Source organism: Streptomyces sp. NPDC058664, assembly GCF_042716635.1.
Taxonomy (GTDB): Bacteria; Actinomycetota; Actinomycetes; order Streptomycetales; family Streptomycetaceae; genus Streptomyces.
Map to the genome: position 1 here is coordinate 1 of NZ_JBHXRW010000016.1, position 110,775 is coordinate 110,775.

General features: G+C 71.3%; 105 protein-coding genes and 3 pseudogenes. 43 read left to right on the forward strand and 65 right to left on the reverse strand.

Annotated elements, in window-relative coordinates:
* Nucleotides 1-144: 144 nt before the first annotated feature.
* Nucleotides 145-2,565, reverse strand: coding sequence for an RICIN domain-containing protein (locus tag ACFWUY_RS15175; RefSeq protein ID WP_384107417.1), 2,421 nt, complete (start codon nt 2,563-2,565; stop codon nt 145-147).
* Between the two features lie 142 nt (nt 2,566-2,707).
* Nucleotides 2,708-4,150 carry an RICIN domain-containing protein gene (locus tag ACFWUY_RS15180; protein ID WP_384107419.1) on the reverse strand — a complete coding sequence of 481 codons (1,443 nt, stop codon included), beginning with the start codon at nt 4,148-4,150 and terminating at the stop codon, nt 2,708-2,710.
* Between the two features lie 421 nt (nt 4,151-4,571).
* Here ACFWUY_RS15180 and ACFWUY_RS15185 point away from each other — a divergent pair, with 421 nt between their 5' ends.
* On the forward strand, nt 4,572-5,567 hold the full coding sequence (locus ACFWUY_RS15185; RefSeq protein ID WP_384107694.1) for a LacI family DNA-binding transcriptional regulator: 996 nt from the start codon (nt 4,572-4,574) through the stop codon (nt 5,565-5,567).
* A gap of 320 nt (nt 5,568-5,887) precedes the next feature.
* Here the strand turns inward: ACFWUY_RS15185 and ACFWUY_RS15190 are convergent, their stop codons facing one another.
* Nucleotides 5,888-6,886: a LacI family DNA-binding transcriptional regulator gene (locus tag ACFWUY_RS15190; RefSeq protein WP_384107421.1), complete on the reverse strand. Its 999-nt coding sequence runs from the start codon at nt 6,884-6,886 to the stop codon at nt 5,888-5,890.
* A gap of 279 nt (nt 6,887-7,165) precedes the next feature.
* On the opposite strand from ACFWUY_RS15190, the gene ACFWUY_RS15195 reads away from it, so the two are divergent.
* The 4 genes from ACFWUY_RS15195 to ACFWUY_RS15210 all read left to right on the forward strand — a co-directional run bounded on the left by ACFWUY_RS15195 (nt 7,166) and on the right by ACFWUY_RS15210 (nt 12,393).
* Nucleotides 7,166-8,092, forward strand: coding sequence for a carbohydrate ABC transporter permease (locus tag ACFWUY_RS15195; protein ID WP_384107423.1), 927 nt, complete (start codon nt 7,166-7,168; stop codon nt 8,090-8,092).
* Nucleotides 8,093-8,095: 3 nt separating this feature from the next.
* Complete coding sequence (locus ACFWUY_RS15200; RefSeq protein WP_384107425.1) at nt 8,096-9,082, forward strand: carbohydrate ABC transporter permease; 987 nt, start codon at nt 8,096-8,098, stop codon at nt 9,080-9,082.
* Nucleotides 9,083-9,160: 78 nt separating this feature from the next.
* Nucleotides 9,161-10,498, forward strand: coding sequence for an ABC transporter substrate-binding protein (locus ACFWUY_RS15205; RefSeq protein ID WP_384107427.1), 1,338 nt, complete (start codon nt 9,161-9,163; stop codon nt 10,496-10,498).
* Nucleotides 10,499-10,641: 143 nt separating this feature from the next.
* Complete coding sequence (locus ACFWUY_RS15210) at nt 10,642-12,393, forward strand: beta-galactosidase family protein (RefSeq protein WP_384107429.1); 1,752 nt, start codon at nt 10,642-10,644, stop codon at nt 12,391-12,393.
* Nucleotides 12,394-12,612: 219 nt separating this feature from the next.
* On the opposite strand, the gene ACFWUY_RS15215 is transcribed toward ACFWUY_RS15210, so the two are convergent.
* A complete protein-coding gene (locus tag ACFWUY_RS15215) occupies nt 12,613-12,810 on the reverse strand; it encodes a hypothetical protein (RefSeq protein ID WP_384107431.1) in 198 nt (65 codons plus the stop codon).
* Here ACFWUY_RS15215 and ACFWUY_RS15220 point away from each other — a divergent pair.
* Together ACFWUY_RS15220 and ACFWUY_RS15225 are read left to right on the forward strand one after the other, a co-directional pair.
* Nucleotides 12,809-12,952, forward strand: coding sequence for a hypothetical protein (locus ACFWUY_RS15220; RefSeq protein ID WP_384107433.1), 144 nt, complete (start codon nt 12,809-12,811; stop codon nt 12,950-12,952). The genes ACFWUY_RS15215 and ACFWUY_RS15220 overlap by 2 nt on opposite strands.
* A gap of 645 nt (nt 12,953-13,597) precedes the next feature.
* A complete protein-coding gene (locus ACFWUY_RS15225; protein WP_384107435.1) occupies nt 13,598-14,629 on the forward strand; it encodes a hypothetical protein in 1,032 nt (343 codons plus the stop codon).
* Between the two features lie 48 nt (nt 14,630-14,677).
* Here the strand turns inward: ACFWUY_RS15225 and ACFWUY_RS15230 are convergent, their stop codons facing one another.
* The 5 genes from ACFWUY_RS15230 to ACFWUY_RS15250 are packed head-to-tail and all read right to left on the reverse strand — an operon-like array spanning nt 14,678 to nt 18,919.
* Nucleotides 14,678-16,123: a cytochrome P450 gene (locus ACFWUY_RS15230; protein WP_384107437.1), complete on the reverse strand. Its 1,446-nt coding sequence runs from the start codon at nt 16,121-16,123 to the stop codon at nt 14,678-14,680.
* Nucleotides 16,120-16,743 carry an ATP/GTP-binding protein gene (locus ACFWUY_RS15235; protein WP_384107438.1) on the reverse strand — a complete coding sequence of 208 codons (624 nt, stop codon included), beginning with the start codon at nt 16,741-16,743 and terminating at the stop codon, nt 16,120-16,122. Before ACFWUY_RS15235 ends, ACFWUY_RS15230 begins: the two co-directional genes overlap by 4 nt.
* The gene (locus ACFWUY_RS15240; protein ID WP_384107440.1) at nt 16,724-17,080 is read right to left on the reverse strand and encodes a DUF742 domain-containing protein; all 357 of its coding nucleotides are present in this window, start codon (nt 17,078-17,080) and stop codon (nt 16,724-16,726) included. Before ACFWUY_RS15240 ends, ACFWUY_RS15235 begins: the two co-directional genes overlap by 20 nt.
* Complete coding sequence (locus ACFWUY_RS15245; protein WP_384107442.1) at nt 17,077-17,484, reverse strand: roadblock/LC7 domain-containing protein; 408 nt, start codon at nt 17,482-17,484, stop codon at nt 17,077-17,079. Before ACFWUY_RS15245 ends, ACFWUY_RS15240 begins: the two co-directional genes overlap by 4 nt.
* 1 nt (nt 17,485) lies before the next feature.
* Nucleotides 17,486-18,919, reverse strand: a complete 1,434-nt coding sequence (locus tag ACFWUY_RS15250; RefSeq protein WP_384107444.1) for an ATP-binding protein — start codon at nt 18,917-18,919, stop codon at nt 17,486-17,488.
* A 734-nt stretch (nt 18,920-19,653) separates the two neighbouring features.
* On the opposite strand from ACFWUY_RS15250, the gene ACFWUY_RS15255 reads away from it, so the two are divergent.
* The 3 genes from ACFWUY_RS15255 to ACFWUY_RS15265 all read left to right on the forward strand — a co-directional run bounded on the left by ACFWUY_RS15255 (nt 19,654) and on the right by ACFWUY_RS15265 (nt 20,975).
* Nucleotides 19,654-20,253, forward strand: a complete 600-nt coding sequence (locus tag ACFWUY_RS15255) for an RNA polymerase sigma factor (RefSeq protein WP_384107446.1) — start codon at nt 19,654-19,656, stop codon at nt 20,251-20,253.
* A complete protein-coding gene (locus ACFWUY_RS15260) occupies nt 20,250-20,615 on the forward strand; it encodes a hypothetical protein (protein WP_384107448.1) in 366 nt (121 codons plus the stop codon). The genes ACFWUY_RS15255 and ACFWUY_RS15260 overlap by 4 nt, the downstream gene beginning before the upstream one ends.
* 150 nt (nt 20,616-20,765) lie before the next feature.
* On the forward strand, nt 20,766-20,975 hold the full coding sequence (locus tag ACFWUY_RS15265) for a hypothetical protein (RefSeq protein WP_384107450.1): 210 nt from the start codon (nt 20,766-20,768) through the stop codon (nt 20,973-20,975).
* A gap of 115 nt (nt 20,976-21,090) precedes the next feature.
* Here ACFWUY_RS15265 and ACFWUY_RS15270 read toward each other — a convergent pair whose 3' ends face one another.
* Together ACFWUY_RS15270 and ACFWUY_RS15275 are read right to left on the reverse strand one after the other, a co-directional pair.
* The gene (locus ACFWUY_RS15270; protein ID WP_384107452.1) at nt 21,091-21,336 is read right to left on the reverse strand and encodes a hypothetical protein; all 246 of its coding nucleotides are present in this window, start codon (nt 21,334-21,336) and stop codon (nt 21,091-21,093) included.
* 201 nt (nt 21,337-21,537) lie between these two features.
* Nucleotides 21,538-22,044, reverse strand: coding sequence for a DUF6098 family protein (locus ACFWUY_RS15275; protein WP_384107696.1), 507 nt, complete (start codon nt 22,042-22,044; stop codon nt 21,538-21,540).
* 202 nt (nt 22,045-22,246) lie between these two features.
* Here ACFWUY_RS15275 and ACFWUY_RS15280 point away from each other — a divergent pair, with 202 nt between their 5' ends.
* Both ACFWUY_RS15280 and ACFWUY_RS15285 read left to right on the forward strand, forming a co-directional pair.
* Nucleotides 22,247-23,698, forward strand: a complete 1,452-nt coding sequence (locus ACFWUY_RS15280; RefSeq protein ID WP_384107454.1) for a Gfo/Idh/MocA family protein — start codon at nt 22,247-22,249, stop codon at nt 23,696-23,698.
* A gap of 44 nt (nt 23,699-23,742) precedes the next feature.
* On the forward strand, nt 23,743-24,753 hold the full coding sequence (locus ACFWUY_RS15285) for an NEW3 domain-containing protein (protein WP_384107456.1): 1,011 nt from the start codon (nt 23,743-23,745) through the stop codon (nt 24,751-24,753).
* 96 nt (nt 24,754-24,849) lie between these two features.
* On the opposite strand, the gene ACFWUY_RS15290 is transcribed toward ACFWUY_RS15285, so the two are convergent.
* Nucleotides 24,850-25,647: a DeoR/GlpR family DNA-binding transcription regulator gene (locus ACFWUY_RS15290; RefSeq protein ID WP_384107458.1), complete on the reverse strand. Its 798-nt coding sequence runs from the start codon at nt 25,645-25,647 to the stop codon at nt 24,850-24,852.
* Between the two features lie 317 nt (nt 25,648-25,964).
* Here ACFWUY_RS15290 and ACFWUY_RS15295 point away from each other — a divergent pair, with 317 nt between their 5' ends.
* The 5 genes from ACFWUY_RS15295 (at nt 25,965) to ACFWUY_RS15315 (ending at nt 32,438) form a co-directional block, all read left to right on the forward strand.
* Nucleotides 25,965-26,915, forward strand: coding sequence for an SIS domain-containing protein (locus tag ACFWUY_RS15295; protein ID WP_384107460.1), 951 nt, complete (start codon nt 25,965-25,967; stop codon nt 26,913-26,915).
* The gene (locus ACFWUY_RS15300; RefSeq protein WP_384107462.1) at nt 26,908-28,092 is read left to right on the forward strand and encodes an ROK family protein; all 1,185 of its coding nucleotides are present in this window, start codon (nt 26,908-26,910) and stop codon (nt 28,090-28,092) included. Before ACFWUY_RS15295 ends, ACFWUY_RS15300 begins: the two co-directional genes overlap by 8 nt.
* A complete protein-coding gene (locus ACFWUY_RS15305) occupies nt 28,089-29,021 on the forward strand; it encodes a 1-phosphofructokinase family hexose kinase (protein WP_384107464.1) in 933 nt (310 codons plus the stop codon). The genes ACFWUY_RS15300 and ACFWUY_RS15305 overlap by 4 nt, the downstream gene beginning before the upstream one ends.
* Nucleotides 29,002-29,838 carry a ketose-bisphosphate aldolase gene (locus ACFWUY_RS15310; RefSeq protein WP_384107466.1) on the forward strand — a complete coding sequence of 279 codons (837 nt, stop codon included), beginning with the start codon at nt 29,002-29,004 and terminating at the stop codon, nt 29,836-29,838. The genes ACFWUY_RS15305 and ACFWUY_RS15310 overlap by 20 nt, the downstream gene beginning before the upstream one ends.
* 125 nt (nt 29,839-29,963) lie before the next feature.
* A complete protein-coding gene (locus ACFWUY_RS15315) occupies nt 29,964-32,438 on the forward strand; it encodes a SpoIIE family protein phosphatase (RefSeq protein ID WP_384107468.1) in 2,475 nt (824 codons plus the stop codon).
* Between the two features lie 15 nt (nt 32,439-32,453).
* On the opposite strand, the gene ACFWUY_RS15320 is transcribed toward ACFWUY_RS15315, so the two are convergent.
* From ACFWUY_RS15320 to ACFWUY_RS15350, 7 genes are all read right to left on the reverse strand, one after another.
* Nucleotides 32,454-34,718: an alpha-N-acetylglucosaminidase gene (locus ACFWUY_RS15320; RefSeq protein ID WP_384107470.1), complete on the reverse strand. Its 2,265-nt coding sequence runs from the start codon at nt 34,716-34,718 to the stop codon at nt 32,454-32,456.
* Nucleotides 34,719-34,873: 155 nt separating this feature from the next.
* Nucleotides 34,874-35,452: a hypothetical protein gene (locus tag ACFWUY_RS15325; RefSeq protein WP_384107472.1), complete on the reverse strand. Its 579-nt coding sequence runs from the start codon at nt 35,450-35,452 to the stop codon at nt 34,874-34,876.
* Nucleotides 35,449-36,624 carry an ROK family glucokinase gene (locus tag ACFWUY_RS15330; protein WP_384107474.1) on the reverse strand — a complete coding sequence of 392 codons (1,176 nt, stop codon included), beginning with the start codon at nt 36,622-36,624 and terminating at the stop codon, nt 35,449-35,451. Before ACFWUY_RS15330 ends, ACFWUY_RS15325 begins: the two co-directional genes overlap by 4 nt.
* A gap of 37 nt (nt 36,625-36,661) precedes the next feature.
* Nucleotides 36,662-37,456: an ATP-binding cassette domain-containing protein gene (locus tag ACFWUY_RS15335; RefSeq protein ID WP_384107476.1), complete on the reverse strand. Its 795-nt coding sequence runs from the start codon at nt 37,454-37,456 to the stop codon at nt 36,662-36,664.
* Nucleotides 37,453-38,508, reverse strand: a complete 1,056-nt coding sequence (locus ACFWUY_RS15340) for an ABC transporter permease (protein ID WP_384107478.1) — start codon at nt 38,506-38,508, stop codon at nt 37,453-37,455. The genes ACFWUY_RS15335 and ACFWUY_RS15340 overlap by 4 nt, the downstream gene beginning before the upstream one ends.
* Nucleotides 38,505-39,524: a sugar ABC transporter substrate-binding protein gene (locus ACFWUY_RS15345; RefSeq protein ID WP_384107480.1), complete on the reverse strand. Its 1,020-nt coding sequence runs from the start codon at nt 39,522-39,524 to the stop codon at nt 38,505-38,507. The genes ACFWUY_RS15340 and ACFWUY_RS15345 overlap by 4 nt, the downstream gene beginning before the upstream one ends.
* Before the next feature lie 87 nt (nt 39,525-39,611).
* The gene (locus ACFWUY_RS15350) at nt 39,612-40,331 is read right to left on the reverse strand and encodes a GntR family transcriptional regulator (RefSeq protein ID WP_384107698.1); all 720 of its coding nucleotides are present in this window, start codon (nt 40,329-40,331) and stop codon (nt 39,612-39,614) included.
* A gap of 140 nt (nt 40,332-40,471) precedes the next feature.
* On the opposite strand from ACFWUY_RS15350, the gene ACFWUY_RS15355 reads away from it, so the two are divergent.
* A complete protein-coding gene (locus ACFWUY_RS15355) occupies nt 40,472-41,506 on the forward strand; it encodes a Gfo/Idh/MocA family oxidoreductase (protein ID WP_384107482.1) in 1,035 nt (344 codons plus the stop codon).
* Here ACFWUY_RS15355 and ACFWUY_RS15360 read toward each other — a convergent pair.
* The 4 genes from ACFWUY_RS15360 to ACFWUY_RS15375 are packed head-to-tail and all read right to left on the reverse strand — an operon-like array spanning nt 41,495 to nt 45,010.
* The gene (locus ACFWUY_RS15360; RefSeq protein WP_384107484.1) at nt 41,495-41,920 is read right to left on the reverse strand and encodes a PaaI family thioesterase; all 426 of its coding nucleotides are present in this window, start codon (nt 41,918-41,920) and stop codon (nt 41,495-41,497) included. The genes ACFWUY_RS15355 and ACFWUY_RS15360 overlap by 12 nt on opposite strands.
* Nucleotides 41,921-41,924: 4 nt before the next feature.
* The gene (locus ACFWUY_RS15365; RefSeq protein WP_384107486.1) at nt 41,925-43,103 is read right to left on the reverse strand and encodes a cytochrome P450; all 1,179 of its coding nucleotides are present in this window, start codon (nt 43,101-43,103) and stop codon (nt 41,925-41,927) included.
* Nucleotides 43,104-43,112: 9 nt separating this feature from the next.
* Nucleotides 43,113-43,802, reverse strand: a complete 690-nt coding sequence (locus ACFWUY_RS15370) for a response regulator (RefSeq protein WP_384107488.1) — start codon at nt 43,800-43,802, stop codon at nt 43,113-43,115.
* A complete protein-coding gene (locus ACFWUY_RS15375; RefSeq protein ID WP_384107490.1) occupies nt 43,799-45,010 on the reverse strand; it encodes a sensor histidine kinase in 1,212 nt (403 codons plus the stop codon). The genes ACFWUY_RS15370 and ACFWUY_RS15375 overlap by 4 nt, the downstream gene beginning before the upstream one ends.
* A gap of 146 nt (nt 45,011-45,156) precedes the next feature.
* On the opposite strand from ACFWUY_RS15375, the gene ACFWUY_RS15380 reads away from it, so the two are divergent.
* A complete protein-coding gene (locus tag ACFWUY_RS15380; RefSeq protein ID WP_384107492.1) occupies nt 45,157-45,378 on the forward strand; it encodes a hypothetical protein in 222 nt (73 codons plus the stop codon).
* A 19-nt stretch (nt 45,379-45,397) separates the two neighbouring features.
* Here ACFWUY_RS15380 and ACFWUY_RS15385 read toward each other — a convergent pair whose 3' ends face one another.
* The 3 genes from ACFWUY_RS15385 to ACFWUY_RS15395 form a co-directional block, all read right to left on the reverse strand.
* Nucleotides 45,398-45,757, reverse strand: coding sequence for a hypothetical protein (locus tag ACFWUY_RS15385; protein ID WP_384107494.1), 360 nt, complete (start codon nt 45,755-45,757; stop codon nt 45,398-45,400).
* Between the two features lie 11 nt (nt 45,758-45,768).
* Nucleotides 45,769-46,698, reverse strand: a complete 930-nt coding sequence (locus tag ACFWUY_RS15390; RefSeq protein WP_384107496.1) for a DMT family transporter — start codon at nt 46,696-46,698, stop codon at nt 45,769-45,771.
* 129 nt (nt 46,699-46,827) lie between these two features.
* A complete protein-coding gene (locus ACFWUY_RS15395) occupies nt 46,828-47,436 on the reverse strand; it encodes a dihydrofolate reductase family protein (RefSeq protein WP_384107500.1) in 609 nt (202 codons plus the stop codon).
* Between the two features lie 171 nt (nt 47,437-47,607).
* On the opposite strand from ACFWUY_RS15395, the gene ACFWUY_RS15400 reads away from it, so the two are divergent.
* A complete protein-coding gene (locus tag ACFWUY_RS15400; RefSeq protein WP_384107503.1) occupies nt 47,608-48,360 on the forward strand; it encodes an SDR family NAD(P)-dependent oxidoreductase in 753 nt (250 codons plus the stop codon).
* Between the two features lie 319 nt (nt 48,361-48,679).
* Here the strand turns inward: ACFWUY_RS15400 and alc are convergent, their stop codons facing one another.
* A complete protein-coding gene (gene alc, locus ACFWUY_RS15405) occupies nt 48,680-49,798 on the reverse strand; it encodes an allantoicase (protein WP_384107508.1) in 1,119 nt (372 codons plus the stop codon).
* A 3-nt stretch (nt 49,799-49,801) separates the two neighbouring features.
* Complete coding sequence (allB, locus tag ACFWUY_RS15410; protein WP_384107512.1) at nt 49,802-51,136, reverse strand: allantoinase AllB; 1,335 nt, start codon at nt 51,134-51,136, stop codon at nt 49,802-49,804.
* Between the two features lie 338 nt (nt 51,137-51,474).
* Here allB and ACFWUY_RS15415 point away from each other — a divergent pair, with 338 nt between their 5' ends.
* Together ACFWUY_RS15415 and ACFWUY_RS15420 are read left to right on the forward strand one after the other, a co-directional pair.
* Nucleotides 51,475-52,287, forward strand: coding sequence for an IclR family transcriptional regulator (locus ACFWUY_RS15415; RefSeq protein ID WP_384107516.1), 813 nt, complete (start codon nt 51,475-51,477; stop codon nt 52,285-52,287).
* A gap of 33 nt (nt 52,288-52,320) precedes the next feature.
* Nucleotides 52,321-52,923 carry a hypothetical protein gene (locus tag ACFWUY_RS15420; protein WP_384107520.1) on the forward strand — a complete coding sequence of 201 codons (603 nt, stop codon included), beginning with the start codon at nt 52,321-52,323 and terminating at the stop codon, nt 52,921-52,923.
* 2 nt (nt 52,924-52,925) lie between these two features.
* Here the strand turns inward: ACFWUY_RS15420 and ACFWUY_RS15425 are convergent, their stop codons facing one another.
* Nucleotides 52,926-53,609: an ABC transporter ATP-binding protein gene (locus tag ACFWUY_RS15425; RefSeq protein WP_384107523.1), complete on the reverse strand. Its 684-nt coding sequence runs from the start codon at nt 53,607-53,609 to the stop codon at nt 52,926-52,928.
* 28 nt (nt 53,610-53,637) lie between these two features.
* Nucleotides 53,638-54,717, reverse strand: a complete 1,080-nt coding sequence (locus ACFWUY_RS15430; RefSeq protein ID WP_384107525.1) for an ABC transporter permease — start codon at nt 54,715-54,717, stop codon at nt 53,638-53,640.
* 112 nt (nt 54,718-54,829) lie between these two features.
* Between ACFWUY_RS15430 and ACFWUY_RS15435 the strand changes: the two genes are divergently transcribed.
* Together ACFWUY_RS15435 and ACFWUY_RS15440 are read left to right on the forward strand one after the other, a co-directional pair.
* On the forward strand, nt 54,830-56,212 hold the full coding sequence (locus ACFWUY_RS15435; protein ID WP_384107528.1) for a histidine kinase: 1,383 nt from the start codon (nt 54,830-54,832) through the stop codon (nt 56,210-56,212).
* Nucleotides 56,209-56,835: a response regulator gene (locus ACFWUY_RS15440; RefSeq protein ID WP_384107530.1), complete on the forward strand. Its 627-nt coding sequence runs from the start codon at nt 56,209-56,211 to the stop codon at nt 56,833-56,835. The genes ACFWUY_RS15435 and ACFWUY_RS15440 overlap by 4 nt, the downstream gene beginning before the upstream one ends.
* A gap of 17 nt (nt 56,836-56,852) precedes the next feature.
* Here the strand turns inward: ACFWUY_RS15440 and ACFWUY_RS15445 are convergent, their stop codons facing one another.
* The gene (locus ACFWUY_RS15445) at nt 56,853-57,185 is read right to left on the reverse strand and encodes a DUF5955 family protein (RefSeq protein WP_384107532.1); all 333 of its coding nucleotides are present in this window, start codon (nt 57,183-57,185) and stop codon (nt 56,853-56,855) included.
* Between the two features lie 216 nt (nt 57,186-57,401).
* On the opposite strand from ACFWUY_RS15445, the gene ACFWUY_RS15450 reads away from it, so the two are divergent.
* The 3 genes from ACFWUY_RS15450 (at nt 57,402) to ACFWUY_RS15460 (ending at nt 61,368) form a co-directional block, all read left to right on the forward strand.
* The gene (locus ACFWUY_RS15450; RefSeq protein WP_384107534.1) at nt 57,402-58,016 is read left to right on the forward strand and encodes an NTP transferase domain-containing protein; all 615 of its coding nucleotides are present in this window, start codon (nt 57,402-57,404) and stop codon (nt 58,014-58,016) included.
* 266 nt (nt 58,017-58,282) lie between these two features.
* Complete coding sequence (gene aceB / locus ACFWUY_RS15455) at nt 58,283-59,905, forward strand: malate synthase A (RefSeq protein WP_384107536.1); 1,623 nt, start codon at nt 58,283-58,285, stop codon at nt 59,903-59,905.
* Nucleotides 59,906-60,222: 317 nt separating this feature from the next.
* The gene (locus tag ACFWUY_RS15460; RefSeq protein ID WP_384107538.1) at nt 60,223-61,368 is read left to right on the forward strand and encodes a GDSL-type esterase/lipase family protein; all 1,146 of its coding nucleotides are present in this window, start codon (nt 60,223-60,225) and stop codon (nt 61,366-61,368) included.
* Between the two features lie 17 nt (nt 61,369-61,385).
* Here the strand turns inward: ACFWUY_RS15460 and ACFWUY_RS15465 are convergent, their stop codons facing one another.
* Together ACFWUY_RS15465 and ACFWUY_RS15470 are read right to left on the reverse strand one after the other, a co-directional pair.
* On the reverse strand, nt 61,386-63,167 hold the full coding sequence (locus tag ACFWUY_RS15465) for a hypothetical protein (RefSeq protein WP_384107540.1): 1,782 nt from the start codon (nt 63,165-63,167) through the stop codon (nt 61,386-61,388).
* A 165-nt stretch (nt 63,168-63,332) separates the two neighbouring features.
* Nucleotides 63,333-64,304, reverse strand: a complete 972-nt coding sequence (locus tag ACFWUY_RS15470; protein WP_384107542.1) for a fibronectin type III domain-containing protein — start codon at nt 64,302-64,304, stop codon at nt 63,333-63,335.
* Nucleotides 64,305-64,435: 131 nt separating this feature from the next.
* Between ACFWUY_RS15470 and ACFWUY_RS15475 the strand changes: the two genes are divergently transcribed.
* Entirely contained in the window at nt 64,436-65,098 is a 663-nt protein-coding gene (locus ACFWUY_RS15475) for a hypothetical protein (protein ID WP_384107544.1), read from the forward strand.
* A gap of 28 nt (nt 65,099-65,126) precedes the next feature.
* Here the strand turns inward: ACFWUY_RS15475 and ACFWUY_RS15480 are convergent, their stop codons facing one another.
* The 9 genes from ACFWUY_RS15480 to ACFWUY_RS15520 form a co-directional block, all read right to left on the reverse strand.
* Complete coding sequence (locus ACFWUY_RS15480) at nt 65,127-65,801, reverse strand: aspartate/glutamate racemase family protein (RefSeq protein ID WP_384107546.1); 675 nt, start codon at nt 65,799-65,801, stop codon at nt 65,127-65,129.
* 59 nt (nt 65,802-65,860) lie between these two features.
* On the reverse strand, nt 65,861-67,309 hold the full coding sequence (locus ACFWUY_RS15485; RefSeq protein WP_384107548.1) for a nucleobase:cation symporter-2 family protein: 1,449 nt from the start codon (nt 67,307-67,309) through the stop codon (nt 65,861-65,863).
* A gap of 295 nt (nt 67,310-67,604) precedes the next feature.
* A complete protein-coding gene (locus ACFWUY_RS15490) occupies nt 67,605-68,993 on the reverse strand; it encodes an 8-oxoguanine deaminase (protein WP_384107550.1) in 1,389 nt (462 codons plus the stop codon).
* A 48-nt stretch (nt 68,994-69,041) separates the two neighbouring features.
* A complete protein-coding gene (locus tag ACFWUY_RS15495) occupies nt 69,042-70,448 on the reverse strand; it encodes a nucleobase:cation symporter-2 family protein (RefSeq protein WP_384107552.1) in 1,407 nt (468 codons plus the stop codon).
* Between the two features lie 69 nt (nt 70,449-70,517).
* Complete coding sequence (gene pucL, locus ACFWUY_RS15500) at nt 70,518-71,441, reverse strand: factor-independent urate hydroxylase (protein ID WP_384107554.1); 924 nt, start codon at nt 71,439-71,441, stop codon at nt 70,518-70,520.
* 5 nt (nt 71,442-71,446) lie between these two features.
* Complete coding sequence (gene uraH, locus ACFWUY_RS15505; protein ID WP_384107557.1) at nt 71,447-71,836, reverse strand: hydroxyisourate hydrolase; 390 nt, start codon at nt 71,834-71,836, stop codon at nt 71,447-71,449.
* Nucleotides 71,833-72,384, reverse strand: coding sequence for a 2-oxo-4-hydroxy-4-carboxy-5-ureidoimidazoline decarboxylase (gene uraD / locus ACFWUY_RS15510; protein WP_384107559.1), 552 nt, complete (start codon nt 72,382-72,384; stop codon nt 71,833-71,835). Before uraD ends, uraH begins: the two co-directional genes overlap by 4 nt.
* A gap of 155 nt (nt 72,385-72,539) precedes the next feature.
* Nucleotides 72,540-72,878, reverse strand: coding sequence for a helix-turn-helix domain-containing protein (locus ACFWUY_RS15515; protein ID WP_384107700.1), 339 nt, complete (start codon nt 72,876-72,878; stop codon nt 72,540-72,542).
* A 44-nt stretch (nt 72,879-72,922) separates the two neighbouring features.
* Entirely contained in the window at nt 72,923-73,174 is a 252-nt protein-coding gene (locus ACFWUY_RS15520) for a hypothetical protein (protein WP_384107703.1), read from the reverse strand.
* Between the two features lie 139 nt (nt 73,175-73,313).
* On the opposite strand from ACFWUY_RS15520, the gene ACFWUY_RS15525 reads away from it, so the two are divergent.
* From ACFWUY_RS15525 to ACFWUY_RS15540, 4 genes are all read left to right on the forward strand, one after another.
* Nucleotides 73,314-74,147 (forward strand): TIM barrel protein, encoded by an 834-nt coding sequence (locus tag ACFWUY_RS15525; protein WP_384107561.1) that lies wholly within the window; start codon nt 73,314-73,316, stop codon nt 74,145-74,147.
* A 44-nt stretch (nt 74,148-74,191) separates the two neighbouring features.
* Nucleotides 74,192-75,082 (forward strand): 2-hydroxy-3-oxopropionate reductase, encoded by an 891-nt coding sequence (locus ACFWUY_RS15530; RefSeq protein WP_384107562.1) that lies wholly within the window; start codon nt 74,192-74,194, stop codon nt 75,080-75,082.
* Nucleotides 75,083-75,268: 186 nt separating this feature from the next.
* Nucleotides 75,269-76,726: a catalase gene (locus ACFWUY_RS15535; protein WP_384107564.1), complete on the forward strand. Its 1,458-nt coding sequence runs from the start codon at nt 75,269-75,271 to the stop codon at nt 76,724-76,726.
* Nucleotides 76,727-77,312: 586 nt separating this feature from the next.
* On the forward strand, nt 77,313-77,978 hold the full coding sequence (locus ACFWUY_RS15540; protein WP_384107566.1) for an HNH endonuclease: 666 nt from the start codon (nt 77,313-77,315) through the stop codon (nt 77,976-77,978).
* Here ACFWUY_RS15540 and ACFWUY_RS15545 read toward each other — a convergent pair.
* Nucleotides 77,914-79,146, reverse strand: a complete 1,233-nt coding sequence (locus tag ACFWUY_RS15545; RefSeq protein WP_384107568.1) for an MFS transporter — start codon at nt 79,144-79,146, stop codon at nt 77,914-77,916. The genes ACFWUY_RS15540 and ACFWUY_RS15545 overlap by 65 nt on opposite strands.
* Nucleotides 79,147-79,272: 126 nt before the next feature.
* On the opposite strand from ACFWUY_RS15545, the gene ACFWUY_RS15550 reads away from it, so the two are divergent.
* Complete coding sequence (locus tag ACFWUY_RS15550; RefSeq protein WP_384107570.1) at nt 79,273-80,256, forward strand: ArsR family transcriptional regulator; 984 nt, start codon at nt 79,273-79,275, stop codon at nt 80,254-80,256.
* Nucleotides 80,257-80,316: 60 nt separating this feature from the next.
* Here the strand turns inward: ACFWUY_RS15550 and gcl are convergent, their stop codons facing one another.
* On the reverse strand, nt 80,317-82,095 hold the full coding sequence (gene gcl, locus ACFWUY_RS15555) for a glyoxylate carboligase (protein ID WP_384107707.1): 1,779 nt from the start codon (nt 82,093-82,095) through the stop codon (nt 80,317-80,319).
* Nucleotides 82,096-82,884: 789 nt separating this feature from the next.
* Between gcl and ACFWUY_RS15560 the strand changes: the two genes are divergently transcribed.
* The 4 genes from ACFWUY_RS15560 to ACFWUY_RS15575 all read left to right on the forward strand — a co-directional run bounded on the left by ACFWUY_RS15560 (nt 82,885) and on the right by ACFWUY_RS15575 (nt 85,863).
* Entirely contained in the window at nt 82,885-83,628 is a 744-nt protein-coding gene (locus tag ACFWUY_RS15560; RefSeq protein ID WP_384107571.1) for a hypothetical protein, read from the forward strand.
* A gap of 111 nt (nt 83,629-83,739) precedes the next feature.
* Complete coding sequence (locus tag ACFWUY_RS15565; protein ID WP_384107573.1) at nt 83,740-84,576, forward strand: TIGR04222 domain-containing membrane protein; 837 nt, start codon at nt 83,740-83,742, stop codon at nt 84,574-84,576.
* A 19-nt stretch (nt 84,577-84,595) separates the two neighbouring features.
* On the forward strand, nt 84,596-85,138 hold the full coding sequence (locus tag ACFWUY_RS15570) for a GNAT family N-acetyltransferase (protein WP_384107575.1): 543 nt from the start codon (nt 84,596-84,598) through the stop codon (nt 85,136-85,138).
* Nucleotides 85,139-85,200: 62 nt separating this feature from the next.
* Nucleotides 85,201-85,863 (forward strand): signal protein, encoded by a 663-nt coding sequence (locus ACFWUY_RS15575; RefSeq protein WP_384107577.1) that lies wholly within the window; start codon nt 85,201-85,203, stop codon nt 85,861-85,863.
* A 26-nt stretch (nt 85,864-85,889) separates the two neighbouring features.
* On the opposite strand, the pseudogene ACFWUY_RS15580 reads toward ACFWUY_RS15575, so the two are convergent.
* The 10 genes and pseudogenes from ACFWUY_RS15580 to ACFWUY_RS15625 all read right to left on the reverse strand — a co-directional run.
* Nucleotides 85,890-86,810 (reverse strand): annotated as a pseudogene (locus tag ACFWUY_RS15580) (AMP-binding protein); the annotation flags it as partial.
* A gap of 765 nt (nt 86,811-87,575) precedes the next feature.
* On the reverse strand, nt 87,576-88,193 hold the full coding sequence (locus ACFWUY_RS15585) for a DUF5753 domain-containing protein (protein WP_384107709.1): 618 nt from the start codon (nt 88,191-88,193) through the stop codon (nt 87,576-87,578).
* A 27-nt stretch (nt 88,194-88,220) separates the two neighbouring features.
* Nucleotides 88,221-88,424: pseudogene (locus ACFWUY_RS15590) on the reverse strand (helix-turn-helix domain-containing protein); the annotation flags it as partial.
* Between the two features lie 13 nt (nt 88,425-88,437).
* On the reverse strand, nt 88,438-88,962 hold the full coding sequence (locus ACFWUY_RS15595) for a DUF6879 family protein (RefSeq protein WP_384107579.1): 525 nt from the start codon (nt 88,960-88,962) through the stop codon (nt 88,438-88,440).
* Nucleotides 88,934-89,176 (reverse strand): hypothetical protein, encoded by a 243-nt coding sequence (locus ACFWUY_RS15600; protein WP_384107711.1) that lies wholly within the window; start codon nt 89,174-89,176, stop codon nt 88,934-88,936. Before ACFWUY_RS15600 ends, ACFWUY_RS15595 begins: the two co-directional genes overlap by 29 nt.
* Nucleotides 89,177-89,484: 308 nt before the next feature.
* On the reverse strand, nt 89,485-90,030 hold the full coding sequence (locus ACFWUY_RS15605; RefSeq protein ID WP_384107581.1) for a transglycosylase SLT domain-containing protein: 546 nt from the start codon (nt 90,028-90,030) through the stop codon (nt 89,485-89,487).
* Nucleotides 90,031-90,071: 41 nt separating this feature from the next.
* A complete protein-coding gene (locus tag ACFWUY_RS15610; RefSeq protein ID WP_384107583.1) occupies nt 90,072-90,458 on the reverse strand; it encodes a M23 family metallopeptidase in 387 nt (128 codons plus the stop codon).
* Between the two features lie 132 nt (nt 90,459-90,590).
* A complete protein-coding gene (locus ACFWUY_RS15615) occupies nt 90,591-92,306 on the reverse strand; it encodes a hypothetical protein (protein ID WP_384107585.1) in 1,716 nt (571 codons plus the stop codon).
* Between the two features lie 146 nt (nt 92,307-92,452).
* Nucleotides 92,453-94,381, reverse strand: coding sequence for a hypothetical protein (locus ACFWUY_RS15620; protein ID WP_384107587.1), 1,929 nt, complete (start codon nt 94,379-94,381; stop codon nt 92,453-92,455).
* Complete coding sequence (locus ACFWUY_RS15625; RefSeq protein WP_384107589.1) at nt 94,381-94,620, reverse strand: hypothetical protein; 240 nt, start codon at nt 94,618-94,620, stop codon at nt 94,381-94,383. The genes ACFWUY_RS15620 and ACFWUY_RS15625 overlap by 1 nt, the downstream gene beginning before the upstream one ends.
* A 186-nt stretch (nt 94,621-94,806) precedes the next feature.
* On the opposite strand from ACFWUY_RS15625, the gene ACFWUY_RS15630 reads away from it, so the two are divergent.
* Entirely contained in the window at nt 94,807-95,556 is a 750-nt protein-coding gene (locus tag ACFWUY_RS15630) for a hypothetical protein (protein WP_384107591.1), read from the forward strand.
* Here the strand turns inward: ACFWUY_RS15630 and ACFWUY_RS15635 are convergent.
* Nucleotides 95,553-96,155, reverse strand: a complete 603-nt coding sequence (locus ACFWUY_RS15635) for a bifunctional DNA primase/polymerase (protein ID WP_384107593.1) — start codon at nt 96,153-96,155, stop codon at nt 95,553-95,555. The two genes, ACFWUY_RS15630 and ACFWUY_RS15635, sit on opposite strands and share 4 nt — an antisense overlap.
* Before the next feature lie 486 nt (nt 96,156-96,641).
* Between ACFWUY_RS15635 and ACFWUY_RS15640 the strand changes: the two genes are divergently transcribed.
* The gene (locus ACFWUY_RS15640; protein WP_384107595.1) at nt 96,642-96,851 is read left to right on the forward strand and encodes a hypothetical protein; all 210 of its coding nucleotides are present in this window, start codon (nt 96,642-96,644) and stop codon (nt 96,849-96,851) included.
* Between the two features lie 53 nt (nt 96,852-96,904).
* Here the strand turns inward: ACFWUY_RS15640 and ACFWUY_RS15645 are convergent, their stop codons facing one another.
* Genes ACFWUY_RS15645 through ACFWUY_RS15655 form a run of 3 tightly spaced genes read right to left on the reverse strand, consistent with a single transcriptional unit; the run spans nt 96,905 to nt 98,107 of the window.
* Nucleotides 96,905-97,246, reverse strand: a complete 342-nt coding sequence (locus ACFWUY_RS15645) for a hypothetical protein (RefSeq protein WP_384107597.1) — start codon at nt 97,244-97,246, stop codon at nt 96,905-96,907.
* A 13-nt stretch (nt 97,247-97,259) separates the two neighbouring features.
* Nucleotides 97,260-97,484, reverse strand: a complete 225-nt coding sequence (locus ACFWUY_RS15650) for a hypothetical protein (protein ID WP_384107599.1) — start codon at nt 97,482-97,484, stop codon at nt 97,260-97,262.
* Nucleotides 97,481-98,107: a hypothetical protein gene (locus ACFWUY_RS15655; RefSeq protein WP_384107601.1), complete on the reverse strand. Its 627-nt coding sequence runs from the start codon at nt 98,105-98,107 to the stop codon at nt 97,481-97,483. The genes ACFWUY_RS15650 and ACFWUY_RS15655 overlap by 4 nt, the downstream gene beginning before the upstream one ends.
* Before the next feature lie 134 nt (nt 98,108-98,241).
* On the opposite strand from ACFWUY_RS15655, the gene ACFWUY_RS15660 reads away from it, so the two are divergent.
* Entirely contained in the window at nt 98,242-98,850 is a 609-nt protein-coding gene (locus ACFWUY_RS15660; protein ID WP_384107603.1) for a hypothetical protein, read from the forward strand.
* Nucleotides 98,851-98,869: 19 nt separating this feature from the next.
* Here ACFWUY_RS15660 and ACFWUY_RS15665 read toward each other — a convergent pair whose 3' ends face one another.
* From ACFWUY_RS15665 to ACFWUY_RS15685, 5 genes and pseudogenes are all read right to left on the reverse strand, one after another.
* Nucleotides 98,870-99,745, reverse strand: coding sequence for an IS5 family transposase (locus ACFWUY_RS15665; protein WP_384107605.1), 876 nt, complete (start codon nt 99,743-99,745; stop codon nt 98,870-98,872).
* Nucleotides 99,746-100,967: 1,222 nt separating this feature from the next.
* Complete coding sequence (locus ACFWUY_RS15670; RefSeq protein ID WP_384107607.1) at nt 100,968-101,549, reverse strand: hypothetical protein; 582 nt, start codon at nt 101,547-101,549, stop codon at nt 100,968-100,970.
* A gap of 140 nt (nt 101,550-101,689) precedes the next feature.
* Nucleotides 101,690-103,243 carry a recombinase family protein gene (locus ACFWUY_RS15675; protein WP_384107609.1) on the reverse strand — a complete coding sequence of 518 codons (1,554 nt, stop codon included), beginning with the start codon at nt 103,241-103,243 and terminating at the stop codon, nt 101,690-101,692.
* A 53-nt stretch (nt 103,244-103,296) separates the two neighbouring features.
* Nucleotides 103,297-103,980 (reverse strand): annotated as a pseudogene (locus tag ACFWUY_RS15680) (AMP-binding protein); the annotation flags it as partial.
* Entirely contained in the window at nt 103,977-105,662 is a 1,686-nt protein-coding gene (locus ACFWUY_RS15685) for an AMP-binding protein (protein WP_384107611.1), read from the reverse strand. The gene ACFWUY_RS15685 and the pseudogene ACFWUY_RS15680, both read right to left, overlap by 4 nt.
* Nucleotides 105,663-105,792: 130 nt before the next feature.
* Between ACFWUY_RS15685 and ACFWUY_RS15690 the strand changes: the two genes are divergently transcribed.
* Nucleotides 105,793-106,608, forward strand: a complete 816-nt coding sequence (locus tag ACFWUY_RS15690; protein WP_384107613.1) for a response regulator transcription factor — start codon at nt 105,793-105,795, stop codon at nt 106,606-106,608.
* A gap of 47 nt (nt 106,609-106,655) precedes the next feature.
* Here the strand turns inward: ACFWUY_RS15690 and ACFWUY_RS15695 are convergent, their stop codons facing one another.
* Nucleotides 106,656-107,780, reverse strand: a complete 1,125-nt coding sequence (locus ACFWUY_RS15695) for a winged helix DNA-binding domain-containing protein (RefSeq protein ID WP_384107615.1) — start codon at nt 107,778-107,780, stop codon at nt 106,656-106,658.
* A 125-nt stretch (nt 107,781-107,905) separates the two neighbouring features.
* On the opposite strand from ACFWUY_RS15695, the gene ACFWUY_RS15700 reads away from it, so the two are divergent.
* The gene (locus ACFWUY_RS15700) at nt 107,906-108,481 is read left to right on the forward strand and encodes a TIGR03086 family metal-binding protein (protein ID WP_384107617.1); all 576 of its coding nucleotides are present in this window, start codon (nt 107,906-107,908) and stop codon (nt 108,479-108,481) included.
* A gap of 139 nt (nt 108,482-108,620) precedes the next feature.
* The gene (locus ACFWUY_RS15705; protein ID WP_384107619.1) at nt 108,621-109,511 is read left to right on the forward strand and encodes an MBL fold metallo-hydrolase; all 891 of its coding nucleotides are present in this window, start codon (nt 108,621-108,623) and stop codon (nt 109,509-109,511) included.
* A gap of 62 nt (nt 109,512-109,573) precedes the next feature.
* Here ACFWUY_RS15705 and ACFWUY_RS15710 read toward each other — a convergent pair whose 3' ends face one another.
* On the reverse strand, nt 109,574-110,734 hold the full coding sequence (locus ACFWUY_RS15710; protein WP_384107621.1) for a hypothetical protein: 1,161 nt from the start codon (nt 110,732-110,734) through the stop codon (nt 109,574-109,576).
* Nucleotides 110,735-110,775 lie beyond the last annotated feature (41 nt).

Genomic DNA, 110,775 nt, shown 5'->3' on the forward strand with positions numbered 1-110,775 from the left:
CTTTTTATACTCAACCGCCCCCCCCCTCTATCACCCCCCCCCCTTGCGGCGCCCGCTTCTTTTGTTTATACCCCCCCCCCCGGGGGGGGGCCCCGGGGGGGGCGGGGCCGCACGGGGGGGGGCTCCGGCCCCGGCCCGGCGCTCCTAGGAAGTGCCGAGCTGCTGGCTGGTGGCCGTGCCGCAGGCGTACTGGACGACCTCGGCACCGTTCGCCGTGGAGCCGCCGCTCACGTCCAGGCACTTGCCGCTGTGGCGGGCGAGCAGGGTGAGGAAGCCGTCGGCCGACCTGTGCACCGACCACTGCTGGTTGGCGCCGCCGTTGCAGCCGTACTGGAAGACGACCGCGCCGTCGGCGGTCGACTCGTTGGTGACGTCGAGGCACCTGCCGCTGTGCCGGGCGACGACGTTGACGTAGCCACCGCCCGCCGGACGCAGGGACCACTGCTGGTTGGTCGCGGTGCCGCAGGTGTACGGGACGACCTGGGCACCGTCCGCGGTGGAGCCGCCGCTCACGTCCAGGCACTTGCCGCTGTGCCGCATCCGCAGGGGCGTCCAGGTGTCCGCTGCGACGGAGCGGAAGGTCCAGGACTGGTTGGACCCGGTCGTCGGACGGTAGGCGCCGACGGGCGCGCCGTCGCTCGTGGACTGGCCGCTGACGTCGAGCAGCTTGCCACTGGCGACGTTGACGAGGGTGTAGTGCCCCTCCCCCGTGGTGGAGAGCATCCACTTCTGGTCGGTGGAGGTGCCCGAGGTCACCAGGGCGAGGGAGTCGCCCTGAGCGGCGAGCGCCTTGCCGTGGGCGACGCTCGTGATCCGGTAGGCCGCGGTGTTGCCCCAGTCGGTCGAGGCGAGCTTGGTGAACTTCCACTGCTGCGCCGTGGTGCCGGGGCTGGAGGTGCGCTGGACCAGGGTGCTCTGGCCGTTGCTCGTGGCGACGGCCAGGGCCTTGCCGCTGTGGTCGTTGAGCAGCTGCCGCGCGGCGCCGGTGGGAGCCGTGGTGTCGGAGACGTTCACGCCCGTCGCGCCGGGCAGGACGAACGTCGTGACGGAGCCCGCGCCCACGGTGGTGGTGAGCGTCTTGCCGACGGGGGTGAGGTCGCTCTCGCGCTGGAGGTTCTTGGTGCCGTCGGTGGTGTAGCGCTGGACGGCTCCCGTGCCCACGTTCTGGAACCCGGCGAGGTTCAGGGTGAGCCGCTGCGGCTCACCGGTGGGGTTGGTGTGGACGACGACCGCGCCCTGGCCGGCCGGCCTGAGGGCGGCGAAGGTGTCGGCGTTGTCGGTGTTGATGACGCGGGCGCCCGGACGGACGAACTTGGTGTAGTTCGCCATCGCCCAGTACTTCTTGTTCCTGCGGAGGGGCTCGCTGGCCGCGTCCTCCGGGGTGAAGTCGGTCTGGATGAGGCCCCAGTTGGAGTTCTCGCGGTCCGGCGTCATGTTCTCGTAGTCCTCGACGGCCTGCCACAGGACCCAGGCGCGGGGTTCCAGCTCGCGGAAGTCCTCGTTGACGCGCTGGGTGAGGTCGAGGGCGGGGCTCATGTCGGTGAAGCTCTGCCCGACGCTGCCGCCGAGGTCCACCTCGGACATCCACAGCGGGGTGGCCGAGCCCTTGGCGATGTCGCGGACTCCGGTACGGCCGCCGGTGCCGTACGTGTGGGTGTTGAGCCGGCCGACCGCGGACTTGGCCGCCGGGTCGTAGGCGTCCCAGTTGTCGCGGAAGACGTTCGGGTTGGTCTCGTCCATGGCGGCGACGGGGGTGGTGACGCCGTCGGCGTTCAGCCGGGCGCGCATGGTGGTGATCATGCGCGCCTGGGAGGCGGGGGCCCAGTGGGAGCCCTCCTGCCGGCCGCCGGCCCGCCAGTAGTTGGTGTTCGGTTCGTTGATCGGGGAAAGGGTGTCGAAGGTGACGCCGGTGGCGCTCTCCGCGCGCTTCATGGCGCCGGAGAGGTACGTGGCGAACCGCTCGTACTGGTCGGAGCGCAGGTTGTCGTGGTTCGGGTCCCACGCTCCGGAGACGAGACCGCTGTTCGTCATGAAGTACGGCGCGGAGTTGGAGAAGGCCTCGAAGGTGTCGGCGCCTCGCGCCTTGGCGGCGGTGAGCCACCAGCGCTGGTTGGCGTCGGCGTTCGGGTTCCAGTGGGTGGGGTTGTCCGGGTCCCACCAGTCGGGGGACTCGGGCCCCGGACGGTTCCACCAGCCGGGGACGGCCGCGCCGGCCCGCATGTAGGGGGTGGTCTCGGGGCTGTCGCCGCCGCCGATGTTGTAGCGGGCGATGGTGAAGCCGAGGCCGTCCGCGCCGTAGAGGGCGTCGGCGAGCGCGTTGCGCTGGGCGTCCGGCCAGCCCCCGGTCACGTTGGCGAACCAGGCGAGCGCCGTGCCCCAGCCTTCGAACGGCTGCTGCTGGTAGCTGGGATCGGGACGGACGGTCACCGCCTGTCCGGTGCTCTCGGCCGCCACGGAGGTCACGGGGGTGAGGCCGGTCGCGAGGAGCGCGGCCACGGCGGCGGTGCCCAGGACCGCGCCGCTCCTGCGCACTCGGGTCGGGGGTCGTTCACGGGTGGGGGGCATGGTCGGTCTCCCTGAGTTGATCGTTGATCGCCGAGGGCCGCACGGACGGGGGACGGCGCGGCCGGGTGGTGCGGGCGGACGGTCGTGGGTGGGGCAGGCCCCGACGGGGGCGGGGCCTGCCCGGTGCGATGCCGGACGGCGGTCAGGCAGCCGTGCGGAGCCACTTCTGGTTGGCGGCGCTGCTGTTGCAGGTCCACTGGATGAGCGGCGTGCCGTCATTCGTGGACGTGTTCATGACGTCCAGGCACTTGCCGCTCGGTACGGCGGACAGCTGCACGGTGCTGCCGGAGCCGGTCACCCTCCACTGCTGGGCGGACGTACCGTTGCAGGTGTACTGCGCGATCGCGGCGCCGTTGGCGGTCGACCCGTCCTTCGGGGCGAGGCACTTGCCGCTGTAGCGGGCCACGATCTGCACCCGGCTGTTGCCGACGGACTCGAGCCAGAACTGCTGGTTGACGCTGTTGGCGCAGCCCCACTGGATGACGGCGGCGCCGTCGGCGGTGGAGCGGTCGGCGACGTCGGCGCACTTGCCGCTGTGCGCGGCCTTCAGCGTCTCCCACGTGCCGAGGCCCTGGATCGTGCCGGCGGCCGTGTCCACGGCGACCCGCGGGTAGTAGTCCATGGTCATGGTGGTCGCGCTGGGGAACTCCAGCGGGAGCCAGACGTACTGGGAGTCGTTGACCATGCCGCCGACGGAGTTGCCCCAGCGGTCGCCCATGTAGAGGTACGAGGTGCCGGCGGTGCCCTGGACGGTCAGGACGTACGCGGTCTGGGAGCCGTAGGCGGTCCAGTCGCCGATGTCCCGCAGACCGCTCCACTCGCCGGTGACGCTGGTGGCGGTGGCGTACTTCTGCTGGTTGGGGGACCAGCCGGTGGCGCCGGAGGTGAGCAGGAAGTAGACGTTGCCGCGCTTGAACATCGCGGGGGCCTCACGCCACTGCCCGGCCCAGAGCCTCTGCACCTGGGCGTCGATGTCGGTGTAGTCGGCCGTGAGGCGGTAGACGTGCAGGTCGGCGTTCTCGTTGGCGGCGGAGATCATGTAGCCGGTGCCGTCGGTGTCGACGAAGGTGGTGATGTCGCGGGACATGTGGCCCAACGGGCGGAAGCTGCCCTTCCAGGTGTAGTCGCCGTCCACGGTGTCCGCCACGGCGACGGCGGCGCGGGCCTCGCTGTAGTCGGTCGCGCTGCCCTCCTTGTGCATCCACATCACGAACTTGCCGGTGGCCGCGTTGTAGATGACCTTGGGCCGCTCGATGTTGGCGCCCGCCAGCTCGGGGTGGGTGGCCTCGGTCAGCACGTGGTTGCGGAACTCCCACGTCTTCAGGTCGGTGGAGCGGTAGGCGGAGACGTACCGGAAGCTGTTGTCGGCGTGGCGGTTCTCGCCGAACCAGTAGTAGTACGAGCCGACCTTGACGACCCCGCCGCCGTGGGCGTGGACGGGGTTGCCGTTCGGGTCGGTGAACCGGGTGGCGTTGGTGACGGTCACCGATGCCGCGTGGGCGGTGCCGGCGGCACCGAGGAGGGAGAGGAGAACGGCACAGAGCGCGGTGAGCACCGTGGCCGTCCCGGAGGATGTGCGTCGCATGATCGCGTACCTCGCGCTTGGAGGGGGACTGTCGGGTGTGGCGGTCGGGGCAGGCCTGGGCGCACCTCCGCCATGGGAGGGCTTGCGGTTGAGGGGAGCGCGCTGGTGGAGCCGGAAGGCGGCCGCCAGGGTGTCCGGCGCCGCCGACAGAAAGCGACCGCCGCGTCACGCGGAGATGCCACCTGGTCATGTTCGCGTTAACACGAGCGTTCGGGACGAGAGTTTGGGAGGGGTCACGGAGGCTGTCAAGGATCCGGACAGGATCCGCCGAAGATTGACCGGTCGGTATGTTTACGTCAACATATGGAGGGCCCCTCCGCGCGGGAGGTCTCCGGTGTCTTCTCGACGGAAGGTCGCGTGCATGGCGACGGACAACAGAACTCGGTCGCCCCGCTCACGGCCGGCCCGCCAGTGGCCGTCCATGGCGGACGTCGCCACGATGGCGGGCGTCTCCTCGCAGACCGTCTCCCGGGTGGCGAACAACCGGGAGAACGTCGACTCCGCCACCCGCGAGAAGGTGCTCTCCGCCATGCAGGCGCTCGGGTACCGCCCCAACACGGCGGCCCGCGCACTGGTCACCGGCCGGTTCGGAGCCCTTGGCGTGGTCAGTTTCGACGTGGGCGCGCACGGCAACGCCCGTACGCTCGGGGCGATCGCCGACGCCGCCCGCGAGGCCGGGTTCTCCGTGAACTTCATGGGCGTACGGGCCCAGACCGAGGCCGCCGTACGCCACGCGTTCCAGCACCTGATGCTGCAGTCCGTCGACGGCATCGTGCTGGTCGAGTCGCAGATGCTCGACACCCCGTCGCTGCGCCTGCCGCCGTCCATGCCGGTGGTCGTCGCCGACGGCGACACCGGCCACGAGTACCCCAACGTCGACTTCGACCAGGCCCACGGCTCCCACAGCGTGGTGTCCCACCTGCTCGGCCTCGGCCACCGTACGGTCTGGCACCTCGCCGGCCCGTCCGACTCGTTCGCCGCACGCCGGCGCGCGGAGGCCTGGCGCCGGACCCTGACGGACGCGGGCGCGCCCGTCCCGCCGGTGGTGCACGGGGACTGGTCGGCCAGGTCGGGCCACCAGGCCGGGCTCGACATCGCCCGGCGGCCGGAGGTCACGGCCGTCTTCGCCGCGAACGACCAGATGGCGATGGGTCTGATGCGCGCCCTGCACGAGTCGGGCAGGAGCGTGCCGGGGGACGTCAGCGTGGCCGGTTTCGACGACGTCGCCGAGGCCGCGTACCTCCATCCGCCCCTGACGACCGTGCACCAGGACTTCGAGGTGGTCGGCAAGCACTGCGTCGCGCTGCTGCTCGACCAGATCGAGGGCCGTACGGACGGTCCGCGGCGCAGGGCGGTGGAACCCGTCCTCGTGGTGCGTTCGAGCACGGCTCCGCCACGGCCGGGCACCACGTCCTGAAACCGCCCCGTCCCACTCCCGCCACCGGCCCCGCCGCACCGGCCGGCACGACTCACCCGTAGGCCGCTTCCGGCATGCCCGACCGGCCCCGGCCCTCGGCAGCCTTGCCGGGCCCGGCCGGCGCGGCCCTCCCGTCGGCCGCTTCCGCCGCGCCCGGATCGGCCTGCCCCTCCCGCGGACCGGCCCTCCCGCCGACCGGCCCTGCCGAGCCCGGCCCCGTCCGCCCGGCCCCGTCCGCCGAGCCCCGCCCGTCGGTCCCTGTCCGTCGCGTCCGGTCTGCGCGGCTCCCCGGCGCCGGTTTCCTCTCCCCCGGCGTACCGTCAGCGCGCCCCTCCGCGCCCGCCGGGGGGCGCCGTGCTGTCCCGTTCCACCAGGGTGGTCGGCACGAGCCGCACCCCCGTCACCGTCTCGCCCGCCAGCTCCCGCAGGACGGCGTCCACGCACAACGCTCCGACCTGCGCGAAGTCCTGGTGGACCGTGGTCAGGGGCGGGATGAAGGAGGCCGCCTCGGGGATGTCGTCGAAGCCGATGACGCTGATCTCCCCGGGGACCCGCACGCCCCGGTCGTGGAGGGCCCGCAGCACCCCGAGGGCCATCTGGTCGTTGGCCACGAACACCGCCGTGCAGTCGGCCTCGTCGGCGAGCCTCAGACCGGCTTCGTAGCCCGACTCGGGGGTCCAGTCCCCGCGCAGTACGGCGGGCACCGGACGCCCTTCCTCGCGCAGCGCCGCCTCCCACGCCTCGGCGCGGCGGCCCGCCGCGAAGGACTCCTCGGGTCCCGCGACGTGCCACACCGTGCCGTGACCGAGGCCGAGCAGGTGCCGCACCGCGGCGCGGGCGCCCTGCCGCTGGTCGGTGTCCACCACCGGGAAGCGCCCGGTGGCGTCGGAGTCCACCACGACCACCTTGACGTGTGGCGGCAGGGTGAGGGCGGCGGCGTCGAGCAGGTGCACCTCCATGATCAGCACGACGGCGTCGACCGCCAGCTCGTCGAGGCGCGTGAAGGCGCCCTTGACGTTGTCCTGGGTGGGCGCGTCGAGCGGGATGAGGGTGACCGCGTAGCCGGCGCGGGACGCCGAGCCGGCGATGGCGTCCAGGGTCCGGACGTTGCCCGTGCTGGTGAGCCCCATGGTGATGACGCCGATGGCCCGGAACTCACCCCGCTTGAGGGCGCGGGCCGCGCTGTTGGGGCGGTAGCCCAGCTCCTTCATCGCGTCGAGGACCCTCTTCCTGGTCGCCTCGACGACGGCCGCGTCGCCGTTGGAGACGCGGGACACCGTCTGCGAGGAGACCCCCGCCCGCTGGGCGACGTCCGCCATGGAAACACGGCGCGGCCGGGTGCGCGCCCCCCGTCGACCGTCGTTCACGGCTGCCGCCGACCGACCGGTCTCGTTCTGCTCGGTCACCCGAATCCCTCTCATTCGCTGCTACTTCGTGCTTGACGCCCCCCAGCGGGAATGTCACCATCACGCTACCGATGATTACGTAAACATTTCTCGTCGGCCAGCCCTCTCGAAGGGTCGGTTCCCGGCCTCAGGCCGCCTTCCACCCGTTCCCCGTCTCCGGACCGCTCGGTCACCGACGCTAGGACCCAAGCCATGACGCTCCTGTCGACGCGTGCTGCGGCAGCACCACCGCCCCGCCCACGAGCCCGCTTCCGCCTCCGCGAGGAGGCCCTCGTGGGCTGGGGATTCGCCGGCCCGTTCGTCGCGGTCTTCGGCCTCGTCTTCCTCGCACCGATCGGATACGCCGGATACCTGAGCCTGTTCCAGGACCGGCTCATCGGCGGCACCTCCTTCGTCGGTCTCGACAACTACGCCGAGGCCCTCACGGACCCCCGATTCTGGGACGGCCTGATACGGGTCGGCCTCTTCCTGCTGATCCAGGTCCCGGTCATGCTGGGCATCGCACTCCTCGCCGCCCTCGCGATCGACAGCGGCCGCCTCTACGGCAAGACCTTCTTCCGCGTCTCCATCTTCCTCCCGTACGCCGTGCCCGCCGTCGTCGCCAGCCTCATCTGGGGCTTCATGTACGGCGACCAGTTCGGCCTGGTCGGAAACATCAACGACGCGCTGGGCGTCACCCTCCCCAACCCGCTCTCCCCCTCCCTGGTCCTCGCCTCGATCGGCAACATCGTCACCTGGGAGTTCGTCGGCTACAACATGCTGATCTTCTACTCCGCCCTCAAGGTCGTGCCCCGCTCGCTCTACGAGGCGGCGGCGATCGACGGCGCCGGGGAGTGGCGCGTCGTGACCTCGGTCAAGCTGCCGGCCATCCGCAGCGCCCTGGTCATCGCCACGATCTTCTCGATCATCGGCAGCTTCCAGCTCTTCAACGAGCCGAGCATCCTGCAGAAGCTCGCCCCCAACGCCATCACCAACGACCTCACCCCCAACCTCTACACGTACTCGCTGTCCTTCGCGGGCCAGCAGCACAACTACGCGGCGACCGTGGCGATCGTGATGGGCGTGATCACCGCGATCATCGCCTACGCGGTCCAGCTGCGCGGCATGCGGAAGGGCTGAGCCATGACCACCTCCATGACCACCGCGGCCGCCGAGCCCACCCCGTCTCCCGCGGAGCAGCGGACCGGCGGCTCCCCCGCCACCTCGCACCGCGCCGCCCGCCCGGCCACGGCCGGGCGCCGCAAGCGGCTCCCGCACACCCCGCTCAACCCCCGCCCCAGCATCCCGCTGACCCTCGTCACCGGCCTGGTCCTCGTCTACACCCTGCTCCCGCTCGCCTGGCTGGTCATCAACGCCACCAAGAGCCAGCGGGGACTGCTCGACTCCTTCGGGCTGTGGTTCGCCGAGGACTTCAACCTGTGGGACAACATCACCCGCACGGTCACGTACGACGACGGCGTCTTCGTCCGCTGGCTGCTCAACACGCTGCTGTACGTCGCCGCCGGCGCGGGCGGCGCCACGATCCTCGCCGTCCTCGGCGGCTACGCCCTCGCGAAGTACGACTTCCCCGGCCGGAAAGCGGTCTTCGCGGTCGTCATCGGGGCCGTGGCCGTCCCCGGCACCGCCCTCGCGGTGCCCACCTTCCTGATGTTCAGCAACATGGGCCTGACCAACACCCCGTGGGCCGTCATCATCCCCTCCCTGATCTCCCCCTTCGGCCTCTACCTGATGTGGGTCTTCGCCGCCGAGGCCGTCCCCACCGAGCTCCTGGAGGCCGCGCGCATCGACGGCTCCGGCGAGCTGCGCACCTTCTTCACGATCGCGCTGCCGCTCCTCGTGCCCGGCACCGTCACCGTGCTGCTGTTCTCCATGGTCGCGACCTGGAACAACTACTTCCTGCCGCTGATCATGATCAAGGACCCCGACTGGTACCCGCTGACCCTCGGCCTCAACGCCTGGAACTCCCAGGCCCAGACGGCCGGCGGCGAGGCCGTCTTCGACCTCATCGTCACCGGTTCCCTGCTGACGATCGTCCCGATCGTGGCCGTCTTCCTGCTGCTCCAGCGGTACTGGCAGTCCGGCCTGGCCGCGGGCAGCGTCAAGGAATGACCGCCCGCCCCTGATCCTCCCCTCCCCCTCCCCTCCCGGAAGTCCCTCCCTCCGCACCATCGACCAGGAGCACCTCCCATGCGTACGCACGCCACCCGCAGACCGCTCGGCGCACTCGCCGTACTCGCCACGCTCTCGCTGACCGCCACCGCCTGCGGCTCCGACGACTCGGGCACCGGTGCCGGCGACGGCCCGAAGGACATCGCCGCCGCGCTCGAGAAGGGCGGAAAGGTGACGGTGTGGGCCTGGGAGCCCACGCTCAAGAAGGTGGTGGCGGACTTCGAGAAGAAGTACCCCAAGGTCGACGTCGAGCTGGTCAACGCGGGCACCGGCGACAAGCAGTACACCGCCCTGCAGAACGCGATCGCGGCCGGCGACGGCGCCCCCGACGTGGCGCAGATCGAGTACTACGCCCTCGGCCAGTTCTCCATCGGCAAGGCCGTCGAGGACCTCTCCCCCTACGGCGCCCAGAAGTACGGCACGACGTTCACGCCCGGCCCGTGGAACGCGGTCACCGAGGACAAGGCGATCCACGCCCTGCCCATGGACTCGGGCCCCATGGCGTTCTTCTACAACAAGAAGGTCTTCGACAAGCACGGCGTCAAGGTGCCGACCACCTGGGACGAGTACGTGGAGGCCGCCCGTACCCTCCACAAGGCCGACCCGAAGGTCTTCATCACCAACGACACCGGCGACGCCGGCGCCACGACCAGCCTCATCTGGCAGGCCGGCGGCCGCCCCTACAAGACCGACGGCACCGACGTCACGGTGAACTTCGCCGACGAGGGCACCAAGAAGTACACCGCCACCTGGCAGAAGCTCCTCGACGAGAAGCTGGTCGCGCCGATCAGCTCCTGGAGCGACGCCTGGTACAAGGGGCTGGCCGACGGTTCCATCGCCACCCTCTCCATAGGCGCCTGGATGCCGGCCAACCTCACCTCCGGCGTCGCCTCCGCCTCCGGCGACTGGCGGGTCGCCCCGCTGCCTCAGTGGGAGAAGGGCGGCAGGACGACCGCCGAGAACGGCGGCAGCTCGCTCGCCGTGCCGAAGGCCGCCAAGAACAAGGAACTCGCCTACGCCTTCACCGAGTTCGCCACCACCGGCGCCGGCGCGAGCGCCCGGGTCGCCGAGGGCGCCTTCCCCGCCACCCGCGCCGACCTGGAGTCGAAGGCGTTCCTCGACACCGAGTTCCCGTACTTCGGCGGCCAGCAGGCCAACCGGATCTTCGCCGAGTCCGCCCGCAACGTCGGCGAGGACTGGTCCTACCTGCCCTTCCAGGTGTACGCGAACTCCATCTTCAACGACACCGTCGGCAAGGCCTACGTCTCCTCGACGACGCTCGACGACGGCCTGAAGGCCTGGCAGGACGCCGGCGTCAAGTACGGCAACGGCCAGGGCTTCACCGTCAACAAGTAGCCCTGCCGCAGCGGGGCGGAGCCGCATCTCGGCTCCGCCCCCGCCAGCCCGGGAAAGGGCTTGCCACGTCCCCCATGTTTGCGTAAACATGCAGGGCTACGTCTCGACCCGCACGACCCTTCACGTACAGGAGCAAGCAGCGCATGCCCGTTCTCCAGACAGACAAGGCCGGATTCCTGCTCGACGGCCAACCCTTCCGTTTCCTGTCCGGCGGGCTGCACTACTTCCGGGTCCATCCCGAGCAGTGGCAGGACCGGCTCCGCAAGGCCCGGCTCATGGGGCTCAACACCGTCGAGACCTACGTCCCGTGGAACCTCCACCAGCCGCGCCCCGACCGCTTCGCGCTCGACGGCGGGCTCGACCTCCCCCGCTTCCTCGACCTCGCCGCCGCCGAGGGTCTGCACGTCCTGCTGCGCCCCGGCCCGTACATCTGCGCGGAGTGGGAGGGCGGCGGTCTGCCCTCGTGGCTGCTCGCCGAGCCGGACATACGGCTGCGCACCCGCGACCCCCGGTTCCTGGCCGCGGTGGACGACTTCTTCCAGCGCCTGCTGACCCCTCTCCGGCCCTCCCTCGCCTCGCAGGGCGGCCCGGTCCTCGCCGTGCAGGTGGAGAACGAGTACGGGGCCTACGGCGACGACACCGCCTATCTGGAGCACATCGCCGGCTCACTGCGCGCCTGCGGGGTCGACGTCCCCCTGTTCACCTGCGACCAGCCGGTCGACCTGGAGCGGGGCAGCCTCCCCGGCGTCCTCGCCACCGCCAACTTCGGCAGCCGCTCGGCCCACCATCTGGCCGCCCTGCGCGCCCAGCGCCCCGAGGGGCCGCTGATGACGACGGAGTTCTGGATCGGCTGGTTCGACCGCTGGGGCGCCCGGCACGTGGTCCGCGACCCCGACGACGCCGCCCGCGAGCTCGACGAGGTCCTCGCCGCCGGCGCCTCGGTCAACTTCTACATGTTCCACGGCGGCACCAACTTCGGCTTCACCAACGGCGCCAACGACAAGCACACCTACCGGCCCACCGTCACCTCCTACGACTACGACTCGCCGCTCGACGAGGCCGGGGACCCGACGGAGAAGTACACCGCCTTCCGTGACGTCATCGCCAAGTACGCGCCCGTGCCGGACGGTCCCGTCCCCGCCCCGGGCGCCAAACTGGCCGTCCCCGCGGTCGCGTTGACGGAGAGCGCCGAACTGCTGCCGAGCGCGGCCGCGCTCGCGCCGCGGATCGACTCCCGGCGACCGCTGACCATGGAGGAGCTGGAGCAGGACTTCGGCTTCGTCCTCTACGAGACCGCCCTGCCCGTGCGCGGCCCCGCCCTCCTCGAGGTCGAGCACGTCCGCGACCGCGCCCAGGTCTTCGTCGACGGGCAGCCGGTGGGCGTCCTGGAGCGCGAGAACCACGAACACGCCCTGTCCTTCTCGGTCCCCCGGGCCGGCAGCGTGCTCTCGGTCCTGGTGGAGAACCAGGGCCGGGTGAACTACGGCCAGGGCATCCACGACCGCAAGGGCCTGCTCGGCACGGTCCTCCTCGACGGCGTCGAGCCGGTGGCCTGGACGAACCGGCCGCTCCCGCTCACCGCCCCGGAGGACATCCCCTTCACGGCCACCACGACGACCCCCGTGGGCCCCACCTTCCACCGGGGCGCCTTCGAGCTGACCGAGGCGGCCGACACCTACCTGCACCTCGACGGCTGGACCAAGGGCAACGCCTGGGTGAACGGCTTCGCGCTCGGCCGCTACTGGTCCCGCGGCCCGCAGCAGTCGCTGTACGTCCCCGCCCCCGTCCTGCGCGCCGGTACGAACGAGGTCGTCGTCCTGGAACTCCACGCCGGCCCCCGGGCCCGTACCGTCGACTTCCGCGAGACGCCCGACCTCGGCCCCACCGAGGAGTAGGAACATCCGGTTACGGCCCGGGCCCGGACGCGTCCCGTACGCGCCCGGTTCCGTCCGCGTACACCCGAACCCCGGCCCGATCGACCGGACTCCCCGCCGTCCCAGCCCTCCCGGCACCCCGACACCCCGGGCTCCGCCGGGAAACACCTTCGTCCGCCGGCTCCGGCACGCCGAGAGGCCCGCTCCCCCGAAGGGAGCGGGCCTCGTCCGCGCGTCCGGTCAGTGCGGCAGCCCGACGGCCCGTTCGCCGTTGCGGCGCTGCTGGATCACCACGGCGGCGACGAGCGGGGCGCCCTGGGCGACGTTCTGCCAGAAGGTGTTGACGCCCTCGACCGTCAGGCCGTTCTCCAGGGCGCCGAGGAGGGCGACGGCGAGCACGCCGACGAACGCGCCGGAGCCGGTGCTGGTGAAGACCATGGCGCTGACGACGGACGCGACGCCGACCTGGGAGCCGACGGAGATGTCGAGGCCGCCGCAGATGATGACGACGGTCTGGACGATGGCGAGGAGGCCGGTGAGTGGCCGCCTCGACGATCACCTGGAGGTGGGAAGAGGCTGAGGCAGCTCTCGTTGAGGGCGCCGAACAGCCCGAGGACCACGACGAGCGCGTGGACATGTCATTCCCCTTGCCGGAACAGGCCGCACACGGCCGACCGGTGAGGCGCAGGATCAGTGAGGGACCCACGGGGAGCCGTGCGAGGAAGGCCGAACGGCACGTCCGCTCCCGGTCTGAGCGAGGGCGGACGACGAGGCTCTTCGGGCGAAGTCACTATGTTCAGCCGTTAACCAACTCGATGCGAGAAAGGAAATCGCCGTTTCCACCAGAAGTCAACAAACCGGCAAGAGGGTTCCCGATCGACACCGAGCCGCCACCCAAGAGGGAACAAGGCATAGGGGAGATCTCCCCACGCTCCAGCCCGGTCCGCGATCCGGCACCCCCCACAGCATGTTGGATCACGTTGGTTCTGGAGCGGTAAGCGCCAGGGGAGGTGGCGGGGTTGCCGGACATCCGTAGTGGGCAGGTTTGGAGAGCCGCAGGGGCGGGCAGCGTCCGGCCTCGGGGCAGCGGCGCCTGTCACCGACGTCCGGGAGCACGCGCGGCGCGACACACCCCTCCGGCATGCCGTGCGAAACACCCGGGGAGGCCGCTCGCATGGTGGTCCGCAGACCGAAGCGGGCCGAGGAGAGAAGGAGGTCGGTCCCTATGACCGTGCGTGCCGTCGAGCTCCCCCGGTTGTGGATGCCCTATCCGCTGCGGGTGAATCCCTGTCTCCCGGCCCTGCACGAGGAGAGCGAGACCTGGGCGCGCGCGATGGGCATGCTGGACGACCACGAGGGGCCGTCGACCGGCCGCGCGATCTGGACCCGGTCCGCGTACCGCGACATGACCGTCGACCAGCTCACCGCCTGGACCCTTCCGGACGCCTCACTCGCCGACCTCCGCCTCAACCACCGGTTCAACGTGTGGGCCCTCGCCTGGGACGACTACTTCGCCTCCGCGTTCAAGCACACCGGTGACCTCGCCGGCGCGATCGCCTTCACCGACCGGCTGCACGCCTTTCTGCGACCGGAGCCCGGCGCCCGGTTCCCGGAGCCGGCGAATGCCGTCGAGAGGGGAATCGCGGATCTTCAGCAGCACCTCTTCCCGCCCCGACTGGCGCACTGGCGAAACGAGTTCAACCGGGCCCTGGCGAGATACGTCGACGCGGGAGTCGAGGAACTGGCCAACAGCCGCAGCGGCCGCATTCCCCATCTGATCGACTACGCCCCCTTCCGGCGGGAGAGTTTCGCCGCCTATACCGCTCCCTATTCCGTCGAACTGGCGACCGGCGCGCGAATACCCGAGCAGATCCGGCACAGCCGGACCGTCCGGGCCCTGCTCGACGCCTTCATGGATTTCATGGGACTGGCGAACGACATCGCCTCCTACGAAAGGGAGGTGCACGAGGAACACGACGTCAACAACCTGGTCCTGGTCGTCGGAACGTCTCTGGGCATCACTCTCCACGGGGCCGTGCCCGCCGCCCTGCATCTCGTGAACGCCCGCTTGCGGGACTTCGAGCACCTCAGGCAGAGCGAACTGCCGCAACTCGTCCGGCGGTCCGGCCTCGACCGCGACGAGCGGGCCGAACTGGAGACGTGGCTCCGGGGAGCCTGCGCGTTCCTCTCCGGACTCCATGCCTGGTACACCGGAGCCCCCCGCTACGCCTCCGCGGACGCCTCGTTCCAGGAGTAGCGACACCGGACCGGCCCGAGAGACCCCGGACCGGCCCGACCGCGTGGGCTACCACCTCCGCAGAAAACGCCTGAGTCGTGTCCGCCACGAAGGACGGGGCTCGGGCCGCCCGGCCGTCTCGGGCACGGTCGCCCGCCCCGGCCGTGTCGCCGGCGACCCGCTGCTCCGGGCGGGCGGGGCCGGCAGCGGGGCGATGGAGTCGAAGGCTTCGGGAGGGCGTGGGGCGAAGGACGCGGGCAGCGCCGTCAGATGCCGGGCCCAGGTGGAGGAGCGCCAGGTGAGGTTCTCCTCGGGGCCGGACAGGACGATGTCGGGAAGCCGGGTGAGCAGGATGTCGATGCCGGTGTCGGCGATGATGCGGCCGAGGTCCTGGCCGGGGCACTCGTGGGTACCGGCGCTGAAGGCCAGGTGTGCGCGGTTGTGGTGCACGGGGGTCGAGGCTTCCGGGCGGATCGCCTTGTCGAAGTTCCCGGCGGCCAGGCCCAGCAGGAGCATGTCCCCCGCCTTGATCTGCTGTCCCCCGAGGGTGGTGTCGCTGTTGGCCCAGCGACCCGGGCACACCATCAGCGGCGGCTCGTCCCAGAGGACCTGCTCCACGGCTTGGGGCACGGTCATCTGGCCGCCGGCCAGCGAACCGCGGAACCTCGGGTCGGTGAGGACCATGCGCAGGACGTTGGCCATGAGGTTGGCGGTCGTCTCGTAGCCGGCGAGCAGGATGAGCCGCAGGTGGTGCTTGACCTCCTCGTCCGTGAGGCCGGCGGGATGGGCCAGCAGCGCCGAGGCGATGTCGTGGCCGGGCTTGGCCTGCTTGGCCTCGACGAGCTCCTCCAGGCTCTCCAGGATGTAGGCGTTGCTGGCGAGCGAGGTCTCGGTGGCCTTGAAAAGGTCGCGGGCGGCGGGCACGAGCCGGGAGCCGGACTCGTCCGACATGCCGAGCAGGTGGGTGAGGGTGATCATGGGCAGGTGCTCGGCGAACCGGCTCACCAGTTCCACCTCGCCGCTCTCGCAGAACGTGTCGATCAACTGGTGGGAGAAGCGGATGATGTGGCGCCGGAGTCCGCGGTGGTCGAACTGGTTGAGCGCGGCCGTGACCGCGCCGCGCAGCCGCTGGTGCTCCTCGCCGTCCGCGCAGACGCAGTCGGGGCGCCAGCCGATCATCGGTACGAGCGGCGAGGTGACGGGGTCGATCTCGCCGCTCCGCCAGCCGTGCCAGACGCGGGGGTCGCGGGAGAACTGGGTCGGGCGGCTGGCCACGTCGCGGTTCTCCAGGTACCCCAGGACGAGCCATGCGCGTACGTCGCCGTCGAGCAGCACGGGGGCCACCGGACCGTGGGCGGCGCGCAGCTCCTCGTACAGGCCCATGGGGTCCGTCGCCGCGGCTTCGCCGTAGAGCCGGGTGGCTCCACCGGGTCCCGTGGCGGTGTGGGCCGGGCAGCCCGGGGGCGGCACCGCTCCCGGCGTCGCGGTGGTGTGTTCGGCGGGTGGGACGGTCATGCGTTCTCCTGGGCGGCGACGAGGGTGCACAGGTAGGTCATCAGCGAGAGCAGGGCGTCACGGCAGGACGCCCGGTCCCGTGCGTCACAGGTGACGATGGGCACGGAGTCGCTGAGGGCCAGCGCGGTGCGCAGGTCCGATACGGGGTACTGCGGGGCTTCCGGGAAGGTGTTGACGGCCACGACGAACGGGACCCGGCGGTCCTCGAGACGGGTGACGACCTCGAAGCAGACCTCGATCCTGCGGGTGTCGACGAGGACCACGGCGCCGAGCGCGCCTTCGAAGATGCCGTTCCACAGGAACCAGAAGCGTTCCTGCCCGGGGGTGCCGAACAGATAGAGGATCAGCTCCTTGTCGATGCTGATCCGTCCGAAGTCCATCGCGACGGTCGTGGTGTTCTTGCCCGCGGCGCCGGGGTTGTCGTCGATCCCGACGCCCGCCTGCGTCATGGTCTCCTCGGTGGTCAGGGGCGGGATCTCGCTCACCGCCCCGACCATGGTCGTCTTGCCGACCCCGAAGCCGCCGACGATCACGACCTTGACGCCCCTGGCGCCGTGCGGCAGCAGCATGTCGGTGGCGCGCCGGCCGGCGGCGAGTACGTCAGAGCTTGCGTAGTCCATGGATCACCGCCTCCAACAGGCCGCGTTCGGGAAATGCCGCCACCGGCACGGGTGCGATGGCCTCGACCCGCTCCTCTTCGACGAGCTGGGTCAGCAGCACGGTGACGACGCTGAACGGGAGACCGAGGTACGCGGAGAGCTCGGCCACCGAGAGCGGGTAGTCGCACAGGGTGAGGATGGCCGCCTGCTCGGGCTGCGTGTCGGGACCGGGCTCGGCCCTCGTCGCGATGAGGGTGACCAGGTTCAGGGCCTTGGCCTCGGGCCCCGGTTCACCGGTGATGATGAAGAGCCGTACGAAATCGTCTTCGTTCCAGGGGCCCTGGTTCTCCGATGTCACATCGCCTGCCTGACGTCCTCACGGGGCGGGCTGGTGATGTGCTGGCCGATCCGGATCACCAGCGTCCGCATGCGGTTGCCCAGGAGTCCGGCGTCCACCTCCGGGTCGGCGAGGACCGCGAGATAGGCTCCGGGGCCGGCCGCCATCAGGCAGAAGTAGCCCGCGTCGGCCTCGATCCCGACCATGTGGGTCGAGCCGTCGCCGTCCGGGAACCTCATCGCGATGGCCCTGGCCAGGCTCTGGATGCCGGAGCAGGCGGCCGCGATGGCGTCGGCGGTGTCGGGCGCCGTGTTCGCCTGCCCGATGCAGAGGCCGTCCGCCGACAGGATGACCACGTGTCGCACGTACGGGACGCTGCTCACGAGATCCGTGAGCATCCAGTCCATGTTGGGCAGTGGCTGCATGTTACTCGTCCTCATCTGACGGCTCGTCGGTGGAAGTGGCGGGCTCGGCGTCGGGTTTCCGGACGCCCGTGAACGCCTCCCACATCAGACCGGGCGGGCGGGAGTCGGCCCGGCCCGTCGGAGCGGCGGGGGGTGTGGGGGTCATCGAGACGATCGGTACCGGCACGGGCGACTCCCGTCGCCGCTGTGGCAGCACGGGCGAGTCCCGTCGTCGTTGCGGAAGTCCGTTGGCGGTCTTCGCGGGTTCGGCGGGGGACGCGGCGGTGTCGACAGCCGGTGCGGGCCGTGGCGGGACCGGCCCGCCCGGGGGCCTCCTGGCGGGCACGGGGAACCTCAGACTGGACGGCGGCGCCGTGGTGATCAGATCCCGGGGAACGAGGACCACGGCCCGCACTCCGCCGTAGGCGGACGTGCGCAGGTCGACCTCGCAGCCGTGCTCGCGGGCCAGCCGGCTGACGACGGGCAGGCCGATCTGGGTCATCTCACCCAGGCCCGACAGGTTGACGGAGATCCGCGACTGCTCCATGACGCGTTCGACGCGCTCGCGGACCTCCTCGGTGAGTCCGACCCCCCGGTCCTCGATCTCGATCGCGATGCCGGAGGGCACCTCGCTCGCGGTCACCACCACCGGGGTGTTCGGTGGCGAGAACGTCGTGGCGTTGTCGAGCAGCTCGGCGAGCATATGCGTCAGCGGTTCGGCCCCCGGGCCGACCACGGCCACTTCCGCCACCGAGTGCAGCTTCACGCGGGGGAAGTCCACGATGCGTGACATGGCACCGCGCAGGATGTCGTAGAGCACGATCGCCTTCGACCACTGGCGGCCGGGCCGGGCGTCGCCCAGGACCGCGATGTTGGCCGCGAGGCGGCCGATCAGGGCGTTGCGGTGGTCGACCTTCCGCAGGCCGCGGGAGACCTCGTGGTCGTTGCCATGGAGGATCTGCATGGCGTGGAGGTCCTTGGAGAGCTGGTGCACGATCGCCTGCATCCTGCGCGCGACCGCCACGAGTGCCCGCTCGGAGGCGTCCCGGGTGAACTCCTCGGTCTCCACGAATTCCAGGAGCTGCGCCAGGGCGTTCCCGAGTGCTTCGGTGAACTCGCCGTCGAGGTGTTCCCCGAAGCTGACGGCGTTCATGATCTCGGAGGCGGGCTCGCCCTTCTGCAGCCGGTCCATGGCGGCGGGGAGGAGTTCCTCGGTGAGCCAGACGGTGGCGGCCCGCTGATCGTCCAGGCGCGCGAGCAGCGCGGCCTCGCGCTGCTCGTAGTACTTCTCCGCCTCGGCGCTCGCCCGCGTGTGGCGGGCCGCCTCCGCCACGCGCAGCCGGCGCGCGGTCCCGACCGAGGTGACGACCGTCAGGACGACCGCGGCGAAGCCGCACCAGGCGACCGGTGCCCGTATGTCCGCGGGGCAGAAGAACAGTGCTATCGCGGATGCCACGGCCAGAACTCCGGGAGGCAGGAGCCATTCCCGGGGAACTGCAGTCGGCCTGGCTCTGGAGATCGAACCTGCACGAACCATCAAGGGGTCCCTAAACACTCTGGAATGAGCGGACTGAAACGGCGCGGTACGCCGAGGGAAACGGGCCGGCCGGACGTCATCCGGGTACGTACGCGCGCCCCCGGTGAAACCTCGGCGGGGCGCTTCGAGATCGTGCCGATGATCGCTCCCCTTCGCGGCCACGCTCCGTTCCGCGCACACCACAGCGTTCATGACTCGCTGTGAGCGCGGCGCAACACATCGGGGAGCATAGTCAGTTCGGGTTCGCCATGTGACTTTGCTGGAAGGACTACCTCCACCGGTCATTCCGGCCCCATAAAACGACCAATCAGCGAACCGAAGAAGCAATGAACCGGTCATAATCCGACGTCCGCTCGCGGCCGCGGCCCCGTGACGGACGACCTGACAGACCCCGACACCCCGGCACCCCGACCGCGCGCGGTTCGAAAGAAACTTCGGGCGGAGGTGAATCCTTTCCGGACCTCGCCGTCTCTTGTCCGTGTACCGGCCGAACGGGCCGGTGGAACCGGAAGGAAACGCACATGTTGGTCACCAGCCTCGTCGTGGTCGGAGTACTGCTCATGGGCGCGTGCAGTCGGCACCTGATGCGGCGCCACAAGAGCCGAAGCTGACCAGCGCCCGCGCGCGGGCCGCCCGACGAGTACGAGGAACACATGAACCAACGTTTCCCCTGGCCGGACGAGCGGCTCATCAGGGCGGCCCAGGACGGTGACGTCACTTCGCTCACCACTGTCGTCATGGAGTCGCAGCCCCATGTGCGCAAGTTCGCCCTCTCGCTGTGCGCCTCGCCGCAGGACGCGGAGGACGCGGCGCAGGAGGCGCTGATCATCCTCTACCGGAAGATCGGCACCTTGCGGGCCACCGGCGCGCTCGCCTCGTGGATGTTCCGGATCGTGCGCAACGAATGCCTCCGGCAGGTACGGCTGCTCGTCTCGCGGAGCGACGAGGCGTCGACCGGACCGGAGGCGTCGGCCGAACCGTCCGCCGAGGACGCGGTGCTGCACCGGCTGGAGGTGGAGCGGATCGCCGCCGCGGTCAGCGCCCTTCCCCGTGACCAGCGGCAGGTCCTGATCATGCGGGACGTCCAGGGCCTGCCCGGCACGACCGTGGCCCGTTCGCTCGGTCTGAGCACCGCCGCGATGAAGTCGCGGCTGCACAGAGCACGCGCGGCACTGCGCCAGTCACTCGCCATGACCGACCACGCACCCGATCACGCCATCGGCCCACCAGTCGGAGGAGACCCTCGACCGTGAACACCGTGAACACCGCGAAGCCCGTCCTGAGCACCGAGGCGCCGGCCGCCGCGCCCCGGACGAACTTCGCCAGCAAGTCCGTCCCGCGCCATCTGGCGCGCGGCGTCATCGGATTCGGGCTGATCATCGGTTCGATCGCCATGGTTCCCGTCGCGGGTCCCGCCACCCTGCTCGCGGCCCCGTTGGCCCTGATCGCCTTCCGCGGCTGCCCCACCTGCTGGATGGTCGGCCTGGCGCAGACCGTCTCCCGCGGGCGCCTGGAGCGCCGGTGCGTGGACGGTGTCTGCACCCTCACCACGGCGCACCCGGCGGCGAAGCACGCGCGGGACGCGTCGGCCGGCACCCCGGCCGCCTCCCGGTGACCGGGGCGCGGCCCGTCCGCTGAACGCGCGGAAGCGGGCGGCCGGCCCCGGGCGTCGCCGTTCGAGAAGCGGACTCCGTCGCTGCGCGGCTCCACCCCGCTGTGCCGGTCACTCGGGGAGCGGTGCGCGGACGAGGCGACGGTGGACGCGGTGCGAGAGGCCTTGGAGCGCTCGGCGCCCGACGCCGAACCCCGGGCGCTCGCGCTGTTCGCCGCCGAGGGCCGCGTCGCGCTGGAGAGCCGGGAGGTCAAGGCCCGGGAGACGCGTGAGGGGGCCTCGAAGGGCCGGCCGCACGGCAGCTACAAGGGCGGCGGCAGGGGCGGAGACGTACCCCCGGAACAGGGCCCGGACCACCCGTGACGGTGCCCGCCTGACCGGGCGGACCCGGGGGCGGGCCCCGTCGGGGTCTCGCTCTCCTTTCCAGGTCGTACCGCCGGCACCACACCGTGGCGTGCCGGCGGTGCGCGGCGCGTGGTCACGCGACCGCCGACCGCCTCCCCGCCTCGGCCGCGCGGAGCGCGCGGTCCTCCACCGCGGCGCGGAAGGCGGTCATGCAGCGGACGCAATAGCGTTCCGCCGCCCTCTCGGTCATCGGTGCCGTCTCCGTCCGCTCCTCGGGCAGCCGGTGGCCGCACAGCGTGGTGGCGGACTGCTCCCTGGCCAGGACGTGCCAGACCGCTTCGGATCGGCCGGGGACGGACTCGGCGCGCATCTCGTACATGGGGCCGTGCCTCTCTGCCGTGGCGGCCGGATCGGGACGGCCGCCTCACTCCAGGAGAAGGCCCCTGCTCCGAAGAGGCCAACGGGCGTAGGCCAACGGAGGGAAACCGCGCGTCACAGGGTTTGGCCTCGACCCGACCGGCATCGGAGCCGATCGACACCGAGGCCGGTCGACACCGGGGCGGATCGACACCGGGGCGGGCTACGCGGGGCGTTCCTGCCGGGGGCTGCGGTCCAGCGGTCCCCACCGGCCGCGCTGCCGCTTGATCTCCTCCGTCGCCTCCGCGATGACGGCTCCGTCGATCCAGCCCACCGGCTCGACGTCGGTGACGAGGGGCTCGTTGTCCGGGCCCCGCCCGTTCTCCCTGCCGACCAGCAGCCACGGACGCACCCGGGGGTCCTTGACGCGCGGCAGGTGGGCGTAGTCGTACAGCCGCCGCGCGGCCCACACCCGCGGCGGGCGGTCGCCCCACCACGGTTCGACGTCCAGAGGGCTCGCGGACAGGCCGGGCAGCGCGATCCCGGTCAGGTCGTCGCGGCTCGTGATGCGCGGGAGGTCCGCCCCGGGTCCCCGCGACCACCGGACGTACACGCCGGGCCGCCGGCCGATGAGGTCGGCCAGCTCGTCGAGGGACCGGATCAGCGGCAGGTCCCGCTCGTGATCTTCCTGCTGCACGTCCCGCGCGTACCCGGACCCGCGCCCGGTCATGCCGCCCGGGAACGGACCCGATCCGTACGTACGGGCCATGCCGCCCGGGTACGCACAAATGCGCTCCACGCAGCGAATCCGACCGTGGATGCGCGACCTTGCTTGTAACCACCCCTCAATGAACACCTATTGACATGGATCCGATCACCCCGTCACAGTCGTCACGCGCCCGCTGCCGTCCGCATAGAGGAGCGAAGAATCCATGACAGGAACCCCCGAAGTCTCGCGCCGCCTGCTTCTGGGAGGCGCCGTGGCCGCCACCGGGGTGCTGGCCACCGGCGCGGGAACGGCCCCCGTCGCCGCCGCTGCGGGAACGGCCGCCGCGACGGAAGCGGCGACGACGACGCCGCGCCGCAAGGCGGGCCAGAGGTCGATGGTCGACGTGCCCTACGACGCCCACCGTACGGTCCGCGTCGGTGTCATCGGGCTGGGCAACCGAGGTTCCGGCATGACCACGGGCTGGTCCGTGGTGCCCGGCTGCACCGTCACCGCCGTCTGCGACATCCGCGCCGACCGCGTCAAGAGGACCGCCGACCGGCTGGCCGCCGCCGGCAAGCCCCGTCCCACCGAGTTCGGCGGCTCCGCCGACTCGTACGCCCAGATGCTGCGGCGCGACGACATCGACCTCGTCTACATCGCCACGCCGTGGGAGTTCCACTACGAGCAGGGCAAGGCCGCTCTGCTCGCCGGCAAGCACGTCATCGTCGAACTGCCCATCGCCACCGGCCTCGACGAGCTCTGGGACCTCGTCGACACCTCGGAGCTCACCCGGCGCCACCTGATGCTGGCGGAGAACTGCAGCTACGGCCGCAACGAGCTGGCCATGCTCAAGATGGCGCACGAGGGCCTCTTCGGCGACATCACCAACGGGCACGGCGGTTACCTCCACGACCTGCGGGCGCTGCTGTTCTCCGACACGTACTACACGGACTCGTGGCGCCGGCTCTGGCACACCCGCAGCACCGCCTCCTTCTACGCCATGCACGGCCTCGCGCCGATCGCCGCGGCCATGGACATCAACCGGGGCGACCGCATGACCACGCTGCGCGCCACGGCGACCGCGCCGAAGGGGCTGGCCGACTACCGGGAGCGGTTCGTGCCCCGGAACCACCCCTCCTGGAACGAGACGTACGTCAACGGCGACCTGGTCACGTGTCTGATCGACACGGCCAAGGGCCGGGTCATCCGCGCGGAGCACGACGTGAGCTCCCCCCGTCCGTACAGCCGGATCAACACGCTCGCCGGCAGCCGGGGGATCTTCGAGGACTACGCCGGGGTGCTGTCGGCCGGTGGCGGGCGCGTCTACGTCGAGCCGGACCACAGCGGGCACGCGTGGCGGGACTTCGGTTCCTACCGCAAGGAGTTCGACCACTGGCTGTGGAAGAAGATCGGTGACGACGCGGCGAACAACGGCGGTCACGGCGGCATGGACTACGTCCTGCAGTGGCGGACGGTCCAGCTGATGCGGGCGGGTCTCGTGCCCGACATCGACGTCTACGACTCGGCGGCCTGGTGCGCCCCGGTACCCCTGAGTGTCATGTCCCTGGCAGACAAGGGGCGGCCCGTGCAGGTCCCCGACTTCACCCGGGGCGCCTGGGTCAACCTCCGCATGGGGCTCGACTCGCGCACCACCGAGATGCCGCCCGTCGTCTGACACCACCCCGCACCCCTCCCCAGAAGGACCAGAAGGAGCAGCACGTGAGAACAGCAGGACTGCTCGGACCGCTCAGAGCGGTGGCCGTGGCCGGTGTGCTCACCCTCCTCCCGGCCGCGACGGCCGCCGGGACGGCGGTCGCGACGGAAGCGGAGCCCGCGCCGGGCGCGGCGCGGACGGAGCTGACGATCTCCCCCGTCGACCTGGCGGGACCGGCCATCTCCACGGTGAAGGTGACCGTCAAGAACGCCGGTCCCGACCGGCTGCGCTCGCTGAGGGTGTCCTTCGGCGGGCCGGTCGGCTGGGCCGTACAGCCCTCGGTGGTCCGCGTGGACGGTTCCCTCACCCAGGGAGCCTCCGCCGACGCCACCTTCCGCGTCCAGGTGCCGGAGCAGCGCGCCGGCTTCACCGTCCGTACGTTCACCGCGACCGCGACCTACCAGGGCGGCGACGGCCTCGGCTCGGCCACGGCCACCCGGACGCAGCGCAGCGGAACGCCCCTGCCGAACCTGGCCGCCGCGTACAACAACGTGGCCGTGACCGACGAGAGCAACACCGGCCCCGGGAACTACGACGGCGAGGGCAACAGCTTCTCCGCGCAGAAGCTCGCCGACGTCGGGCTGCGCCCCGGCGGGACCGTCGCCGCCCTGGGCGCCGAACTGCGCTGGCCGAACGTGCCGAGCGGCACCAGGAACAACGTCTCCACCTCGGGCCAGGCCGTCGCCCTGAGCGGCACCGGCGGCAAGCTCGTGTTCCTCGGCTCCGGCGTCACGAGCGGGGCGTCGGGAACGGCGACCGTGTACTACACGGACGGGACGAGCAGCACCGGCTCGTTCGGCTTCCCCAACTGGTCGTTCGACCCGGCGGACGCCCACGGGGCGACCCTGGTCGCGTCGAGCGACGGACGCAACCGGCCGAGCGGGTACGGGAACGCCGGCATCAAGTACCGGGTCTTCGCCCACTCCGTCCCGCTCGACCGCGGCAAGCAGATCGACTTCGTGGTGCTGCCGAGCAACGGCAACATCCACCTCTTCGACATGGCCGTCGCGCCCTGATCCCCGCACCCCGTCGCCCGCCCCGTACCTCTCCCGAGGTCCGGGGCGGTCCCGTTCTCCGGGCGCGGGCCCGGACACGGAACCCGGCGGCGGTCCTCAGACCGCGATCACCTTGATGCCGAGATCCTGGAGACGGGCGACCATGTCGGCCGGAACCGCCGAGTCGGTGACGATGACGTCGATGACGTCGAGCCCGCAGATCCGGGCGAAGGCACGCCTGCCCATCTTCGACGAGTCGGTGACCACGACGACCCGCTGGGCGCGTTCGGCGAACAGCCTGCTGATGCTCGCCTCGTCCTCCTGATGCGTCATCACGCCCAGCTGGGGGTCGAGTCCGTCCACGCCGAGCACGGCGACGTCGAGGACGACCTCCCTCAGCACACCGGCCGTCAGCGGGCCCACCAGCTCGTACGTCTGGGGGCGGGCCACCCCTCCGGTCACCACGATCTTGATCTGGGGGCGTACGGCGAGCTCGCCCGCGATGTTGAGGGCGTTGGTGACGACGGTGAAGGCGGGCGCGTGGGTCTCGGTCGCACCGCGCCGCCCGCTTCCCACCCGCAGGGCGAGCGCGCGGGCCACCTCCGTGGTGGTCGTCCCCCCGTTGAGCCCCACGACGTCCCCCTCGCCGACGAGTTCGACGACCGCCGCGGCGATGCGCTGCTTCTCGGAGGCGTGCCGGGAGGACTTGTAGCGCAGGGGCAGTTCGTAGGAGACGCCGTGGGCGATGGCGCCACCGCGCGTCCGGACGAGCATCTGCTGCTCGGCGAGCTCGTCGAGGTCGCGCCGGATGGTCGCGGCCGAGACCTGGAGGGACGCGGCGGTCTCGTCGACCTCCAGCCGGCCCTCGGCGGCCAGCAGCTCAAGCAGCGCGTTCCACCGCTCGTGTTTGGACATGCTTCGGAGCTCCTTGGACCTCGATGGACCGCGATCCACGCACGCGGGTGACGCGTGGTGCGCACCCGGTGGCCTTCGGCCGGGCCGTGTCGCCGACGGAGGGGGAGCGTAACGCGTGGGCGGAGGACCCCGCAGCTCCGGGGTGCGGGCCTCCTCGGTGACCTGACGGCCGGGCCTCTGGACCACGCGCGGCCGTTCCGCCATACTTCTCGCACCAAATATGCTTGCAACTGCTCGAAGCAAGCTCTGAACATGCGCTTTCACGCACCGGAATCGGGGAGTGTGAGGGCCTGTCCTCCTCAAGGAGCCGTCCCCCTATGACCACCACAGCGTCGTCCCGCACCGCAGCCGAGATCGCCTCGCAGCCGGACACCTGGCTGCGGGCGAAGGAGTCGCTTCCCCTCTACGCCGACGTCCTGCCCCGCCGCGGCGAGCGGGTCGCCGTCGTCGGCTGCGGAACCTCCTGGTTCATGGCCCTGGCCTACGCCGAGCTGCGCGAGCGCGGCGGTCACGGCGAGACGGACGCCTTCGCGGCCTCGGAGTTCCCGCACGGACGCCGCTACGACCGCGTGCTGGCGATCAGCCGCTCCGGCACCACGACCGAGGTCCTCGACCTGCTGGCCCGGCTGAAGGGCACCACGCCGACCGGTGCGATCACCGCCGACCCCGAGACCCCCGTCATGCGGCTGGCCGACGGCATCGCCGTACTCGGCTTCGCCGACGAGGAGTCGGTGGTGCAGACGCGGTTCGCCACCACCGTGCTCGCGCTGCTGCGCGCGCACCTGGAGGCGGAGGACGCGCTGCCGGCCGGCGTGCGGCCGCTCGACCTCGCGATCACCGACGCGCGGCGGGCGATCGCCCTGGACCTGGACGCCGAGGTGTGCGCCGCCGAGCAGTTCACCTTCCTCGGCACCCACTGGACCTACGGTCTCGCCCTGGAGGCCGGTCTGAAGATGCGCGAGGCCGCGGGGGCGTGGACCGAGGCGTACCCGGCCATGGAGTACCGGCACGGGCCGATCAGCATCACCGGCCCCGGCCGCGTGGCCTGGGTCTTCGGTACCACCCCGGCGGGGCTTGCCGACGACGTCGCCCGGGTCGGCGGCACGATGGTCGCGGGGTCCGGCGACGGCTCCGACGCCCTCGACCCGCTGGCGGACCTCATCCTGGCCCAGCGCCTCGCCGTCCGGCTCGCCGAGGCCCAGGGCTTCGACCCCGACCGGCCGCGCAACCTCACCCGCTCCGTGATCCTCGGGAGCCCCCATGCCTGACGGGACCGACGGGCGCCCCCACACCGTCGCACCGGACGGCGGGCGCCCCTGCTCCGTCGCGCCGGACGACGGTGGACACGCACGCTTCCCCGCGGACGGCAAGCACGATCGCTTCACGACGCCGGAGGGCGGACACGATCGCGACACCGCCCCGGGTGCCGGGCATGATCGCGACGCCGCCCCGGGCGTCGGGCGCGATTGCGTCATCGCCCTCGACGTGGGGGGCGCCAGCATGAAGGCGGCCCTGCTCGACCGTGACCTGAGGTCCCTGCACGCCCTGCGCAGGGCGACGCCCCGGCGGTGGCGGCCCGACGCGGTGATCGCCGAGATCACCGCCGCTCTGATCGACCTGGACAGGAGCGCCGCCGCCCGCGGGCTCACCGTCCGCGGCGCGGGCGTGGTGGTCCCGGGCACCGTCGACGAGGCGACCGGGACGGCCGTCCGCTCGGCCGACATCGGCTGGCGCGACCTGCCGCTCGCCGCCTTCCTCACGGACGCCTCGGGGCTGCCCGTGACCCTCGGGCACGACGTGCGGGCCGGCGGGGTCGCCGAGTGCCGTCTCGGCGCGGCCCGGGGTGCCCGGGACGTGTGGTTCGTGTCCCTCGGCTCCGGCATCTCCACGGCCGTCCTGCGCGACGGCCGGCCGGTCCGTACCGGCGGTCACGCGGACGAGCTCGGCCATGTCGTCGTCGACCCCGGCGGGGCACCGTGCGCCTGCGGCACCCGGGGCTGTCTGGAGACGGTGGCCTCGGCCTCGGCGATCGCCGCCGCGTACCGCGCGCGCTCCGGACGCCGGGTCGAGGACACCGCCCGGGTGGCGGCGCTGCTCGCCCAGGGCGATCCCGACGCGCGGGCGGTGTGGGACCGGGCCGTCGCGGCCCTGGCCACGGCGCTCACCACCGTCACGGCCCGCCGCACGCCCGAGGTCGTGGTGCTCGGGGGCGGTCTCGCCCAGGCCGGCGACCTGCTGCTCGACCCGCTGCGTACGGCCCTCGCCCGGCGCCCGGCGCTCCGGCGGCGGCCCGAGCCGGCCCTCGCGGCGCTCGGGGACCTGGCCGGTTGTCTCGGCGCCGGTATCGCGGCCTGGGACGCGGCCGGCGCCGGGCCGTCGTCCGCGCGCTCCTCGCGGATCCCGTCCGCGTACTCCCCGCGAATCCCGTCGGCGGCGGTGTCATGATCCTCACCGTCACGCTCAACGCCGCTCTGGACGTCACGTACAACGTCGACGCCCTGGTCCCGAACGGCTCGCACCGCGTCACCGAGTCCTTCGAGCGGGCGGGCGGCAAGGGCGTCAACGTGGCGCGCGTCCTGTCCGCGCTGGGCGTCCCCGCCGTGGTGACCGGTCTCGCGGGCGGCCCCACCGGCCGTGCGATCCGCGACGACCTCCGCGCGGCCCGGCTCCCCGACGAGCTGGTGTCCATGCCGGGCGACTCGCGCCGCACGGTCACCGTGGTGTCCCGCGAGGACGGCGACGCCACCGTCTTCAACCAGCCGGGGCCACGGGTCGACCGTGACACCTGGGCGGACTTCACCGCGAGGTTCATCCGGTTGGTACGCGACGCCCGGGTCGTCGTCCTCGCGGGCAGTCTGCCTCCCGGGCTGCCCTCCGACACGTACGGGCGGCTCATCCGGCTGTCCGCCGCGACCGGCGCGAAGACGGTCCTGGACACCAGCGGACCCGCCCTGCTCGCGGCCCTCGCCGCGCGCCCGACCGTGATCAAACCGAATGCCGAGGAGATCACCGAGGTCACCGGGCACGACGACGTGGAGGCCGCCGCCGCGGGCCTGCGGGCGCTCGGCGCCCGGTCCGTCGTCGTCTCGCGCGGGCCGGACGGCCTCTACGCCGTCACTCCCGAGGGAAGCTGGCGGGCCGCTCCCCCGCGGCGGCTCGCCGGGAACCCGACGGGAGCCGGGGACGCCTGCGTCGCGGCCGTCGCCGCGGGGCTCCTCGCCGGTGAGGCCTGGCCGGCCGTTCTGCGCGAGGCCGTGGCCCTCTCGGCCGCCGCCGTTCCCTGCCCCCTGGCCGGCGACTTCGACGCCGGTCTCCACGACCAGTTCCGTACGTCCGTTCCTGTGGAGAGAAGCCATGCCCCTGTCAGCGACTGACGAGATCGTCGACCCCGCGTACGCGGTGACGTCCGGCGTCGGAGCGTTCAACGTCGTCCAGATCGAGCACGCCGAGGCGATCGTCGCCGGAGCGGAGAGCGCGGGCCTGCCGGTCATCCTGCAGATCAGCGAGAACACCGCCCGCTACCACGGCTCGCTCACCCCGATCGGCCTCGCGACCCTGGCCGTCGCCCGCGCGGCGGAGGTCCCCGTGGCCGTCCACCTCGACCACGCCGAATCGACCGATCTGGTCCGCGAGGCCGTCGACCTCGGCTTCACCTCCGTCATGTTCGACGCCTCCAAGCTGCCCTACGCCCAGAACGTGGCGGCGACCCGGGAGATCACGGACTACTGCCACCGCGCGGACGTGTGGGTCGAGGCGGAGCTGGGCGAGGTCGGCGGCAAGGACGGTGCCCACGCCCCCGGCGTCCGCACCGACCCGGACGAGGCGGTCGCGTTCGTGACGGCGACCGCCGTGGACGCCCTGGCCGTCGCCGTGGGCAGCTCGCACGCCATGCTCACCCGCGACGCCGTCCTCGACTTCGGTCTCATCGCCCGGCTGCGGGCCGCCGTGAACGTGCCGCTCGTCCTGCACGGCTCCTCCGGGGTCGGCGACGACGACCTCGCCAAGGCGGTCACGGCCGGCATGACCAAGGTGAACGTCTCCACCCATCTCAACAAGACCTTCACCCGGACCGTACGGGAGTACCTCGACGCCCACCCCGAGACCGCCGACCCCCGCACGTACCTCGGCCCCGCGCGCGCCTCCGTCGCCACCGAGGTGGCCCGGCTCCTGCGCGTACTCGCGGTCGGGTGACCGCGGAAGGCCGGTGCTGAGCCGTTCGGGCCACGACGGCGTGCCGAGGAGCGGACACCCGGGCAGAGTGGCCATGAGCCGTGGTCCTCGCCGGTGACCAGGCGTGGAACGGAGTGTGCATCCGGATGGCCCGCACGAACGACGACCCGCTCGACGCCGGGCACGCGGCCGGTCTCGTCGTGGACGCCGACGGGACCATCCTGAGCTGCACACCGGCGGCGGAGACGCTCCTGAACCGCACCGCCGGTGACCTGCGCGGGCAGCTGGTCCGCGACCTGCTCGCCGACCCGGAGGACTGGCGGACGGTCATGGCCCAGCGGAACGGTCCGGTCTGGGAGGGCCGGGCGGAACTCGCCGCGGGCCGCGGCGGCGACGTCCTGTTCCGCGTCCTGCCGCTCGACGACGGACGGGGAAACGGCGGCGCGCACCAGTTCCTGGTCCTCGCCGCCCCGCGCTCGCTGGTCGCGCAGTGGCGCCAGGGCCATGCCTTCATGCGGGAGTTGTTCCTCCAGGAACGCGTCGGTCTCGCCGTACTCGACAAGGAACTGCGGCTGGTACGGACGAACACCCATCTGCTGCCCTACACGGGTCTTCCCCCCGATCTGCGCGGGGCCCGGTTCTCGGACTTCCTCTGGGAGTCGGACGCCCGCGAGATCGAGGTGCGGCTGCGCGCGGTGCTGGCGACCGGGGCTCCGCTCGTCGGGTTCGACGTGGAGGTCCACACCCGAGTCGACCCGGGTACGGGACGGATCATGGCGGTGTCCGCGTTCCGCCTCCAGGGGCCGAACGAGGAGGTCGCGGGGGTCACGGCCCTGTTCCTCGACGTCACCGAGGAGCGGCTCTCGCAGCGCAGGCTCGACCTGCTGCACCGGGCGACCACGGTGCTGAGCGCCCATCTCTCCGCCGAGGAGACCGCGCGGGACCTGGCCGACGTGCTCGTGCCGGGACTTGCCGACGTGGCGGTCGTCGACGTCGCGGAGGCCGTCTTCACGTACGAGGAACCGGCCCCCGAACACCACCGCGACCACTCGCTGCGCCGGGTGGCCGTGGTCGGGTCCTCCCCCGGCCGGACCGCATCCGAGCCCGATACGGGTACGGGTACGGGTACGGGGATCGACGTCGGTACCGGTATCGACGTCGACTCGGGGGGTGTGCTCTCGGGCCGGATGTGGTCCCGGACGGCGGACGAACGGCCCCGGGCCGCCCCTTCCCCCGACACCCCGGAGACCCCGGACCGCGCCGGCGGCGTCACCGCCCCCTCCGGTCCGGCCGACGCGGTCGACTCTCCGCACGGGATGAGCGCCTGGCTCCGGGCCAGGGGGCTGCTCCTCGGCCGCGTCCAGGTCGGGCGGGGCCGCGACCGGCCTCCGTTCGCCGCCGGCGACCTCGCCCTGCTCGAGGAGATCGCCTCACGCGCCGCCCTGGTCGTGGACAACGCCCGCCGGTACCACCGTGAGAGAAGCGCCGCGATCAGCCTGCAGCGCAGCCTGCTGCCCGCACCCACCACCGACACCGTCGCCGTCCACACGGCGACCGTCTACCTCCCGACCGACACCACCACCGGCGTCAGCGGCGACTGGTTCGACGTCATCCCGCTGTCGTCCGCGCGGGTGGCGCTCGTCGTCGGCGACGTCGTCGGGCACGGCCTCCAGGCCACCGCGACGATGGCGCGGCTGCGCACCGCCGTACGGACGCTCGCGGACCTCGACCTCGAACCCGACGAGCTGCTCACGCACCTGGACGACCTCGTGTCCCAGTTCGTGATCGAGGCCCGCGAGGCGACCCGTAGCCCGGGAGCCGAGACCGCGTACGGCTCGTTCGGTGCCACGTGCCTGTACCTGACGTACGACCCGGTGACCCGGCGGTGCCTCGCGGCCAGCGCCGGGCATCCCCCGCCGGCCCTGGTGGCTCCCGACGGCACCGCCCGCTACCTGGACCTCAGTCCCGGTCCTCCGCTCGGCGTCGGCGGACTGCCCTTCGAGCCCGCCGAGACGGAAGTGGCCGACGGCAGTCTCCTCGCGCTCTACACCAACGGCCTGATCGACCGCGGTCACGCCGATCTCGACCTGGGGATGACGGCGCTGGGGGACGCGCTGTCGGCGGCGGTAGCCCTCGGCCGTCCGTTGGAGGAGGCCGGTCCCGCCGTCGTGGGAGAGCTCGTCCCGGGTCCGCTGTCGGACGACGTGACGCTCCTGCTCGCGAGGACCCGCGCGGTCCCCGCCGGGTCCACCGCCGCCTGGACCTTCGAGGCGGATCCCTCGGTGGTGGCCGAGGCGAGGGAGCGCGTCCTCGGCCAGCTGTCGCTGTGGGACCTGGACGACCTGGCCTTCACCACCGAGCTGGTGGCGAGCGAGCTGGTCACCAACGCCATCCGGTACGCGGGCGGTCCGCTCGAACTCAGGCTGATCCGCGCGGCGTCGCTGATCTGCGAGGTCTCCGACCGCAGCAGCACCCAGCCCAGGATGCGCCGCGCGCAGGCCTCGGAGGAGGGGGGCCGGGGCCTCTTCCTGATCGCGCAGCTCACCGACCGGTGGGGAAGCCGGTACACCCGGCACGGCAAGACGATCTGGACGGAGCAGTCCCTGCCCCCGCGAAGCTGAGGCCTGCCCCGGAGATCACCGGGCGGGTGCCGTGGGCGACGGCGGCGGGTCCCGCAGGGCGTCGCGCACCGCCGTGGCCAGGGCCACCGGGTCGCCCGAGGCGTGCACGGGATACGGGTCGCGCCGCTGGTTCCAGGCGTTCTCGACGGCGAACCAGTCGATGGCGACCGGTGCCCGGCCCGTCGTCAGCGCGGTGTCGAGGGAGTCGAGGTACATCGTCCAGCGCGGGGCGTAGAAGTCGGAGACCAGGCCGGACCACTCCCTGTTGGCGTAGTCGCGCAGGCCGCCCGAGTCGCTTCCGGAGCGGTGGCCCCAGGTGGTGAGGACGGAGCGGGCGTCGAACTCGGCCGTGGCCCGCTCCTCTTCGGTGGCGCCCCAGGACCGGGCGTCCTCCAGCCAGGGCCCGAGGAGGAACCGGGTGTCGGTGGCGAGGAGTTCGTCGAGGAGGGCGAGGCAGGCCTTCCATTCGGCGGCCCGCTGACGGAACAGGGCGAGGTCCTTCGCGTCGTAGGCGGCCTTGATCCGCGGGAGCAGGACCCGGCTGTGGTTGGCGAGGGCCTGCCGTGCCACGTCGACCAGGTCGAAGCGGTACGCGTCGGTGGTCCGCAGTTCGGGTGCGACCCGGAGCAGTTCCGTGAGGGCCTGCCGCACCGTGCCCGCGTCGTAGCGCATGGCGCCGGGGCTCCAGCTGGCCGCCGTGGTCGCCGTCAGCCGGGGGCGGGCGGTGAAGAGGCTGTCCTGGGACTCGCTCCACGTGCCGGACGGGGTGCTGTACGGGCCACCGCGCAGCAGTTCCCATGCCTTGGCGGCGTGCGGGTCGGCACCGCCGTACCGCCGCTCGGCGTACCGCGCGAACCATGCCTCGTGGTCCGGCGGGCCGGTCCGCCAGGCCAGTTCGGTGAACAGCTCGTAGGCGACGGGGTTGCCGCCGGTGCCCTCCGGAAGGTAGGCGATGCCCTTCAGGGCGCTTCCCGGCTTGTCGCGCCACCGGTCGAAGCGGTCGGCCCAGACGGCGGTGTTGGCGCCGATGGTGGTGTGGCCGCCGAAGTTGGGGATCGTGCCGAAGGCGTAGGGCGCGCCGTGCCAGGTGGTCTCCCGGTCGAGGCCGTCGTAGCGGTCCGACAGGCCGTCGACGATGAGGAGCCTGCTCTTGTCGACGGCGTCGATGATCTGCGTGGAGGGGTTCTTCTGCCAGCCGAGCAGGGTCCAGACGGCGCCGGGGCGCGCGGTCTGCAGCGCGTTCATCACGGCCTTGGCGGCGTCTCCTATGGGGACGTCACCGGGCCGGCCGCCCTCGTGGAGCAGGTCCATCTTGTACAGGGTGGAGTCGCCGAGGAGTGCGCGCTGGTGGCGGTAGAACGAGGCGGCGACCTCGGGGAACACCGGGCTGCGCGGGTCGAGCCAGTCGGGCCGGTCGAAGCCGACCCAGCGGCCCTGCGGGACGACAGGTCCCGTGGGGTTCTTCGCCGTGAAGCCCGGGGGCACGGTGCCGTAGTAGCCGGGCAGCACCGGGGTCATGCCGAGCAGGCGCAGCCGGTCCGCGATCCTCCGGCCGAGGGCCGCGCGGTCGTCGAGGAGCCGCTCGGAGACGGGGCCGCCGAAGCCCGACATGTTCTGCATCAGCCACCACGGCTGGTGGGCGGGGCCGGGGATCCAGGAGCGGAGCTCGTCCCCGGAGTAGCCGAACTCCCGGAACGTCTCGTGGTAGACGGCGTCCGCGCCCATCTGGACGAAGACCTCGTTGGCGCCGTGCAGGGCGAGCAGGTCGATCTGCTTCTCGTACGCGGCCCAGTCGCGGTAGGCGCCGGAGTAGCCGTCGTCGGTGTCGTTGAGCGCGAAGCGGTGGGGCACGGAGGCGTCCTGACGGACGGTGCCGGTGGGGGCGGGAAGGATCCGGGGCAGTCGGGCGGTGCTGTCGCCGGGCCAGCCGATGTCGACCTTCGCCGTGTACTTGAGGTACCAGTTGACGCCGCTCAGGATCGTGGCGGGGCTGGTCCCCTGGATCCGTACGTCGCCGGCGTCGCCGGAGACGGTGAAGTAGTCGCCGGACGCGGGGCGGCTCACCGGAACGAGGGTGAACTGGGAGACGTGGCGCGGCAGCAGCCGGGCGAGGGCGGCCCTGGCGGGCCCGGAGGTGAAGGCGGGCCGGCCGTCGGGGGCCGCCGCGGCGGTCCCGGCCGTTCCCGCCGCCGCCGTCGCGGTGGACGTCCCCGGGGACGCGGCCGGTACGGCGAGGGTCACGGCCACGAACGCGGCGGCCCAGCATCTCGTTCTTCTCACTGCGGCCACCCGTCTGCCTGTCTGCCTGTCGAGAAGGATCACTCATGGAGCGTTCGACATGGGAACGCGGGCCAGGGCGCCAGTCAAGGCACCGCACCGCTCACCGCCGGAACCGGCTGCTCCGGGGGCGGGTGCGGCTCGTCAGGTGCGGCTCGTCAGGGGCTGGTCGTCGAGACCGCGTGCACCCGGGGGAAGGCCGGGTCGGTGAGGTCGACGGTGAGGTCGGTGGTCGGGCGCGGCCCCTCGCGCCTCACCGTGGTGCCCGCCCAGTTCACGCCGTCGGCGAAGGTCCAGCCGACGATCTCGGCGTCGCGCTCGCCGACCGTGATCCGGCCCGGCGTGAGAGCCGTGCGACCGGTTCCGGACTCGGCGAGGAAGGCGTCGAGGCCGTAGGCGGTCGTCGTGAACTCGACGTACAGCCGGCTCGTCTTCCAGTTGCTGGTCTCGTAGTAGGCGACGCCCCAGGCGCCGGCGGGCACCGGGACCTCGAAGACCCGCCGCTTCATCAGCGAGGGCCAGTTGTCCTGGAGGCCGGCCGCCGAGGACTCGCGTTCCTTGTCGCGGCCGCTGTCCCGGCTCTGGCCCGCGGAGATGACGAGATAGCCGGCCGGGATGCCCACGAGCAGCACGATGATGACGGCCGTCAGCCAGCGGCGGCGGATCATGTGCCGGCGGTCCTCGGGCAGCTTGTCCCGGGTACCGCGCGACGGGAGGGACTGGTGGGGCATGGTCATGAAGGCGGGTCCTCGGGGATACGGGGGGCCCGGGCCGACGTTCCGTTGCGCAGGGCCTGGGCGTAGCGCTCGTACCGTTCGTACCGCTCGACCCGGCGCCGGTTGGCGCGGCGGAAGCGGCGGGCGACGAGCCGGGCGAGGTCGGCGGCACCGACCATGCCGGCCTCGGGGCCGAGCTGGGCGCGGGTGATGCGGGCCTCGGGGCGGTAGCCGCGGCCGGTGAGGTGGCGGCGGAAGGCGTCCCGCGCGGGGCCGATGAGCAGGTCGTCGGCGGCCGAGACGCCGCCGCCGATGACGAAGCAGGAGGGGTCGAGGGCGGCGGCGAGGTTGGCGATGCCGACGCCGAGCCACTGGCCGATGTCCTGGAGCAGCTCGACGCACATGGCGTCGCCCTCGCGGGCGAGCTCGGTGATGAGCGGTCCGGTGATCTCGGGGACGTTGCCCTTGACCCGTTCGATGATGTTGTACGCGACCGGGGAGTCGGCGGCGGCCATCTCGCGGGCCTCGCGGACCAGCGCGTTGCCCGAGCTGTACTGCTCCCAGCAGCCGCGGTTGCCGCAGGGGCAGCGGTGTCCGCCGGGGACGACCTGCATGTGGCCGAACTCGCCCGCGACCCCGTACCTGCCGCGCTTGACCTGGCCGCCCTCCAGGATGGCGCCGCCGATGCCGGTGCCGAGGGTGATCATGACGAGGTGGTCCTCGCCGCGGCCCGCGCCGAAGCGCCATTCGGCCCAGGCGGCGGTGTTGGCGTCGTTGTCGACCATGACGGGGACGGCCAGGCGGCCCTGGAGGGCGTCGCGGAGGGGCTCGTTCCGCCAGGCGAGGTGCGGGGCGAAGAGCACCGTGGCGCGCTCGGCGTCGACCCAGCCGGCCGCGCCGATGCCGACGGCGTGCACGTCGTGCCGGTCGGAGAGGTCGAGGACCAGTTCGACGATGGTGTCCTCGACGACCTTGGGGCTCTTGGACTTGTCCGGGGTCTCCGTGCGGAGCTTCTCCAGGATGTTGCCGTCGGCGTCGACGACACCGGCCATCACCTTCGTACCGCCGATGTCGATGCCGACGGTCGGCACCCGGGGCGCCGTCAGGTGGGAGCGCCGCTCCCGGGTGCCGACGGTCCGCAGCACGGTGCCCCGGGCGGAGCCCCGGTGGGCGAGGTCACGGTAGGTACTCATCGGCTCCGATTCTGCCAGGTGGGGGGTGAAGCGGCCGTTACGTCGCGGAGGGCCGTTCCAGTTCGTGGCGCAGGTCCTCCAGCTCGGTGCCGCCGGCCATCTGCCGGGTCAACTCGTCGAGGGTGACGGAGCCCTTGGTGTGGCTGCCGGCCATGACGCCCCGCTTGAGCAGCACGAAACGGTCGCCGACCAGGTACGCGTGGTGCGGGTTGTGCGTGATGAGGACCACGCCGAGTCCCTGGTCGCGGGCGGCGGCCACGTACTTCAGGACGACGCCGGACTGCTTGACGCCGAGCGCGGCGGTCGGCTCGTCGAGGACGAGGACCTTCGCGCCGAAGTGGACGGCCCGGGCGATGGCGACGCACTGCCGCTCGCCGCCGGAGAGGGTGCCGATGGGCTGGTCGACGTCCCGCAGGTCGATGCCCATGCGGAGCAGTGCCTCGCGGGTGGTGGACCGCATCAGGCCGACGTCGAGCCGCTTGAACGGGCCGGAGCCCCTGGTGGGCTCGGAGCCGAGGAAGAAGTTCCGCCAGACCGGCATGAGGGGGACCACGGCGAGGTCCTGGTAGACGGTGGCGATGCCCCGGTCGAGGGCGTCGCGCGGGTTGGCGAGGGTGACCTCCTCGCCCTCGACGCGGAAGACGCCGGCGTCGTGCCGGTGAAGCCCTGCGACGATCTTGATGAGGGTGGACTTGCCGGCGCCGTTGTCGCCGAGGACGCAGGTGATCTCGCCGGAGCGGACCTCCAGGGAGACCCCTTCGAGGGCGCGGATGTTGCCGTAGTACTTGCTGACGTCGTCGAGCTCGACGAGGGAGGTCCGTTCCGTGGTCACTTGGTGGCCTCCACGCGCTTGCGGATCCAGGCGTTCAGCAGGGTCGCCAGGAGGAGCATCGCTCCCAGGAAGAACTTGAACCAGTCCGGGTTCCACTCGGCGTACACGATGCCCTTGCTGGTCATGCCGAAGATGAGGGCGCCGATCGCCGAGCCGATGGCGGAGCCGTATCCGCCGGTGATCAGACAGCCGCCGATGACGGCCGCGATGATGTAGACGAGCTCGTTGCCGACGCCCTCGCCCGACTGGACGACGTCGAAGGAGAAGAGCAGGTGCTGGCCGGAGACCCAGGCGCAGAAGGCCACGCCCATGTAGAGGCCGATCTTCGTCCGGTGGACGGGGACGCCGACCGCGCGGGCCGCGTCGGCGCCGCCGCCGACCGCGAAGATCCAGTTGCCGAAGCGGGTGCGGAGCAGGATCCAGGTGGCGAGCGCGACGAGGCCGAACCACCACAGGACGGTGACCTTGAACTCGACGCCGCCGACGGTCAGCTGCGAGGCGAAGAGCTTGCGGGCGGAGGGGAAGCCCTCCATGTCGGCGATGGTCTTGGTGGAGACGGTGCCGCTGATCAGCTTGGTGAGGCCCAGGTTCAGGCCGGTCAGCATGAGGAAGGTGCCGAGGGTGATGATGAAGCTGGGCAGCTCGGTACGGGTCAGCATGAAGCCGTTGAAGGCGCCGATCGCCAGGGTGACGAGCAGCGAGACGCCGACGCCGACCCAGACGTTCGCCGTCAGCTGGTAGCTGAACATCGACGAGACCAGGGCCGAGCTGGTGACCATGACGCCTGCGGACAGGTCGAACTCGCCGCCGATCATGAGCAGCGCGACGGGGACGGCCATGATGCCGAGGGTGGAGGCCGCGTAGAGGACGGTGCCGAGGCTGGACGGGTTCAGGAAGCTGTCGGCGACCACCGCGAAGAAGACGAAGACGGCGATCGCGCCGACGACCGAGCCGAGTTCGGGGCGGGCGAGGAGCTTCTTCAGCGGGGAGGTGCGGAGCAGCCGTTCGTCGACGTGGTCGATGCCGTCCGACGGCGGGGCGGTGGAGCTCATCGGGTGCCCCGCTCCGCGTAGCCGACGAGCGCGGCGGCGTCGTCCTTCGTGATGATCTGGGGGCCGGTGAGGACCGGCTTCCCGCCGCCGAGGACGTCGGCGTTGTAGCGGTACAGCCAGAGCAGGTCGACGGCCTGGTAGCCCTGGAGGTAGGGCTGCTGGTCGACGGCGAAGCCGAGGGTGCCGGCCTGGAGGGCGCTCGCGACCTTGGCGTTGAGGTCGAAGGTGTCGACCTCGGCCTTGCTGCCGGCGCTCCTGGCGGCCTGGACGGCGGCGTCGGCGAAGGGGGCGCCGAGGGTGACGACGGCGTCCAGGTCCTTGTCGGACTGGAGCTTGGCCTCGATGGAGGCCTTGACGTCGGGCATGTTGGTGCCGTCGACGTACAGGTTCACGAGCTCGCCGCCGAAGGTCTTCTTCGTTCCGGCGCAGCGCTGCTCGTGGCCGACGTTGCCCTGCTCGTGCAGGACGCAGAGGGCCTTCTTCCTCCCCCGCTTGTCGAGCTCCTCGCCGACGGCCTCGCCGGCGACGGTCTCGTCCTGGCCGATGTGGGTGAGCGCGCCGTACGCCTCGGACTGCTCGGCGCCGGAGTTCACGGTGATCACCGGGATGCCGGCCTTGACGGCCTTCTCGACGGCGGCCTTCATGGCGTCGGGCTTGGCGAGGGTCACGATGAGGCCGTCGACGCCCTTGGTGACGTACGAGTCGATCAGCTGCGCCTGCTCCTTGCCCTCGTCGCTGTGGGCGTACAGGAAGTTGATGTTGTCCTTGGCGGCGGCCTGCTCGGCGCCGTTCTGGACGATGTCCCAGAAGGTGTCGCCGTCACCGGAGTGGGTCACCATGGCGAAGGTCCAGCGGGGCGTGTCGACGGCCGCCCGGCCCTGGGCCGCGGCGGCCTTGCGGGCGTCCTCCGCCCGCTTTCCGCCGGTGCTGCTGCACCCCGCGAGCGCCCCTGTGAGTGTGAGCGCGAGCACGGCGCCGATGACGGCGCGTACCCCTCCGGTCCGAAGCCTGGTCACGAGGCCGTGCCCTCCTTTGTGTCCTTCTGCGTGCATTGCAGTATCGGTCATGCGGGTCGGGACGCTCGCCAGGGGGGCCTTCCGGGGTCACGGGCGGGCCATCAGCTGGAATTCGAAGGAGTAGCGGGCGGCCCGGTAGACGTGGGAGCCGTACTCGACGGCCCGGCCGGTGTCGTCGAAGGTGACGCGTTCCATCGTGAGCAGCGGGGCGCCCGCCGGCTCGTCGAGCAGTGCCGCCTCCGCGGCGGTCGCGGCGCGGGCGCCGACGGTCTGGCGGGCACTGTGCAGGGTGAGCGCGGCGGCACGGAGCAGCCGGTGGAGGCCGGTGGTCTCCAGGTGCCCGGTGTCCGGCTCGACGAGCCCGGCCGGGAGGTGGTTGCGCAGGTACGCCACGGGCTCGCCGCGCGCGGTGCGGAGCCGTTCGAGGTAGCGGACCTCGCCGCCCTCGGGTATGCCGAGGGCGGCCGCGACCGGGGCGGTGGCGGGTTCGAGGCGGTTGAGGATGACCCGGGTGGCGGGAAGCCGGCCGGCGGCGTCCAGGTCGTCGTAGAGGCTGCTGGGCGCCGGTGGGCGGCGGACCGTGCTGTGCACGACCTGGGTGCCGACGCCCCGGCGGCGGACGAGGAGGCCCTTGTCGACGAGGGTCTGGATGGCCTGGCGGACGGTGGGGCGGGAGAGGCCGAGGCGGGTGGCGAGGTCGATCTCGTTGCCGAGGAGGGTGCCCGGCGTCAGCGTCCCGTCCGCCACGGCGTCCTCCAGTTGCCGGGCCAGCTGGAAGTAGAGCGGGACCGGGCTGCCGCGGTCCACGGAGAGCGGGGGCAGGGACGAGCCGGACTGCTTGGGCACGGGGGGAGCGTAGCCCGGCCCGCTGATGACGGGAAGGCGTTCATGTCCGGTTGTCCTGACACGTCCTTGACACCGGGGAGGCACGCCCGCACGGTGGGGCCATGCGCATCGGACTCATCGGTACGGGACGGATCGGGAGCTTCCACGCGGGGGTCCTCGCCCGTCACCCGGAGGTCGGGGCGCTGGTCCTGGCCGACGCCGACGTCACCCGGGCCGCCGCGGTCGCGGGGGCGCTCGGCGCGGAGGCGGCACCGGACGTGACGGCGCTGTTCGGGCACGCCCTGGACGCCGTGGTGATCGCCTCGGCGACGGCCGCGCACGCGGAGCTGATCGCCCGCGCGGCGGGCGCCGGACTCCCGGCCTTCTGCGAGAAGCCGATCGCCCTGGACGTGCCGGGGACGCTGAGCGCGCTCGCGGCGGTGGCGGAGGCGGGGACCGAGCTCCAGCTCGGGTTCATGCGGCGCTTCGACCCGGGGTACCGGGCGGCGCGGGAGGCCGTGCGCTCGGGCCGGCTCGGCCGGCTGCACACCGTACGGGCGGCGACCTCCGACCCGGAGCCGCCGCCCGCCGCGTACCTGCCGCTCTCCGGCGGTCTCTTCCGGGACTGCTCGGTGCACGACTTCGACATCGTCCGCTGGGTGACCGGCCGGGAGGTCGTCGAGGTGTACGCGACGGGCTCGGACGCGGGGCCCGCGATGTTCCGGGAGGCGGGGGACGTGTCCACGGCCGCCGCGCTCCTCACCCTGGACGACGGCACGCTGGTCACGGCGACCGCGACCCGCCGCAACGGCGCCGGGTACGACGTCCGCATGGAGCTGGCGGGCGACCGGGGCCAGATCGCGGTGGGCCTGGACGACCGCACCCCGCTCACCTCGGTGGAACCGCGCGGACCGGCCGCGCCGGGGAAGCCCTGGCCGGGGTTCCTGGAGCGGTTCGCCCCCGCGTACGAGGCGGAACTCGACGCGTTCGTCCGCCTGGTACGCGGCGAGGCCCGCAACCCGTGCGACGGACGGGAGGCCCTTGAGGCGCTGCGGATCGCCGAGGCGTGCGAGCGCTCGCGCCGGGAGCGGCGTCCGGTACGGCTCGCCGGGGCGGGTGGGCCGGCCGGGGGCGACGGGGCCGGTTCAGCCGGCTGACAGCACCGTGCCCTGGGCCACCGCGCACAGCGTCTCGGCGCCCTGCTCGTCGACGGTCGACAGGTCGCAGCGCACCACCGCCTGCCGCCGCCCGGCGTGGACCACCTCCGCCCGGGCACGCAGCACGTCCCCCGTCGCGGGCCGGACGTACTGGATGGAGAACCCGGCCGTCAGCACGGCCGCGCCGAGCTCGGCGCCCGCGGCGAAAGTGATCGCGTTGTCCGCCGCGTACGAGAGCACCCCGCCGTGCAGGAAGCCGTTCTGCTGTCTCAGCTCGTCGCGACGGTCCAGCTCCAGGACCGCTCGGCCCGCGCCGAATTCGGTGAGGCGGGCGCCGACGAGCCGGCTGAACGGCTGCGCGTCGAGGACCTTCCGGGCGAGGTCGAGGTCGAGGGCGGGGCTCTGATCGCTCAAGGGTTCACCACCGGACGGGGAGTTGACGGGTCCCGCGCATGAGCATGCCGGGCAGCCAGTCCAACGAACCGGCATCCGGGTCGAGTTCCAGCCCCGGGAAGCGGTCGAGAACCGTCCGGAGCGCGACCTGCGCCTCCAGGCGGGCGAGCGGGGCGCCCAGGCAGTAGTGGACGCCGTGCCCGAAGGCGAGGTGGCCGCGCGTGTCGCGGGTGATGTCGAAGCGGTCCGGGTCGGGGAAGCGCTCGGGGTCGCGGCCGCTGGAGGCGAGCGAGACGAGGACCGGTTCGTACGCGGGGATCACCGTCTCCCCGAAACCGACGGCCTCCCGGCTGAACCGGTACGTGGCCGTCTCCACCGGCCCCTCCCAGCGCAGCGTCTCCTCGATCAGGCCGTCCAGCAGGCTCGGGTCTGCACTGAGCGCGGCGAGCTGCTCGGGGTGGGTGAGCAGCGCCCGCACCGCGTTGGCGATGAGGTTCACGGTGGTCTCGTGGCCCGCGAGCAGCAAGAGGTAGGCGAGTCCGCGCAGTTCCGGCAGGGAGAGCCGGTCGCCGTCCTCGGCGCGGGCGGCGATCAGCGCGGACAGCAGGTCGCCGGTGGGCCCGGCGGCCCGCTTGTCCTCGACGAGTTCACCGAGGTAGGCGGCGAGGCTCTCGATCGCCTCCCGCTCGGGTTCCGCGCCGCTGGGCGCGACGATCTCGTTCGACCAGCGACGGAAGGAGTCGCGGTCGGCGGCCGGTACACCGAGGAGTTCGCAGATGACGGTGATGGGCAACGGGAACGCGAGGGCGTCGACGAGATCGGCGCGCCCGGCCGGCTCCACGGCGTCGAGGAGCTCGTCGGTGAGCCGCTGGACACGGGGACGCAGTGACTCGACGCGCCGGCCGGTGAACTCCCCGGCGATCAGCCGGCGTAGCCGTGTGTGGTCGGGCGGGTCGAGGATCAGCAGGTTGGGGCCGATGAGGTCCTCGTCGAGCATGGTCGTCCCGAGCACGGACGGCGACTTGGACAGTCTCGGGTCGTTGAGCGCGGCCCGTGCCTCCTCGTGACCGACGACCAGCCAGACCGTGGCCCCGTCGGGTGTGCGCACATGGTGGACCGGACCGGCCTCGCGCAGTTTCTCGTAGTACGGATAAGGGTTCGCGGTGAAATCCGCGCCGTACTCCCCCAGATCGATGACGGGCATCGTCCGACCCTAGACGTCGTCCTCGCCTTCCGACAGCCCGGCATCGTGCACCAGGAGCGCGATCTGGACACGGTTGTTGAGGCCGAGTCTGGCCAGGATCCGCGAGACGTGCGTCTTCACGGTCGGCACGCTCATGTAAAGGGCTGCGGCGATCTCGGCGTTGGACCGGCCCCGGCCGACGGCCAACGCCACCTCCCTTTCCCGCTGGGCCAGTTCGGCGAGCCGTTCGGCGGCGGCGGTACGGCGGGTCTTCTCGGGCGGGTCCGTGGGGTCCGGCTGTCCGGCGACGTGGGTCATCAACTGACGGGTGACGGCCGGCGAGAGGACGGGGTCGCCCGCGGCGACCCGGCGGACGGCGGCGACGATCTCCGCGGGCGGGGTGTCCTTGAGGACGAAGCCGGCGGCGCCGGCCCGCAGGGCGCGCAGCACCTGTTCGTCGGCGTGGAAGGTGGTGAGGACGACGACCTCGGGGGCGCCGGGGCGGGCGCGGAGCCGTTCGGTGGCGGTGAGCCCGTCGACGTACGGCATCCGGATGTCCATGAGGACGACGTCGGGGGCGAGCCGGTCGACGAGTTCGGGGACCTCTCGGCCGTCGGCGCCCTCGCCGACGATCTCCAGGTCGTCGGCGCCGCCGAGCATGAAGGTGAGGCCCGCGCGGACCAGGGGGTCGTCGTCGACGATGAGCAGCCGGATGGTCATGCGGGCCACGGTAGCCAGGCGTGGAGGGTGAAGCCGCCGTCGGGGTCGGGGCCGTGCTCCAGCCGGCCGCCGGTGAGGGCGGCGCGTTCGGTGAGTCCGATGAGGCCCTGGCCGGAGCCGGGGACGTGGGGCACCGGGCCCGCGGGGGCCGGGTTGTGGATGTCGACGGTGAGGCCCTCGCCGGGCCGGCCGCGCACGGTGACGGCGACGGGGGTGCCGGGGGCGTGCTTGCGGGCGTTGGTGAGGGCCTCCTGTGCGATGCGGTAGACGGTGCGGCCGGTGGCGGCGGGCACCGTGGCCGGGTCGTCGACGGTGGTGTCGAGGACGACCTCCGTACCGGCCTCACGGGACTCGTCGACCAGCGCGCCGAGGGTGGCGAGGGTGGGCTGTGGACGGTCGCCGTCGCCGTTCTCGCCGGGGGCGCGCAGCACGCCGATGATCTCGCGGAGGTCCTGGAGGGCTTCGTGGGCGCTGTCTCGGATGACTCCGGCGGCGCGGGCGATCTGCTCGGGCGGGGCGTCCGGCCGGAACTCCAGGGCTCCGGCGTGGACGCTCAGCAGGGTGAGCCGGTGGGCGAGCACGTCGTGCATCTCACGGGCGATGGCCTCGCGGGCGAGCCGCTGGGCCTGGGCGGCGCGCAGCTCGGCCTCGGCCTCGGCGCGGCGGGCCCGCTCCCTGAGGGCTTCGACGAGCTGGCGCCGGGAGCGGACGAGCATGCCCCAGGCGGTGACGAGGAGGACGAGGACGGCGCCGAGGGCGATGGAGAGCCCGGCGTTGGTGGTGGGGTCGGGGCGGACGAAGACCTGGGCGACGGAAGTGACGACGGCGAGCGCGCCGATCCAGGCGACCTCGCGGAAGGGACGGCGTACGGCGACGCTGAACAGGCTCGCGAGGAGGGCTCCGGCGGCGACCGGGGCCACGACGTTCGCCAGGGCGAGGGCGACGGCGAGCCCGACGGGCCATCGGCGGCGCAGCCAGAGGGCACCGCAGGCGGCGGCACCGGCCAGCTGGTCGAGGAGGGTGACGGTCTCGCTGGTGTACTCCGCGCCGGCGTCGGCGGCGAGGAGGCCGACGAACGCGGCGAGGAGGAACAACGAGGTGTCCACGATCCAGTCGCGGAGGGTACGGCGGGGCCGGGCCGCTCCGGTCCCGCCCGGTTCGACCAGGTGGGAGGGGAGCAGCCACCGCTGCCGGTCCGTACGCGTCATGTCCGCAAATGTACGCAGGCCAGGTGCGGTCCGGCGGTCGTACGGGCCGTCGTGCTACCGGAGTCGCCGAGGTCGATACTTTGGTATCGACCGTCGTAGACGAGCGGCGGACGCGGGCGGTCGGCCCTTCCCTCCATGATCGGATCATGAAGGGTTTTCTTGAGGGTCTCGGGGCCCTGCTGCTGGTGTCCGGTATCGCCGGAGTGATTCGTGAACTGACCGACGGCTGGTTCAGGTTCCTGGGCCTGACCCGGTTCCTCACGGAGAACGTGGGGTTCCTGGAGGGCCGGGAGCTGTTCGCGAACATCGTGATCGCGGTCCTCGGGCTGGTCGTCGCGATCGCCGGGAGCCGAATAGCGAAGGTCTGAGCCGGCGGTTTCCCGGCTGTCAGGCGCTCGCCCGGTCGAGGCGGGTGACCTCGGCGAGGTGCTCGGCCATGCGGTGGGACACGGAGCCGCTGGTGTAGAGGACTCCGCCGATGACGGCCACGGGCACGGACGCGCCGAGAACGGCGAGGAGTTCGGGCCAGTCGCGCTCGTTGACGCAGCGGCTGTCGCTGTTGTGGAGGTTCTCGCTGGTGAACCGGGAGGTGCACTCGCGGCTGTGCTCAGCGGTCTCGTAGGGCGTGAAGAGGAGCACCGCGAGCCAGATCCACATGAGCACGGCCACGGCGAGGAGTCCGAGTCCCCATGCCTGGGTGCGGCGGGCCCGGGCGCGGAAGGCGTTGTCGTACACGAGTGAACTCATGATCGAATAACCTATCCGGCGTCCTTGTCGGCGGCCCGGCGGCCCCAGCCGGTGCCCGCCAGCACGAGGACCGCGCCCGCGAGGCCGAGGACTCCGGGGCGGTCGCCGGCGAGGGTGATGCCCGCGGCGGCGGCCCAGAGCGGTTCCGTCCCGAGGAGGAGGCTGACCCGGGACGGGGAGCTGCGGCGGACCGCCCACATCTGCACGAAGAAGGCGAAGAGCGTGCAGAAGACGGAGAGGAAGAGCAGTCCGGCCCATTCGCGGGGGCCGAAGTCGAGGGCCACCGCCCAGGGCGAGGCGCCGGTGCCGGGGAAGGCCGCGATGACGGCGAAGACGGCGACGGCGGAGCCGAGTTGCACGGTGGTGAGGGAGAGCGAGTCGGCGTCCTGGACCGCCTTGGTCCGGGACATGACCAGGACGTGGACGGTACGGGCGACGGCGGCGAGCAGCATGAGCAGGTCGCCGAGGGAGGGGGCGGTGAACCCGCCGCCCTGGGTGAGGAGGACGACGCCCGTGACGGAGAGCGCGGCGGCGGCGACGAAGGCGCGGGGCGGCCGGGCCCTGGTCACGGCGGCCTCGGCGAGCGGGGTGAGGATCATGGTGAGGCTGATGATCAGGCCCGCGTTGGTGGCGGAGGTGTGGACGACGCCGTAGGTCTCCAGGAGGAAGATCCCGCTGAGGATCAGTCCGAGGGTCGCGGCGCCGCGCCACTGGGTCGCGCTCAGCGCCCGGAGCCTGGCCCAGCCGGCGACGACGAGGACGGGCAGCACCACCGCGAACCGCAGCACGAGGACCGCGATGACGGTGTGGGTGGTGGTGATGCCCTTGGCTGCGAGGTAGCTGGCGCCCCAGACGACGGCGACGAGCAGGACGGGCAGATCGGCGAGCCAGGCGCGGCGCGGGGCGCCGAGGGACACGGGGGCGGCGATCGAAGCCGACATGGGGCCGTTCTCCAACTCTTCCGGCGGGGTGGAGACTTCGACGGCTCGCACTCGGAGCGATCACCGTACCCGGCCGGGCCCGTGGTGGCTACATCTTTCCGTCGGCGTCCGGATCGGCAGCTGCCGTACTCAGTAGCTGCCGTACTCCGGGCGTCCCGTCAGCTCGTACGTGTGGATGGCGACGCCCGAGCCGGTGGTGTGCCCGGCGGTGTGCCGGAAGGCGGTGGGGCGTACGCCGTCGGAGAAGAGGCGGCGGCCGGTGCCGAGCACCACGGGGAAGACGAGCAGGTGCAGGGTGTCGATCAGGTCGTGATCGAGCAGGGTCCGGGCGAGGCCGCCGCTGCCGTGCATCTGGATCTCGCCGTCGAGGCTCTCCTTGAGGTCGGCGACCTCCTTCGCCACGTCGCCGCGCAGGAGGGTGGTCCCGGCCCAGTCGGCGGAGTCGAGGGTGCTGGTGGCGACGTACTTGGGGAGGGCGTTGAGCTTGGAGGCGATGGGATCGGCCGGGTCGTCGTGCTGCGGCCAGTAGCTCGCGAAGATCTCGTACGTGCGACGGCCGAGGAGGAAGGCGGTCGGACGGGTGAAGACCTCGTTCATGAACTGCCCGAAGTCGTCGTCGCCGAACGGCACGGACCAGCCGCCGTGCTCGAATCCGCCGCTGCGGTCCTCGTCGGGGCCGCCGGGGGCCTGGTGGACGCCGTCGAGGGTGAGGAACTGGGTGAGGCTGAGGGTGGCCATGGTGGGTGCCCTTTCTGTTCTCCGGACCATCGTGTCTCACCCGTACTGACCGCACCGCTCGGCGGAAGTCATCGGTGGCCGGGTCGGCGTCCGATAGCCGCCAGCGCCGGGCCGCCCCGCCGACTTTCATTGAACCCGCAACCACTCGGTACGGCTCACGGAGGTTTCGGGATGTCCACGACGAACGGCACGATGAACGGCACGGCGGTCCTGGTGACGGGCGGCAGCAGGGGGATCGGCGCGGCCACGGCCGTACGCCTGGCCCGGGAGGGCGCCGACGTGGCCTTCACCTACGTCCAGGACGAGGCACGGGCCAAGGAGGTCGCCGCGCTGATCGAGGCGACCGGCCGCACGGCTCTGCCCCTGCGGGCGGACGCGGCCGACGCCGGGGACGCGGCGGGCGCGGTGCACTGGGCGGCGGACGCCCTGGGACGGCTCGACGTCCTGGTGAACAACGTCGGCGTCGGGGTCCTCGGCCCCCTGGAGTCGCTGGCCCTCGCGGACGTGGACCGGGTCCTCTCGGTCAATGTCCGGGCCGCCTTCCTCGCCTCGCAGGCGGCGGCCGCGCGGCTGCCGGAGGGCGGGCGGATCGTCACGATCGGCAGCTGCATGGCGCAGCGGGTGCCGGGTCCCGGCGGAGTGCTGTACGCGCTGAGCAAGACGGCGCTGACCGGCCTGACGAAGGGGCTGGCCCGGGAACTCGGCGGGCGCGGCATCACGGCGAACCTCGTCCACCCCGGTCCCGTCGACACCGACATGAACCCGGCGGACGGACCGTACGCGGAGGGGCAGGCGGCGATGACGGCGCTCGGCCGCTTCGGCACCCCGGACGAGGTGGCCGCGATGGTCGCCTTCCTCGCGGGGCCGGAGGGGCGGTACGTGACGGGCGCCGAGTTCTCGGTGGACGGCGGGCACGCGGCGTGACTCTGGGGAGAGGCGTGACACCCGGTGGATAGGGCCCGACGAGTGAGCCGAAGGGGCGCGCCGGGGGAACGGTCCCGAGCGCGCGGAGCCTCCTGAGGGACGAAGGAGGCGAGCACGGTCGGGACCGTGAGCCCGGCTTTGGCGCCCCGGAGGCGAACCGAGCCTCAAAAAGGGGGAGGCGCGAGGGCGCACCGGTGCTGTCGGGTCGGTGCGCCCTCGCGGGCCGGGCGGGGTGTCGTACCCGCCCGGTCCGGGAGGCGGCCGGTCGGCCCCCCGAGTCACGGGGAGCCGGTCGGCCGCTCGGGTCGGGACGGGGCGGTCAGCCGCCCAGTTCCTGGTGGCGGGCGGTCAGCCGCGCCGTGCCGGTCTCCGTGAGGGAGCCGAAGAGGCGGAGGCGGGAGATGCCGCCGTCCGGGTAGATGTCGATCCGGACGCGGGAGCCGACCGCCGGGGTGTCCAGGACGAACCGGTGGTTGGTGTCGGGCTGGAGGCGGGTCCGGGGCAGGATCTCGGTCCACTCCTCGGAGCCCTCGGCGGCGACGGAGAGGGCGGCCCAGCCTGCGCTGTTGCCCTTGAGGTACGCGGTGTCGATCTCGACGGCGCGGATCTCGGACTCGGCGGCCAGCTGGTAGCGGATCCAGTCGTTGCCCTTGTCGCGGCGGCGGCGGGTCTCCCAGCCGTCGTCCATCTTGCGGGAGCGGCCCGGCTGGATGGTGTTGGTGGCCGGGGAGTAGAAGCGGTCGGAGGCGTCCTCGACCTGGCCGCCGTTCTCCAGGGCCGCGAGGTCGAAGGTGCCGAGGACGGCGAGCCACGCCGGGTCCGGGGCGATCTCGCCGTACACGCGGAGGCGGGCGATGCCGCCGTCGGGGTGCTGGTTGACGCGCAGGTGGGTGAAGCGCTGTTCGACGTCGACGGCGAAGCCGTTGGCGGCGTGGCCGCCGACGGCGGTGCGCGGGACGAGCGTCGTCCACTTCACGCCGTCGGCGAGGAGTTCCTCGGGCGAGGGCGAGCCGGCGACGGAGGTGGCCTCGACGGAGACGGCCTGCGGGTAGTTGCCGCGGAAGTGGGCCGTGTCGAGGACGATGCCGCGGACGACACCGGGCGCGCCGAGGCGTACGAGGGCCCAGTCGTGGTCGTCCTCGGTGGGGTGCGGCTGCTGGGCGGAGATGCCGCGGCGGCGGCGGGTCTCCCAGCCGTCCATGATCTTGCCCTTGTGGCCGAAGTGCTCGGGGTCGAACTCGGCGGCCTCGGGCTTGAGCAGGTTCTCGCGCTCCGCGAAGAACTCGTCGTTGGCCGCGATGACCCCGGCGCCGAGGCGGCGGTCGGCGAGGTCCGCGTACCGGGTGAAGGGGAAGTCGGCCGTGCGGTAGTCGGCGTACGGGTCGCCGCCGCCGTAGGGGCTGGCGTCGCCGGTGAAGGAGGGTATGCCGGTGCTCACGGGTCAGTTGTTCCTTTCGAGGAGGCGGCCGGTCGGCTCGGCGAGGGTGCCGCGGTCGACGATGCGCTCTCCGCGCAGCCAGGTGGAGGTGACGACGCCGCTGAGGGTCTTGCCCGCGTAGGCGGTGATGCGGTTGCGGTGCTGGAGCTCGGCCGGGTCCACGGTGAAGGTGGCGTCCGGGGCGAGGACGGCGAAGTCGGCGTCGCGGCCGGCCTCGATGGCGCCCTTGTGGGTGAGTCCGGCGAGCCGGGCCGGGCCCTCGGACATCCAGCGGACGACGTCCTCCAGGGTGTGGCCGCGGCGGCGGGCCTCGGTCCAGATGGCGGGCAGGCCGAGCTGGAGGGAGGAGATGCCGCCCCAGGCGGACGCGAAGTCGGGCGTCTTGAGGTCGGCGGTGGACGGCGAGTGGTCGGACACGATGCAGTCGATCGTGCCGTCGGCGAGCCCCTGCCACAGGGCGTCCTGGTTGGCGGCCTCCCGGATGGGCGGGCAGCACTTGAACTCGGTGGCGCCGTCCGGGATCTCCTCGGCGGTGAGCGTGAGGAAGTGCGGGCAGGACTCGACGGTGATCTTGACGCCCTCGGCCTTGGCGGCGGCGATGAGCGGCAGCGCGTCGGAGGAGGAGAGGTGCAGGACGTGGACGCGGGCGTTCAGCCGGCGGGCCTGGTTGACCAGGTTCTCGATCGCCGTGTTCTCGGCGTCCCGGGGCCGGGAGGCGAGGAAGTCGGCGTACGCGCCGCCGGAGCGCTGGGGTGCGGCGGCGAGGTGGTGGGGGTCCTCGGCGTGCACGATCATCAGCCCGTCGAAGCCGGAGATCTCGGCGAGCGAGGTCGCGAGGCGTTCCTGGTCGAGTTCGGGGAACTCGTCGACGCCGGAGGGCGAGAGGAAGCACTTGAAGCCGAAGACGCCGGCGTCGTGGAGCGGCCGGAGGTCCTTGACGTTGTCGGGCAGGGCGCCGCCCCAGAAGCCGACGTCGATGTGCGCCTTGCTGCGGGCGACCTCCTGCTTGACGCGCAGGTTCTCCACGGTGGTGGTCGGGGGCAGCGAGTTGAGCGGCATGTCGAGGAGGGTCGTGATGCCGCCGGCGGCGGCCGCGCGGGTGGCGGTCCAGAAGCCCTCCCACTCGGTGCGGCCGGGGTCGTTCACGTGCACGTGGGTGTCGACGAGGCCGGGCAGGACGACGTCGTCGCCGACGTCCTCGAGCCGGGCGCCGTCGGGGACCTCGGCGTCGTACGGCAGCACGGCCGCGATCGTCCCTCCGGAGACGGCGATCGACGCCGGACGCGTCCCCTCGGGGGTGATGACACGCGTCGAGCGCAGGACCAGGTTGACGTCCACCCGTACCCCTCTCTTCAAGTGACTCGCAGAGCGAACTGAGAAATTCAACGAACTGTTGAAAAGGAGTCTTCACTTCCGGGCGACATGTCGTCAAGGGCACACTTCCAGCATCGGCCGCCACCGAACCCGTCTTGGATGTTTCCACAAAGTGGAAAGATAATTCCGTACAGTAGAACGTAGCTCCGCACATGCGGGGCGGACCCGGCTCCCGCCGGACCCGCGCCGACACCGGACAAACACCCCCTGACCGGCGCGTACGCCGGGGCCGGGGCCGGGTGCCCCGGCCGGTGGCCCGGTAGGCTGCTGCCTTGCCCGCCTGCCTCGAAAGGACCGTTGACGTGCCGACGTCCAGCGCCAGCACCACCGACGCCGCCAAACCCGCCGCGAGCGGAGGCGTCCAGTCCCTTGAGCGTGCCTTCGACCTCCTGGAGCGGATGGCCGACGCCGGGGGCGAGGTCGGGCTGAGCGAACTCTCCGCCAGCAGCGGACTCCCGCTCCCCACCATCCACCGTCTGATGCGCACCCTGGTCGCCTGCGGCTACGTGCGCCAGCAGCCCAACCGGCGGTACGCGCTCGGCCCCCGGCTCATCCGGCTCGGCGAATCCGCCTCCCGCCTCCTCGGCACCTGGGCCCGCCCGTACCTGGCGCGGCTCGTCGAGGAGACCGGCGAGACCGCGAACATGGCGCTGCTCGACGGCGACGAGATCGTGTACGTGGCGCAGGTGCCGTCCAAGCACTCGATGCGCATGTTCACCGAGGTCGGCCGACGGGTGCTGCCGCACTCGACCGGTGTCGGCAAGGCGCTCCTCGCGCACACCCCGGCGGAGGAGGTACGCGCACTGCTCGCCCGTACCGGCATGCCGGCCGCGACCGAGAAGACGATCACCACGCCGGACGGCTTCCTCGACGCGCTCGTCGCCGTCCGCGAGACGGGGTACGCGGTCGACGACAACGAGCAGGAGATAGGAGTCCGCTGCCTCGCGGTGCCGGTGCCCGACTCCCCCACCGCCGCGGCGATCTCGATCTCCGGCCCGGCGGGCCGCGTGACCGAGGCGGCCACTGAGAAGATCGTCCCGATCCTCCAGCAGGTGGCCCGCGAACTGTCGGCGGCACTGGCGAACACGGCGGGGAACGGGAACGGGCAGGGCTGAGCACGGCCTGATACAGGCCCTGAACTCGTCGCCATGGGTGCGGACGTCGACGGGGTGATCGAGATACGCGAGCGCGGTGGCCGCTGGGGCATCGCGCTCGGCCTGCCGGACTGTGCGCTCGGGCGCGACCGGCACGCCTGGGACGGCCTCTTCGGCTTCGGCGGCCGCCTCGGCGTGGACCGGGCCCTGTTCGACCGGCGGGGGTGCCCGGACGACGTGTCCGACCCGGTCCCGAGCACGTACGACGAGCTCCACCACTGCCACGCGTACGCCACGTGGGCCGGGGCCGCGGCCGTCGACCGGGACGTGCCGCTCGGCGACGGCCCCGACGGGAACCGCATCGGCGTATGGCGGCCGGGCCCGGACGGCGAACTCACCCTGGACGACGTGCCCTGGACACCGATCGAGGTCCTCGACGCGTCGGAGGAGATCTTCGGCGAGGACCTGATGCCACCGGAGTGGCCACCGGGCGCCGAGGTCCCCTGGAACGGTGCCGTGTACCGCCCCGTGACCCTGACGGCCCGCCTGTTCGCCCCACCTGACGGCAGCGGTTGGGGTCCGGTATGGACGGCGATGCGCGAGCTGGCGGCCGTCCACGGGGACGAGAACGTCCGTCTGGTGGTCTGGTTCGGCTGACCTCAGGCCCGTACCGGCTCCGCCGTAAGCCTCCCGTCCTGGACCGTCACCGTGCGGTCGGTGCGGGCGACGTGCGTGCGGTCGTGGGTGACCAGGACCGTCGCCGTGCCCCGCTCGGTCGTCAGCGTGGCGAGGAGATCCATGACCGCCGCACCCCGCTCGTGGTCCAGCGCGCTGGTCGGCTCGTCGACCAGGAGCACGGACGGCTCGTTCATCAGGGCCCGCGCGATGTTCACCCGCTGCCGCTGACCGCCCGAGAGCTGGTGCGGCCTGCGGTGGGCCTGGTCCGCGAGGCCCACCGCGCCGAGGAGTTCCAGGGCCCGCCCCCGTACCGCCCTCGGCGAACGCCCGGACAGACGGGCCATCACCTGGAGCTGCTCGGCCGCGCTCAGCGAGGGCAGCAGATTGGGCTGCTGGAAGACGATCCCGATGTGCTCGCGGCGCAGCCGCGCCTTGCCGGCCGGGGTGAGCGCCTTCGTGTCCGTACCGGCGACGACGACCCGCCCCCGGTCCGGGGTCACCAGGGTGGCGGCGACCGCGAGCAGGCTGGACTTGCCGGAGCCCGAGGGGCCGACGACCGCCGTGAGCGCACCGGCGGGGACGGTGAGGGAGACGTCGTCGAGGGCGGTGAGGCGGCCGTCCCCGTCGGGGTAGGTGAGGGTGACGGCGTCGAGGACGAGACTCATGGGGTGCTCCTGGAAGGGGTGGCGGGGCTCATCGGGCGCTCCCGAGGGCGGTGAGCGGGTCGACGGCGGTGATCCGCCGGATGGAGAGCGCCGCACCGAGCACACCGAGGACGATGATCACGGCGGCCGGCCCGAGGACGGTCAGCGGCTCCAGGACGAACGGCACGTTCCGGCCGCTGACCACGGCCCCGATGCCGACGGCGAGCGCGGTACCGAGCAGGGTGCCCGCGCCGAGCACGAGGACGGCCTGCCCGAGGGCGTCCCCGAGGAGGTACGGGGTGGAGGCGCCGAGCGCCTTGAGGACGGCGACGTCACCGCTGCGCTGGATGGTCCAGACGGTGAAGAAGGCCCCTATGACGAGCGCGGAGATGGCGAAGAGGAAACCGCGCATGAGCTGGAGCGAGCCGTTCTCCGCCTGGTAGGACCCTATGGCGGTGAGGGCCCCTTCGGCGGTCCGCGCCTCGGTGCCGACGGCCCTGTCACCGGCCGCCCAGTCGGCCCCGCCGTCCCCGCGCAGCGCGATGACGGTGGCCTGCTCCCCCGCGGTCGTGCCGTTGTGGCCGAGCCGCTGCCAGTCGTCGAGGGAGATCCACACCACCGGGGTGTGGCTGTACGAGGCGTCGCCGGCGACCGCCGCGACGGTGAGCTCCAGGGGGCCGATACGGACGGCGTCACCGGTGGCGACGTCCAGCTCCCCGGCCGCCGACCCGGAGAGGACGGCCCTCCCCGCGCCGGGGGCCACGGGCGCGAGCCCGGCCTCCGGCTCCGTACCGAAGGCCGACACGGCGGCGGTACGGTCCCCGGCGGCGGCGTTGAGGGTACGGATGCCGAGCGGCGCCGCGGCCGTCACCCCGGGCCGCTCCGACCAGCGGCGCCACTGCTCCTCCGTCACCGCCGAGTTGGTGAAGGAGACCGACTGCCCCGACGGCGGCGCCGCGAAGGCCAGCCGGTCGGCGGGCAGCCCGGTGATCGCGGAGACGTTCTCCCGCGCGAGCCCGGCGGTCAGCCCTGACAGCAACCCCACGAGCAGGGTGATCAGCACGATCACGGTGCCCATGAGGGCGAATCGCCCCTTGGCGAATCTGAGGTCTCTCCATGCCACGAACATGCTGACCAGAGTGGTCGGCGGGACGCCGCGTCGGCATCGCGCCACGGATGGCCCCGCCGTCAAACTTTCGGTTGAGTCCGGATCGCCGCCCGGTGTCTACGCTGGAGAGACCATGGATCCCCGCTCCTCCCCCCACCCCGCCCTGCGCTCCTCCCCCCACCCCGCCCTGCGCTCCTCCCCCCATCCCACCCGGCGTTCCCTCACCCCCGCCCTGCGCGCGCTGCGCCTCTGTCTGCACCTGCTGATGGCGGGCCTGCTCGCCCTCGCCGCGGTGCGGGCGGACTCGGTCGCGGGGACGGCGCTCGCGGTGCTGACGGGCGCGGTGTACGCGGCCGGTTCGTACCTGCCGTCGGTACGGGCCTCGCAGCGGGCGGCCGCCGTGTGGCTGGGGGCCCTGGGCGCGTCCTGGCTGGCGCTGCTCTGGCTGACGCCGGAGGCGCTCTGGGTGGCCTTCCCGCTCTACTTCCTCCAGCTGCACCTGCTCCCCGCGCGCTGGTCGCTGCCGGTGGTGACGCTGACGGCGGGCGCGGCGATCCTCTCGTACGTGGGGCACGGCGCGACGCTCAACCCGGGGGTCTTCATCGGGCCGCTGCTCGGCGCGGCGGTCGCGGTGGCGACGGTCCTCGGCTACCAGGCCCTCTACCGGGAGAGCGAACGGCGGCGCCGGCTCATCGAGGAGCTGCTCGCGACGCGCGCGGAGCTGGCGGCGGCGGAGCGGCACGCGGGGACGCTCGCCGAGCGGGAGCGGCTCGCCCGGGAGATCCACGACACGCTTGCGCAGGGCCTGTCCTCGATCCAGCTGCTGCTGCGGGCGGCCGAGCGGGCCCTGCCGCCGGGCTCCCCGGCCGCCGGCCACATCGACCGGGCGCGCCGGGCGGCGCAGGACAACCTGGCGGAGGCGAGGCGCTTCGTCCGCGCGCTGTCCCCGCCGGACCTGGAGCACGGCTCCCTGGCGGCGGCGCTTGAACGACTGTGCGAACCGGGACGGGGGGCGGATCCGCACGAACCGGGTCCGTACGAACCGGGTCCGTGCGAGCAGGGTCCGTGCGAGCAGGGGTCGCACGAGCAGGGACCGTACGGACCGGGAGCCGGTGCGCATCCGGGTCCGGGTCCGAGTCCGCACCCGCCGGAGGCCGGGCCGCGGGTCCGGTTCTCGGTGAGCGGTACGCCGGTCGAGCTGCCGACCCCGTACGAGGTGGCGCTGCTGCGGATCGCGCAGTCGGCGCTCGCGAACACGGTCAGGCACGCGGCGGCCTCACGGGCGGAGATCACCCTGTCGTTCATGGACGCCTCGGTCACCCTGGACGTGGTCGACGACGGCGCGGGCTTTGAGCCCGTCTCCGTACGCCGTCCCTCGTCCGACGGCGGTTTCGGGCTTCCGGCGATGCGCTCCCGGGCGGAGTCGCTGGGCGGCACGTTCACCGTGGAGTCCGCGCCCGGCCAGGGCACGGCGGTCGCCGTGTCCCTCCCTCTCCCCGCTGGAGTCCGACCATGACCATCCGTCTCCTCCTCGCCGACGACCATCCGGTGGTACGGGCGGGCCTGCGCGCGGTCCTCGACACGGAGCCGGACTTCGCCGTCGCCGGGGAGGCGGCCACCGCCGAGCGCGCGGTGGAGCTGGCCGCCGCCGGAGGTGTGGACGTGGTCCTGATGGACCTGCAGTTCGGCTCCGGGATGCACGGGTCGGAGGCGACGGCGGCGATCACGGCGGCGCCCGGCGGGCCGAAGGTGCTGGTCCTGACGACGTACGACACGGACGCGGACATCCTCGCGGCGGTGGAGGCGGGTGCCTCCGGCTACCTCCTGAAGGACGCGCCGCCGGAGGAGCTGGCGGCGGCGGTCCGGACGGCGGCGGCCGGGCAGTCGGCCCTGGCCCCGGCGGTGGCGCACCGGCTGATGGACCGGATGCGGACGCCGGCGGAGGCGCTGACGAAGCGCGAGCTCGAAGTGCTCCAGCTGGTCGGCGAGGGCCTGTCGAACCTGCAGATCAGCAAGGCGCTGTTCCTGAGCCAGGCGACGGTGAAGTCGCACCTTGTACACGTCTTCGCGAAGCTGGGCGTGGACTCGCGGACGGCGGCGGTGGCGACGGCGACGGCACGTCGGCTGATCAGACGGTAGCTCCGGGGCCCGCCGAGTCAGACGGTGGCTCCGGGGTCCTGGGCGGGCGGGGGCCCGAAGAGCTCGACGGCGTGACGGACCCCTGCCAGCCCCTCGGCGAGCGCGCTGACGGATCCGACGCAGCCCGCGACGATCAGCAGGGAGCGGCGCAGCCGCCGTACCTCGGGGGCGCCGCTGAGCGCCATCGCGTCCAGGGCGGCGAGCTCGCCCTCGGCGATGCCGCGATCGGCGAACTCCACCCGATGCGCGGCCAGTTCGCGCCTCAGCCGGGACACGGCGGACCGCAGTTCGGCCACCCTGGGGTCCACGCCCTCGCCGGTCACTCGCCTCTGCCCCACGCTTCGCAACACGGTTCTCCCCCTCGCACGACACTGTGCGCAGAACGCCGTACCCCGAACAGACCGACCACACCACACACGCCGCACACACCGAGCCGACCCGCCGGACGATGGTCGGGGCGCCGCGAGTCGCGGGCCAGTTAACTCCTTCGCCACCCCGGCGCGCCACCCCTGACGGTCGGAATTCAGGCGACCGTGTGATTCCGCCCGATGCGGTATGCACTCTCCATGACAACAGCGAATGATCGAACCCCCGTCGTCGCCGGTCTCCTCCTCGCCGCCGGGGGCGGGCGGCGGCTCGGGGGGCGGCCCAAGGCGCTGCTCTCCCATCGGGGGCGGCCGCTGGTGGAGCACGCGGTGGGAGTGCTCCGGGTGGCCGGGTGCGAGGTGGTGCACGTGGTGCTCGGGGCGTCCGCCGGTGCCGTGCGGGAGCGGGCGGAGCTGGCCGGTTGTGTGCTGGTGGACAACCCGGACTGGGCGGAGGGGATGGGGTCCTCGCTGCGGGCCGGCCTCGCCTCGCTGGCCGCCGATCCGCGGGAGGTGGACGCCGCGCTCGTACTCCTGGTGGACCAGCCGGGGATCGGGGCGGAGGCGGTGGCCCGGGTCCGGGCGGCGTACGGCTCGCGGGACTCGCTCGCGGCGGCCGCGTACAACGGGGAGCGCGGCCATCCGGTGCTGTTCGGGGCGGGGCACTGGGCGGGCATCGCCGAGGCGGCGGTGGGTGACCGGGGCGCGCGGGACTATCTGGCGGCGCACCGGGATGCGATCACTCCGGTGGACTGTTCGGATGTGGCCGAGCCGTACGACATCGACACGGAGGCGGACCTGTCCCACTTGGAGTGATCGGAGCGAGGGTGAGGAATGAGGAGTGAGCGGGGTGTGCACGGCCTGGCACTGAGCGCCATGGTCTGTCGATCCTGAGAATCTCGACATCAACAAACCATTGAACTTCCACCATGAGGAAACTAGTATCCACTGTTCAGAAGCGCCTGCTCGTTCAGAAGGCGTTCGCGGCCGTATCTCGGCGCCTGCGGCACTCCGTGCCGTCCCGCGACGCCCGGCGGCCGCCTGGCACCGCCCGTGAAGTCCGCTGAAGGAAGTGACAGTTCATGTCCGCACCAGCGCCGTCCCCCCTGGCCGTCGTCGATGCCGAGCCCCTGCCGCGTCAGGAAGAGGTGCTCACCGAGGCCGCCCTGGCCTTCGTCGCCGAACTGCACCGGCGGTTCACCCCGCGCAGGGACGAGCTCCTCGCCCGCCGGGCGGAGCGCCGCGCCGAGATCGCCCGCACGTCCAGCCTGGACTTCCTGCCGGAGACCGCCGCGATCCGCGCCGACGACTCCTGGAAGGTCGCGCCGGCCCCGGCGGCCCTGAACGACCGCCGTGTCGAGATCACCGGCCCGACCGACCGCAAGATGACGATCAACGCGCTCAACTCCGGCGCGAAGGTCTGGCTCGCCGACTTCGAGGACGCCTCGGCGCCGACCTGGGAGAACGTCGTCCTGGGCCAGGTCAACCTGATCGACGCGTACACCCGGAACATCGACTTCACCGACCCGCGCTCGGGCAAGTCGTACGCCCTCAAGCCCGCCGGGGAGCTCGCCACGGTCGTCATGCGGCCGCGCGGCTGGCACCTGGAGGAGCGTCACCTCACCTTCGAGGGACGCCCGGTGCCGGGCGCGCTCGTCGACTTCGGCCTGTACTTCTTCCACAACGCGCAGCGGCTCATCGACCTCGGCAAGGGCCCGTACTTCTACCTGCCGAAGACGGAGTCGCACCTGGAGGCCCGCCTCTGGAACGACATCTTCGTCTTCGCCCAGGACTACGTGGGCATCCCGCAGGGCACCGTCCGCGCCACCGTCCTCATCGAGACCATCACGGCCGCGTACGAGATGGAGGAGATCCTCTACGAACTCCGCGACCACGCCGCCGGGTTGAACGCGGGCCGCTGGGACTACCTCTTCTCCATCGTCAAGAACTTCCGTGACGGCGGCGCCAAGTTCGTCCTGCCGGACCGCAACGCGGTCACGATGACGGCCCCGTTCATGCGCGCGTACACCGAACTCCTCGTGCGCACCTGCCACAAGCGCGGCGCGCACGCGATCGGCGGCATGGCGGCGTTCATCCCGTCCCGCAGGGACGCCGAGGTCAACAAGGTGGCCTTCGAGAAGGTCAAGGCCGACAAGGACCGGGAGGCCGGCGACGGCTTCGACGGCTCCTGGGTCGCCCACCCCGACCTGGTGCCGATCGCGATGGCCTCCTTCGACGCCGTCCTCGGCGAGAAGCCGAACCAGAAGGACCGTCTCCGCGAGGACGTCTCCGTCGCGGCCGGCGACCTGATCGCCATCGACTCGCTGGACGCGAAGCCCACGTACGACGGCCTGGTCAGCGCCGTGCAGGTCGGCATCCGCTACATCGAGGCGTGGCTGCGCGGCCTGGGCGCCGTCGCCATCTTCAACCTGATGGAGGACGCGGCCACCGCCGAGATCTCGCGCTCGCAGATCTGGCAGTGGATCAACGCCGGTGTCGTGTTCGAGAACGGCGAGACGGCCACTCCGGAGCTGGCCCGCAAGGTCGCCGCCGAGGAGCTGGCCGCGATCCGCGCCGAGATCGGCGAGGAGGCCTTCGCGGCCGGCAAGTGGCAGCAGGCGCACGACCTGCTGCTCCACGTCTCCCTCGACGCGGACTACGCGGACTTCCTGACGCTGCCCGCGTACGAGCAGCTGGTCGGCTGACCGCACGGGAACACAGGACCCGCTGACCGGCTGCCCGCACAGCTGCCGTACAGCCTTTCCGATCAGGGCCCCGCCCCCGGTGTCGCACAGCACCGGAGGCGGGGCCCTGTCGCGTCCCCTGTGCCGTCTTCCCTGTGCTCTCTTCCCTGTGCTCTCTTCCCTGTGCCGTCTTCCCTGTGTCGGCACAGGGGACGTGACGGAACCGAGATATGCAGCTACCTAGCGGTAACAAGCCGCGACGTGCGAGATTCCGCCATGCCACCGGCCGGCGGCCGTCCCCCACGTCACTGCGCACCGCATACCGCAGGAGCACAGCCATGCCTTCGACCCCCCACCGCGCGCTGCGCGCATTCCTGGCACTGTGTACCGCCGCCGGGCTCGCCTCCGTCGCCGCCCCCACAGCCACCGCCTCCCCGGGCACCGGGCCCACCGCCGTCGTCGCCATGGGCGACAGCTACATCTCCGGCGAGGCCGGCCGCTGGCTCGGCAACAGCCTCACCAACTCCGGCAGCCGCAACGGCACCGACCGCGCCTGGACGGGCAGCGGTTACGACCCCTCCCGGGTGTACGGCGCCACCGCGGGCGGCTGTCACCGCTCGGACACCGCAGAGGTGAAGAGCGCCGGAGCGATCGCGAGCTCCCTCGTCAACCTCGCCTGCTCCGGGGCGACGACGAAGAACGTCTTCCGCGCCTCCCAGGGCGGCGTGGCCTACAAGGGCGAGGCCCCGCAGGCCGACCAGCTGGCGGCCGTGGCCGCCTCGCACGACGTGAAGCTGATCGCGCTCTCCGTCGGCGGCAACGACCTCGGGTTCGCCGACATCATCACCACCTGCGCGACCGACTACATCGTCTGGTACTCGTACTGCCACGACGACCAGCAGGCCGAGGTCGACGCGAAGATCGACGGGGTCATGGCAAACGTCGGCCGCTCGGTCGACGAGATCCGGGCCGTCATGACGGCCGCCGGTTACGGCTCGTCCGACTACCGGATCGTCCTTCAGTCGTACCCGTCCCCCATCCCCCGCGCCGCCGACAACCGCTACTCCGAGAGCGGCTGGGCCCGTACGAACACCGGCGGCTGCCCCTTCTGGGACCTCGACTCCAACTGGGCCCGCGACTCCCTCGTCCCTCAGATCGCCAACCGTCTCAAGGGCGTCGCGGCGGCCAAGGGCGTGCAGTTCATGGACCTGCGCGACGCGCTCCAGGGGCGCGAGGTCTGCGCCAAGGCGAGCAAGCAGGTGACCTCGACCGTGCCCGCTTCGGGGGCGACGAGCGAGTGGGCGCGCTGGATCGACAGCCAGAGCACCCAGGGCCTCGTCCAGGAGTCCGTGCACCCCAACGCCTACGGCCAGCAGGCCCTCGGCCGCTGCCTGGCCCTGATCAACGCCCGCCCCACCGGCAACCACAGCTGCCGCAACACGGCGGGGTCCGGACCGTCGGGGATGTACCTCATCACAGGATGAGGTCCACGGCATGAGGCTCACTGCGCGGTGAGACCGAGCGGGCCGAGGACCCGCTCCGTCTCGTGGCGGTCCGCCGCCTCCATCGCCCGCACCAGGGCGGCGGACCCGCCCGGCCAGGCGGCGGCCGCCGTGTCGAAGGCGGTACGGCGGGCCTCCAGGGGGCCCTTCTTGGCGGGCAGCGCGTCGAGGACGTACAGCGCCCGTGCCGAGGTGCCCACCTGGACCAGGTCGGACGGTTCACCCCGCAGACGCAGGGCCTGATGGGCGTACGCGCCGATCACCGGGTCCCGGAGCGCGCCGCGCAGGGCGTCGGGCGGGGCGGTGTCGAGGGCGGCGAAGAGCCCCCGGACGGCGGCCGCGTCGGAGGTGCCGGCGTGGACGGTGCCGAGGGCGGCGAGCAGCTCGGACCAGGCGTCGGCGGTGTCCCCGCGCGCGTGGAGCCAGTCGGCGAGCACGCGCGTGGCGACGCAGCCGGCCCAGCCCGCCGCGGCGGCGACGAGGTCGGGCGCCGCCCACTCCCTGACCTCGGCGGCGCGGGGCGCGGCGACCCCGCGCACCCGGAGCAGGTACCGCACGGTGTCCGCGCCGCGCGGGGTGAGGCCGAAGGCGTCGCCGGCGCGGAAGACGAGCCCGGTGGCGGCGAGCCGGTCGAGGACCGCGGCCAGATCGCGGGCCGGCCCGTCGAGACCCGCCCGGTCGGCCTCGGTGAGACCGGTCGTGCCGAGGAGCCGGACGAGTTCGGGCAGGGGCGGCAGCTCGTACCCGTCGGACGCCTCGGCCGGTACCGGTACGGGCAGGTCCTCCAGGTCCGGATCGACGGACCAGTCCTCGTACTCGGCGGCCTTGCGGGCGATCGACTCGGCCGAGCAGCCGCGCCGGTAGACCACGTACAGGAGGTGGGGAGCCTCTCCTCCGTACGGTTCGAACTCCTCCTCCGCCAGTTCCTCGACGGCGGCGATGAGGGTGTCCGCCTCCTCCTCGACGGGCCCGGCGTCGATCGCGGGCGGCGGGGGCGCGGGGACGGCGGCGTCCCCGTAGTGGTCGAGATGCTCGTCGAGCAGGGCGTCGGCGAGCACGAGGTGGGGAAAGGCGTCGGGTCCGGGCGCGAAGCGCGCGTACGGTCCGGCGAGCTGCTCGGCGAGACCGGCGGCGGTCCACCGGTCCTGGAGCGCGGCGGCCACCTGCCCGATGCCGGTGGCGACGGCGTGGTCGGTGAGCAGCGGCCCGACGGGAGGCGGCTCCTCCGCGTCCCGTACGTACGCGCGGGTGAGGGCCTCGGCGAGGAGGACGTCGGCGAGGGCCGTACGCCCCATCAGGTCGGCCCGGTGCACACCGTCGGGGAGCGGCGCCCCGTCGAGGGCGGCGAGCCGGCGCCGTACGTCCTCGGGATCGGCGAGGTCCGCGCCGCAGGACCGGAGCAGCGAGGCGTACCAGCGGTGCCAGGTGAGGTTCCCGGGGTCGGTCATGGCCCGCTCGAAGTCGGGCCCGGCCTCCGCCACGACGTCGGCGACCCGTTCGCGCAGCTCCCCGTCGAACCGCCCGGCGAGTTCCCCGAGCACGGCCGGGTAGACCTCGAGGTCCCCGGGTGCCGCGTACACGAACGTGGGCAGGTCCTCGACGAGCAGATGCCGGACGAGCGAGGGCGTCGGTTCGGGCACTCCGCTCCCCCGGTCGGCTCCGCGCAGGGCGAGCAGCCCCAGGACCGCCTCGGCGGCGCGGACGAACACGGGATCGCGGCGCTCGGGCGCTCCGTCGAGGAAGCTGTCGAGCCCGGTGTTGGTCAGAACGGTCTCGGCCACGCTTCCCAGGGTAGTTCGGCGGGGACGAATCGGGCGTACGGCGCAGGCGGGGCGCGGCTCGGAATCACCGGGGTCTCCGCGGGACGCGGACGCCCGGGCCATGTGCCGGACGCGGCCCGCGCGCCCGCGCCGTCAGCGCGCCCGCGCGCCCGTGAGCCCGCGTCGTCAGCGCACGGCCACCGTCCGGGGGGCCGAGAAGTCGCCCCAGGTGCCGTCCGGGAGTCGGGCGCGGAGGGTGACGGTGCAGCGGGTGCCCGGGGGGTCCTGGACGGGGAAGGTGTAGGTGGCGCGGCCGGGGGGCGGGGTGGTGCCCCAGACGATGGTGGTGGCGAAGCGGCCGTCGAGGTGGAGTTCGTGGTGGGTGACCGGGGCGCCGGTGGCCGGCGGGGTCCAGGTGACGGTGATCGCGCCCCTGGCCGCGGTCACGGCGAGGCCCGTGGGGGCGGTGTTCGGGGGTGCTCCCGGGGACGGGGCCGTGGTGAGGTCGGCGGGGGCGCTGTCCGGGGAGGAGTTCTCGGCGGCGTCGCGGGCGCGGACGGTGAACGCGTAGGCGGTGCCGGGGCGGAGATCGGTGACGCGGGCGACGGTGGTGGTGCCGGGCACGGTGTGGATACGGGTGTCGGCCTGGTAGACGTCGTACGCGGTGACCCGGGTGTCGTCCCTGGCCGGGGACCAGCGGAGGGTGGCGGCGCGGCTGCCGTCGGGCGTGGCGCGGAGGGCGGCCGGCGCGGTCGGGGGCGTGCGGTCCTCCGCGGCGGCGCGGAGGGTGGTGGCGGTGACGGTGGTGCTCGGGGGTGAGGTGTTGCCGGCGGCGTCGCGGGCGCGGACCGTGAAGCGGTGGAGGGTGGCGGGGGCGAGTCCGACGACGTCGGTCATGAGGGTGGTGGCGGGGAGGTCCCTGATCCTGCGGCCCTCGCTGTAGACGGTGTAGCCGGTGACGGCGCGGTCGTCGGTGGACGCGTTCCACATGACGTGGACGGTGCTCGCGCTGCCGGCGGTCGCGGTGACCCCGGTGGGCGCGGTGGGGGCGCGGGTGTCCTCGGGCGGGGGTGCGGCGGCGCCCGCGCACCCGGTGAGGGTGAGGGCGACGGCGACTACGAGCGGGGTCAACAGGCTTGCGGCGAGCGGGCGTTGCACGGGCCGGCCTCCGTCCGTCGAAAAGGTCCAGACCTATATCGCACAGCCGGGCGGGGCACGGCAAGGGGGCGTTGTCAGTGGCGTGCGCTTCACTGAGAACATCACTCTCCGTAGTCGAATCTGGGGGAATCATGACGGACCGTACGACCTATGTGACCTTCGCCGGAGTGCGCCGCCGGGGCTGGACCGACACGATGGTGCGGGACCTGCTCGGCACGCCCGACGTCCAGGGCCGCGACCCGCGCCGCTGGTCCCTGGCGCCGCTGCGGCTCTATCTCCTGGCCCGGGTCGAGACGGTGGAGCGGACACCGGAGTTCGCCGAGACCTCGGCACTCGCCCCGGCCCGCTCATCGGCCGCCGCGGCCTACGCCGAGCGGCGCAGGGCCGCCGTCCTGGCCGCGATCCGCGCGGAGCCGATCGAGGTGCCCCGGCTGCCCGCGCCCGAACTGGAGCGGCGGGCCGTCCGCCACCGACAGCTCCTCGGGGCACGGAGCCCCGGAAGCCCGCGGGTGGGGGCCTCGGAGAGGGCCGGGACGGGGGCCGGGGCGGGGCGTGGGACGCCCGTCGCGCTCGTGGCGCCTGCCGAGGCGCCCGCCGGAGCGCTCGTGCGGTGGCAGGTGACGTATCTGCGGTACGCCCTCTCGCGGTACGAGGTGCTGCTCGACGGCCTGTACGGGGAGACCGGGCGCGGCAAGGCCGAGCGGCTGCTGCGGCGGCGGCTGTACGAGGCGATCGGAGCCGTGTACCCGGCGCTGGCCGGCGAGTGCCGTCGCCGGATCGCGGTGGAGCGGTGAACCGTCACGCGGGCGGGCTCCGTGACGGTCATCCGGACAGCAGGCGCACGATCGCCCGGCAGGCCGCCGGGATCGGGGCGACGATCCCGACCGCGCAACGGATCCGGAGCTCCTCCGCCGCCTCGCCCAGTGGGCCGCCGCCGATGACGACCGCCCGGGCGCCGTCGCGCTCCGCACAGGCGCGGACCGCGTCCTCCAGTCGGTCGAGGAGCAGCGCGGGGTCGGCGGAGAGCCGTTCGGGTTCCCCCCTGGTGAGGCGGAGGCCCGTGTACCCGCCGGCGAGGCCGAGGGCCGTCACGCGCGCGTCGATGGCCTCGGCCAGGAGCGGTGTCGTGGTGGCGACGCCGAAGGGGGTCCCGTCGGCGGCCGCTTCCCTGAGGGCCGCCTCGCCGATGCCCACGACGGGGACACCGGCCGCCGCGCGGAGCGCTTCGACGCCCGGGTCGCCGAAGGCCCCGACGACGAGCGCCGCGCAGCCGCCGGCGGCCGTGGCGCGCAGCCCCTCGGCGAGGACTTCGGGGGCGGCGGCGCGCAGGGCCGCCGGGTCGGTGAGCATGCGGGGCCCCCGGCGCACGGTGACACCCCGGACGGAGGGGACACCGTCCCCGCCCCCGTCCGGGAGGGCGAGGCCGAGGGTTCGTCGGGCGATGGCGGTCATCATCGCGGTCGTGGCGGTGGAGGTGTTGGGGTTGATCAGCACCACGGCCCCGGGCCCCGCGGAGTGCGCGGGGCCCGGGGCGGGCGGTGGGGTGTCGGGCGGGTTCAGTGGACGTGCGCCGCCTTCGCCGCCTGGCTGCCGGAGATCTCCTCGCCGGGCTCCATCGGTGCGGTGACCTCGTCGTCGTCCCGGCCCGCGCCCAGGTGGTTGAAGACCACGTTGAGCAGGACCGCCGCCACGCAGCCGGTCGAGATGCCGGAGTCCAGGATGATCTTCGCGGTCTCGGGGAAGGCGTGGTAGAACTCCGGCGCCGTGATCGGGATGATGCCGACGGCCAGCGAGACGGCCACGATCAGCACGTTGTTGTCCTTCTCCAGGCCGGCCTTGACCAGGGTCTGGATGCCGCTGGCGGCGACCGAGCCGAAGAGGACGACGCCCGCGCCGCCGAGGACCGGCCGGGGGACGACCGAGATGAGCGAGGCGGCGACCGGCGAGAGGCCCATCAGGACCAGGAAGCCACCGCCGCAGGCGACGACGAAGCGGCTCCTGATCCGGGTCATGGCGACCAGGCCGATGTTCTGCGCGAAGGCGCTGCACATGAAGCCGTTGAAGAGCGGGCTGATCGCGGAACCGAGGGTGTCGGCGCGCAGTCCGGCCGCGATGGTCTTCTCGTCGGCCGGCCGGTCGACGATCTCGCCGAGCGCCAGCATGTCGGCGGTCGACTCGGTCATGGAGACCAGCATGACCACGCACATGGAGATGATCGCGGCGAGGGCGAACTGCGGGCCGCCGAAGTGGAACGGAGTCGGGAAGCCGACGATGTCCGCCTCGGTCACCGGGGAGAAGTCGGTGACGCCGAACGGTATGGCGATGACGGTGCCGATGACGAGGCCGACGAGGACGGCGATCTGCTTGAGGAAGCCGCGGGTGAAGCGGCGGAGCAGCAGGACGACGACGAGCGTGATGCCGGCCAGGGTGAGGAACGTGGTCGAACCGTAGTCCTTCGCCTGGGGGTTGGGCCCCTGGGCCCAGCCGAACGCGACCGGGAGGAGGGAGACACCGATGAGGGTGATCACGGTGCCGGTGACGACCGGCGGGAAGAACCGCACGAGCCGGGAGAACCAGGGGGCGGCGAGGAAGCCGAGGAGTCCGGCGACGATGATCGCGCCGAAGATCACGGGGAGCGCGTCGGCCTTGTTCTCGGTGGTGTCGACGATGGCGAGCATCGGTGCGACGCCGGCGAAGGTGACGCCGTTGACGAACGGCAGCCGGGCGCCGATCTTCCAGATGCCGAGCGTCTGGAGGAAGGTGGCGAGTCCTGCGGTGAACAGGCTGGCACCGGTCAGGAAGGTGAGTTCGGTGCCGGAGAGGCCGACGGCCGCTCCGACGATCAGGGGCGGGGCGACGACGCCCGCGTACATGGCGGCCACGTGCTGGAGGCCGCTGGTGAGCATCTTCACTGGGGGCAGCGTCTCGTCGACCGGATGTGTCTCCCGGTCTTCGGGGGCGGAGCCTGCGTCTTGTGCATTGCGAACCTGGGGCTTGGCGGCCACGGCGGTTCCTCCGGTCGGTTACACGTCGGCGGCGACGCGGGGTTCAGGGAGGTGGTGCGATGCGGTGCGGGGTGCAGGAGGTGCGGCTCGTTGCGGGGTGGTGCGGTGCGCACGTGGAGAGGGCGTCGCGCGGGGACGGGGTGCCCGGTGGGGGGTGCGGGCGGGTGTCACCTTCCCGGGAGGCGCCGTACGTCTTCTGCGTACGGCGCCTCCCGGTCGGGCTGCCGCGGACCCCGCTCGGGTCCGCGGCGACCGACCGAGGGCCGTCCCCCTCGGTCGGACTCCATGGGGAGGATCAGCCCTGGGCCGTGACGCGGGCCAGGCGCTGCGCCTCCGCGCGCGCGTCGCGCGCGATCTGCTCCTCGTCGGCGAACAGCAGTCGGTTGTTCTCGACGATCTGCCTGCCGTTGACGAAGGAGGCGGTGACCGGGGCCGCGGCGCCGAAGACGACGGCGGTGACCGGGTCGGCGATCGAGGAGTGGCCGAGGCCGTCGATCTTCCAGAGGACGAAGTCGGCGAGCTTGCCGGCTTCGAGCGAGCCGATGTTGTCGGCGCGGCCGAGGACCTGCGCGCCGCCGTAGGTGCCGAGGCGCAGGGCCTGGCGGGCGTTGAGCGCGGCCTCGCGGTGGGCGCCGAGACGGTTGATGAGGAGCGCGTTGCGCAGCTCGGTGTGGAGCTCGCCCGACTCGTTGGAGGCGGTGCCGTCGACGCCGAGGCCGACGGGGACGCCCGCCTTGAGCATGTCGGGCACGCGGGCGATGCCGGCGGCGAGGCGCGCGTTGGACGAGGGGCAGTGCGCCACGCCCGTGCCGGTGCGGGCGAAGGCGGCGATGTCGGAGTCGTTCATGTGGACGCAGTGCGCCATCCACACGTCCTCGCCGAGGAAGCCGGTGGACTCGAAGTAGTCCGTCGGGCCCATCCCGAAGAGCTCGTGACAGAACTTCTCCTCCTCCACGGTCTCCGAGCCGTGGGTGTGCATGCGCACCCCGAGGCGGCGGGCCAGCTCGGCACCCTGCTTGAGCAGCTGGGTGGAGATGGAGAAGGGGGAGCAGGGGGCGACGGCGACCTGGGTCATCGCGTCGAAGGAGGCGTCGTGGAACTTCTTGACGGTCTCCTCGGTCGCGGCGAGCGCGCCCTCGGTGGTCTCCACCGCGAAGTCGGGCGGCAGGAAGCCGTCCTTCTCGCTCATGTCCATCGAGCCGCGGGCGAGGGTGAAGCGGACGCCCATGTCGGAGGCGGCACCGATGATGGCGCCGGACAGGTCACCGGAGTTCTTCGGGTAGACGTAGTGGTGGTCCATGGCGGTGGTGACGCCACCGCGGGCCATCATCGCCAGGGAGCCCTGGGCGGCGACGCGGACCATCGACTCGTCGATCCGCGACCAGGTCGGGTAGAGCGCGACCAGCCAGTTGAAGAGGTTGTGGTCGGTCGCCAGACCCCGGGTGATCCACTGGTAGAAGTGGTGGTGGGTGTTGACGAGGCCGGGCGTGATCAGGTGACCGGTGGCGTCGATCCTCCGGACCACGTTCTCCAGGCCCTCGGGAGCCTTGCCGGCACCGATGGACTCGATCTTGTTGTCGGCGACGACGAGGTGGCCGGAGGCGTACTCGGTGTCGTGCGCGTCGACGGTCGCGATCGCCGCGTTCTCGATGACGACGCGCTGGGCTGCCGAAGGTGCTGCCATGGCGGTGGTTCCTTCATTCCTCTGGGGTGGTGTGGGCACGGCAGGACCCTAGGAGGATTTGAGTGCCGGGGCCGTGTGACGGCTCCGGGTGCCGAGATGGTGGAAGAACAGGTTGAGCAGGACGGCGACGAGCGCGCCCGCGCTGATGCCCGAGCCGAGCACGGTCTGCGCCCAGGCCGGGAAGCCCGCGTAGAAGGTGGGCGCCGCGAGCGGGATGATGCCCGCTCCGAGCGCGACGGCCACCAGGATGATGTTGGAGCTGTCGTCGAGTCCGGCTTCCGACAGGGTGCGGATGCCGCTGACCGCGATCGAGCCGAAGAGGACGATGCCGGCGCCGCCGAGGACGGGCATCGGGACCATCGAGACGACCGCGCCGAGGACGGGGAAGGCGCCGAGGACGAGCAGGGCGCCACCGGCGACGGCGACCACGTACCGGGAGCGGACCCGGGTCAGCGAGACGACACCGACGTTCTGGGCGAAGGCCGAGGTCGGGAAGCCGCCGAAGACGGGGCCGAGCAGGGTGGCGATGCCGTCGGTGCGCAGTCCCCGGGTGATGGTCCGGCCGTCGCTGCGCCGCTCGCAGATCTCGCCGAGGGCGAGCATGCCGGCGCTGGACTCGGTCATCAGGACCAGCATGACGATGCACAGGGAGAGGATCGCCGCGGGCTGGAACTCGGGGGCGCCGAAGGCGAAGGGGGCGGGCAGTGCCGCGACGGGGGCCTCGCGCAGGGCGGTGAAGTCGGCCATCCCGAAGGGGATCGCGGCGAGGGTGCCGATGAAGAGGCCGAGGAGCAGCGCGATCTGCTTGACGAAGCCCTTGCCGAAGCGCTGGAAGAGCAGGATGACGACGAGGGTGAAGCCGGCGAGGGCCAGGTACTTCATGGCGCCGAAGTCGGCGGCCGTCCTGTCGCCGCCCTGCGCCCAGCCGACGGGCACGGGCATCAGGGTCACCCCGATGAGGGTGATGACGACGCCGGTGACGAGCGGCGGGAAGAAGCGCAGGAGCCTGCCGAAGAAGGGGCCGACGGCGAGGCAGAAGACTCCGGCGACCATCACCGCGCCGTAGATGGCGGGGAGTTGGTGGCCCGGTGCGCTGGTCTCGGCGATGGCGAGCATCGGGGCGATGCCGGCGGAGGAGGCCGCGTTGACGAACGGGAGCCGGTTGCCGGCGAAGCGTCCGGCGCCGATGGTCTGCAGGATGGTCGCGCAGCCGGCGATGAGCAGACTGGCCGCGATGAGCCGGGTCATCCCGGCGGTGTCCAGGCCGACGGCCTGGCCGATGATGAGCGGAGGAGTGACGACGCCGGCGTACATGGCGGCGATGTGCTGGAGTGCCGCGGGGACGAGCCGCGATGCGGGAAGCTTTTCGTCCACCGGATGGACCTGAGGGGTGCTGTCCGGCGGGGTGGAACACGGGCCTTCGGCGTGCGCCGGCCCCTCTGCGGGCTGTGCCATGGGAAATCCTCCGCTCTGGTGCGGCCCCGCCCGACTGCGGGCGGGCGGGGCCGGTCACTCAGATGCCGCTTAGAGGTTGGTCATGTCGACCGGGATCTGCGCCGTGGCTCCGTCGCGGAGGACGGTGGCCTCGATGAGGCCGTACATGCGGTCGGCGGCGTAGTAGACCTCGTTGTCGTTCTTCAGACCGAAGGGCTCGAGGTCGACCAGGAAGTGGTGCTTGTTCGGGAGCGAGAAGCGGACTTCGTCGATCTCCGAGCGGTGGTTGATGATGCGCGTGGCCATCTGGTAGAGCGTCTGCTGGAGCGAGTACGAGTACGTCTCCGAGAAGGCTTCGAGCATGTGCTTCCTGGTCTGCTCGTAGGACCGCTCCCAGTTGGGCATGCGCTGCTCGTCGTCGGTCCAGTTGAACCGCCAGCGGGCGGACACCTGCGTGGCCAGGATGCGGTCGTACGCCTCCTGGAGCGTCGTGTACTGGTCCTTGATGTAGCCCCAGAACTCCGAGTTGGTGGAGTTCATGACGACGAGGTCCTTGAGGCCGGAGATGACCTCCCAGGTCGTGCCGTCGTAGGTGACCTGGGTGACCCGCGTCTCCTGGCCCTTGCGGGCGAAGGAGTGGTTGACCTCGTCGGCGCCGATGAACTTGGAGTTGGCCTCGGAGGGGGCGATGCGCTCCCAGGCGTACTCCTCGATCCGGATGCGCGCCCGCTTGATCGGCTCCTGGCTCGTCACGAAGTGGCGGGCGAGGTGGATGCCGAACTGCTCGGCGGACTCGATGCCGTACTCCTTGGCGAACGCGAAGACGGTGTTCTTCGTCGTGTCGGTGGGGAGGCAGTTGGCGTTGGAGCCGGTGAGGTGGACGTCGTCGAGGTCGCCGGAGAGGGCGACGGAGACGTTGAGGTCCTTGATGTGGTGGGTGTCGCCGTCCCGCGTGATCTTGACGACGCGGTTCTCTGCTTTGCCGTACTGGTTCTGGCCGAGAATCGTGGGCATGTCTGCTAGCTCCCTCGGTATACGGAGTAGCCGAACGGGTTGAGCAGCAGCGGTACGTGGTAGTGCTCGCCCGGGGTGACGGCGAACGTGATCGCCACCTCGGGGAAGAACGCACCGCTGTCCCTTACGCGGGGGGCGTCCTGCTGCGCCTCGGCTTGCTTCTTTGAGAAGTACGTCTCGACCTCGAAGTCGAGGCGTACGTGGGTGGTGCCCTCCGGCAGGGCCGGCAGGTCCTTGCAGCGTCCGTCCGCGTCGGTGGCGGAACCGCCGAGCGCGACCCACTCCGCGCCGGAGCGGCTGCGGGCCGCGAGCGTGATGGCGACGCCCTCGGCGGGGCGGCCGATGCTGGTGTCCAGGATGTGGGTGGACACCGAGGCCGTGGTGTCGGTGCTCATGCGGAGCTCTCTTCCTCGGAGGTCTCGGAGGTCCTGGGAGACTCGGGGGTCTCTACAAGACGGGTCAGCCGGATGCGGTTGATCTTGCCCAGTTCGGTGCGGACGATCTCCCGCTCCGCCTCGGGCGGGTTGTCGATCCGCTGCCGGAGCGCGTCGCGCATCTGCTCGCCGGTCAGGCCGGTGGCGCAGATGAGGAAGACGTGTCCGAACCTGTCCTGGTAGGCCAGGTTGAGTTCGAGCATCTCGGCCTTGAGCTCTGCGGTGGCGCCGGCCATCCCGCTCTGTTCGCGGGAGGAGGTCGGGTCCCCTGCCTTCGGACGACCGATCGGCGGGTGCCCCGCCATCGCCTCGGCCAGGTCCTCGGCGGTCAGCTCGGCCATGGCGGCGTCACTGGCGAGGAAGAGCGCTTCGGCGGTGGTGTACGGGCGCTGGGCGAGGATCTTGCTCCCCCACGCCGAACTGGAACACACCTCGTGGAGCGTGGCGACGGCCTCGCTGTCCGCCGAGGTGTTGAACCGGGTGAGGCCCGGTGTCGTACCTGAAGTCACGGGAAGCCTCCGTGGCTGTTTTTCGCTGTGCGTCGGACGGGCTGCGGATAGCTAACGCCCTCCGCAACACAACGTCAACACTTTGTTGAAAACTCGGCCACGCAAAAGCCGTCGTCCCGACATCTGGACGACGGCTCGTGGTCACACATGATCAACTAGTCGGCCTTGGGCGCCTTTTCCCTGTTCAGGGCGGTCTCCCTGTTGAGGTAGTTGTACACGGTGAAGCGGCTGACACCCAGTGCACCCGCCACCGTTTCCACCCCATGGCGCACCGAGAAGGCACCGCGCGCCTCGAGGAGCCGCACGGCCTCCTGCTTGGACTTGCGGTCGAGCTCGGCCAGTGGCATCCCGTGCCGCCGCTCCATCGCGGCCAGGATGTGGTCGAGGGAGTCGGACAGCTGGGGCAGCCGCACGGCGAGCACGTCCTCACCCTCCCAGGACAGGACGACGTCGTCGGCCCCCGCCTGCGCCGGGACCAGCACCTCGGCGCCCATGGCGTCGACCAGCGGCTTCACCGCCGCCACCAAGGGGTGCTCGCTCACTTCTCGCCCTCCCCGATGACGTTGACCTGGAGCGAGACGCGGGTGGCGCCGGCCGCGAGCGATTCGCGCAGCAGCGCGTCGACGGCGGTGAGCACCGCGTCGGCGGCACCTTCCGCCGTGTTGCCGAAGGGGCCGACGTCGACCGCGTCCAGCTCGGCCGACTGGATGACCTCACGGGCCACGACCGCGTGCGCCGGCGCCTCGTCGAGGTCGAACGGCTCGGTCGTGAACTCCACTCTCAAACGCACCATGGCCCCACGCTACGGCCCCATCCGGCTCCAGGGGAGCCCCGGACCTGCGGGGACCTCTTGACAAGCGCGCCGCCCACCTTGCAACATTCCGTCAGACAGAAACTTACTTCCGCAATACGGAAGGAGCGCACCCCTCATGGGATACACGGACCAGCGCTTCGATGTGAACCTGTCGATCCTCTTCACGGAACTCCCGCTCCTGGAGCGCCCCGCGGCCGCCGCCGCGGCGGGCTTCACCGCGGTCGAGCTGTGGTGGCCCTGGATCGACACCGCCACCCCCGAGCAGAGCGAGCTCGACGCCCTCAAGAAGGCTCTTGAGGACGCCGGCACCCAGCTGGTGGGCCTGAACTTCTACGCCGGGCAGCTGCCCGGCCCGGACCGCGGAGCCCTCTCCGTGCCCGGCGACGAGTCGGACCGCTTCCGCGCCAACATCGAGGTGGCGGCGGACTTCGCCGCCTCGGTCGGCTGCAAGGCGCTCAACGCGCTCTACGGCAACCGCGTCGAGGGCGTCGACCCGCAGATCCAGGACACCCTCGCCCTGGAGAACCTGGTCCTGGCCGCCCGCGCGGCGGACCGGATCGGCGCGATCCTGCTGATCGAGACCCTCAACAAGCCGGAGTCGCCGCTCTACCCGCTGGTGAGCGCCCCCGCCGCCATCGAGGTCGTCGACAAGGTCAACGCGGCCACCGGACTCGGCAACGCCAAGTTCCTCCTCGACATCTACCACCTGTCGATGAACGGCGAGGACGTCAGCCAGGTCATCGCCGAGTACGCCGCCAAGACCGGCCACGTCCAGATCGCGGACAACCCGGGCCGCGGCGCGCCGGGCACCGGCGACCTGCCCCTGGAGCAGCTCCTCGACGAGCTGAAGAAGGCCGGTTACGACGGCTGGATCGGCCTGGAGTACAAGGCCGCCGACGCCGCCGCGTCCTTCGAGTGGCTCCCGGCCGAGGCCCGCGCCTCCCGCTGACCAGCGACTTCTCCCCGTACCACCTTGTTTTGAGAGGCACCCTCATGAGCAACCTCCCCAAGATCGCTTGGATCGGTCTCGGCATCATGGGCTCCCCCATGTCCGAGAACCTGCTGAAGGCCGGCTACTCGGTCACCGGCTTCACCCTGGAGCAGGACAAGCTGGACCGGCTCGCGAAGGCCGGCGGCACCGCCGCCGCGTCGATCGCCGAGGCCGTGAAGGACGCCGACGTCATCATCACGATGGTGCCCGCCTCCCCCCAGGTCGAGGCCATCGCCTACGGCGAGAACGGCATCCTGGAGAACGCGAAGTCCGGCGCGCTGATCGTCGACATGTCGTCGATCACCCCGCAGACCTCGGTCGACCTCGCCAAGAACGCCAAGGAGAAGGGCATCCGCGTCATCGACGCGCCCGTCTCCGGCGGCGAGGCCGGCGCCATCGAGGCCGTGCTCTCGATCATGGTCGGTGGCGAGCAGGCCGACTTCGACGAGGCCCTCCCGATCCTGGAGGCCCTCGGCAAGACCATCGTGCTCTGCGGGCCGCACGGCTCCGGCCAGACGGTGAAGGCCGCCAACCAGCTGATCGTCGCGGTCAACATCCAGGCGTGCGCCGAGGCCGTGGTCTTCCTGGAGAAGTCCGGCGTGAACCTCCAGGCCGCCCTGGACGTCCTCAACGGCGGCCTGGCCGGCTCCACGGTCCTGACCCGCAAGAAGGACAACTTCCTGAACCGCGACTTCAAGCCCGGTTTCCGGATCGACCTGCACCACAAGGACATGGGCATCGTCACCGACGCCGCCCGCAACGTCGGTGCGGCCCTCCCGGTCGGCGCGGTCGTCGCCCAGCTCGTCGCCTCGCTGCGCGCGCAGGGTGACGGCGGCCTGGACCACTCGGCCCTGCTGCGCGCCGTCGAGCGCCTCTCCGGCCAGCAGGTCTGACCCAGCGCCCCTCTCGCGGGGGCCCCTGATTTCCGGTCGGCGGCGGCGCTGACACCTGTCCTGTCGCGCCCAGGCGCCGCCGCCGACCGGAACACCACACTTCCTTTTCAACAAACTGTTGACGTTGTGTTCGAGCCGAATCTACGCTCCTCGCACCTCAGCAGAGCTCCCGTACGGAAGGTCACGATGTCGAAGCGCGTGCTTACGACCGAGTCCGGCGCCCCCGTCGCCGACAACCAGAACTCCGCCACCGCCGGCGTCGGTGGCCCTCTCCTCCTCCAGGACCAGCACCTGCTGGAGAAGCTCGCGCGCTTCAACCGTGAGCGGATCCCGGAGCGCGTGGTGCACGCCCGCGGCTCCGGCGCGTACGGGTACTTCGAGGTGACCGACGACGTCACCGGCTTCACGAAGGCCGCGTTCCTCTCCGAGGTCGGCAAGAAGACCGAGACCTTCATCCGCTTCTCCACCGTGGCCGACTCGCTCGGTGGCGCGGACGCGGTCCGCGACCCGCGCGGCTTCGCCCTGAAGTTCTACACCGAAGAGGGCAACTACGACCTCGTCGGCAACAACACCCCGGTGTTCTTCATCAAGGACCCGATCAAGTTCCCCGACTTCATCCACTCGCAGAAGCGCGACCCCTTCACGGGCAAGCAGGAGCCGGACAACGTCTGGGACTTCTGGGCGCACGCCCCCGAGGCCACCCACCAGATCACCTGGCTCATGGGCGACCGCGGCATCCCCGCCTCGTACCGCCACATGAACGGCTACGGCTCGCACACCTACCAGTGGACCAACGAGGCGGGCGAGGCCTTCTTCGTCAAGTACCACTTCAAGACGAACCAGGGCATCCGCTCCCTCTCCGCCGACCAGGCCGCCGAGCTCGTCGGCAAGGACGCCAACTCGCACCAGACCGACCTGCTCCAGGCGATCGAGCGGGGCGTGAACCCCTCCTGGACCCTGTACGTCCAGGTGATGCCGGCCGCCGAGGCCGCGGACTACCGCTTCAACCCGTTCGACCTCACCAAGGTGTGGCCGCACGCCGACTACCCGCTGCAGCGCGTGGGCCGGCTGGTCCTCGACCGCAACCCGGACAACGTCTTCGCCGAGGTCGAGCAGGCCGCGTTCTCCCCGAACAACTTCGTCCCGGGCATCGGCCCGTCGCCGGACAAGATGCTCCAGGGCCGCCTCTTCGCCTACGCGGACGCCCACCGCTACCGCCTCGGTGTCAACCACACCCAGCTGCCGGTGAACGCTCCCAAGGCGACCGTCGCCGAGAACTACGGCCGGGACGGTCTCATGGCCACCCGCCAGGGCTCGCGCCACGACAAGAACTACGAGCCCAACTCGTACCAGGGCCCGGCCCAGACCGACGCGGCGCTCTCCGCCCCGCTCGCGATCCACGGCTGGACCGGCACCCACGAGGCGCCGCAGCACACCAAGGACGACGACTTCTTCCAGGCCGGCGAGCTCTACCGCCTGATGTCCGAGGACGAGAAGGGCCGTCTGATCGCCAACATCGCCGGCGGTCTGTCCCAGGTGTCCCGCGAGGACGTCATCGAGAAGAACCTCGCGCACTTCGCCGCCGCCGACACGGAGTACGGCAAGCGCGTGGCGGAGGCGGTCCGCGCCCTGCGCGAGGACTGACCGACCAGCAGCACCCAGACTGCGTACGGCATCTGACGGGAGGTCAGTGCCGTACGTGGTCCGGACCGCCGACCCGGATGAGGGGTGGCCGGCGATCCGGACAAGCGTGAGGACCGCGGCGGCGCCGAGCCAGTGCGGTGGTAAGGGCGCCGGCCCTCCTTCTTGACCTGAAAGAAGGGGACGGCCGCGCCGCCCGTCGGCACCGCCGCGGTCCCAACGCCCCCGTAAGGGGATCCCCAAAGACTCCGCCCGGCGGCGCGAACGACCCACTCTCGACGCCCCCCTCGCACTGCTTCGCAGGCTTCGGAAGGCTGCGCCGGACTCCGTCCGCCGGCCTCGGAAGCACGCGCACCTCAAAGACTCCGCCCGGCGGCGCGAACGTCCTGTCGCGCCAGCCTCGTGCCGTCGGGCGGTCATCAGACGAGAGCGCGGAACCAGGTTTACGGTCCCTGGTTCCGCGCTCTTCTTCGTATGTGCGTACGACCCCGCAGCGCATCGTTTCTGCGGTGAAGATCCACACCCGGTCGGGCGAGCGCACCGCGGTTCGGGCCCCGTGCGCCCCGTGTCCGGCGCTATCCACTCGTACATGATCAAGAACCTGATGCGCGGTCTCGCACCGCTCGCCCTGATCCTGTCCCCGCTCGCCGTCCCCTCCCCCGCCCTCTCCGCCGGCGTCGTCCTCTTCCCCGACGCCCTCGCCGAACTCCCCGAGGCCACCGAGGACCCGGCCGGCTACAAGGAGACGGCGTTCCGCCACTGGAACCAGGGCCTCGACCCGGCGGACGGCTGCGACACCCGTGCCGAGGTGCTCGTCGCCGAGGCCGTCGACGCCCCGAAGACCGGCAAGGACTGCGTCATCACCGGGGGCTCCTGGACCTCGTACTACGACGGGCAGAACGTCACCGATCCGGCCCTGCTCCGCGTCGACCACCTCGTCGGGCTCGAAGAGGCCTGGCGGTCGGGGGCGTCCGGCTGGACGGCCGAGCGGCGCGAGAAGTACGCCAACGACCAGGGCGCGGCCGCGACCCTCGTCGCCGTCACCGCCCGCAGCCAGAAGGACAAGGCCGGGCGCGACCCCGCCGAATGGGTGCCCGCGGAAAACGCCCGGTACTGCCGTTACGTCGGCGAGTGGGTCGGCACCAAGCTGCGCTGGGGCCTGTCGGTCGACAAGGACGAGAGGGAGGCGCTCAAGCTGTTCGCCGACGGCCCGTGCGAGGACACGGTCGTGCACCGCTCGACGGCGCCTCGCTAGGGGGCGCCCCGCCGGCCCTCCGGTCGGCCCGCGCGAGCGCCAGGGTCACGGTGAGCGAGGCGAGGGCGAGCAGCACCATCCCCGTGCGCGGTGACGTGTACTGGGCGAGGGTGCCGGCAAGCGCCGCGCTCACCCCCTGGAGGGCGAGCGTCCCCGAGCTGTGCAGCCCGAGCGCGTGACCGCTCAGCTCCTCCGGCACCAGGGCCATCAGCCGCTCCTGGTGCAGGAGGCTCGCCCCGTATCCGACGGCCGAGACCGTCACCGCGACGAGCGCGAGCGGCAGCGCCGGGTCCAGGGCGAACACCAGGAACGGGGCCGCGAGCAGTGCCTGGAGCGGGAAGCGGATCCGGCCGCGCAGCCGCGCCGGCAGGAAGCGGCCGACGGCGGTGTCCCCGGCCAGCATGCCGAGCGCGGCGCAGGCGAAGAGGAGCCCGGCCCGCTCGGGGTCGTACGGCACGAAGAGCGACTCGCAGCCCACGATCAGCCCGTTGGGCACCCAGAGCGCCAGGTAGCAGCGGCGGCGCGCGGGTGAGGACCACAGCCGCCGGTTGGTGCGCCGGGTCTCGGCGACCGAGGCGCGTCCGGCGGCCCGCGGCGGGCGCTCCGTGAGGCCGGCGCGGGCGAGGAGTGCGGCGGCGAGGTAGAGGCCCGCGCCCACGAGGACCGCGCCGCGCGGCGCGAGCAGGGCGACCAGGGCGCCGCCGGTCACGAAGCCGCCGATCTGGCAGGCGCCGACGGCCATGTTCGTCACCGAGCGGCCGAGGAGGAAGTCCTCGCGGGCGAGGATCTCGTTGAGGAGCCCGTAGCGCACTCCGCCGCCCAGCGAGGCCACGAGCCCCTCGGCGAGCAGGATCACGAAGAGCGCCCAGGTCGGCAGGCCGGGGATCGCCAGGACGGCGGTGCCCACGGCGAAGAAGAGGGCCGTTCCGGCGAGCGCGGCGCGCGGCGGCAGCCGGTCGGCGGCCGAGAGCAGGGTGGTCGCGCCGAGCAGCTGGGCGAGCGAGGGCCCGAAGAGCGCGAGGGCGGAGAGGAGCGGGGAGCCGGTCGCCCGGTACACGAGCGTGGCGAGACCGAGCCCGGCCACCGTCTGGGCGGCGGTGTGGGCGGAGCCGGTGAGGAAGAGCGGGGTGAACTCGGGGGTGCGGAAGAGGTCACGGTAGCGGGGCATGCCGGGGAGTCTCCGGGGACGCCGTCGTCGCCGATATTGTTTCGCCGGGAGGCGAAAGGACGCGGGCGCGCCAGGCGTTCGACGGGACACGTTCGAGGGAACGCGGCAGGACGGGGAGCGCGCGCCATGGGCTGGTGGCAGATCGGTACGGACTCGCTGGCCGGGAGCAGGTTCGTCGTCTCTCCGCTGGCCGAGACGATCGCGGCGCTCAAGACCCTGCACACGGCGGCCGGCGCCCATCCGGGCGAGCGGGCGTGGCTGGCCGCGCACCTGCCCGCGTACCGGGAGCGCCTCGCCGCCGGACCGCTCGACGCGCCGCTCGTACGGGCGGCCCTCGGGCCCACGTGGAACGCCGACTTCCTGACGCCGACGCCGCCGGGCGACCGCGAGCGGTCCTTCGAGGAGGAGGTCGTGGCGGTCCGTGCGTGCGAACCGGCCGACGCCGTGGCCCACTTGGAGGTGGCGATCGGCGGGCCCGTACCGGATCCGCTGCGGTCGGCGGGGGACCTGCCGCACCGGATGGCGGACGTCCTGGAGTGGGTGTGGCGGGAGACGGTGCTGCCCGACTGGCCGCGCCGCCGCCGGGTCCTGGAGGCCGACGTGGTGGCACGGACCGCGCGTCTGGCGCGGGACGGCTGGGCCGCGGCGCTCGACGAGCTGTGCCCGGGGAAGATGCGCTGGCTGGGCGACGGGCGGCTCCAGGTCAACCCCCGCGCGTACCCGCCGAGGCGGGTCGACGGCGGCCGGCTGCTCTTCGTCCCCGTGACGCCGCGGCAGGGCTGGGTCTCCTGGGAGGGGCGCGAACGGTTCGCCGTCGTGTACGCGTGCTCAGGCCCTCTCGCGGACGTGACGGAACCGGTCGTGCCCCAGGCACTCGGGGCGCTGCTCGGCGGAGCGCGCGCGGGAGTCCTCGTACGGCTCGAATCACCCAAGTCCACCAGTCAGTTGGTGGCGCTGACGGGGCAGGGCCTCGGTTCGGTGGGGCGGCACCTGAAGGTGCTGCTCGACGCCGGCCTGGTGCGACGGGGCCGGGCGGGGCGGTCGGTCCTGTACGAGTGGACGGAGGCGGGCGCGGTGCTGGTGGGCGCCCAGGGGGCGGGAACGCCCTGACGGCGGAACGGCCCCCGCCCCGGTGTTCCTCGGGGCGGGGGCCGTGTCAGGGCTCCCGGATCAGACCTTGAGGGCCTTGATCGCGGTGGGCGCGTGGCCCGGCTCGGTGGCCAGCTCCTCGAACTCGGTGACGTCGCTCATGTCGACCGTCTTGCTCATGGCGATGTTGGTGATGCGCTCCAGGATCGCCTCGACGACGACCGGGACCTGGTGCTCGACGGCCAGCTTCTTGGCCTCCTCGAAGGCCTCGCCCAGCTTGTCCGGGTCGGTGACGCGGATGGCCTTGACGCCGAGGCCCTCGGCGACCTTGACGTGGTCGACGCCGTAGACGCCGATCTCCGGGGTGTTGATGTTCTCGAACTCGAGGTTGACCTCGAAGTTGATGCCGAGACCGCCCTGCGCCTGCCGGATCAGACCCAGGTAGGCGTTGTTCACGAGGACGTGGACGTAGGGGACCTTGTGCTGGGCGGCGACCGCCAGCTCCTCGATCATGAACTGGAAGTCGTAGTCGCCGGAGAGGGCGACGATCGGGGTCTCCGGGTCGGCGGTGGCGGCGCCGATCGCGGCCGGGATGGTCCAGCCGAGCGGGCCGGCCTGGCCGCAGTTGATCCAGTGGCGCGGCTTGTAGACGTGCAGGAACTGCGCGGCGGCGATCTGGGAGAGACCGATGGTGGTGACGTAACGGGTCTCCGGGCCGAACGCCTTGTTCATCTCCTCGTAGACGCGCTGCGGCTTCAGGGGGATGTTGTCGAAGTGCGTACGGCGCTGCAGGGTGGCCTTGCGGTCCTGCGCGGAGGCGGCCCACGCGGAGAAGTCGGGCAGCTTGCCGGCGGCCTTCAGCTCCTTGGCGATCTCGATGAAGAGTTCGAGGGCGGCCTTGGCGTCGGAGGCGATGCCGAAGTCCGGGGCGAAGATCTTGCCGAGCTGGGTCGGCTCGATGTCGACGTGGACGAACTTCCGGCCCTTGGTGTAGGCGTCCAGGTTGTAGCCGGTGTGGCGGTTGGCCCAGCGGTTGCCGATGCCGAGGACGAGGTCCGACTCCAGGAAGGTCGCGTTGCCGTAGCGGTGCGCGGTCTGGACGCCGACCATGCCGGCGGCCAGCTCGTGGTCGTCCGGGATGGTGCCCCAGCCCATGAGGGTGGAGATGACCGGGATGCCGGTCAGTTCGGCGAACTCGACGAGGAGGTCGGAGGCGTCGGCGTTGATGATGCCGCCGCCGGCGACGATCAGCGGGCGCTCGGACTCCAGGAGGAAGTTCAGCGCCTTCGCGGCCTGGGCGCGGGTGGCGCGCGGCTTGTAGACCGGCAGCGGCTCGTAGGTCTCCGGGTCGAACTCGATCTCGGTCAGCTGGACGTCGATCGGCAGGTCGATGAGGACCGGGCCGGGACGGCCGGAGCGCATCAGGTGGAAGGCCTCCTGGAAGACGCCCGGGACCTGCGCGGCCTCCAGGACCGTCGTGGCCTTCTTGGTGACCGGCTTGGCGATGGAGGCGATGTCGACGGCCTGGAAGTCCTCCTTGTGGAGCTTCGAGACCGGGGCCTGGCCGGTGATGCAGAGGATCGGGATCGAGTCCGCGATGGCCGAGTACAGGCCGGTGATCATGTCGGTGCCGGCGGGTCCTGAGGTGCCGATGCAGACACCGATGTTGCCGGCCTTGGCACGGGTGTAGCCCTCGGCCATGTGGGACGCGCCCTCGACGTGGCGGGCCAGCGTGTGGCCGACGCCGCCGACGTTCTTGAGCTCGCGGTAGAAGGGGTTGATCGCCGCGCCGGGGACGCCGAACGCCTGGGTGACGCCTTCGCGCTTGAGGATCTCAACGGCCGCTGCGGCGGCGGTCATACGAGGCATGGGAGTGCTCCTGCTTCGGCCGGGCGGATCCAAGCCGCCGGTCGACTCGGGGAGCCCGGTGCGGCTGGTTTCCGCTTGTTTCCGTAATGCGGAAATACTGTTCTGCTATACGGAAGCAATGTAGGTCGGGCTCCGGAGAACCGTCAAGAGAGGTCCGCGCTGCGGGATCACGGAAGTTGGCCGAACGCCCTTCCCCGGGCGGTGGATGGGGGGACGATGGGGCGGAACGACAGGGGGTTGGTTGTGGGCGATGCGGTACCCGTGCGCTGCCCGGGATGCCTGCGCACGCAGGCGTACGCGGCACCCGTCTTCCCCTGCGCGTGCGGAAGCCCCGTGGCTCCGCCCGTGCGGGCGGGCGCGACGGCGGAGCCGATCACGCACCGGAACTGGGCGGACGAATGGGTCACCGTCCGCTGCGGCGCCTGCGGCCGCGTGGACGACTGGCCCCACCCGGAACTGGGCTGCACGTGCGGAACGGTCCTGCGGGTCCCGGTCGGACCGGTGGACGACCGCCCGGGGACCTCCGGCGGGACGTCTGCCTCCGGCGGGGCGGGCTCGGACGGCGGGACGTCTGCCTCCGGCGGGGCGGGCTCGGACGGCGGGCCGGGCGCCTCCGGTACGGCGCCGGAAGCCGACGGCCCCGGGAGCTCCCGTACCGCGCCGGAAGACGACCGCACCGGAGCTTCCCGTGCGGCTCCGGAAGACGACGGCACCGGAGCTTCCCGTGCGGCTCCGGTGGCCGGATGGCGCGGTCGGGGCTCCGCGCCGGGTGGCCCCGGCGTGGCCGACACCCCGGGGTTCTCCGGGACGACTCCGGCGACCGGGCGGCAGAGCGCGGACCCGGCGCCGGAGGGGCCCGGCCGGCCCGGCACCCCCCGGGGCTCCGGCGCGGCACCGTCCCGGGCGGTCGAGCCCGGCGCGGAGTGGTTCGGTACGGGCCCCACCGCCGGACGCGGCACCGGAACGGACACCGGGACGGGAACGGGCCGGGGTACGGGGACGGGAACAGGCGCCGGCACCGGGACCGGCGGGCAGGGCCCGGCGGGCCTCGACACGGGTGCGGCCGGTGCCGGTCCCGGCTTCGCCGGGCGCCATCCCGCGCGCATACCGCTGCCGCCCACCGCACCGCGCCCCGCTCCGACCCGCGGGGCCTTCCGGCCCGTGACGATCCGGACCGCGCGGGACGCGGTCGCCGCGGCCGCCGGATACCTGCGCTGGCTGGGGTACCGGGACGTCGTCCAGCCGGAGGAGCGTCCCGCGTCCGGCGTGGACCTGCGGGCGCCGGGGCTCGTCGCACAGGTCGACCCGAGCACCCGGCCCACGGGGCTGCGGGCCGTCGAGTGCCTGTGGCTCAACGGGCTGAGCGCCTCCGCCGTGAGCGTGTTCTTCTCACTCGCGGGCTACACGCCGGAGGCCCGTTCCCGTGCCGCGGAGGTCCACCTCCCGCTCTTCGTCCTCGACCTGACCGGCACCCCCCAGCCGGTGAACGCCGCCGCCGACGACCTGGCCGCCGGCGGCGGCTAGGACGTGCCCGGCGCGCGGCCGCCGCTCCGCTCCGTCCCGGCAGCCGAATCCGGCCATTCGCGCGTGACGATCACGCTCTCCCGGGCACAACACCCTTGGGGGGTGGGCGTCATGTCGACGGGGATGTGGTGGTTCGTCGGAGCGGCCTGCGGACAGTTGCTGTTCGCCGCCGTGCTGTTGCGAACCCGCAGCCGGGGAAGCGGAGCGCCGGGCACGGACGTCGTGCCGCCGCCGCAGGCCCTGGCGCTGCTGCGCGGCGGGCGGCGGGCGGCCGTCACCGTGGCGCTGGTGGCACTGCACCAGCGCGGGGCGGTCGCGGCGGGGCGCAAACATACGATTCGGGCCAACGGCGGTCCTGGGCGCACCACGGACCCCGTACAGCTGGGGGTGCACCGGGCGCTGCACCGGGCCTACGCGTTGCGGGACCTCGCGCTGCGTCCCGAGGCGCGGCGGGCGGTGGACGCGCTGCGCGGCGAGCTGCGCGCGACGGGGCTGCTCGGGTCGCCCGCGCGGCTGGGGACGGCGGGGGCGCTGCTCGGCTGCGTACCGCTGACGCTGGGGGCGGGGGCGTATGTGACGGCGCCGTCCGGTGCGGCCCTGAGCTGGGTGTTCGCCGCGGGCGCGCTGCCGTTGCTCGTGGCGGTGGCGCTGCTGCGGCTGCCGCCGCCCACCCGGGCGGCGCGGCAGCTGCTCGCCGGCCTGCGGGAGCGGTACCCGCTGCCGGCGCACCGCCGTGAGGTGACGGACGGACGGCTGGTCCAGCTGTACGTGGCGCTGTACGGCGATCCGGCGCTCGCCATGTTCCTGCCGCGGTTCTCCCGGGACGGCGGGCTGCTGGACCGGCCCGGGCGGGGAGATCGGCCAGGGCAGGTGGACCGGCCCGGGCGGGTGGAGCGGAACCGGCCGCCGACGGATCGCGGCCCGGCCGCGGGGGACCGTCCGGGGTGATGCCGCGCCATACTGGCGTATGCGCATCAGAGCGGCCGCCGCGGCCGAACTCCCGCTGCTCCAGGACATCGAACGGGCGGCGGGCGAACCGTTCCGTACGCTCGGCATGGCGGCGATCGCCGACGACGACCCGCTGCCCCTGGACGTCCTGGAGTCGTACCGCCGCGCGGGCCGGGCGTGGGTGGCGGTGGACGCCGCCGACCGCCCGGTCGCGTACCTGCTCGCCGACACGGTCGACGGCGCGGCCCACATCGAGCAGGTGTCGGTGCATCCGGACGCCGCCCGGCGGGGTGTGGGCCGGGCGCTGATCGAGCATCTGGCGGCGACCGCCGGGGCGCGGGGCCTGGTGGCGCTGACCCTGACGACGTTCACCGAGGTGCCGTGGAACGCGCCGTACTACACGCGGCTCGGCTTCCGTCCGCTCGCGGAGTCCGATCCGGCGCTGACGGAGGGCCTGCGCGCCATCAGCCGCGCGGAGGCGGCCCACGGCCTGTCCCTCTGGCCCCGCGTCTGCATGCGCCGTGAGGTGCGGAGCAGCGAACCGGCCGGACTTCAGCCGTAGACCGTGGTCCACCGGCCCGCCCTCCCACGGGCAGGAGGATCACGGCCTCGTACCCTTCGCTCATGCATCCCGGAAGATCCATAGCCCTGCTGATCGGCGCATCGGTCCTGGTCGGCGCATGCTCCACGACGTCCACCCCGCCCTCTCCGCCCCCGAGCAGCTCCCTGCCCGGGACGACGGCGGACCCTGCGACCGCCTCTCCCGGCGCCCCCGGCGCGCGAGCCGAGCTGAGCGCCGCCGACCTGCAGGGCCGCTGGTGGACCTGGGCGGCTTCGAGCGTCAGCGCCTCGAACCCCGTCTCGGACCAGGACGGTCACCTGTGCGCCCAGGGCCAGCCGGGAGACATCTGGTTCCTGGCCGGCACCTTCGGCGGGACCGCGACGCGCTCCTGCACGGTCCCCGCGAAGGTGCCCCTGGCCTTTCCCTTGGTCAACACCTTCGGCGAAGCAGCCGACTGCACCGCGTTCATGGCCTCGGCACAGGGGAGCGCCCTCCTGGACGGCCGAGCTCTGGAAGCCGAACGATACGAAGCGACACCCGTCCGGATCACCGCTGTGGACGGCAATCCACTCACCGGGGAAAGCGGACGCTTCCGATCCCAGGCCTGCGGCCTCTGGGTGCAACTGGAACCCCTGTCACCCGGCAGCCACACGCTGAACATCAGGGGATCATCCGGATCCTTCGCCATCGCCGTGGACTACAAGCTCCAGGTCGCGGCCGGCTGAGGCGGTTCCAGGCCGGCGGACACGTCCTAGGGGGCGTCCCGCCGTCCCCCGTACCGCTGCCGCAGTTCCACCTTCCGTACCTTGCCGCTCACCGTCATCGGGAACGCGGTGAGGATCTCCACCCTGCGCGGGATCTTGTAGTGGGCGAGCCGGTCGCGGCAGAAGGACGTGAGCTCCTCCAGGGTGGGTGGGTCGGCCGGGTCGCGGGGGACCACGCAGGCCAGGATCTCCTCGCCGTAGCGTTCGTCGGGGACGCCGACGACCTGGACGTCGGCGATCTTCGGGTGGCCGTGGAGGAACTCCTCGATCTCGCGCGGGTACACGTTCTCGCCGCCCCGGATGATCATGTCCTTGATGCGGCCGACGATCTGCACGTAGCCGTCGTCGCGCATCACCGCCAGGTCCCCGGTGTGCATCCAGCGGCCGCTGTCGATCGCCTCGGCGGTCTTCTCCGGTTCGTCCCAGTAGCCGAGCATCACGCCGTAGCCGCGGGTGCACAGCTCCCCCGCCGTGCCGCGTTCCACCGTGAGCCGGCTCGCGGGGTCGACGACCTTCACCTCGACGTGCGGCATGACCCGCCCGACCGTGCCCGTGCGGCGCTCCAGGTCGTCGTCGCGGCGGGTCTGGGTGGAGACGGGCGAGGTCTCCGTCATGCCGTAGCAGATGGACACCTCCGCCATGTTCATCTCGGCGACGACCCGTTTCATCACCTCCACCGGGCACGGTGACCCGGCCATGATGCCGGTGCGCAGACTCGACAGGTCGTACGTGGCGAAGTCCGGGAGGTTCAGTTCGGCGATGAACATCGTCGGGACGCCGTAGAGCGAGGTGCAGCGTTCCTCCTGCACCGCGCGGAGGGTGGCCGCCGGGTCGAAGGAGGGGGCGGGGATCACGATGCAGGCGCCGTGCGAGGTGGCGGCCCTGTTTCCCATGACCATACCGAAGAGTAAGGGACCACCTATGCAATGTCTACCCCACCTGCGGACATGAGGAAGCCCCGGTCGTCCTCCACGGGGGAGAAAGACGACCGGGGCAGTCAGGGTTGGCGCCGGCTCGACGTCGCACGGGCGGGACGTGAGCCGACCTCGCCGTCCCGCCCGCTCCCGGACACGGGCGCTCGCGAGACGCACCGTGCGGGCCTGATCCGCTCCTCCGGAGAGCTTCCCCAAGCCTCGAAGGAGCGGAGCTCTATTCGCGGCGGGTGACGACTGCGATGTCCTCGTAGTGGCGAGCGAAGATGCCGTGCCCCTCGCGCCCCGTGTGCTCCATGCAGTCGTCGTCAGCCTGGTTCACGTCCGACGTCGGGGCGACGCTCCATCCGCAATCCGGGTGGAGGCACCGGGCCGTTACGGTCGGTTCGGAGTCGGGGTGCCGGGTGATCCGGTGCGGTACGAACCGCATTACGGTGTTCACGGCTTCACCACCGGCACGGGCGTAGTGAAGACACGAACCTGTGCCATCTCATCGGCGGTCGACTGACGGAGCTCCTCCGGCGGGACCGTCCACTCTCGCCCCCCTCCCGGTGGTCGGAGGTAGACGCTTCCCTCGTACCGCTCGACCACACGGCCGATCCGTCCGTCTGCGTCGACCGCGTACCGGCTCCCGGCCGGCTGCCACTGTTCTTCGGACATGCGCACCGTCCCCTCTTCGTCTCTGACGGTAGGGGCCACGGCTCGGCGGATTCCACGAAGTTCTACGGAGTTCTATGCAACTTAGGACGGGGCTGGAATCGCTCCTGCGATGATCCGGTAGGCGTCGGGGCCGAACACAGCCGCGCGTGTCATTTCGGCGTGTGCAGCGACGTACTGAGCGACTTCGGTCGGCGCCGTGATCGTCAGCGACGCTGTCAGCAACTCCACGAACACCGTCTCGTCGTCATACACGCTGAAGGTTTCTACTGGCCACATAGCCCGCGCAGAGGACGGAATGACACCGAGCGAGACCGCGGGATACCGTGCTGCGTCCAAGAGGTGGAGAAGCTGTTCAGTCATGACGTCGGCACTGCCGACATTCCGGCGTAGGGCAGCCTCCTCCACCACGAAGGAGTACGTTCGGCCGGCTTGCTTAATGATCTTCGACCGTTCAACCCGGGCGGTTGCTGCGTCATCGACGTCGTCTGGCGTGCCGTGGAAACGCGCGATGTCCCTCAGGAGAGCCGCAGCGTATCCGTAGGTCTGGAGGAACCCGGGGAGCACGGTGGAGCTGTAGACGCGGAACTGACGCGTTCGCTCGTATAGCGGGATACGGGACTCCTGGAGCCGTCGCAGGCCCGTGCGCTGTACCCGGCGCCATTCCATGTACATGGAGTCGGCTGTCCGGTTGGCGGCCACGAGATCCGGGATCTTGTCCTCGGCTCCGCACGCCGCGCACCACTCACGAATGTCGTCGTCTGACGGGGGCGTTGTAGCACTCTGAAGGCGAGAGACCTTCGACGGCTGCCAGCCTGTACGTGCGGCGACGTCCCTACCCGTCAGACCAGCATCACGCCGAATCTCGCGGAGTTGATCCGCTATGGCTCGGCGTGCAGCATCAAGGGCTGTTGACGGGTAGGGGCTATGCATCAGTGTGAGTCGCTCAGATCCGGTAGTCCTGGTGCGGGATGGCGCGTCCCCAGATGGCTTCGAACGCCTCAGCGTGACGCTTCACGACGTCGGCCCCGTCCTCCATGACATCAGCGACGAACCGTCCGTCGCCTCCGAAGAGGCTGAAGCGGATGAGTCGGTCGTCGAAGATCCACAGGTCGTTGCCCGGGAGGAGCAAGTCCGATGCCAGGTGACGAGGCAGCCACCGCACCTCTTCGCCGGCCGCGATGTTCTGCGGCGTGCATGCGTGCTCGTACTGGACGTACTCGCTCAGCGGCTCCGAGACGACGCGAGCGCGACGCATGACGACACCACGGCCGACAGCGTCGGCAACCGACTGGTGGAAGCCGTTCCACCACGACGAGCGGTCGCTGTGGTTGTACCTCCAGCCGTTTTGCCACGCCGCAAACTCGGCATCCTCTTCCACGACGCCGTAGACATCACGCGTTTCCAGGTGAACCGCTGAGCGGCTGCATCCCGCCAGCAGTTCAGCGAACGGTGGCACCTTCAGCGGCATCGCACGCCTCCCTGATCTGCTGCACCATGCGGACGGGCAGCCGGACGACTGCCTCAGTGTCGGGGATCGATCCCGTCGCAAGGCATTCTGCCTGGAGTACCTCGTCCGCCTTCCACCCCTGGAACACGAACTCTCCCTTGTCCTCGTCGAGCCATACCGTCGGGCAGTGGTCGCCATTGGTGTTGGGGTCCTTGCCGAACGAGCGTAGAGCCATGATGTCCTCCGTCGTCACGTGGATTGCGCAATGTTCTACGACCATCCTGCCTTCGGACGTGACCGTCAAGGGTGCCTAGATGGGGAAGCCCAGCGCTCTCATGTGACGTCGCCAGAGCCTTCCGTGCTCTGGGGTGCAGTACTTCTTCAGCCGACCCACTCCAGTCGTCTGCGGCACATCGGCGCCGTAGTGCCCGCAGGTCGTCGGCTGAGCCTTGATCGGTGTCGTGGTGTCCATGGTGCTGCCTTTCGAAGTAGGGGGCGCCCCGCGTCTCTGTGTCGGATCCGCGGGGCGCGTGAGGGTGTTCGTTAGCTGTTGCGGCCGTAGGTGAGTGCGGACGCCATGCCGGCATCGTGGTATTCGATTCGGGTGTCGACGATGTCCATCAGCTCTCTGTCTCCGACGTAGACATGCACCGCCTTGATTTCTGGGGTTGCGTTGCCTCGTCCACCGCCGGCCTGGACCGACGCCGCCTGGCGGACCATGGCCGTTGAATCGCTGTGGCTGTACACCTGCGTGGGGTGGAGGAAGCGGACCAGTTCCGGCCCGCGCTCGCCGACCCACGCCAGCTCACCGATGCCAGGGAATCCACCGTCGGCGTAGCCGCCTGGACGGTTGCAGGCCGTCGGGAGCGATCCGTAGCGACCCATGGCGTAGCGCATCGAGCTGTACACGTTCGCCAGTGGATTCGTGCTGACGCCGTGGAGCTTCGGGCCGACGCCGCGCATGTGGCTGGCCCACGCCTCAAAGGTGGGCTTGATGACCTGCATCAGGCCTACCGACGGCGTGCCGTTCTTCGCGTTGATGTCCCAGTCGTTGACGGCATTGGGGTTACCGCCGCTCTCCTGGTTCATCCGTCGGAGCGTCAGGTCCGCGTACTGCGCAGGGTTGCCAGTCATCCGGAGCGCCTGGAGCACGACACCCCTCCAGCGCTCGACACCGGATCCGCCTCCGCCACCGCCCGCCCCGTCAGGAACGGCACGGGGTCGACGGAGACGCCGTTCTTCCGCGCCTCCAGGTGGAGGTGAGGACCGGTGACGTTGCCGGTGTCGCCGACGCGTCCGATCGTCTCGCCCTGGCCGACGGCCTTGCCGATCGACGTCAGGGTGTCCGACATGTGCGCGTAGAGCGACGCCAAGCCTCCGCCGTGATTGATCATCACGTGGTTGCCGTAGGGGCCACCGCTCTGCGCCATGGCGACGCGACCGCCGGCAACGGCGCGGATAGCCGTGCCGATAGCGGCTGGGAAGTCGAGCCCGGTGTGTCGGCCGGAGCTCCACATCGAACCGCGCTGCCCGAACGGGGTGCCGAACGGCGCGTTGACGGGGCGGAGTCACGCCCCGCTTCCTCCGCCGCTCTCGCCTCCCCCGAAGCCGAGGAAGTCGAGTGCCTTGTCCTTCGGACCGTCGAGCATCTAGCCCGGGAGCTTTGCGATTTCACGCGACCAGGGGTTCGTCAGAATGCTTTTCAGTTGGTCGGTGATCAGGCCGCGAGCCTTGCTGAAGACGTCAAGAGGATTCGAGAAGAGGTCCCCTACGTCGCCAGCCTTTTCCTTCAGCCATCCGACGATGCCGCCTTCGGCGTAGCCACCCTGGAAGGTGCTGAGCGACTGGCCGTTCATGGCGGCGCGGTTTACTGCGTGGAGTCGAGCGCGCTCGTAGGGGTCGCGCATCGCTTCGGATACGTAGACGCCTTCGCCACGCCGCATGGGGACGAGCTGGTCGTCTCCCTGCCTCCACGTCGACTGCCCTGGGAGGATGCCGCCTCGCGCGAACCCCTTCAGGTCTAGCTTCTTCAGCGGGTCAACGCCCGTGATATCCGCTACGCGATTCCAGAGGGGCACAATCGCCGCGTTGTATACGTGGTCCACAATGAACTTCACGGGCTTCTTCGCGATACCCGAGATCTGATCCCATGCCTTTTTGATGGAATCCTTGCCGAATCCGAAGGAGTCCGCGACGGACTTCATGGCCGACTTGATGTTGTCGAAAGCGGGCTTAATGGCTACGTCGTACAGCCATTCCGCCTTGTCACCAATCCACGTGAACACGGGACGGAGAACCTTTTCCCACACCCACGTGGCCATGCTGGCGACGGCCTTCAGGTTGTCTATGAACTGCCGGAACGCAGGCTTAACAGCGTGCTCCCACATCCACATCGCGGCGTCGCCGATCCAGCGGAACACGGGCCTTAGGACGGTCTCCCACAGCCACTTACCTATCTCGCCCAGGAGCTTAAAGGCCAGGTAGATCGGGGTGAGGACGCCGACGACAACGATCGTGAACAGGATCTTTGCCGCCTCCCAGATGAACCGGAAGATGGGCTGGATAATTACGTCCCACAGCCATACGACGATGTCGGCGACCTGCTTAATCGCCCACCAAATGCCCTCGAATACCGGCTTCAGGACGTTGTCCCACAGCCACGACGCAACCGTTGCGATGCCCTTCGCGGCGTTGTCGACCGCGGTTCGGAACCAATCCCAGTTGTTGTAGGCGTAGATCACGGCTGCGACGAGGAGACCGACAACGAGCATGATCGCCCGGATGATGGGGACAATTCCCGTGGCACTGAGCGCCAGAGCCCAGCCGCCCGTGACGATCTGCGCCGTCAGCACAACGGCCGAGTAGATGCCCATCGCAACGCCGAACGCGGCCATTCCGACCACAATGGCCTTGTTTACCGCCCAGATTCCCCACAACGCGATGACGAGTTCCGGCACATTCGTTGCGAGCCATGAAATGGAATTGAACAACGGCGTCACAACAACCATCAACGCCGTCGAAACGGGGCTCAACGTCTGCGCTGTGGCAATCAACGCCGTCAGAACACTTCCAACGAGTGCCCCAACACTAGGTGCACTTTCCTTCACATAATCAAGGAACTTCTCAAAACCGGGCGATCCCTTAAGACTTGTGCCCCATCTTGCGAAGCGCTCCGTTATCTTGTCGGATCTCGACGCAATTCCGTCCATCTTAGGAAGGAAGGCGTCAATGACCCCCGCCACGCCCTTCAGGACATTCCCGAAAGCCACGCCGAATCCGACGATCGCCGGCTCCACGTTGTCCGCGAGATCCTTCTTGAACTCCTGCCAGAACGGCGTCTTCAGTCCGGCCGACGTCTTGTCCATCAGCGTCTGAATCGCGCTCGAAGCGCCGATGAGCCTTTTCCAACCTGAAGCACCTGCCAGTCGGAGGACCCTGCGGCAGCTCCCCGGAGGCGCCAGTCAACTAGTGAAGACCTGGCCAGGAGCCCGTGCTGGACTCGGGTAGCCGATCAACGACAGTCCGCTGACCAGTGCGGATGCCAGGTTGGAAAAGGCTCAATGACTAGCGGAGTGAGACCAGGAAGAGAGGCCTTCGCACCGTCGACACCCCGGGTAAAGATCGGGAGGACGTGGGGCTGAAGGGACTCCGACCACTCCTTGAAGGCCGTCTTGAGTCCGCGCGGGCCTGCAATGGAGTCGTACAGGTCGCGCTGTGCCGGCGTCAGCTTGGCAAGTGCGCGCTCGTACTCCTGCTGCTTCGTGAGTGCCGTAGACGTCGCAGAGGCAGTCGACATGCGCGCAGCCGCTACACCGCGCTCCGCGGAGGCGATGGCTTCAGCCGCCGCTACCTGCACGTTGGAGGCGTTCTCCACGGAGTCCGCCACCCGTCGCTGTGCGTCGGCCAGGTCGCGGGCGATCTGTTCCTGGACCCGGCCGGCGTCCGCCTGCGCATCCTTGACGGCGTCAGTCTGGTCTTTGATCTTCTGCTGAGATTCGGCCACTCGCTCCTGAGCGTTGACGACCTCGTCGGAGGCTTCCGCGGAGACCTTCGCCTGGTCAAGGATCTCAAAGCGAAGGTTCTTGATCTCCTCGCGCTGACGCTTGAGAGCGTGCTCCGCCTCGTCGGCCGCGAGCTGCGCGCGCTCACGCTGAAGAGCCGTCGCCTTCGGGTCCTTCATGACCCGCGCGAGCTCTTCCTGAGCCTCCTTGACGCGGAGGACAGAGTCACGCTCGTCGAGGGAGGCATCCTCCAGTCGAGCGGAGAGCTCCCGGCGCTGCTTCTCCAGCTCTTCGCGCTGCTTTGCCAGCTCCTCCGAGACCTTCCGGTGAGCCGCAGCGAGATCCTCCTCCGCCTTCAGTGCGTCACGCTTGGCGTCAGTGAGGGAGCGCTCAGCGCGTTCGACGGACTCGGCAGCCTGACGACGCTGGTCAGCGGCTCGGATCCCGACCTGCGCAAGGGCCCGCTCTGCGTCTTCGATCGCCCGGTTGGACTGGACGACCTGCCGCTCTGCGTTGCGGTGAGCCGTCGCCAGGGAGGCCTGCGCGCCGGCGAGCTGGAGCGCCTGCGATACGGCCTGCGACGCTGCTCGCGCCGTTGCGGCGGACCCCCGGAGAGACGCGTTTGCGGCATCCTCCTGCGCGGCCGTCTGCGCCTTCAGCGCCTCCCCGACACCCTTAATTGCCGGCACGGCCGCGAGACCGAAGGCTCCGATACCTGCGCCGGCTGCCGTCGCCATGGCGACCACGGAACCGAGACCCGCGGCAATCACGGGACCGAAGGGGATGGCAAGGAGAGCAGCCATCTGGATTCCGAGCGCCATCAGAGACGCGCGGGCGCCGCTTGTGTCGACGTGGACGTCAAGGTCGATATCGGCAGCGTCGACGGCCGCGATCTCAGCCCGGAGCTCCGCGAGCGCCGCGCGAGCCGTAGCCGTGTCGGCGCGAACGGCGATGTTCGGGTGCGACGCTCCGAGACGCTGGAGTTCGGCGTCGATGCGTCGGACCTCCGCCTCCGCAGCCTCCGTTGAGACGTCGATGCCGATGCGCTTGTTGGAGAGCGTCTCCATGCGGGCGCGGAGGCGGGCAAGGTCGGCGTCGACACCGGTGTCACCGAGGCGAACGTCCAGACGGGGCATCGTCCGGAAGGCTGCTTCAAGCTTCGTCCGCAGGCTGCGCGCGAAGGCGCCACCCGTGTCCGAACCCTGCCGGCTCGCCTGACGCTGCGCTGCCTGCCCGCCAGCCTGGACCGCCTGCGGGAGGGCTGCCGAGACCCGACGGGCGATCTCGTCGCTCATCCGGTCACCGATGATCCGTCCGGCCTCGTCGCCAACCCGCTGTGCGGCGGGGATGACGATTCGCTCCATGCGGCGGTTGAAGTTCGGAGAAATCGGCACCACATCGACGCCGACAGTGCCCACAATGTCGTGGTCGACGGCCATCAGACGATCTCCGTCGACTGTGCGCGCCCGTTCAGCACGGCGTCCAGGGTGAACATCTGCCGGGACTCCCACTCAACCCGGGGCGACCACGGGGCCCGCGCGAGCGTGAGGGCGTACTCCGCCCACATCCGGCAGAGAGTGGAGCAATACGGGTCGATGACGATGTCTCCCGTGGTCGTCATCGTCGGCATCGGCGCGTTCGCGCAGTTCGGCCGTAGGCACTTGGTTGGGTCAGTCATGGGGGTACCTCTCGCTGTGGGCATGCGAAAGGCCCCCAGCGAGACGCTGGGGGCCTTCGGGTTGTGGGCAGTCAGGCTGTACTGCACTGGCGGCACTTCGGTGCAGGGTCTCGTCCGCCCCTGCCACCTCCCGTAGTTGGTCCGTCCAGTGCGCGGGCTGCCACCGGATTCGCTAGATTGCGCTGCATGTTGACGTGGGATCTTGGGGAACGACTCGTCGGTTGTCGGCCAAAGCGAACGCACCTCGACGCGCTACAGGCGACTGCCAGCGCAGGCATTTCCAGTCCGGTCATCAAGTGGACTGCATGGGGCAAAGATTTTGAGGCCGCGCACGCATCCCTGGACGACATCGCGACTCTGGTGGGTCAGCGACCCATCAAGCAGCTTGAGCTTCAGGTCAGCGATGCAACTACGCCACACAGTCCGGTTGCTACGGTGACATTTGGGGACCGTAGGGGACGTGGCAGGCAGTTCTTTCTAGGCGTCTTCATGACGTATGACCGCAGTTGGGACACACGCCTTCAGGTTCGCCACTCGACGCGCACGACGGCCGAAGACAAGCTGCATCAGCTCGCTCTCGTTCTCCGACGCACCCAAGTTCTGTGGAAGTACACCAAGCTCATCACCCTCGTAAGCATGTTGTGGCAAACAGCGTTTCTCTGGATGCTTCTGCGCTGGGTTGGGACTTGGGACTTCCCATCGCCTGCTGATGCCGTCGCGTTCGTCCTGACAGCGGCAGTGGTCCTGTCCATCCCGCACATGGCGGCCGACGTCCTACTCTCGTTCAGAGTTCAAGTGGCACCAGCCCCAACAGGCTGGTGGAACCAACTGGTCTCTAACCCCAACCTGAACACCGCCCTTGGCGCCGTCTTCGGTCTACTGAGCCTCATCGTTGCTGTCGCGGTGGCCATCAAGGAGTTCGCAGGCGGGAGCTAGCGAGCCGTCAGCTTGGAAACCACCGCGGAGAGGTCCGCGAGGATGGACGGGGCATTGCCGTGTCGGCGGCCCGTCATTGCGATGTAGCGGCCGGTCCCGTAGATCTCCACGGCCGTACCGTCGGGGCGTCGGATGCGGCGCCCCTGTCGGAGGTCGGCGCGGCCCCAGATGTGCAGCCCGTCACCGGACGGGGAGACCTCTACGTAGGTGGTCCCCGCGTCGCGGAGGACGGCTGCTGCCCACGGCGCCAGACGGCCAGTGAGCGGGTTGAGGCAGTGGTCCAGGTCGATACAGACGATGTCGTCCTCGTCGGAGAGGACAAAGCCAAGACCGACGCCGGCCGTCGAAGCGGCGGCGCTCGTGTGCGCGCTCCACGTTGCGGAGTCCGTCGAGGAGGCCGCCATGCCGGCGACGGTCAACGGGCGCTTGTCCGCAGCGCGTCGAACCCACCTGTCGCGGGTCTTCAGCTCAATGGGAGTCGCATCCTTCTTCGCCGCACGGTGCGCCGCCATGCGGCAACGGGTGGAACAGAACCGCGCGCGGTGTGAGTGTCGCGCCCCCAACTTCTCCGGGCACCACTCGCAGGTAGGTGTGTTCATGGGTCCAGTCTAGCGCGGCGCGTTACGGTAATCCATAGGCTGACCTGTGCTTATTCGGAACGGCATCTGGCCGGATCGCTGTACGCCCGCCTGCCGTTTCAGGGGTCAGATCAGTCCGGCCGGCACCCGTTCGGCGCCCCAACGGGCTCCTGCGGGCGCCTCGGCCGGATCCTCCAGACCCGCACAGACAGGGAGGACCAGCACCTTTACGGTCTGGCCGTCTGCCCGTAGGGGGTCACCCGCCTACCCCGCTGAACTAACGCCCCTTGCAACGTTGTTGCTCTTCCTGTACATTCGACGTCGCGTGTATCGGATGGAAACCTTCGCGCGCGCAATTTTTCCCGAAAGGACGCACTGAGTGTATTTGGCCTCGCCGCAATGGCGCAGGCCCAGGAGCTGCCACGTCGGCTCCTAGCTGGAGACTTCACCCCTAGGTGAGGTGTGTCTCCATGCAATACGCGTCAGTGACACTCGGGAGGAAACAGCGTGACGTCCAGCGGCACCACTATCTGCGCGCACCCGGTTCGCGACATCATCATCGTGATGCTCGTCGGTGTGGTGGCGGGCCTTCTGTCTTTTATCGTCGTCACCGAACTTGGTGGCACTGCTCTCGATGGCCTCACCAAGGCCGGAACCGCGTGCCTCGCGGTTACTGGTGCGGGTCTCATCGTGCTCCAGTACCTCAAGCGCAACTAACGTCTTCGCGAGGGGCGACCCAGTCGGGTTGCCCCTCCGACGTGTCAACCTACTCACCGCTCCATGGTGTAGCCGTTCTCGACGAACGGGTTGCGGTTGCCGGTCGGCACAGGCTCCTTCACGGGACGTCGGCCGTCCTCGTCGAGGCCGTGGCGCCCGCGGTACAGCGCAGCGCCGGCGCTGACGCCTCGTCCGCCGCTACCGACGTCGGATCCGCGGGGGCCACCGGAGCGGTAGACAGGTGCGGGCGGCTCTGGCGTGCCGAAGGCTTCGAGGAACGCCACAGCGTCCGCCTGGAGCTCTTCGGGGGTCTCTCCGCGCAGGAACGCGCACATGGGCGGGGTCAGCCCGTGCGCCTCGCCGGCCGCGAGCTGTTCGGGGGCGGGGTCGTTCATGGTTGGCACCTCTCTACTTCAGGGTCAGGTCGGGGGCACGCTCGTGGCCGTGTCGTACAGGCTCCGGAGGCGTGGGGATGATCCGCTCACGCGGGGTGTAGTCGATGACGGAGTCGTCGGCAACGCCGCAGTCCACGACGTCTTCCGCCTCCAGCTCGTCAAAGCTCGTCGGCACCCACACGTTAGGGAGGCCTGCGATGTAGACGAGATACGGAACGTCGTAGTGCCCTGACGTCATGGCCCGCATGATGTCCTCAGGGACACCGTCGGGCGTGATGCCCGCCGCCTCGAAGTAGCCCTTCTCCCGCAGCTGCTGAAGCCGCTGTCCATCGCCCAGTGGGCGGAGAATGTCGAACTGCGCCTGGCGGATGTTGCGGAGCGTCCCGAGCATGTCTGTGAGCGTCTTCCACGCCGCAGGCGCCTTGCCGCCACGCTGGATAGCTTCCTCCGCGGACCGGGCGCCGTTCTCAGGTCGGCGGCCGGCTTCTTCACCTCACCGAGGAACTCCGTCAGCCGCTTGCCGAGCGCTTCGAGGGCCGTCTCCGCGCCGTCGGTCGTCCGGAGGTGCTCCAGGTGGTATCGGAGGCTGGTGATGCCCTCGCTGAGCCCCAACACCTCTGACTCTGCCTCCAGGGCACCCCTGTAGGCGTCGGCTGCTCGCTGGCCGATGTCGTCGGGGAATTCGGCGCCGGCACGCATCGCCGTCACTGCCTCGTCGAACACCTTGCGGCGGGCAAGGTCGGGGCTCAGGACGTCGCCCAGTGCCCTTCGGTGCTCCTCCAGCCTGCGTAGCTGTGTCTCCGCGTGGACGACATCGGGAACGGCGCTCCAGGCCGCACGGAACTCGGGGTTGTTGCTCATCAGTACCTCTCACACATGCAAAAACCGCTTACCGGTCGGCAAGCGGCTGGAAGGGGGCTAGGGCCTGTTGTGAAAGTGCTCGTCGCTTACGAACGCGGATGCTGGCCGATGTCGGTGTATGGCAAGGTACCCGCATGTCCAACGGTGTCTCCTACCCCGTCTTCCGAACGTCCGACTCGGCGGCGGCCCTCGCCACAGCGCGTCAACTGCTCGCGCTGGGCGAGCGAGAGTACGCCCAGGTGTCAGTGGATGTGGAGCTCTGCACGGTCGCGGAGGTGATGGAACTGCGTCGGGTGCTACCGGACTCCTGGTTCCGCACCGAGAACGAAGAGTTCTGGGCGAGAAATCTCGATACGCAGACGGTCTTGCGCTGCGACTGGCACGCCACCGAGCTTTCCGCGGACACGGATAGCATCGCTCTCTTACTCCCGCTCTGGGCATCGATGGTGGACCAGCCTGTCGGTGGCGTCGAGGACGCCTTCGCCGCCTTGGTGGGTACGAGATACGGCGTGATCCGCTGGGACCAGATGATCTGGCCGGCGGTGCCAGAGCACGGGTACGAAGGCCGCGTCGAGCACGACGGGGTCACCCTGGTCTTCAACTGCGACGATGCCGGAGCCGACCGGCAGGTCGGGACCCACACGGTATGCGTCGACGTCCATGAAACCCGGGACTCGCAGAAGTACACTGCCCGGCTGGCCGAGCAGATCGGCCAGGCGGTCATCGGCCCGCCGTATCGTTAGGGCTGCGTGAAGGTGCCGGTCACAACCATTCGTTGATGGCTGCGACCAGCACGGTCGCTTCGAAACGGACGGCGAGTTTGTCGTACCTGTTGGCGACAGCCCGGTGGCGCTTGAGGCGGTTGATCCCGCACTCGACCGCGTGCCGCTGCTTGTAGTCGTCCTTGTCGAACTTCGGCGGCCGACCTCCGAAGGAGCCGCGCTTGAGCCGGTTGCGGACCCGGTCCGCAGGCACCGGAATCGTTGCCTTGATCCCGCGTCTGCGCAGGTAGGAGCGGTTGTTGCGGGAGTCGTACGCCTTGTCGGCCCGGACCCGGTCCGGTCGCTTGCGCGGCCTGCCGGTCCCGAGTCGCGGCACCCGGATCGCCTCCAGGACCGGCTCGAATTGCGGGGAATCACCCCGCTGCCCGGCCGTGATCACAACCGACAGCGGCTTCTGTCCCTGCTCGACGGCGAGGTGGATTTTGCTGGTCAGCCCGCCGCGGGAGCGTCCGAGGCCGTGGTCGGCCGGCTCGGCGAAGATGCCGCCGGGCGGTTCCTTCTGGAGGTCCCCCCTTTTCACCGCTCCGGCGGCGTGCTGATGGGCCCGGCAGACGGTGGAGTCGACGTTCACTTCCCAGGTGATCAGGCCCTTCGCGTCCGCCTCGGCCTGGAGCTGGGAGAGGATCCTTGCCCAGATACCACCACGTTGCCATCGCCGAAAGAGGTCGTAGACGCGATCCCACGGGCCGTACCTCTCAGGCACGTCCCGCCACGGGGCGCCAGTCCGGGTCCGCCACCGTATGCCGTCTATCAACTGTCGCCGAGTCCACACCGGCGGACGGCCCGGCTTGATGCCCTCCGGCAGCAACGGCTCAAGCCGGGTCCACTGGTCATTCGTCAGATTCCCACGTCCCACGGGAAGCGATCATTCACGACCAAGATCCACTTTCACAACAGACCCTAGGCGGCCTCGTAGACGCCTAGCTCAAGGGAATAGGCGTGCGCTCTATGCGTGCCTCACGCTTGCGCGCAGGCGCTTCGGTGGCCGTCGTGCGGTATCGGATGCGCTCCGCCTCGTTGCGGCACGATCGACAAGTGAGCTTCAGGCCTGAAGCGTTGCGTGGCTCGCGGTGATAGTAGGCCGTCGTGCGTGGGAGGGTCTCGCCACATCCACGGCACGGCTCCACAAACGGCGTGGGGACATCTAGGTCTCTGGTACATGTCGCTAGGGCTCCTGGTTCTGGCTACCTGTCTACTTGCGGGCCACGAAAACGGCCGCCCAAGTGGGCGGCACATGAGGAAAGTTCGTCGCCCCTGCGACGGAGCGCGCCACCGCTCACGAAGGAGAGCGTGGCGCGAATGGCGGCCCGACATCGCAGGGGCGGATGCGCCGCCAGAGAGGCGGGAGGCGGCGCAGTTAAAGAGGGAACCAGGAGCCATGCCAGTCGCCGGCGTCCGTGGAGCTCCCTCTAAGTCAGTTATCGGGCGGAAAGAAACTTCCCCTTACTAGAGTTATGTGGGGCACGTTTGGGCGTGTTGGGCTTTTCACGGCATGTCGCCCAATACGGTTACAAAACCGTTACATTCATCCCGAAATGTGGGACGGAATCGGAAATTGCACATCCTATCCATGTACGCCACGCTGCGTAACCGGCGCCCGAGACGTCAAGCGCGGGCCGCTCAGGACCACTGAAGCCAGAAACGCCCCCGTGTGCCTCCCTAAGCCCATCGCGACCCGGAGTGGCCCTTGGTTTTTGCCTGGCGGGCCCACTGGAGCCCTCAGTGGCCCTTCACGGGCTTTCCCGGGCCTCTCTTGCTCCGCCGCCTCCCCGTCCGCCCGCGCTCTCGACGTCGAAGCGGCCTCCGGGTCAGGCCGGGGCCCAAAAGGCCAAACCAAAGGCCTTTTCTACTTTCTCCTTAACGCGTTAGAGAGAAAGTAGAAGTAGGAGCCAGAAACGACCCTTTGACCCCTCAGCAAGCCAAAAGCGCAGGTCAGCGCCATGGTAAACCTGGCGGAGTCTGGCCCAGTCCGACCCGAGCGGAGGACGAGAACGCCAGCCGACGTCAACCCACGGTTGCCTGAAACGCCAGCGAGCGACCTCCCGTCGGATGGGAGGCCGCTCGCTGATTACTGAGTGTTACGCGACAAGCGGGGCGCTCATCGCCGTCCCCGCTCGCGTCACGGCCACGCAGTCGAGGCAGACGCTCGTCGTCCAGGTGTCGCCGACGAGGTGCGGCTTCGCCCCGTCCTCCAGGCAGTGCCCGCACGTGTCGTCGATCGGGTAGGTGAAGAGCTCCTGGAGGTCCATGCAGAGCATGTCAGCCTGGCGGGCCTCCATCGCGAGCACCACACTGGCGATGCTGCCCAAGTAGTTGTCCAGCACCACGGCCCCCTCGTACTGGCGGACGTCGTAGTCCATGCCGACGGCGATCCGGGCAGGGATCCTCAGGCGGTCCGCGACATCGCTCGCGAAGGCCGTCGTCTCGTCAAGCGCCTCCGGCGACGAGACATCGCCAATGACCAAGATGGCGTCCTCCGTGATCCCGCCGGCGATGCAAGAGGGGTGGGCGAAGAGCTGGACGCCCTCCAAGACGCCGACGGGGGCCATCTGACCCCACTCGTCGCCACAGACGGCGCGGGCCACGCCGTCGCGTTGCGCGGGGGTGAGGGTGGCGACGTCGATACGGGGGGAGAGAGGGCGTGCACAGGTGTCGTACATTGGTGTCTCCTCTGTTGAGGACACAGCTCCGGGTCTTCCGCCAAGTTGATGCCGGAGCTGTGCCATGTTCGCCGCGCGGTTGCGCAGGCGGTGCTTCATGTGACGTGATGCGTCAGAGGTACCGCTGCCTGGAGGGTTTCTCAGACCTCGTCCACGGCAGCCCATCGGATTTCGACGCGCTCGTCCCCATTGAAGGGGCCGCGCGTTCCCACCCGCTTGACCCGAATCCGGTCGATCGCCAGGCGTAGCAACTCCCGCCGCATCGGCAGGTCAGCGGTCTCCCACGCTTCCCGGGCTGTTTTCTCCTCCAGAAGAAACGTGATGTCGACCGCGGACTCACCTCCGACGCCTTTGAGGAGTTCCCGAGCCTCAGCCATCTCCCGGTTGCAGTCTTCCCACGCAGGCTCGAAGAAGCGGGCAGCCGGGCCCTCGTAGAGCCCCTTGCGCCGGTCTCGAAGCAACCGCTCCATCTGGGCTTCGGCAGCCTTCAACGACGCACGCGCTTCTTCTATCTCCGCCGTCTCCTCCGGCTGTGTCAGAGCGCCCCAGCGCTGCGCGACGATGCCAAGAAGCGGATCTTCCGGCTCGGAGCATGTCAGGTAGTCCAGCCAGCGCTGGACTACGTAGCGCTCAAGCGCCGGCCCGTAGGCAGAGGCGGGAGCCGCGCATCGTCGCCCGCCCTGCGCGGACATGCAGGTGTAGGAGCGGCTCATGCGTGGCATTGCCCGCCCGCAACTGGCGCACTCACCTAGGTCTGTCAAAAGGTGATGCCGCTTCCCCCGTGCCGCACCTGCCGCCTTCGCGTCGGGCTTGGCGTGCCCCGCCAGCGCTCTGGCTGCTGCCTCACGCTGCGCGTCGCTGATGAGCGTCACGCCGACCTTCACCCGCCGCCCACGGCTGTCTGTGAAGATGCTCCCGGGGCCGTTGCTGAGCTTTACTACCTGCCATCCGCTGTACGCAGGGTTCTGCACGATCCGATAGATCGTGTTGTGATTCCATCCTGGACGCCCCATCGGGCCAGGGATCCCGTCTTTGTCCAGAAGTTGTGCGATCTGACGGAGACTGTTTCCTTCGCAAGCGAGCTTGAAGATGCGTCGCGCGATGGTGGCCTTAGTCCCCTTCTTCGGGTGTTCCGGGTGGGCGTGTGTCCTGTCTTCGACGAGCTTTCGATGTTCGTCGGCCACAAGCCCGTAGGGGACCCTGCCCGACACCCATTCCCCGTTTTCACGCTGGTTGGCCTTCGTGTCGGACACTCGCTTGGAAATGCGCTCCGACTCTTCCCGCGCGTCCTCTGCTTTCCACATGATCATGCGGCGGTGGTTGGGATCCGACGAATCCAACCCGTCTTCCCCGAAGATGATCCGGCCGCCGTTCAGGTTCTCCAGCGTGGAGAGGACGGCAAGGGCTCCCTTCCGGTCAAAACGGTCCAGCTTGTAGCACCACAGCGTTTTGATCTCACCGGACGCCAGGGCCAGGAGTGCCTTTGTGTAGTCCGGGCGCTTGATGTCCTTCGACGCACTAAGCTTATCCGTCCAGATCTTCCGGACCGTGAGGCCGTTCCACTCTCCCCACTGTCGGCCTCTGGTCTCCTGCATCGCTGGAGACAGGTCTCCGCGGCGCCCCGCCACTTTGGTGGACTTGCGGGTGTAGATGTCCATTAGCTGCTCGGGTGGCAGCTCCTCCCCGTCGGTCACACACGTCAGTATGCGGCCCCGGGACTCGATTGCATAGGTGGTCACGTATCCAAGCAGTGGTAGAAGGGCACCGGGACGCAGATCCGGTCCCGTTCGGTGTAGGCGATCATCTCGCCGACGAAGTAACCGTTGTTGAGGATGTTGTGGTGGGAGAGGGTGGCCCCCTTGGGGAAGCCCGTCGTCCCCGAGGTGTACTGGATGGTGACGGGTTCGTCGCACGAGAGCGGTTCCGGGCGCAGCTCTCCGGGCGTACGGGCCAGGAACGCGTCCCAACCCTCGTCCCCGAAGTAGACGGCCTCGCGCAACTCAGGACACTCGGACCGCACGTGCTCGACCATCGCCCGGTAGTCGCTCGTCTTGTGCGCGAGCGAGGCGAAGAGCAGGGTGACCCCCGCCTGGTTCAGTACGTACGCCAACTCGTGCGCCCGGTAGGCCGGGTTGATGGTGACCATGACGGCGCCGACGCGGGCGGTGGCGTACTGGACGAGGACCCACTCGGCGCAGTTCACCGCCCAGACGCCGACCCGGTCGCCCTTGCGGACCCCGCTGCCGAGCAGGGCCCCGGCGAGCCGGTCGACGTCCGCGCCGAACCGGGCGTACGTCCAGCGGCGTCCGGTGGCGACGTCGACGAGCGCCTCCCGGTCGGGCCACGCGGCGACCGCCCGGTCGAGGTTGGCGCCGATGGTGCCCCCGAGGAGGGTGGTGGTGGACGCCCCGTGGGCGTAGGACAGGGTCATCCGAGCTCTCCCTCGACGTATTCCTTGCCGCCGCCCTCGGCGGTCAGCCGGCGCAGCTCCACGCGCCGGATCTTGCCCGAGACGGTCTTGGGCAGGTCGGCGAACTCGATGCGCCGGATCCGCTTGTACGGGGCGAGGACCGCGCGCGCGTGGGCGAACAGGGCCTTCGCGGTCTCCTCGCCGGGCTCCCAGCCCGCCGCGAGGACGACGTACGCCTTGGGGACGGCGAGGCGCAGCGGGTCGGGGGCGGGGACGACGGCCGCCTCGGCGACGGCCTCGTGCTCCAGGAGGGCGCTCTCCAGCTCGAAGGGGCTGATCTTGTAGTCGGAGGCCTTGAAGACGTCGTCCGCGCGCCCGATGTACGTGATGTAGCCGTCCGCGTCCCGGGAGCCGATGTCACCCGTGCGGTAGTAGCCGCCGGCCATCGCCTCCGCCGTCTTCTCCGGGTCTCCGTGGTAGCCGGTCATCAGGCCCACCGGGTTGGCGGACAGGTCGAGGCAGATCTCGCCCTCGTCCACGTCCGGCCGGCCGCTGACGGGGTCGACGAGGGTGACCCGGAAGCCGGGGCTCGGACGCCCCATGGACCCCTCCTTGAGCCGCTGGCCCGGGCTGTTGGAGACCTGGACGGCGGTCTCGGTCTGCCCGAAGCCGTCCCGGACGGTGACGCCCCAGGCGCGCCGCACCGACTCGATGACCTCGGGGTTCAGCGGTTCGCCGGCGGCGACGACCTCGCGCGGCGGGGTCGTCAGCCGGCTCAGGTCGGCCTGGATCAGCATCCGCCACACGGTCGGAGGGGCGCAGAAGCTGGTGACGCCGTTGCGTTCCATCTCGCTCATCAGCCGGGCCGGGTCGAAGCGCGTGTAGTTGTGGATGAAGACGGTCGCCTCCGCGTTCCACGGGGCGAAGAGGTTGGACCAGGCGTGCTTGGCCCAGCCCGGCGAGGAGATGTTGAGGTGCACGTCGCCGGGCCTGAGGCCGATCCAGTACATCGTCGAGAGGTGCCCGACCGGGTACGAGGTGTGGGTGTGCTCGACCAGTTTGGGCCGGGCGGTGGTGCCGGAGGTGAAGTAGAGCATCAGGGTGTCGTCGGCGAGGGTGACCCCGTCGGGCTCGAACACGTCGGACGCGTGGTCGGCGTGCTCGTACCCCAGCCAGTTCACCCCGTCGCCGCCGACCGCGATCCGGGTGTACGCGCCAGGCACGTCGTCGAACTTGGCGGTGTCCTCTGCGCGGACGATCACATGACGGGCGCGGCCCCGGTCGACGCGGTCGCGCAGGTCGGCGGGGCCGAGGAGCGGGGTGGCGGGGATGACGACGGCGCGCAGCTTCATCGCGGCGAGCACGGTCTCCCACAGTTCGGCCTGGTTGCCGAGCATCACGATGATCCGGTCCCCCGCGCGGACGCCCTGGGCGCGCAGCCAGTTCGCGACCCGGTGGGAGCGGGCGGACATCGCGGCGAACGACACCTTCGTCTCGGAGCCGTCCTCCTCGACGAGGTGGAGCGCGGTCCGGTCGTTGCCCTCCGCGATGACGTCGAACCAGTCGAGCGCCCAGTTGAACCGGTCGGACCGGGGCCAGGCGAAGCCCTCGTAGGCCGTCTCGTAGTCCTCGCGGTGCTGGAGCAGGAAGTCCCGGGCGGCCCGGAACCTCTCCGTCGCGCCGGTCGCACTCGTAGCCGTCATACGTCCTCCTCGTCGCGGGACCGACGCCCTCCTCGTTGCGGGACCGGTCCCTGACATCGTGTAATCGGTGACCCAGGTCTCACTACCCCCGTTCGGGGGTGAACCAGCCGGCCGACGAGGGGAGACAGCGGTGCCCGAGCACGCCGGATCGGTGGAACTGCGCGGCGCGCTGGTGCGGCTGCGGCGCGCCACCGGCCTTCCGGTCGTCTTCGGCGGACTGCTGCACGACGGGCGCGTGCTGCGGATCGCCGAGCTGAACGGGGCGGTGACCCCGGCCCTCCACGGACTCACGATCCCGGCCGGCTCGGGTCTGGGCGGGAAGTGCCTGGCCCTGTCGCGGCCGTGCGCGGTGACGGACTACCGCTCGGCCCGGCACATCACGCACGAGTACGACGGTCCGGTCTCGGCGGAGGGCCTGCGCTCGGTGGTCGCGGTGCCCGTCGTCGTACGGCGGAAGGTGCGCGGAGTGCTGTACGGGGCGCTGCGCGACGTGGTGCCGATCGGTGAGCGGGTCTTCGACGCGGCGGTCGCGGCGGCCCGGGACGTGGAGCAGGCGCTCGCCGTACGGGACGACGTCGGCCTGCTGCTCGCGCCGCCGTCCTCCGGACCGTCCTGGGAGGAGGTCCGGCAGGCGTACGGGGAACTGCGCGAGCTGGCGCCCCGGGTCGCCGACCCGGAACTGCGGGAACGGCTCCTCGCGGTCTGCGGGCGCCTGGAGACGGCCTCCGGCTCCACCGTCCCCGTCCCGGGGCCTGCCCTGACGCCACGCGAGACGGACGTCCTGGCGGCGGTGGCCTCGGGGGCGACGAACGCGACGGCGGCCACCCGGCTCGGGCTGCGCCCGGAGACGGTGAAGGGCTATCTGCGCTCGGCGATGCGGAAGCTGGGGGCGCACACGCGGATGGAGGCGGTGGTGGCGGCGCGGAGGGCGGGCGCGCTGCCGTGAGACCGACCGGCCCGGCAGGTCGGTCCGGGGCGGTCCGGTCGGCCCGGTCAGTCCTCGGGTGCGCTGAAGAGGATCTCGTACGGAACGCCCTGCGGGGCCATGGTCCGTAGGGTCCGCTCGGCCTCGGCCGTGAGCTCCGCCCGCACGGCCCGGCCCGGGGCCGCGAAGGGCTCGATCGTCATCGTGGTGCGCTCCTTGGACTCGTCCAGACGCCAGAGCCCGGCGAGGAAGCCGTCGACGAGGAACACCCGGTGGGCCTGGTTGCCCGTCCAGGTGCGGGAGCGGTACTCGGCGCCGACGACACGGGTGCGGTCGGCGTGCGAGAGGAGCAGGTTGTCGAACTCGGGGAGGAAACGGGCCGGGGCGGGGGTGTCCTCGTCGGGCCGGGGCGCGTCGGGGAGGTCGAAGAGCTCGGTGCCGCGCGCGTCCTGGAAGACGAGGAGCCGGGGCCGCAGCCGCTCGAACGCCTCACCGAGCCGGGTCAGGCCGCACCAGGTCCGCATGTCCTTGACGGAGGCGGGCCCGAAGGCCCCGAGGTAGCGCAGCACGGTCTCGTCGAGGTCGGCGGCCCGGTCCGCGGCGTCCTGGAACCACGTTCCTGTGGTGGTGAGCGCGACCTGCCCGCCGCGCCCCCAGAGACCGCGCGGGGTGACCTGGACCAGGGGCAGGAGGCAGCGGGCGGCGACGGAGAGGGACTGCGGGTCGGCGTCGGGCCACTCCTTGAGGAGCTCCTCGCGCAGCTCCTTGGGGGTACGGGGCCGCTCCTCGACGAGCGCGCGGGAGAGGGCGGCGAGCCGGTCGAGGTCGACGCCGTCGAGCCCTCCGCGCGAGACGAAGAGGGCGAGCTCCCGGTCGATGGCCCCGGGCTGCACGAGCCCGCGCAGGGCGACCGCGTCCCGCGCGGTGTGGGTGTGCACGGTGGAACGCATGGTCACGATGCGGGCGACGGCCCGGGACTCCATCAGCGCGGACAGCTGCTCGGGCCGGAACCCGTCGAGGCGGGCGGCGAGCGCGTAGTACGGGGGCTTGGGGTTCTGCGCCTGGAGGCCGAGGAGGTGGCCGACGGCCTCCGTGACGCCCATCGGGGCGGGGCTCAGAAGCAGCTGGCGGGCCAGGGTGGCGCGGTTCAGGGCGCGAGGACCGAGCACGGGGTGGGTCGTCTTGAGGGCCATGGGGGAACGCTACTCGGGCATGCGGGGCGATGAGTTTCGGATGGCCCGACGGTCTGTCCTGCATGGACAACACCCCACGGGACAACACCTCACGGGACAGCGCTTCACAGGGCAACGCTTCACGCATGGAGCCGATCGACCTGGAGGCGGCCGCCGAACGCGTCGCCCGCCTCGCGGAGCGCATCGACGACGAGCGGCTCGACGACCCGACGCCCTGCCCCGAGTACGCGGTGCGGGAGCTGCTCGCCCATCTCGCCGGGCTCAGCGTCGCCTTTCGCGACGCGGCCCGCAAACGGTCCGGGCCGACGACCGACACTCCGCCGGGCTCGTCCCGTCCGGTGCTGGCGGACGACTGGCGGACGGCCCTGCCGAAGGCGCTGGACGAGCTGGCCGCCGCCTGGCGGGAGCCGGGCGCCTGGGAGGGGGACACGCGGGCGGGCGGGGTCGAACTGCCGGCCGCCGTCATGGGCAGGGTCGCGCTCGACGAGCTGCTGATCCACGGCTGGGACCTGGCGCGGGCGAGCGGCCAGGAGTACGAGGTGGGCGAGCAGGAGCTGAGGGTCTCCGAGGCCCTGCTGACTCCGGCCGGCGACTCCTCCGACGAGGGCTTCTTCGGCCCCGTCGTCGCGGTGCCGGACGACGCGCCCCTGCTGGACCGCGTGATCGGCCTCAGCGGCCGCCGTCCCGACTGGCGCCCGTAGGCGCCCGGCCTCGTCGACGAAGTGACCCCTGGCAGCCGCGACATGGGGCACGCTGGGGGGCGGACACGGCGGCGCGCCGCTCGACACCTCAAGCCGGGCACCGAGCACCGCGACGCGTAGGGACGAAGGAGTACCGGCCTTGCCCAGTACGGGATACACGGAAGTGGAGTACGGCGGAGTCACCGTGCTCGTCGGCGCCGAGCGGGGCGCCTACCCGTACGCCAACTCCCTGCTCGTACGCGGTACCGCCGAGACGCTGGTCATCGACCCGTCGCTGTCGCTCGTCGGGGGCGCCCCGCCCGCGGACGTGGTCCTCGTGAGCCACGCGCACGAGGACCACGTCGCGGGGCTCGGGTGCTACGAGGTGCCCGTCCACACCCATGGGAACGACCTCGCGGCGCTGCGGTCCCCCGCGGTGATGGCCGCGGGCTCCGGCCTCCCGCCGGACGCCACCGAGCACACGGAGCGGATGCTGCGCGACCGGTTCCACGTACGGGACCGCCCCGACGCGACGGGGTTCGTCGACGGCGCGGTGTTCGACCTGGGCGGACGCACCGTGACGGTCGTGCACCTGCCGGGTCACACCGCGGGCCACAGCGGCTTCCTGATCGAACCGGACGGCTTCCTGTACGTGGCGGACATCGACCTGACCTCGTTCGGCCCGTTCTACGGAGACGTCGGCAGCAGCCTCCCGGACTTCGAGGCGTCCGTGCGCCGGTGCCGGGAGATCGGCGCCCGCTGGTACGGCACCGCCCACCAGAAGGGCGTGATCGAGGGTGCCGCGGAGTTCTCCAGGCGCCTCGACGACTTCGCCGGGGTGGTGGAGAAGCGCGACGCGACCGTGCTGTCGTTCCTCGACGCGCCGCGGACCGTCGAGGAGATCGCCGCACGCGGACTCGTCTACCGGCCGCACGTCGAGGGCCCGCACGTGGCGCCGGTGGAACGACGGACCGCGGTGCGGCACCTGGACCGGCTGATCGGCGCGGGGCTGGTCACGGAGGTCGACGAAGGACGGTTCCGCGCCACGTGACACCCCTGCGCGCCCGGGTCCCCCGGTACGTCCGTCGGGCGCACTCCTCCGGTACGCCCCCGTCAGGCGCACTCCTCCGGTTCCGTCGCCTCGTCGACGGCGTAGGGGTGGACGTAGCCGTCGTCGGCGAACGGTGTGAACCATCCGCCGAAGGCGAGCGGCGTGATGTCCGTGCCGTCGAGCGCGGGGTCCTCGTCGACGCCGTCCACGGACTCGTCGTAGAGCCACTCGAAGTCCCTGTCCTCGTACACGCCGTCGGCGAAGCGGTCCAGGGCGTCCGCGGTGTCGTCGGCCAGGAGGCCGTACAGGTCGAGCGCGACGTGTGCCTGTCCCAGGAGGAGCTTCAGGACGAGTTCCTCCGCGAGGCAGCCGAGTCGCCGGAAGCTGCCGTCGGTGAAGCGGGTGGTCAGGGCGATCGCGGTCACCAGGAGGCGTCGCGCGAAGCGTTCGTCGTAGCTGAGGGCGTAGCGCGGCGGCAGGGCGTCCAGATGCCACAGTTCGCTGTCGCACTCGGCGACGCTGGTGCCCTCGTCGGCGAGGGTCTGGACGTCGTCGTACAGCTCGTCGATGAGGCACTCCGCGGCGTACACCACCGCCCCCGCGGCCAGTTCGGCGGCCCCGGCCGTGACGGCCGACGCCGCCTCGCCCCGTTCCCGGCCCTCCGGGCCGACGCCGCCGAAGGACGCGGGAGCGAAGGAGGCCAGGCGCGGGGCCAACGCCCGGAGCCGGGCCTCGTGGTCGATCCGGCCCTCTCCGCTCCCGTCCTCCGGCGCGATCCCGGCGATCTCGGCGGCGCCGGCGGCGCCGACGCTCGCGGTGTGCTGAGCGCGGCGGGTCTGGAGATCGGCTGCCGGGACGTCCGGGCCGTCGGCGGCCTCCAGGCTCTCGCGGGTCAGGTCGATGTGGAGCTTGACCTCGCTGCTCTCCACCACCCAGTCGGACAGGAGCTCGGAGCGTTCCAGAACGTCTTCCGCGACGGCGCCGACGGCATCCTCGGCGATCTCCAGGGAGGGCGCGCGGACGAACACCTTGAGGATCGCCCCGCCCGGATGGACGGCGACGATCGTCTCGAGGACGTCGACCTCTGTTCCGTCGGGTCCTTCGATGCCCACCACGGCGTCGAAGCCCCGCTCCAGGAGCACGGATGTGCCGACCTGTTGCAGCGCGTCCAGTCCGCCGGCACCGTCGGGCAGGCGCGTTTCCACAGTCACGACGTAGCTCACGTCGGCAAGCGTGCCAGGAGGTGGGCCCTCGCCGGGGGGAA

Coding starts and splice junctions, on each gene's coding strand:
- ACFWUY_RS15175 (WP_384107417.1), bottom strand. CDS start 2,565: ATGCCCCCCACCCGTGAACGACCCCCGACCCGAGTGCGCAGGAGCGGC.
- ACFWUY_RS15180 (WP_384107419.1), bottom strand. CDS start 4,150: ATGCGACGCACATCCTCCGGGACGGCCACGGTGCTCACCGCGCTCTGT.
- ACFWUY_RS15185 (WP_384107694.1), top strand. CDS start 4,572: ATGGCGGACGTCGCCACGATGGCGGGCGTCTCCTCGCAGACCGTCTCC.
- ACFWUY_RS15190 (WP_384107421.1), bottom strand. CDS start 6,886: ATGGCGGACGTCGCCCAGCGGGCGGGGGTCTCCTCGCAGACGGTGTCC.
- ACFWUY_RS15195 (WP_384107423.1), top strand. CDS start 7,166: ATGACGCTCCTGTCGACGCGTGCTGCGGCAGCACCACCGCCCCGCCCA.
- ACFWUY_RS15200 (WP_384107425.1), top strand. CDS start 8,096: ATGACCACCTCCATGACCACCGCGGCCGCCGAGCCCACCCCGTCTCCC.
- ACFWUY_RS15205 (WP_384107427.1), top strand. CDS start 9,161: ATGCGTACGCACGCCACCCGCAGACCGCTCGGCGCACTCGCCGTACTC.
- ACFWUY_RS15210 (WP_384107429.1), top strand. CDS start 10,642: ATGCCCGTTCTCCAGACAGACAAGGCCGGATTCCTGCTCGACGGCCAA.
- ACFWUY_RS15220 (WP_384107433.1), top strand. CDS start 12,809: ATGGCGCTGACGACGGACGCGACGCCGACCTGGGAGCCGACGGAGATG.
- ACFWUY_RS15215 (WP_384107431.1), bottom strand. CDS start 12,810: ATGGTCTTCACCAGCACCGGCTCCGGCGCGTTCGTCGGCGTGCTCGCC.
- ACFWUY_RS15225 (WP_384107435.1), top strand. CDS start 13,598: ATGACCGTGCGTGCCGTCGAGCTCCCCCGGTTGTGGATGCCCTATCCG.
- ACFWUY_RS15230 (WP_384107437.1), bottom strand. CDS start 16,123: ATGACCGTCCCACCCGCCGAACACACCACCGCGACGCCGGGAGCGGTG.
- ACFWUY_RS15235 (WP_384107438.1), bottom strand. CDS start 16,743: ATGGACTACGCAAGCTCTGACGTACTCGCCGCCGGCCGGCGCGCCACC.
- ACFWUY_RS15245 (WP_384107442.1), bottom strand. CDS start 17,484: ATGCAGCCACTGCCCAACATGGACTGGATGCTCACGGATCTCGTGAGC.
- ACFWUY_RS15255 (WP_384107446.1), top strand. CDS start 19,654: ATGAACCAACGTTTCCCCTGGCCGGACGAGCGGCTCATCAGGGCGGCC.
- ACFWUY_RS15270 (WP_384107452.1), bottom strand. CDS start 21,336: ATGTACGAGATGCGCGCCGAGTCCGTCCCCGGCCGATCCGAAGCGGTC.
- ACFWUY_RS15275 (WP_384107696.1), bottom strand. CDS start 22,044: ATGACCGGGCGCGGGTCCGGGTACGCGCGGGACGTGCAGCAGGAAGAT.
- ACFWUY_RS15280 (WP_384107454.1), top strand. CDS start 22,247: ATGACAGGAACCCCCGAAGTCTCGCGCCGCCTGCTTCTGGGAGGCGCC.
- ACFWUY_RS15290 (WP_384107458.1), bottom strand. CDS start 25,647: ATGTCCAAACACGAGCGGTGGAACGCGCTGCTTGAGCTGCTGGCCGCC.
- ACFWUY_RS15295 (WP_384107460.1), top strand. CDS start 25,965: ATGACCACCACAGCGTCGTCCCGCACCGCAGCCGAGATCGCCTCGCAG.
- ACFWUY_RS15300 (WP_384107462.1), top strand. CDS start 26,908: ATGCCTGACGGGACCGACGGGCGCCCCCACACCGTCGCACCGGACGGC.
- ACFWUY_RS15305 (WP_384107464.1), top strand. CDS start 28,089: ATGATCCTCACCGTCACGCTCAACGCCGCTCTGGACGTCACGTACAAC.
- ACFWUY_RS15310 (WP_384107466.1), top strand. CDS start 29,002: ATGCCCCTGTCAGCGACTGACGAGATCGTCGACCCCGCGTACGCGGTG.
- ACFWUY_RS15315 (WP_384107468.1), top strand. CDS start 29,964: ATGGCCCGCACGAACGACGACCCGCTCGACGCCGGGCACGCGGCCGGT.
- ACFWUY_RS15325 (WP_384107472.1), bottom strand. CDS start 35,452: ATGACCATGCCCCACCAGTCCCTCCCGTCGCGCGGTACCCGGGACAAG.
- ACFWUY_RS15330 (WP_384107474.1), bottom strand. CDS start 36,624: ATGAGTACCTACCGTGACCTCGCCCACCGGGGCTCCGCCCGGGGCACC.
- ACFWUY_RS15340 (WP_384107478.1), bottom strand. CDS start 38,508: ATGAGCTCCACCGCCCCGCCGTCGGACGGCATCGACCACGTCGACGAA.
- ACFWUY_RS15355 (WP_384107482.1), top strand. CDS start 40,472: ATGCGCATCGGACTCATCGGTACGGGACGGATCGGGAGCTTCCACGCG.
- ACFWUY_RS15365 (WP_384107486.1), bottom strand. CDS start 43,103: ATGCCCGTCATCGATCTGGGGGAGTACGGCGCGGATTTCACCGCGAAC.
- ACFWUY_RS15370 (WP_384107488.1), bottom strand. CDS start 43,802: ATGACCATCCGGCTGCTCATCGTCGACGACGACCCCCTGGTCCGCGCG.
- ACFWUY_RS15375 (WP_384107490.1), bottom strand. CDS start 45,010: ATGACGCGTACGGACCGGCAGCGGTGGCTGCTCCCCTCCCACCTGGTC.
- ACFWUY_RS15380 (WP_384107492.1), top strand. CDS start 45,157: ATGAAGGGTTTTCTTGAGGGTCTCGGGGCCCTGCTGCTGGTGTCCGGT.
- ACFWUY_RS15385 (WP_384107494.1), bottom strand. CDS start 45,757: ATGAGTTCACTCGTGTACGACAACGCCTTCCGCGCCCGGGCCCGCCGC.
- ACFWUY_RS15390 (WP_384107496.1), bottom strand. CDS start 46,698: ATGTCGGCTTCGATCGCCGCCCCCGTGTCCCTCGGCGCCCCGCGCCGC.
- ACFWUY_RS15395 (WP_384107500.1), bottom strand. CDS start 47,436: ATGGCCACCCTCAGCCTCACCCAGTTCCTCACCCTCGACGGCGTCCAC.
- ACFWUY_RS15400 (WP_384107503.1), top strand. CDS start 47,608: ATGTCCACGACGAACGGCACGATGAACGGCACGGCGGTCCTGGTGACG.
- ACFWUY_RS15420 (WP_384107520.1), top strand. CDS start 52,321: ATGGGTGCGGACGTCGACGGGGTGATCGAGATACGCGAGCGCGGTGGC.
- ACFWUY_RS15425 (WP_384107523.1), bottom strand. CDS start 53,609: ATGAGTCTCGTCCTCGACGCCGTCACCCTCACCTACCCCGACGGGGAC.
- ACFWUY_RS15430 (WP_384107525.1), bottom strand. CDS start 54,717: ATGTTCGTGGCATGGAGAGACCTCAGATTCGCCAAGGGGCGATTCGCC.
- ACFWUY_RS15435 (WP_384107528.1), top strand. CDS start 54,830: ATGGATCCCCGCTCCTCCCCCCACCCCGCCCTGCGCTCCTCCCCCCAC.
- ACFWUY_RS15440 (WP_384107530.1), top strand. CDS start 56,209: ATGACCATCCGTCTCCTCCTCGCCGACGACCATCCGGTGGTACGGGCG.
- ACFWUY_RS15450 (WP_384107534.1), top strand. CDS start 57,402: ATGACAACAGCGAATGATCGAACCCCCGTCGTCGCCGGTCTCCTCCTC.
- aceB (WP_384107536.1), top strand. CDS start 58,283: ATGTCCGCACCAGCGCCGTCCCCCCTGGCCGTCGTCGATGCCGAGCCC.
- ACFWUY_RS15460 (WP_384107538.1), top strand. CDS start 60,223: ATGCCTTCGACCCCCCACCGCGCGCTGCGCGCATTCCTGGCACTGTGT.
- ACFWUY_RS15475 (WP_384107544.1), top strand. CDS start 64,436: ATGACGGACCGTACGACCTATGTGACCTTCGCCGGAGTGCGCCGCCGG.
- ACFWUY_RS15490 (WP_384107550.1), bottom strand. CDS start 68,993: ATGGCAGCACCTTCGGCAGCCCAGCGCGTCGTCATCGAGAACGCGGCG.
- ACFWUY_RS15495 (WP_384107552.1), bottom strand. CDS start 70,448: ATGGCACAGCCCGCAGAGGGGCCGGCGCACGCCGAAGGCCCGTGTTCC.
- pucL (WP_384107554.1), bottom strand. CDS start 71,441: ATGCCCACGATTCTCGGCCAGAACCAGTACGGCAAAGCAGAGAACCGC.
- uraH (WP_384107557.1), bottom strand. CDS start 71,836: ATGAGCACCGACACCACGGCCTCGGTGTCCACCCACATCCTGGACACC.
- ACFWUY_RS15515 (WP_384107700.1), bottom strand. CDS start 72,878: ATGGGCGCCGAGGTGCTGGTCCCGGCGCAGGCGGGGGCCGACGACGTC.
- ACFWUY_RS15525 (WP_384107561.1), top strand. CDS start 73,314: ATGGGATACACGGACCAGCGCTTCGATGTGAACCTGTCGATCCTCTTC.
- ACFWUY_RS15530 (WP_384107562.1), top strand. CDS start 74,192: ATGAGCAACCTCCCCAAGATCGCTTGGATCGGTCTCGGCATCATGGGC.
- ACFWUY_RS15535 (WP_384107564.1), top strand. CDS start 75,269: ATGTCGAAGCGCGTGCTTACGACCGAGTCCGGCGCCCCCGTCGCCGAC.
- ACFWUY_RS15540 (WP_384107566.1), top strand. CDS start 77,313: ATGATCAAGAACCTGATGCGCGGTCTCGCACCGCTCGCCCTGATCCTG.
- ACFWUY_RS15545 (WP_384107568.1), bottom strand. CDS start 79,146: ATGCCCCGCTACCGTGACCTCTTCCGCACCCCCGAGTTCACCCCGCTC.
- ACFWUY_RS15550 (WP_384107570.1), top strand. CDS start 79,273: ATGGGCTGGTGGCAGATCGGTACGGACTCGCTGGCCGGGAGCAGGTTC.
- gcl (WP_384107707.1), bottom strand. CDS start 82,095: ATGACCGCCGCCGCAGCGGCCGTTGAGATCCTCAAGCGCGAAGGCGTC.
- ACFWUY_RS15565 (WP_384107573.1), top strand. CDS start 83,740: ATGTCGACGGGGATGTGGTGGTTCGTCGGAGCGGCCTGCGGACAGTTG.
- ACFWUY_RS15570 (WP_384107575.1), top strand. CDS start 84,596: ATGCGCATCAGAGCGGCCGCCGCGGCCGAACTCCCGCTGCTCCAGGAC.
- ACFWUY_RS15575 (WP_384107577.1), top strand. CDS start 85,201: ATGCATCCCGGAAGATCCATAGCCCTGCTGATCGGCGCATCGGTCCTG.
- ACFWUY_RS15595 (WP_384107579.1), bottom strand. CDS start 88,962: ATGCCGCTGAAGGTGCCACCGTTCGCTGAACTGCTGGCGGGATGCAGC.
- ACFWUY_RS15600 (WP_384107711.1), bottom strand. CDS start 89,176: ATGGCTCTACGCTCGTTCGGCAAGGACCCCAACACCAATGGCGACCAC.
- ACFWUY_RS15605 (WP_384107581.1), bottom strand. CDS start 90,030: ATGAACCAGGAGAGCGGCGGTAACCCCAATGCCGTCAACGACTGGGAC.
- ACFWUY_RS15610 (WP_384107583.1), bottom strand. CDS start 90,458: ATGTGGAGCTCCGGCCGACACACCGGGCTCGACTTCCCAGCCGCTATC.
- ACFWUY_RS15615 (WP_384107585.1), bottom strand. CDS start 92,306: ATGGACAAGACGTCGGCCGGACTGAAGACGCCGTTCTGGCAGGAGTTC.
- ACFWUY_RS15620 (WP_384107587.1), bottom strand. CDS start 94,381: ATGGCCGTCGACCACGACATTGTGGGCACTGTCGGCGTCGATGTGGTG.
- ACFWUY_RS15625 (WP_384107589.1), bottom strand. CDS start 94,620: ATGACTGACCCAACCAAGTGCCTACGGCCGAACTGCGCGAACGCGCCG.
- ACFWUY_RS15630 (WP_384107591.1), top strand. CDS start 94,807: ATGTTGACGTGGGATCTTGGGGAACGACTCGTCGGTTGTCGGCCAAAG.
- ACFWUY_RS15635 (WP_384107593.1), bottom strand. CDS start 96,155: ATGAACACACCTACCTGCGAGTGGTGCCCGGAGAAGTTGGGGGCGCGA.
- ACFWUY_RS15645 (WP_384107597.1), bottom strand. CDS start 97,246: ATGAACGACCCCGCCCCCGAACAGCTCGCGGCCGGCGAGGCGCACGGG.
- ACFWUY_RS15650 (WP_384107599.1), bottom strand. CDS start 97,484: ATGACGTCAGGGCACTACGACGTTCCGTATCTCGTCTACATCGCAGGC.
- ACFWUY_RS15655 (WP_384107601.1), bottom strand. CDS start 98,107: ATGAGCAACAACCCCGAGTTCCGTGCGGCCTGGAGCGCCGTTCCCGAT.
- ACFWUY_RS15660 (WP_384107603.1), top strand. CDS start 98,242: ATGTCCAACGGTGTCTCCTACCCCGTCTTCCGAACGTCCGACTCGGCG.
- ACFWUY_RS15670 (WP_384107607.1), bottom strand. CDS start 101,549: ATGTACGACACCTGTGCACGCCCTCTCTCCCCCCGTATCGACGTCGCC.
- ACFWUY_RS15685 (WP_384107611.1), bottom strand. CDS start 105,662: ATGACGGCTACGAGTGCGACCGGCGCGACGGAGAGGTTCCGGGCCGCC.
- ACFWUY_RS15695 (WP_384107615.1), bottom strand. CDS start 107,780: ATGGCCCTCAAGACGACCCACCCCGTGCTCGGTCCTCGCGCCCTGAAC.
- ACFWUY_RS15700 (WP_384107617.1), top strand. CDS start 107,906: ATGGAGCCGATCGACCTGGAGGCGGCCGCCGAACGCGTCGCCCGCCTC.